Source organism: Halomonas sp. HMF6819, assembly GCF_044335525.1.
In the GTDB taxonomy this organism is placed as follows: domain Bacteria; phylum Pseudomonadota; class Gammaproteobacteria; order Pseudomonadales; family Halomonadaceae; genus Vreelandella.
In genome coordinates, this window is the sequence record NZ_JBIQVY010000006.1 from 1 (window position 1) to 115343 (window position 115343).

A 115343-nucleotide genomic window follows, 5' to 3' on the forward strand; every position below is an offset into this window, starting at 1 on the left:
GAGTAAACGTTTGTCATTCGGGGAGGATTACAATGTTAAAAAACAACTCCCACGATCGTAACAGCCTGCCATTGGCGGGTTGTTACATCGTTGAGCGCTCGCAAAACGTTGCGGCTGCCTATGCCGGGCGTTTGCTTGCCACTCTGGGCGCGACGGTTGTGATGCTGGAACCGCCGCAAGGGTCGTGCTTGCGTAATGCATCCCCTTTACTGAAGGACGGTACCAGTGCGTTATTTAGCTATCTGGCTGCCGGGAAGCACAGCAAAATTTGTGATCTACAGACGGACCAAGGCCGAGCGGTACTTGCTCACGAACTTGGTCGAGCCGATATTTTTATCGATGATACGCCTCTAAAGGCTCGTAAAGCGCTTTCCTTGGATCCTGACCATCTTCGTGATCAATATCCCGGCCTTGTACATGTCAGCGTGCTGCCATTTGGCTCTAGTGGCCCGAAGTCTGATTGGGATGGAGAAGAAGTCAACTTGATCCATGCCAGTGGTGAAGGCTTTTTATTGCCTAATGGTCGCTCCAACGAGCTTTTCCCTGAACGCCCCCCGCTGAAAATTTATGGGCATTTCTCTCAGTACCAGGGTGGCTGTGCAGCAGCGCTATCCGCGTTGGCTGCCTGGTGGGCGGCTTTGCAGGAAGGAGGGCAGTACGTCGATGTGTCGGTTCAAGACGCAATGCTCTTGTGTGGTGCTTTCGCAATGCAGCGCCTGGGCGATGGTTCATTGGAGCATCGCGCCACCCGTAGTTTTAAGTATGGTGGCGTTTTCGAAGCGCTGGATGGGTATGTTGAGCTTTTGACGCTGGAAGATAGGCAGTGGAGCGGACTGGTTCAACTAATGGGCAGCCCAGCCTGGGCCACTGATGAGGCGTTGAAAGATCCTTTGGAGCGTAGCCGGCGCGGCGATGATCTCAACGCGCATATTAGAGCCTGGATGTCTCAGCACACTGTCGACACCATCGTCGATAACGCTCAAAAGCTGGGGGTGCCCGCAGGTAAATACCGGACCCCAGCGGAGGTGGTCAACGGCGAGCATGAGTCTCTGCGTGGCCTGTTTTCAAAGAGCACCTTGCCCAATGGTCTTGAGGCCAAAGTGCTGGTGGCGCCTTACCGGTTTCAGCGTACACCTTTGACCCTTGGGCAAGTGCCTGCGCTGGCCTCTTGTGGCGAACAGGCCGCAGCGCGGGGGGAGGGAGCATGAGTCAGGATTTGAAACCTTTGAAAGGCCTGCGCATTGCCGATTTCACCATTCACGCAGCGGGTCCGTTCGCGACGCACATCCTTTCCCAGCTGGGAGCGGAATGTATCAAAATCGAGAGTAAAGCCAGACCCGACGCGTTTCGAAAGCCCCACGCCGTCTATGGGCGTATGACGGCTGCGACCTTCGATCAAGTCTCTGCCAACAAGCTGTCGGTGCGCCTCAACTTGAAAAAGCCCGAAGCGGTTGAGTTGGCTAAGCGCTTGGTGGCGGTATCTGATGTAGCAGCAGAGAGTTTTCGCCCTGGGGTAATGAAGCGTTTAGGGCTGGATTATGAGAATTTGCGAAAAGCCAAGGCCGATCTGGTGATGCTCTCGCTCTCATCCTGTGGTCAAAGCGGCCCAGACTCACATTTTGCCGGGTATGCGCCCCTGTTTGGCGCCTGGGGGGGCTTGGGCTGGATGAGTGGCTATACCGATGGACCGCCTGTTGAGATGCGTCACGTCATGGATCACTCCGCAGGTTACCACGCGGTGGTAGCGTTGATGGCGGCGCTGCATCAGCGTCGGCGAACCGGAGAGGGACAATATATCGATTTGGCTGCCAGAGACGTGGCTTCGGCCATGATAGGTGATGCACTGGTGATGGCAAGCCTCGGAGAAGATCCAGCGCGGCCAGGTAATGATGACCTGCTTATGGCACCGCATGGCGTTTACGCGACGGCGACGCCGGACCGTTGGCTCACCATTGCGGTCCGCAATGACGATGAGTGGCAGCGTTTGTTACAAGTGATGGGAAACACTGAGTTATCCAACGATCATCGTTTTAAAACTGCGGCTAGCCGTTGCCAGAATCGGGCATTACTGGATGAAAAGATGACGGACTGGTTAGGCCGGCGCGACGCGGAGGCGACAGCCCAACGACTACAGCAGGCCGGCATTTGCGCTCATTCGTCCTGGGATATGCAGCAAATTGCAGATGATTCCCATCTACGCCAACGCGGTGCGCTAATTCCCATTCATGATCCTGCCGTCGCAAAGCGGTTTGCAGTGGGGGTACCCGCACGATTTAGCAAAACCTCGGATGTGGGGATTCATCGGGGCACCCCGGCACTAGGGGAAGACGAAGACTATGTATTTGGTGAATTGTTAAAACTGACAAACGATCAGCGAAAGGATCTGGAGCAGCGCGAAGTCATTATGTAGGCGAAGGAATTCAAACCGTTCAACTGTATAAGGGGAGAGCCATGAGTAACTCTATTTTTCTAGTGCTGGATATGATGAACGATCTGGTTCATGAGGAAGGTGTGAGCAGTAAAGGGCCTTATGGCGAACAGGTGCGCTCGAGAAACATCGTTCAAAATACGCGTACAGCTATCGATAAAGCGCGGAAAGCCGGTGTACCTATTGGTTTCGTCCGAGTCGGTTTTTCGCCTGATTATCGTGAGTGCCCGCCTAACTCGCCCATATTTAGTAAGGCGCGTGACAATAATATATTCAAACTGGGTGAGTGGGGGACTCAAACGCATCCTGATCTTGGTCAGCGAGACGAAGACTTCGATATCGTAAAGCACCGGGTAAGCCCGTTTCATGCGACTACGCTTGATGCGATTCTCAGCGCCAAACACATTACTCGCATTTACTGTTCCGGTATTTCCACGAACGCGGTCGTGCAGGCGGCAGTGCGAGAAGGTCACGACAGGGATTTCGAGATGATTCTCCTTGAAGACTGCTGCTGTGGTTTGACCAGGGAAGAGCACGAGATTGCAATAAAAAGCCTTGAGCGCTTCTGTCAGATGACAACGTCTACCGATGTCGAATTCAAGTGAGGATGATATGAACCGTATAGCGCGAAGTATACTGTTCGTACCGGGTAACAGGCCCGATCGCTTTGCCAAGGCCGAGGCCAGTGGGGCACATCAGATTGCGATCGACCTCGAAGATGCCGTGTCACCGGATGAAAAGCAAAAAGCCCGAGCGGCCACAGCCGACTGGCTTGTAAGTCATCCTGCGACATGCGTTCGAATCAACGCAGCTGATACCGAGTGGTTCGAAGATGATCTGTCGATGCTTGCAGACATGCCTTCGGCCGTCGTTATGTTGCCAAAAGCGGATGCCGGCTCGATAGCGGCCGTCAATGACGTTCTCCCTCGCCACCGACTGGTTGCCTTGGTCGAAACCGTACGAGGGCTCAAGGAGTTGGAGCAGGTAGCTTCAACACCGGGCGTTTTCAGAATTGCGTTTGGCAGCGTGGACTTTGGCGCCGAAACGGGAATCGTCGACGAGGCGGATGCAATGACGTTCGTTCGAACGCAAATCGTTCTGGAAACCTGCTTTGCAGGGCTCGAACCTGCCATCGATGGTGTAAGCGTGGGGTTCGATGATGAGGTACAGATGCAGGCTGATGCCAATCGCTCGAGACAACTTGGGTTTGGTGGAAAGCTCTGTATTCATCCAAAACAGGTAGCGGCGGTTAATCGATCCTTTTCACCGACGGATTCGCAAGTGGAGTGGGCTCGTCGAGTCATCGAGGCCATGGAAGCCAGCAAGGGCGGCGCTACAACGGTTGACGGTAAAATGGTAGACAAGCCCGTTGTGTTGCAAGCCGAACGCATACTTGCTGAGCAGGCTACCCACAACACGTGAATAAAGCCTGACAACCGCTACTAAACAGGCGCTGAGGTTTATCATGGCAACATTACAAGAACATAAAACCATGACGGATCCTGTCGAGCACTACGGCTTGATAGGGGGATTGGATACGATATGCAGGTGGCTCGAAAATACCCTTATCTTCGTTGCCGGCTCCATGATCAACTGCGCCATGATCATTACATTTATAGATGTGGTGATGCGCTATGTTTTCAATTCACCGCTAAATTGGTTTTTCGATTTAATCACCATGTACCTGCTGCCGGGGTCTTATTTTCTGGCATTTTCCTACGCGTTGAGAACGGGTAATCACCTTAAGGTCGATTATTTTAAAAGCAAGTTACCGCCAAGCGTGACGCGATTTTGCCTACTTTTGTTCGGCTTCGTGGCCTTCATGATATTTAGCTATATCACTTACGCTTATTCTTTAAGAGCCTACAGTGCCTGGCATGAAAAGGAGATGGTTTATGGCGTTGTCAACTGGATAGTTTGGCCTTCCGATTTCATCATTGCTATTAGCTCGCTCGTTTTCTCGTTGAGGCTGTTGATAACCGCCGTCTTCAATTACCTGGTTAAAGGGAGCGAGTTATAATGACGATCTTTTTATCTTTTTCCCTGCTGTTTTTTCTTTTGATGGTGGGCGTTCCGGTTGCCATTAGCCTTGCGATCTCTGGTGCTTTAGGCATATTTTTGACAACCGGGCTGGATGTGTTGCTGGGAATTTTGTCGGCGTCGCCAGGCGCTGCCTTGACGACTTACGAACTGCTCACCATTCCCATGTTCATACTCATGTCAGAATTCATGGGTGTTAGCGGTATTACCGGATCGCTGTTTAGTGCCATTTCAAAATGGACGCATAAAATAAAGGGAGGAGTTGGTATTGCGGCCGTCGTTACCGGTGCCGCGTTCGGTGCGATTTCAGGTTCCAGTACGGCCGCGGCGGCCACGCTTGGAAAAATCAGCACCCCAGCAATGCAAGCCGAAGGCTACTCCCCGAAAATGGCGGGTAGCATTGCCGCTATCTCGGGCACCATTGCCATGTTGATCCCTCCCAGTGTTGCTCTCATCTTTTATGGGCTACTTAGTGGCGTCAGTATTGGCGATCTGCTCATTGCTGGCATCGTGCCCGGCATACTGGTGACATTGACCATCGCCATTACCATCAAAATTTTGATTATCAGAAACCCCGTTGCCGCTAATAGCAAAAGCTATAGCCTTCGCGAAAAGATGATAGCGTTAAAAGTAGCCACACCTTTTCTACTGTTGTTTACCATTGTGACAGGGCTTATCTATACCGGCATCGCTACACCCGTCGAGTCTTCGGCGCTGGGGGCACTGGGCGCCCTTGTGCTCGCACTGATGTCAGGCAATCTGAATGTTGAGACGTTTAAAATCGCAGTAGTCAATACGTGCTGTATTTCTGCCATGATCGGCCTCATTGTCGTATGTGCCCATATCTTTGGCTACTTTATTACCATGACCGGTATTACCAGAAGCCTGGTAAGCTACGTGGGTTTGCTGGACGTCTCGCCGTATCTCATCCTGTTCTTTTTGGTGATTCTCTATCTTGTTCTGGGGCTGTTCCTGGATTTGATTTCCATTCTGATCTTGACGATCCCGGTCGTACTTCCGGTCGTTGTTTCGCTTGGGTTCGACCCCATTTGGTTCGGTGTGATTGTCATTTTGCTGGCTGAAATAGGCATCGTAACGCCTCCAGTCGGAATGAACGTTTTCGTGGTGGCGAAAGTGGCCAATGTCCCCGTCGAGGAGCTTTTCTCAGGCGTCGTGCCCTACATCGTCATGCTGCTGGGTTTGATTGCCTTGCTGATTGCCTTTCCACAAATCGTGCTTTGGCTACCTTCGACGGCCATGCACTGATGTAGCGCACCGCCGATCGGCTTGCAGTGAGCTATGGATGTGCAAGCCGTTTTACAGGATCTTTCAATCAAAAATAGCGAGGTCGACCCAACCAAACCTGTTGTAAAAAAATACTGGGCACACTATAAATGCATCATGCATTAAAAGTGTTTCGTGTAAGGTGTGGCACTGATTCAATAAAAAAACACAACAAAACTGAAGAGCGACAAAAAGGAGTACCATCATGAATAACTATAAAAAACGTTTGCCCTTGCTGATGACCGGCATTTTCGCCTGCTGTTCAGCGTCTGCTGAGGAGGTTGAACCGGTCACGCTCAAGTTCGCCGAATGGCTTCCGACCACCTCTTTTGCCACTGAACATGGGGCCAACCCGTTCATGGAAAAAGTGGCTGAGCTCTCCAATGGTAATATCCAGTTCGATTTCTACCCCGCCGAACAGCTAGGGCGGGGCTCGGAATCGCTCACGCTGCTTCAAACCGGCGTCGCTGACATTGCCAACGTCGCACCCGCCTACATGCCGGAAAAGCTTCCCTTGTCCGGCGTGGTTGAACTTCCGGAAATCGTTAAGAATTCCTGTAGCGCAGCGGATAGCTTTTACGAGCTGGCCCAACCCGGCGGCACCATCTATGAGGCGGAGTTCAAACGACACGGTATTCGCCCGCTCTGGGTAGGCAACATGGGCCGCTACCGGATACTCACGAACAACAAAGACATCGCTTCACTCGATGATTTGAACGGTCTTCGAATCCGTACGGCCGGCGGTCCCATGACGCTTACCGCCGATGCGCTAGGGTCAAGCCCGGTTACCATGCAGGGGTCGGATGTGCTGACATCGCTTTCCCGCGGCACGCTCGACGGTGTTTATTATCCTCTTCGAGGAATACTGGACTATGGCCTCGCCCCGGCACTGGATCAATTGGTGCCGAATCTCTCGGTAGGTAGCTTTGGACTGACCTACTCCATAAGCGACCGAGTATGGGAAAGCCTGTCAGAGCAGCAGCAGGACATTCTGCTGGAGGCAGGCCGGTACGCGATGCAAACCTATTGTGATTACGTTGACAGCTCGGAGCCCGAAATCATCCAGGTGCTGGAGAACGAGTACGATATTACCCAGGCTCCCTTCTCCGATAGCGATCTGGAACAGGCACAGACTGACCTCGAAGAGGTGTATGCACGCTGGGCCGAGCCTCTGGAAGCACGGGGTCTACCCGCCCAGCAGGTTATCGAAGAAATGCAGTAAGCCACCCGTGTCGCCGGGCCCTGGCTAGAGCCCGGCAGCTGCGAAAATATACCTTGTAGATAAAAATAATAACCAGCCCAGAGGGCGAGGTACTTCTCATGAAAAAGCTATTGACCGCCATAATAGCGGGTTTCTCTGTCGCTACTTGCGCCCTGTCCGCCCAAGCGGATGAGCGCCTGCTAATCGGTACAACCTCCAGTTCTTCCAGTCATTACAGCTACTTTGTCGCGATCAACCAGATTCTCAATGAGCATCTTGAGGGCGTAAGCTCCACGATAGCTGAGACTGGTGCCACCATGGACAACCTGCGGCGTATGAGCCGTGATCAAATCGATATGGGGATCGTGACGACCAATACCGGTTATCACGCCTATCATGGTCTTGAGGAGTTTGAAGGGCGCCCCGTCGATACCCGATTACTGTGGGTATATACCGTGGCGCCTCAAAACATGGTGATGCGTCAGGACGCCGGTATCACGAGCCTCGAAGAGCTTGAAGGGGTGCGCTTCAATCCGGGCATTACCGGCTCGGGAACTGAGTCAACGACCGAAGCCGTGATGCAAACGTTGGGGATATCGCCGGACTACGTGCGCGGTTCGGGCGGCGATATTGTCGATGCCATGAAGGATAATCGCGTAGTGGGAGCGGGCAAGTCGGGGGTTGGCAATCGCCTCGATGGTTCGAGTATGGATATCGCGACCTTCACGCCAATCAACGTGCTGTCGCTCAGCGCTGAGCAGGCCGAAACGCTGCGTACCGAAATGAAAGACATCGGTATTATCGATGTTCCTGCCGGCGCTGCCGAGGGCATACCTGCCTATACCACTTGGGCCTTCGGTGTGGCCGTTCATGCCCGCCCCGATCTCGATGAGGAGCTAGTCTATCAGATCGTCAAGGCGGTAATGGAGAACCCAGAACCTCAAGCCAATGCCTTTTCTGCCATGCGTGACGCGGATATCGCTGGTATGACGCTTGATGTCGGTACCGTACCGCTACACGCCGGTGCTGCCCGTTATTTCGAGGAGCAGGGACACGAGATTCCCGCTGCTCTGCAGCCTGTCCAGTAACGGCGATCCAGAGATGCCTACTCTCATGCGCGTGGATCTGACTAAAGTGCTGGCCCTGATGCTGGGCGGACTGATTCTCTATACCTCAGCGACTGGCGCCTTTGAAAGCCTGTTTCAACGCAGTCTCTTTCTCGCGCTGGTGCTCCTGCTGGGTTTGGCCCTTTATCCGCTTGGGGCTGGCAAACACTGGCGCCCGCTCGGTCTTGCCATCGATCTGATTCTAGCGGTTGGGGTGATACTCGCCTGTGGCTACGTGGCGTTGAATCACGACCAAATACTCATTGAGTTGCCCTGGGCGTCCTTTCGCGATCTGCTGTTCACCGTGGTGCTGCTATTGGTGATCCTGGAGCTGTCGCGGCGAGCAATCGGGGTGATTTTTCCGCTACTAGTGATGGCAGGGCTGGCCTATGCCTGGCTGGGTGCCATGATTCCTGGCCCGCTCGGGCATCGCGGCTTCGATATCTACTACATTACCGAAACGATTTATCTAAGTGATCGTGGCATTTGGGGGATGCTGGTGGGCGTGGCGGCAACAACCGTTGCCGCTTTCGTGCTTTTCGGCTGCTTGCTGCTGCACACCGGCGGCGGCCAGACCTTTATGGACATGGCGCTGCGCATCAGCGGCCAATCGCCCGGCGGGGCTGCCAAGGTGGCTACCGTGGCTTCTGGGCTGTTTGGCATGGTCAGCGGTAGCGCGGTAGCCAACGTGGCCACCACCGGTAATTTCACCATTCCCATGATGAAACGGCTTAACTATCCACCGTCTTTCGCCTCTGGTGTGGAGGCGGTGGCTTCCACGGGGGGCCAAATCGCGCCGCCGATTCTCGGGGCGGCGGCCTTCATCATGGCCGAAATTATCGGTGAGAGTTATCTGCGTATCGCGTTGGCCGCGCTATTGCCGGCGATTCTTTTCTATCTGGGAGTATTTTTGACCATCCATCTGGTAGCGAAGAGTCGAAACCTGCAGGTGGTGCCCCAGGATGAATTACCCACTTGGAGCGCAGTGCTGCGGCCTGAGCGAATTATTCCGATTTTAGCGTCACTTGGCGGGCTTTTTTATGGCGTGCTGTCGGGGCGCTCGATACAGTTGGCCGCCTTTTACGGCATTCTAATGACGGTGCTAACTTTCGTACCCTTTGCGCTACAGGCAAAAATGCCGCTGCGCACCATTATCGGCAAGCTGCTTTCGGGACTGATAGATGCTGGTAAGGGGATGGTGATCATCGGCGTGCTGCTGGCGGGTGCCCAGATTCTGGTGGCGATGATCGGTATGACCGGCATTGGCGTAACGCTAGCGAGTCTTATCGTCAATGTGGGGGGGGAGTCGCTGTTTATGGTGGCCTTGATTGTCGGCGGCGTGTGCCTAATTCTGGGAATGGGTATTCCCACCACCGCGGCCTACGTGTTGGTGGCCTCGGTATTGGCGCCGGCGCTGACCACCATTGGCGTAGAGCCACTGATTGCCCATCTTTTCGTGTTCTATTTCGCCACGCTTTCGGTTATCACACCTCCCGTTTGTGTGGCGGTGTTCGTCGCGGCGGGGATCGCCAATACCAACTGGCTACCGGCCGCGGGAGAAGCGGTACGCTTGGCGGCGGCGATCTACGTGATTCCCTTTTTGCTACTGATCTATCCGGCTCTGGCGGGCTTTGGTAGTGCGCTGGATATTCTGCTGGCCGGCTCGCAAGGCGTGGTCTTCGTCGTGGCATTTGCCTCGTTGGTATCCAAGGTGGCCATTACCGGTAGCCGTCTTTTGGATACGGCCGTGCTGTTACTGGTGATTGGCCTGGCGTTGACGCCGGGCTGGTGGACCACGATGGGAGCCTTATTGGTACTGACAGGGCTTTACGTTCGTAATCGACAGAGAGCTTCAGGCAGGGCGTGTGCGTCGGCTTTGGGGAACTCCAAACCCGTAAGCGCCCCCTTGGGGAAACATGCCCGTAACGCGCCGAAATAAAAGCGTAAGCAGTATTGCCGGCATTATCTCTTCTTGAGGGCCCTTTCATATCCACAAGAGCCAAAAAGGCCTTTTTTAACGTCTTTAGCGGAGAACATCATGCATGCCATCGTTATCGAGGACGGTCAGCCTAGCTGGCAGCCAGTGCCAGAGCTTATCTCTCCAGCGGCAGGAGAGGTTGTCATCAAGGTGGCCTGGGCCGGCGTCAACCGGGCGGATTTAATGCAAAGGGCAGGGCATTACCCTCCGCCACAGGGGGCCAGTGACATCCTGGGCCTCGAAGTCAGCGGTGTGATCGTCGAAATCGGGGAAGGAGTTGAGCACCTTAATCAAGGTGACAAGGTGTGCGCGCTGTTGGAAGGCGGGGGCTACGCTGAAAAGGTCAAGGTCGATGCCCGACAAGTATTGCCGTTACCGGTTGGTTTTGATTTGCGCCAAGGGGCGGCACTGATGGAGGCCTTTGCAACTGCCTGGCTCAATGTGTTCATGCTGGGCCTTTTGAGCGAGGGAGAACGAGTGCTGATTCACGCCGGGGCCAGTGGTGTGGGGACTGCGGCTATACAGCTTTGCAGCGCTCTGCAACACCCCTGCTTTGTCACGGTTGGAAGCGATGAGAAGCTGGCCTTTTGTCGCGAGCTGGGCGCCGACGCTGGCCACAACCGCCATCAGGGAAGCTTCGTCGATGCCGTTAAGGCCTGGGGTGGTGCGGATCTGATTCTTGACCCGGTAGGGGCCGGCTATCTTCCGGACAATCAGCGAGTGCTCAACATGGACGGCCGCCTGGTACTCATTGGGTTAATGGAAGGGCGCAAGGCGGAGCTGGATATGGGGCGACTGTTGATGAAACGACAGCGGTTGATCGGCTCTACGCTGCGCTCAAAATCACCAGAGGCCAAGGGGGATATCCTGGCAGAGCTCGCCTTGCATGTTTGGCCGCGTTTGGAGAACGGAGAGATCAAGCCGTTGATCGATAGCGAGTATGCCATCACCGACGTTGAGGCGGCGCATCAGCACATGACCCAAAACGCATCGAGCGGAAAGCTGCTTCTGAAAATCGGCGCGTTATAAACAGGCTAAACAGTAACGCATAAAAAGAACTTGTTTAACATAAAATATAATGCATTATATACTATCTCTGTGTTGTTTAGCTCATGTGGAGCGTTCGGGCTTATCAGAAGCCAATAACACTTGAGACTGAAATTAAGCGGTGCCGCCAACAACAATGCTCATATGCAATGGTTGGCTCGACAGCCGGTGTGAAAGGTCAAGCCTGGCGTGGCACAACTACCGCTATTTGCCGGCTTGATCCTGGGAGAGTCAGTATGAAGATGACCAGACTGCAGGGTAGGGTTTTAGCCAGTGGGATTGAGCTCGTTTTAGGACCGGTCGCGCTGGAAGACGGCGGCGTTTTATTAGTGGAAGCTCGGGCCGGACGTCTTATTCATTTACTACCTAATGGCGAACGGCGAACCGTAGCGCAGGTGAGCGGTAGACTCACCGGAGCTGCATTGGGCCCGAACGGGTACTGTTACATCGGCAGTAGCGGTGGTGCTGATTGGCGTACCGAAAAGGGAAAAGCCGACTGCATTCATCTGGGCGCCGACCATGGCGGTGGCTGCATTCAAAAGGTCGATCTCGGTACCGGCGTCGTCGAAGCACTTTATACTCACTGCCAAGGCATTCCATTAAGTGAGCCCCGCGATATCGTCTTCGACGATCAGGACGGCTTCTGGTTTATCGATATCAAAAAGAAGCTCAACGAGCGTCATGCGTCGAGTTGTCTCTACTACGCTCATGGCGATGGAAGCTCGATTCGCCGCGTGGCAGATGATCTACACGCCACCGGTGGGCTTGGCTTGTCGCCCGATGGCCGCACCCTGTATGCCACCGAAGCGCAAACCGGTCGTCTTTGGGGCTATTCAATCGGAGCGCCCGGTGAGCTGAGCCAGAAGCGTAGGCTCTTCGCCGGTAGCGGGCAGTTAATGCACTTCCCTTCCAATAATCCACGTCATGGCTCACTGGCGGTGGAAGAAAATGGCAATGTTTGTATCGCGTCACCTGTGGAAGGTGGCATCTCCGTCTTTTCTGAGCAGGGGCGTTTACTTGAGTTTCACATGACTCCCGAGACGTGCTGTACCGACATTTGCTTTGGTGGCCCTAACTCACAGACCGCTTACATTACGCTATTCAGCGGCCGTCAAGTCCTGGCCGTTTCCTGGCCGCGGCCGGGTTTGAATCTGTATAAACACAGCGTTACTCGGCACAGCTATGAAAAACATCCTGTCCCACTGATTTCGTAACTTAATAAAAAGTCCGGTAATAACCGATATATCTGGACTTCCCAGAAAAACGGATAGAAGCAGCTTTTATAAATACAACAATTATCGATGGAGTTGGAGCATGAACCCTATAAAAAATCTATCACGCTTGGTATTGGCTGGTACCGTTGCTGTCAGCGGTATGGTGGCCGCTCAGGAGAATATCTCAGGCTATCCGGAGCGTCCGGTCACCTGGATCGTGCCGTTCGATGCAGGAGGTGGCGCAGATACGTGGACGCGCATCATCGCAAGTGAGGCCGAGAGCGTGTGGGGCGAGTCCTTTATCGTGCAAAACCAGCCAGGCCAAGGGGGAGTGAGAGGTTGGCAAAGCGTTCTCGGAGAGCCAAACGATGGATACACCATTATTCATGCCAGCCCAACGCCGATCATTACCCTTCTTTCACAAGAGAACCCCCCTATAGAACCCAGCGATATCAGGATAGTCGGCTTTCTGGGGTCTTATGAAAACGTTATCGCCTCCAAACCTGCCGATCCCTGGGCTACCTGGGATGAGCTGGTCAGCTATGCCAAGGAGAACCCTGGCCAACTGACTATCGGAGGCACCAATGCCCCATTGCTGGCCGCCGCGTTTCTTTTTGATCAGGCAGGCGTGGATGCCACCTTTATACCCTACTCGGGAAGTGGTGCTGCCACGACGGATTTCCTGGGTGGGCATATAGACCTGCTCGTCACAACAACGACAAGCGGCGTCGCTCTGTTGCCCAATGAGGCTACTTTGGTCGTCAATACCAGCGACGAGCAGCTACCGCAAAATACCGTCGATCAGATAAATGACATGGGGGCGAGCGTTCCGCCGACCGCAACGGATCTCGGCTTTGAGGGGTTTTCCTATCCTCGCTGGGTCGGCGTACAACCTCAGACGCCCGATGAGTTAATTATCGAAATCTCCCGTTTGCTTGAAGAGCTCATGTCAAACGACGTGGTGAAAGACAAAATCGCCAAAGCGGGTGAAGAGGTCAACTATATCGGTTACGAAGAAGCCCAAACTCGCTATGACCGTTTGGTTGAGGATTTAAAGACTTCCGTTCAATTATTGCAGTAGCCGCTTTGACACATGGTTGAAGGCAAAAGCCGCTTATCCGTTTTCTCTTTGTGATTATCAATAAAGAGGAAACGGACCTACCATAACAAGATGGGATAACGCTATGATAAATCGCGTTAATAAACTGGCTTGGTATCGAACGAACAAGGGCTTGGGCGTTATGCTAACGCTATGCGTATCAGCACTACTCGTCTATATGCTTCTTTCCTCGTGGGCGTTTCGATCTCAGCGAGATGGTTTTATTCTCGGATTTGTACCTTTAGCAGCAGTTAGCTTTATGCTACTTCTCTCGCTAATAATGATATTCGATCGCAGTAGGAAAAAAAGCGCGCGAGAAGATTCGGAGTCCGCGATAGTCGCCAATGGGAGAGCACTGGCGTTTGCAATGCTATTACTAGCAGTCATGGCGTTTTATTTTCTGGTCGTTATGGCGACAGGTTTTTTGTTGGCGACGCCGGTTTTTTTATTTCTAGGTGCTTTTGGATTGGGGGCACGACCCTGGGGGTTAGTGGCTTTTTTTTCGATTTTTGTTTCGTTTCTCATCTTCATTTTGCTGACATCGCTTGGCGTCTCGCTACCTGATGGGGTCTTTTTTTAAATGATCCGGGGATGGTGATTTCTTATTGAAACTCTTCAGGAGCGCTAAACAATGCAATATGCACCCTTTATTCAGGCCCTCGGGTTAGTCTTTACCTTCGAAACGATCATGTGGCTTTTTGTAGGCTCAGCGCTGGGGATTACCATGGGGGCTTTACCAGGTCTCACGGCGCCCACTGCGGTAGCGCTTGTGCTCCCCCTTACGTTTCAAATGCAGTTTGCACCGGCATTGGGTTTGCTTATTGGTCTCTACAAGGGGGCCATCTATGGGGGCTCAATTTCGGCGATCGTATTTTCCATACCCGGTACGCCTGCCTCAGCCGCCACCATCGCAGACGGCTATAAACTGACTCAAAAAGGTAAAACTCTTAAGGCTCTGTTAACCGCGCTCTACGCCTCGATCACCAGCGACCTGTTGGCGAGCTTGGCCGTGATATTGGTGGCACCTTTTATTATCATCATGGCGCTCTCTTTTGGGCCTGCGGAACGGTTTTGGCTGACGATTCTGGCGATCATGTTGATCGGTTCGCTCGCTGGAAAGCATATGGCCAAAGGGCTTTTCAGTGCCGCGCTGGGGATTTACTTGGCGACGATTGGCTCTGATCCTATAAGCGGTGCCTTTCGCAATACTTTCAATCTCACCGTGCTTCAGGACGGTATTCCACTCATTCCTCTAGTGGTCGGTTTATTTGCCATTGCGCCACTGCTCGACGATGGTATCGCGCTTTTTACTTCCAGTGAGCGAGTTCAAACATTCAGGATGAAGTTCAAGGATATGTTTTCCTTCGACTTCGGTGAGGGTCTGACTTTTCGAGAATACCTGCGCACCTGGAAGGAAGTCTCGATAGGTACCATCGTGGGTTCTATCGCGGGTATGCTGCCCGGACTAGGAGCAGCCGTTGGCGCTTTTCTTTCTTATAGCATTGCCAAGCAGGTATCCCCTAACAAGAGGATTGGAGAGGGTGCCATTGAGGGGGTAGCGGCGGCGGAGGCGGGGAATAGCGCCACCGTTGGGCCTGCGCTTCTACCACTTTTAGCCTTTGGCATTCCGGGAAGCGCAACGGTAGCCTTGATTGGTGGCGCATTAATGTTGCAAGGGCTCACGCCTTCTCCCCGCATGTTTTCGCTTCATCCGGAAGCGGTGTATGGCATCTTTATCATTTTGATCGCCACCAATGTGTGTCTTCTCATTATTGGCCGCTTTTTTACCCTGTTCTTTGCCCGGCTGGGGAAAATACCGCGGCATCTCATCATTCCCGTAATTTTCATGCTTTCCGTTATAGGAACTTATGTTGCCGAATACAACGTAACCCACGTGGGCATTATGTTGGTGATTGGCACCATGGCCTTTGGGATGAGGCTCTTCGGTATTCCCGCGTCACCTCTACTTATAACGTTCATGATCACGCCGGTCATGGAAACCAATCTCAGGCAAGCGTTGCTTATAGGGCGAGGCCAGTACGTTGCTCTTTTTAATAGTCCTCTTTCGATTGGTTTGCTCGTTTCAGTGGTGATCGTACTGATTGGGGTGCTGTGGTTAGCGAAAATGAAAGGAGAGAGAAGCGTCTAAGGCTATTTTTTTAAATCGATGCTTTATGACGTTTTTATGCCGATATCGAGCAGGCGGCTCAGTGCCATGGTGCGAGTACAATAAGGAGCTCTGGCGTCAACCTGTAATGTAGGAAAGTACCATCAGGTGCGCTTTTCTTGTTCTGATCAATCAATCGGTTCACCTTGTGAATCAAGGAGCCTGGGTGTCCATCATCGATTCGCGCACTACGTCGCTGCGCCACATCATGGCCGGAGGATTGATCCTGGTCGGGCTCCTCTTTCAATTATTACGTTTGGCTGGGGTTCCCCTGGATCTGTCTACCGTGAGCTATGCTTTTTGGTTGGCGATGGGGCTATTGTGGTGGGACCTTGGGAAGAGAAACCGCCGGCAAGCAACGGTTCTTGCGGGAGCCGGCTTCATTTTTTTAGTGTTGGCCTGGTTTCAGTACGACACCGATATCGATTGGCCCCATATACTTGATGGCAATGTCTATGTCGTCGCGATGTTGGTGGGTGTTAGCTTTATCGGCCTGATCGGCAGCCGGCAGGGGCATTCTCCTCCTTCTGGAAATGCCATAACGGGAAGATACGGAGCCGCCAGTACCTTGCTGGGGGTTCACCTGCTGGGTGCCATTCTCAACTTATCCTCGGTTTTTATAGTAGGGGATCGTTTGAGCCGCTATGGAAACCTGACGATACCCCAGCTTCTAGCGCTCAATCGCGGCCTCTCGAGCGTCGCATTATGGTCGCCTTTTTTTGCGTCCATGGGGGTCGTCGTGACCCTCGCCCCCGACATGCAGTTTCGTGTCATCTTGGCTTTTAGTCTGCCGCTAACGCTGATGGCCGGGGTCTTTACCGTCTTCGATTTATCGCATCGTTTTGGACTCGATAACGTGCCTGGTTTTTCGCTTACGCCAGGCAGCTTGCTGATGCCGATCATTATGGCGAGTTTGGTAATGCTCTTTCATTATGGCCTCACGCCGGAGCTTTCTATCGTCAGTATCATTACCTTTCTTTTGCCCGCCGTAGCGGTGACTTATAACGCCCCTCAGGGAGTGCGGTGGTTGGTACGCCGACTGCGAAACCATACGATCAAACGGCTTCCTGCCATGTGTGGCGAAATTTCGCTATTTCTTTGTGCCGGATTATTCACTCAAGGTCTTTCGGCGTTCATAAATGCTGCTACCGGTAATCAATGGACACTTTTCACCGACTTTGGACCGCCCCAGGCGGCGGTCAGCGTTCTAGCGATTGTGGCCAGCGCGGTAGTGGGATTACACCCTATTGTCGGTATTTCGGTGCTTGCCTCCATTCTTGAGCTGGAGGGGAGCCGCCAGACCCTGTTCGCCTTTGTCGCTTTATCCTCCTGGGCGATAGGCAATAGCGTGGGGCCGCTTTCGGGTATCAACCTTTCTCTGCAAGGGCGTTACGGAATGAGCGGTAGCGTCATGATGCGAAATAACTTTGGGTACGCCGGCGCAATGACCGGGGTAGTCATCGTGTTCATTTTTATAATGGATGCGGTGTTGTAGCCAGTTAGTACGGTTCAGTTTAAAAGAGGTGTTTATCATTTGAAATAATAGTGATTTTTGCTGAATTTATTCGTTATTCGACGTACATGGAGCTATCTGGCAGCACGGTAACGGCTTAAACCACTCCTGGAGTTTGAATGGAAGGAGTAACGCGATGACGGATATAAAACGCTACCAGCTACGTATTGGCGATCAGTGGTGCGACGCGGCCGACGGTAACATGCTGGCGTCGATCAACCCTGCCAATCAGCAGGTATGGGCGATGATTGCTCAGGCAGCCGCATCTGATGTAAACGCGGCTGTGACGGCTGCCCGGCATGCTTTTGAAACCGACTGGCGCTCGACGAATGGTTTAAAGCGCGCTGCACTCATGCATCAATTGGCCAATCGCTAAGCGATTTGTTTGACGAATTGATCCTCTCAATCCACTCGACTAATCGCCGCCCGATCTGGGTCTACGTACCAAACGAGCCCCAACCGCGAGTTACGCTCGAGCTCCGCGATGACCTGGGCGCCGAGCAGCAGGATAATGGCGCCGACCTCGAGGCTAAGCAGCACGATGATTAGCGCGGCGAGCGAACCGTAGATGGCGTTGACGAAAGATAGATGCGCGAAGTAGTAGACCAGCAAAAGCCGGACCCCTTCCCACAAGAGCGCGGCGACGAAGCCGCCGATGATGGCGCGTTTGAGCGCGATCTTGACCACCGGCAGTACCTTGTAGATGGCGCTGAAGAGCAGAAACACTCCAAGGAAGCTGATCAGGTTGAGCACCGGCCCGGAGAGGCCGGCCAGCGGCAGTTGCTGGGCGAATAGCGCCAGGGCCAGCGTGTTGAGCGAGCTGATGAGCGTGACGACTAACGTCAGCGCCATGAGCCCGGCGCCGAGCACCAGCATGAACGCGTAGGGTAGCAGCACCGATACCCAGAGGCGCCGCTGTGGGGTTTCCGAGGTGTGAAAGATGAGCGCTAACGCGTCTTCGAGCATGCGAAAGGCAAACGAGCTCAGAAGCAGCAGAATCGGAAAGCTCAGGATGCTGATGACATCGCGCGAATCCAGAAGCCCGCGCACCGCGTCCATCACCACCTCGGCGTGAGCCGGGGCAAGGTGGCGTGCCTGGACCGAGAGCACGTTGAGCAGGTGCTGCTCGTCCACTACGCGGGTCAGCATCACGCCCAGCAGGGCAAATAGCGGCACGATGGAAAGCAGAATGTTGTAGCCCACGCCGCCGGCCAGCAGGATGCCGCGGTTGTGCAGAAAGTGCATGAGCACCCGCCAGGCGAAGGCCGTAAGCCTTGGGAGCAAGAGCAGAACACTCTCGAGCAGTGTGCGATGTCGAGCCATAACGAGCCACGCTCCTTGTGCCCCCAACGGGAGAGAAGATGCCGATACGCCGTGCCAGTAAGCAAGAGGCGAATGCGTGCTCCCATCTTACCCGTTTGACGAGGTTGAGCGTTAAAACATTGGTGTGCAAGACGAGCGGGCGTGGCTCAAGTAAGGGGGCCGTACTGGCGGCGGTGCATCATGATCCGATCGGCGTCGTGAGAAGGAGCTGGAAACTCTCCGGCGACATGGGGCGGGCCAGGTAGAAGCCCTGGGCCTGGTCGCAGGTCAGCTCCGTCAGCCGGCCCAGCTGCTCGGCGGTTTCGATCCCTTCCGCCGTGACGGTCAAGGAGAGGGCGTGGCCCATACTGATGATGGCATCCACGATCGCCTGGCTGCTCTGCGACTGATCCAGCCCCATGATGAAGCTGCGATCGATCTTGATGCCGTCGAAGGGGTAGCGGCGCAGGTAGCTCAGCGAAGAGTAGCCGGTGCCGAAGTCGTCCATCGACAGCCGCACCCCAAGCGCCTTGAGCTCGAGCATGGTGGTCAGCGCTGACGCTGCGTCCTCGAGCATGACGTTTTCAGTGATCTCGAGCTCCAGTCGATGCGCCGCGATGCCGGTCTCCTGGAGCACGCGATCGATACGTTCGACCAGATCCGGTCGTTGAAACTCCACGGCGGAGAGGTTCACCGATACGATCAGCGCCTCGTCCCAGGTCAGGGCGTTTTGACAGGCCTCGCGCAGCACCCAGTCGCTGAGCTCGACGATGAGCCCGGTCTCTTCGGCCAAAGGAATGAAGTAGGCGGGGCTCAGCAGCTCGCGGGTCGGGTGCGCCCAGCGCACCAGCGCCTCGGCGCCCAGCACTGCTTGCGACAGGGCGTCGTAACGCGGCTGAAAAACGAGGCGAAACTCGCCCCGGCAAAGCGCTTGGCGCATGTCGATTTCCAGCTGCCGGCGTTCCATGAGGCGCTCAGTCATCGTCGGCTCAAAAAAGCAGAAGCGGTTACGGCCGCCGGCCTTGGCCTCGTAAAGCGCAATATCGGCGTAGCGTAAAAGCTCCTCGGCGCTCGAGCCATGCTCCGGGGCGGCGACAACGCCGATACTGGTGCCTATGTTGACCTCGCTGTCGCCGAGGCTAATCGATTGGTTGATCTGCTCGATCAGGCGCTGACACAGACGCTCGGCGTGCTCCTTCGTATGGCAATCGGGGGCCACGATGACGAACTCGTCGCCCCCCTGACGTGCGATGAAGTCATTTTCACGAGTGCAGCGGCGGATAGCGCGGGCTACCTCCTTGAGCACGGTATCGCCGGCAGCGTGGCCGAACGTGTCGTTGACCGGTTTGAAGCGGTCAAGGTCCAGGGCAAACAGGAACATCGGCTGAGTGGCGCTTGCACTGATGCCAGGGCAATGGTCGAGATGGTGATGCAGGTAGTGGCGGTTCGCCAGTCCGGTCAGCGCATCGTGATGGCTGATGTGCTCGATGTGGGCTCTGGCCTCGGTTTCTGAGGTGATGTCGCATACGGTACCCTGATAGCCCTGAAGGCGCTGCGCCTCGCGCACTTCACAGGCGAAGAGTTGACAGTGGCGCAGCTGGCCCCGGCTGTCGCGCATGTCACAGTCCATCGGCTTGCGTCCCGGCGTGTTGGCGTGTTTCGCCGCAAAGGCCAGTTTGGCGGGATCATGGCCGAGCAGGTCGCTCAAGGGGCGGCCAATCCAATCGCGGCACGTAAGGCCAGTGAGTTGCGCAAAGCGTTCGGAGAGATAGGTCAGCGTCTGATGGGCGTCGGTTTCCCAGATCCAGTCCGATGAGGCCTCGGAGATGTTCTTGAACCGCTGCTCGCTAATGCGCAGTTCGTGCTGCGCGCGCTCGATTTTTTCGCTCGCCTGCTGAACGCGTCGACGCAGGTGCACGATCAGTAGCGTCACCAAAACGCCCAGCAGCAGCAACATCGGCAAAAATCTAACCAGAATCGAGCGGCCCATCGCGTCGCTTTTCCATTGAAAGGTGACGCCTTCACCGATACCCCGTTGAAGCATCAGCGAGGGAGAGGGCGCCCGGGTAGTTACGCCCGGCACGGCCGTTAGATCGCGCAGGTTGAAGTCCTGCGCGATCTTCAAAAGCTCGGCCTCGGTCAATAGGTCAACGAACACCAGATAGGAGAGCTGATCGAACTGCTGGTAAGAGCTTTCCGGGCGGATGACGGCGGCGTAGGTGATGGCGGGAACGCCGTTGACTGACAAATAGGCGAAAGCAATATCATCTTCCAAAGAGGCCGCTCGAGCGCGTTCAAGAAGCGTCGGTAGGTCGCCCGCGATCCAGTCGCGGGCGGCGATATCGCTTTGCTCGCTGCCGACAACGGCGTAGCGCGTCGCGCCCTTCGGGCTCAGAATGAAGACGCCTTCCAGCCCGTAAGTCTCAAAAAGTGACGGGCCGATGTTGTCGCGATCGAAGGTCCAATCCGTATCGACGGTGCCTCGCGTATGGCGATAGGCGTCGAGCCAGAACGCGTAGTCTGCCAAGGCCGTTCCAGTTTTATCCTCGCGGCTCTCGAGCGCTCTTGCCGCATAGGCTTCGCTTTGGCGCACCTGATGGGCATCCAGGGAGAGTGCCAAATAAACAATCGTGGCGCCCGCCACCAAAAATAGCGCACAGATGACACCGATGAACGCCCGCGAGGCGTCCCGAGTGGTGACGGCGTAGTGCTCGCCATCCTTAAAAGGTGTCGATGCGGTTTTGGACATTAAGCGCTCGGTAAGCTGAAAGAAAAACGAAACATGCCTGTCTTTCTAAATCGACCTGAGACCGGTGATCTTTAATCGTGATGGGGCATCAGAGCCCCGGGTTTTGGCGTACGGGGAATGACAAAGGCGGTGTCGTACTATGTGAACGAAATATGAACGTCCGCATCACGCTCGAGTAAGGTAGCGCGGCGTAGAGTGATCACCACTGGATGAGGTAGCCCTGCATCACAAGGCATCTTGTACAGCGGAGCATTATTTCATTGAAAAGGACGATCACCATGAAAAAGACATCAATCGCCGTCGCTATTACCGCCGCCGCCACGCTGGGTCTTGGACAAATGGCCATGGCCGACCAGGACGACTACCAGGAAGCGCTCGACCAGGCCGCGTTCGCCGACATGATCGAACAAGCCGCCAACGCCGGTGTCGCCTCATTCCGTGAGCTACAGATCGACGATGAGCGCGGTACGATGGAGTTTGAAGTCGAAGGCTGGGATGCCGACGGCCAAGCGTATGAATTGACGCTCAACGGCGAAAACGGCGAGGTCATTCACGAAATGACCAGCGATACACAGGTCGCGCCTTGGGGGCTGGACGCGCAGCAGCTCAACAGCCTGCTCGATCGCGCAAGCCAGGACGGTTTTGATCGTTTCGAAGATATCGACCTGGACGAAGACGGCTCGGTCGAAGTCAGCGGCTTCGACGGCGACCAGCGCGAAATGGAGCGCAGCTACGGTCTTGACGAGTTCAACGGCGGCCAGTAAACGCCGAACGTAAACAATAGCGCTGCTTTACGATAGCGCTTTCACCGCCCCGTCGGCTCGATGCCGACGGGGCGGTGGCGTTTCAAGGCGGTGCGTTCAAGCGTCGAGCGGGACGAGGCGTACTTCGCGAATATCGACGTTTTCCCATACCCGGCCCAACGTGTAGGGATCCTGGTCGATCCACTCGTTAAGCGCCGAGCGGCTCTCGAAAGCGACGTGTATCGTAGAGCCGATCATTTGCCCTTCATCATCCAGAATCGCACCGCCGCTTAAAAAGCATCCTTGTGCGATCAGTTTTTTCACCCCTGCTAAATGCGCCTCACGATTCGCCATTCGGCGTGAAAGGGCGTCTTCATCGGTAAAGTCGTAGGCCGTGATGACATACTGCATGACGCTTTTCCTCGTTGGATGACTCGTTTGAGCGGGTTGCCATGATAAACAAGGTAGCCGCTTGCCGGAAAAGATCGCGCCATGCCGAGAAGTCGGCATGGCGCGATCGCGTGGGCGCAACGCCCGTTTACCTTACCCGGGTGCCTAGAACTCGGTGCGCAGCGTCAGCGTCGCGCTTCTGGGGCTTCCGTAGATGGCGCCGGCGTAGAAGCCGTAACGCTCGTAGTAGTGCTTGTCGAAGAGGTTGTCGACGTTGAACGTCACGTTGGTGGCATCGCTGATATCGTAGCGCGCCATGGCGTTGAAGGTGGCGTAACCGTGCCAGTTGGCGGGCGTGGAGCCGGTGCTGACGCCGTCGGTCGGCTGGCCGGCCGGGCCGGAAATGGCGCTGATGTTGCTTTGGGCGTACATGCCGCCGCCGAAGGTCCAGCGGTTGAGAAGGCCAGTCGGCGCGTAGGTGGTGGAGAGCTTGAACAGGTGCTTGGGGTCGCTGCGCCCGTCGGAGTCGATGCGGCGAAAGTGCAGGTAGGTGTAGCCGCCGTAGACGTTCCAATTCGGGGTGATGGCGCCGGCGATTTCGAGATCCACGCCGTCGGTTTCGTTGCCGGTGCCCGCGCGGTAGGCCTGGTTGCCGTCCGGTGTTAGGTTGGCGCCGTCGAGCACCGCGCTGTTCTCCTGGCGGGTGCGAAAGTAGGCCGCCGAGGCGTTGAGCCGGCCGCCGAACCACTCGCCCTTCACGCCCGCTTCATAGCTGTCGCCTTCGATCGGCTCGACCGTGTCGCCGCTCACGGTCTGACGGGTCTGCGGGGTGAAAATGTTGGTGTAGCTGGCGTAAAGCGAGTGGTGGTCGTCGACATCGAACACGACGCCCGCGTAGGGCGTGAACACGCCGGTTTCGCGCTGGCTGCTGGTGTCGCCGGAGGTCGTTTCGTTTTCGGTCTTGTAGTAACTGGTGCGCCCGCCTAGGATCAGCGAGAGCGGCTCGGCGAGGCTCAGGCGCGTAGCGGCGTAGAGCCCGCGAAGCTCAGTGTCGGTCGTGCTGACACGGCCGGTGCGGGCGCCGTCTAGGGCAATGTCCGCATCGACGCCGTTTCGCCAGTCGGTGATCGGCAGGCCGTTGGTGGCGCGGTACATGCAGCCTTCGGAAAACGCGGACTGAGTGGCGCTCGACATCGTGCAGTTCTGTTCAAAGCTTCTCGAGCGCGTGTGGCTCTCGCTGTAGCCGATCGCCAGGTCGTGGCGGCGCCCGGCCAGCTCATAAGCGCCGTCGAGCTCTATCTGAGCGGAGCGCTGGCGCGTTTCGTTGTCGCTTCGCAGGCCGTTGAGCACGGCGCCGCCGCCATCCTCTTCCCAGTAGCCGATATAGGTGCCGCGCGGCCCGCGGTTCACCTTGGCCAGCCCCAGGTTGTTGAAGGCGTCGGTATTGCTCTGGGCGGCCTGGATTTCCAGCGTCCAGTCGTCGTTGAAGCGGTGGGTCAGCGAGGCGAACACGGTATCGGTTTCGCGCTCGGCAAAGCTCCACTCCGGGGTCAGGTTGGTGCTACGTGGAAGCTCGGCCGTTCGGCCGCTGGCGAACCAGATCGGCACGTTGGCGCCCCAGCCGGCGCCGAAGGTCTTGTCGTACTCGTACTGATAGCCCACGCCCAGCGTGGTCGACTCGGTTACGTCGGCCTCGAAGCTCGCCAGCGCCCCGCGCGCGCGGTAGGACTCGTTGTCACGAAAGGCGTCGCCTTCGCCTTGGGTGACCACGAAGCGCGAACGCACGCTGCCGTCTTCGGTCAGCGGCAGGTTGAGATCGGCACTGCCACGAAGGTTGTCCCAGCGCCCGTAGGAGGCGTAGGCGCTGCCGCCGAACTCGCGCCCCGGGCGTTTACGAATCAAATCGACCGTGGCCGAGGGGTCGCCGGTACCACCAAGCAGGCCGTTGGCACCGCGCACGATGTCCAAACGCTCGTAAAGGTCCAGATTGAGGGCGCTGCCCGCGCCGCTAAAGCCGGTATCGCCGGGGAACTGCAGGCCGTCGACCTTCCAGTTGCTGATGTCGTAGCCCCGCGCTCGGTAGGAGGCGCGCCCGCCCACTTCGGTTTTGTTCAGCGCGATGCCCGGCGTCAGCTCCAGCGCGTCTTCAAGCGTCACCGCTTGGCGGTCGTCGAGCTGCTGCCGGGTAACACTGGTGACCGACTGCGGCGTCTCGCGCGGCGAAAGGTCCAGACCGGTCGAGCTCGACGTGTCCTCCACGGTGTAGCTTCTCGCCGGGTCGCCCTGGTAGGTGCCTTCGACCTGAATGGTGTCCATCTCGATGGTTTGACGAGCATGGGCGGTGTCAAAAGGCGTTTGGGCCAGAACGCTACCGCTTACAAAAGCGCAGCTCCAGGCCATGCCCACGGCGAGCGCAAGCGGCGTTTTGGACCATTCAGCGGCGCCTTTGAACGCCTGAGGAGCACGTTGCATTATGATATCCCTTGAAAATAATAATGATTAGTATTTACCGAAGTGAGCGCCGCAATTATATTGGCTCAATTGAATGAGCAAGTATTGATATACGGGGCGTATGTAATGAATTGTTGGGTAAAAGCGCTGCCGGGCAAGGCCGATGACGGCGAGCACAAAGAGGATAGGGCCGGTAAAGGCCGGCAAAAGGAGAGCGAGCTCGTACTGGTGGTCGACAATGATGCCGAACAGGCCGAACGAGTCTGTGCCTATTTGAGCGGGAGAGGGTATCGCACTTGCCGCGCCGCTAACGCAGCGCAAATGTGGGCCCAGCTTGATGAAGAGGTCGACCTGGTGGTGCTGGAGCACTTACTGCCCGGCGAGGATGGGCTGAGCCTGTGCCGCGCGCTGCGCGAAAAAAACCGCCTGCCGGTGATCATGGTCGGCGCGCACGATTCCGCCTCCGAGCGCATCATTGGCCTCGAGATCGGTGCGGACGATTATCTCTGCAAGCCTTTCGACCTGCGCGAGCTGTTAGCGCGGATCCGCGCCGTTCGCCGCCGCGTCGCGCTGAGCGAGCCACCCACGTCGAAAAGCGAGCGCCACTTCGCTGGCTGGCGCCTCGATTTGCGCCTGCGCCGGCTCTACTCGCCCAAGGGCGGCGCGATCGATCTGACCCGCTCGGACTTCAGGGTCCTGGAGGCGCTGAGCGAAACCCCTAATCGAATCGTCAGCCGCGACGAGCTGAGCCGCCGCGCACTCGGCCGCGATTATCAAGTGAACGATCGCTCGGTGGATGTCTGTATCAGCCGGCTGCGCCACTACCTGGAAGACAACGCCCGCCGCCCCCGCCTGATCCGCACGATGCGCAACGAAGGTTACGTGTTGGAGTGGGCAATGGCGTAGTGCCTACTCTGGCGCCGAGCGGTATGGTGAGAAGTCGATGTCGTAGCGTGCAGCGATATCGCTCACGCTGCCGGGTTCGCAGCTGTGATGAGAAAAGTAGCCCAGCTCGGTCACCATGACGCGATCTATATCAGGACTGAATAGGTAGGATGACTGGCTGCGATAGTTGCCCAGCTCGAACTTGCTTAGGTAGAGGTGCTCGTTGACCCTTTGAAGGACCTCCTGTGTCTCACGCCGCGTACCCTCTTGAGTGTCGGTATCGGTCCAAAAATAGGTCACGGTTTTGTCGGCCAGGTCGAAAAACAGGAAGTATTCAGGCCCCGCGTCGTCGATCTTGTCATAGGTTCGCACATCAACGTTGTCGCCCTGTTCATCCATACTAATCGAGTTGTTTCCAAAGCAGGCAAGCTGGTCGGTGGTTTGGCCCAGTGCCGGCAAGCTGAAAAGTGTCAGTAGCAGGGCGGCGGTCTTGCGCATGAGGGTATCTTCCTTAAACGATATTCCGGCCTGACGATAAACGCCGACCATCGATTGAAAACTGCTTGCAAGAAGCAACGATTCATCGATTGTCCATTTCTTGCAGGTCCTTTCAAGCGCCACTCATGACCATGTTCGACGAGCGCGCCTTCTACCGGCTGGACGTCAGCCATCGTGGCGGAAACCGCGCGGCAAAAGGGTCTCGTTCTCTCCGCTCAACAGTGGGCGGCCTCGATGAAGGATTACTCGCGCTTTAATATTAAGTTAAGGTAGGCCTTTCAAGGCGCACGGGGGAGTAAAACCTGCTCCATTTTTATCAATGCCTTACGTTGGTAGGCAGAATGAAGCACTTCGGTTTTTTCCCGGATGATAGCCGACTCATTTAAACTCGCCAGTTCGTTTTTAAGGCCCCCGCCGTTATGTACACACCCAGCCTGCTCTCGTTAGATGAATTCCCGGTGGGATGCCTGGTGACGGATGCGCGGCGCCGAGTGCTCTACAGCAATCAGTACATGATGGAGCAGTACGGCCACTCGCCCGCGGCGCTGGCGGGGAGTGATCTGTTCGATCTTTTCAGCAGGGCGTCGCAGATTCTTTGCGAGTCGTTTCTCGTGCCGGCGCTTGCCCGAGACGGGCAGTGCGAAGAGATTCGCTTGACGATGAGGACACCCACCGGCCATAGCCTCCCGGTGATGGTCAGCGCGGTGCACGATGAGGCCTGTCAGCGCTGCTTCTGGAGCATCCTCAGCGCCCACCGCTCCGAGCATCTCTTTCAAAAACTCAAGCAGACCCAGCAACTGCTGGAGCAGAAGGTCACGCTGCTGCGTTCGCTTTCGCACACCGACCCGCTGACGGGGCTGCCCAACCGGGTCGCCTTGAGCAAGCATCTGGATCGAAAGATCGACCGCGCCCGGCCAGGGAGCGAGGGCTTCGCGCTGGCCTTCATTGACCTGGACGGTTTCAAGGAGATCAACGACCGCTACGGCCACGAAACCGGCGACAAGGCGCTTGCACAGATCGCCATGCGCTTGGCCGACACGCTGCGCAAGCACGATCTGGTAGCGCGATTCGGCGGCGACGAATTCGTCGTGGTGCTCGATGGCCGCTTTTCCCGGGTGCTGGACGAGCCGATTTGGAATCGGCTGACTCAACGGCTGACAGCGCCACTGGCGATCGATGGCGTGTCGCTGAGCCTCTCGGCCAGTATCGGTATCACGTTTTACCCGCAGTCCAGCACGCTGGAACCCGACCAGCTGATTCGCCAGGCAGACCAGGCTATGTATCAGGCCAAGCTTGCGGGCAAGAACCAGGTTTGCCTTTTCGACAGCGACGATGAGGTCGTTCAGAAAGAGCGCCATGCCGCGCTTTTAAGCCTCGATGAGGCGCTGGCCGGCGAACAGTTCCGGCTTTTCTATCAGCCCAAGGTCAACATGCGCACGGGGGAGGTGCTGGGCGCCGAGGCGCTGATCCGCTGGCTGCATCCCGAGCAGGGCCTGCTGGGCCCGCAGGCGTTTTTACCGGTGCTCTCGAACACGCCAAGCGGTATCCGTCTTGGGCGCTGGGTGATCATGACGGCGCTGCTGCAAATGCAGACATGGCGCGAACAGGGCCTGAACCTGAGCGTCAGTATCAATATCGATGGCTACCATCTACAGCATCCGCAGTTTTTGCAGGAGCTGGGCATGATGCTGGCGGACGTGCCCGAGGTAGCGAAAGCAAATATCGAACTGGAGGTGCTGGAGACCAGCGCGATTCAGGACGTCGCTCAGGCGGCGCTGGCGATCAACGCCTGCCGGGCTTTAGGGCTCAAGGTTTCGCTGGACGATTTCGGCACCGGCTACTCCTCCTTGAGCCAGCTGCGCGACTTACCCGTGGATACGCTCAAGATTGATCGCAGCTTCGTGCAGAACATGCTCACTCGCCCCGGCGATCTGGCGATCCTCAAGGGCGTGATCGGCTTTGCCAGCGCTTTCGAGTGCGGCGTGATCGCCGAAGGGGTGGAAACGCTGCAGCACAGTCAAAAGCTGGTGGCGCTGGGCTGCGAAGCGGGCCAGGGCTACTATATTGCCCGCCCCATGCCCGCCGACGAGTTTCCCGGCTGGGTCGAACGTTGGACACAGCGTGAGTTTTATCAAAAGTACGGCACACAAGAGCACGGCATTCAAGAGCACGGCACTTAAGAACACAGAGGAGTCATTGGGTTTGCTGAACAAAACATCCATCACGGCGCGCAATAACGTGACCGTGACAGGAGACGGGGCAAAAACGCTCGTGCTGGCCCACGGGTTCGGCTGCGATCAGCGGGTGTGGCAGTACGTCGTACCCGCGCTGTCAAAGCGCTATACGCTGGTGCTGTTCGACTACGTCGGCTCTGGGCGCTCGCAGCTGTCGGCGTTCAATCAAGCGCGCTACGCTAGCCTGGAAGGCTACGCCCAGGACGTTGTGGAGATCTGCGAAGCGCTCGATTTAAACGACGTTCACTTCGTCGGCCACTCCGTTAGCGCCACGGTCGGGCAACTGGCGGCGCTCGAGATTCCCGAACGTATTGCCAGCCAAGTCATGATCTGCCCCTCGCCCTGCTTTTTAAACGTGGGGCCAGAGTATCAAGGCGGCTTCGAGCGCGCCGACCTCGAAGAGCTGATCGATCTGATGGAGCGCAACTACATCGGCTGGGCCCACTATCTGGCGCCGCTGGTAATGGGGACGGAAAACTCCGATCAGCTGATCGGCGAGCTCTCGGAAAGCTTCTGCTCCACCGACCCGATCGTGGCCAGGGTATTTGCCAAGGCGACCTTCTTCGCCGACTACCGGGCGCTGCTTCCCCGCGTGACGCATCCGGCTTTGCTGCTGCAAAGCCAGGTCGACTCGCTGGCCAACCCGGCGGTGGGGCGCTACATGCATGCGCGCATGCCGCAGAGCACGCTCCAGGAACTGCCGTGTGTCGGGCACTGCATCCACATGACCCACCCGGACATCGTCATTCGTGAAATCGATGCTTGGCTTGGTCAGGTTAGCTGAGCAGTAGCTCGCCCTCGATGGGCACGAACTCGCTCGCCGCGCGCATCAGCGAGGCGGCGGTGAGCGCGGCGACGCCGTACACTTCGACGCGCTTGCCGTGCACCCGGCGGATCTTCTCGGCCAGCAGGTCGAAGTCGCCATCGCCGGACACCAGCACGATCACATCGGCCCGCTCGGCGTATTCAATGGCGTCGAGCGTAATACCCACGTCCCAGTCGCCCTTGGCGGAGCCATCGGCGCGCTGAATGAAAGGCTTGAGCTTCACCTCGAAACCGATATGGCGCAGCGCGTTCTGAAACCCGCGCTGCTTCGAATCCCCCTTGTCGGTGGCGTAGCAAAAAGCCGCGACGACCTCGCGATTGGCGCCCGCCCGCCGGTAGAAAGCGCCGTAGTCGAAGTGCTTACCGAAGGCGTCGCGCACAGTGTAGTAAACGTTCTGGGTATCCACGAAAAGGGCGACGCGGGTCATGAAAGGCTCGTTTGAAAGAGGGAGAAGGTCCAGGCAAGCGAGACGGGCCGCTTGCCTTTTCATTATAGCGGCTAGCACCATCCATCGAGAAACCGGCCGCGTGGGCGCCTTCAGCAGCGCCGGTTGAAAGCGATGAGCGGCGTGTCGCCTTCAGGGTCGTCCACCAGCCGCGCCTCGACGCCGAACAGCGCGCGCAGAAGCGCGGGCGTCAGCACCTCGAGCGGCGAACCAAGCGCTACTACGCGACCTTCCAAAAGCGCCAGTACCCGGTCGCAGCGCAGCGCGTGGGAAAGATCGTGCAGCGCGACCACGGCGGTGATCGGAAGCGTCTTGATCAGCGCGACAATGGCGAGCTGGTGGTGGATATCGAGATGATTGGTGGGTTCGTCGAGCAGCATCAGCTGCGGCTGTTGCGCGTGGGCGCGGGCGATGTGCACGCGCTGGCGCTCGCCGCCGGAAAGCGAGGCCCAGGGCCGGTCGGCAAGCGCGGCCATCTCCACCGCCTCGAGCGCCCGGTCGACGGCGGCGGTGTCCTCGGCGCGCCAGTTGCCCAGCCGCCCAAGCCAGGGCGTGCGGCCAAGCTCCACCGCGTCGCGGGCGGTGAGCCGCTCGTCGGTTTCCGCCTGCTGCGCCACCAGCGCCATGCGTCGGGCGATCTGGCGCCGGCTCAGGCGCGAAAGCGGCGCATTCTCGAAGCGCACCTCGCCAAGGCCTGGCGGCAAGAGTCCGGCCAGCAGGCGCAAAAGCGTCGATTTGCCCGCGCCGTTGGGGCCGATCACGCCCAGGGTTTCGCCGGCAAAGACGTCGAGATCGACACCGTCGACGAGCGTTCGCCCCGACGCCGAAAAGCTCACGCCTAGAGCGCTCAGTAGCGGCAGCGGCGGTGTCGCTTTATTCATCGCCGCCCCCGCACCATCAGGTAGGCAAACGCCGGCGCGCCGACCAGCGCGGTGATCACGCCGATGGGCAGCACCTGACCGGGAATCACCACCCGGGACACCACGTCGCACAGCACCATGAACACCGCCCCGCACAAGGCGGTCGCCGGCACCAGCCGTCGGTGGCGCACGCCGACCAGAAGCCGGCAGGCGTGGGGCACCACCAGCCCGACGAAGCCAATCGCGCCGGTGATCGACACCATCACCGCCGTCGCCAGCGCCGCGGTGCCGATCAAAAGCCCTTTTGTTGCCCGAAGATTCACACCCAGCGAGGCTGCGCTTTCCGCGCCGAAGGCGAAGGCATCCAGCGAGCGCACCTGTGAAAGCGCCACCGCCAGGCTCGCCCCGGCCACCGGCATGGCAAGCCAGGCGTCCGGCCAGCGCACCGCGGAAAGATTGCCCAGCAGCCAGAACATGATGCCCCGGGCCTGCTCGGCGTTGGCGGAGTGGGCGATGATGAAGGCAGTCAGCGCGTTAAAGAGCTGCGCCCCGGCGATACCGGCGAGAATCAAAATGCCCGCACCGCGCACGCCCTGGCCGCCGCCGGCCAGGTGCGCCAGCAGCGCCACGAAGCTAAAAGCGGCCAGAGCGCCGGCGAAGGCGCCCATGGACATCGAGATCATTCCCGCCCCGAGACCCGCCACGGTCACCGTGACCGCCCCGGTCGAGGCGCCCGCCGAGATGCCCAGCAGGTAGGGGTCGGCCAGCGAATTACGCAGCAGCGCCTGCAGGATCACCCCGGACACTGCCAGCCCCGCGCCGCAGCACGCCGCCACGACGGCGCGCGCCAGGCGGTAGTGCCACACGATCGCCTCGTCCAGCGTTGAAAGCGGGTGGTCGATCACACCAAGCTTGCTCGCCAGCACCTCCAGCACGGTGGCAAGCGGGATGCGCGTCTCGCCGACCGAGGCGCCGATCAACAGCGCCGCGATCAAACATAGCGGCATCAGCCAGACCCATCGCGCGGAGCCGGCGCCCAAATGTGTCGCCCTCATCAGGGCGACAGATCCATTTCGGCCAGCGCCTCGACCAGCGTCTCGAGGGCGTAGATGCTGCGAATCGACGGATCCATGGCGTGGGCGTCGATCTCGACCAGCCGGTCCTGCTCGACGGCTTCGAGCAGTTGGGTGACCGGGTCGTTTTGCAAGAATTCGCGCTTTACGGCGATGTCGTCGGCGGGAAACCGGCGCCGGTCCATGCGCGCGGCGGCGATGAAGGTCGGCTCGGCGCGGGCGATGCTCTCCCAGCCGACCGTCGGCCACTCCTCCTCGGCGCTCACCACGTTGTCGATGCCAAGGGTGCTCATCATCCAGTCCGGCACGCTGTTGACGCCGGCGACGTAGGGGTCGATCCCCAAATCCGCGGAGGAGTACCAGAACACGCCGCGAAGCTCATTGGGTAAATCGAGCGCTTGCGCGGCGTCGATCGCGGCGGTTTCGCGGGCCTGAAGGTCGCTCACGGCTTCTTCACCTCGCTCGGCGATGTCGAAGATCTCGGCCAGCGTTTCGATGCTTTGGTACACCAGCGCCGGGTCGAACAGGCTGTCGCGCGCGCCATCCATGCTTTGACGGTTGTCCTTGCCTACGCACTCGGTGGGCAGCGTCCAGAGCGCAACGTCGGCGTCGTCGAACATCTCCGGAGTGCCCACAACGCCGGCGGGGCCGACCATCCACTCATAGGCGGAGATCACCAAATCCGGCTCTTTCGCCAGCACGCTTTCGAAGCTCGGCGCGTTATCGGAGAGCCGCTCGACGTCGGCATTCGCTTCGGCAAACGCGTCGAGCACCGGATTGACCCAGAGCGAGGTGCCCGCCACGTGGTCTTCAAGGCCCAGCAAATAGAGCAATTCCGTCGGTGCCTGGCCGATGGTGACCACGCGCGACGGCGCCTTTTCCAGAGTGATTTCGTGGCCGCAGCTTTCGAGCGTGAGCGGGTAGTCGGTGGCGGCCAGGGCGTGGGCGCACGCGCCCAGAGAGACGCACAGCCCTGCCAAGGCCAGCGCCGGGGATCGGTTCAGCATCATGTACACTCCCGTGCATGATCGGCGCGCAAGGCGCGGCCTGATGGTGAGGATGCGTCGGCAGGTCTCCTGACTCACGGGTCAACGCTAGCTCGCCTTCCCGGACGCATGTCCAGTGGCACGTGTGAGCATCGCTCGCCGCCTACAGTTGCGGGGGCAGTTCCGGTTCGCGCGAAGCACTTCGGATTCCCTATCAAGTTCCGTTAAGGAACACCGACGCCGGCCATTCTAGAGAGCGCTGCAAAGGAGGGCAATCACGGCCCGCGCCGCGCTGGCGCTCGTCCGGCGCCTTGCCTACGCTGATAGCGACACCAGGGAGCGATCCATGACGTATGATGTGAACAAAAGCGAAATCCACGACATCAAGCGCTCGCGCTGGGCGGCGGTGCTGGTAGGCATCGGCGCGATGGCCGCGCTCGATGAAATCGTCTTTCACCAGCTGCTGCAGTGGCACCATTTTTTCGATTTCTCCACGCCTGCTTTCGGCATTCTTTCCGATGGCCTGCTGCACGCCTTCGAGTTGTTGGCGGTGGTGGTGGGCGTGTTTCTGCTGCTGGATCTTTCACAGCGAGGGCGCTTGAGTATCGCCTGGGTGAAGGCGGGTTTCTTTCTGGGGATGGGCGGCTTTCAACTTTTTGATGGGCTCATCAACCACAAGATTCTGCGTCTGCACCAGATTCGCTACGGGGTGGACCCGCTGATGTACGACTTGGTCTGGAATGCCTTCGCGATCGGGTTTCTACTGATCGGAGCCTGGTGCTGGCGCCGCGCCCGCGCGTTGCCCGCGCGCTAAATGCACGCCGGCCACCCTTCGCCGCTCGACTGGCTGCCGTTTTTACTGGTCGTGCTCGTCACCTGCCAGTACCTGATGGCGGCCTGGCTCCAGCGCCTTGAAGGGCACTGGAGCCTCTGGCGCTGCGGCTTTTTCGTACTGGGCAGTACGCTTTTAGCCATCGCGTTCTGGCCTTCGTTGATGCGCTGGGCGCACGCCGATCTGGTGGGCCACATGACGCTGCACCTGTTGATCGGTATGTTCGCCCCGCTTGCCTGGGTGCTGGCCGCCCCAGTAACGCTGCTGCTAAAAACGCTGCCCCAGGCCGGCGGCAAGTGGATGGTGGCGCTGCTGCATAGCCGCTTCATCCGCTTTCTCGCTCATCCGGTCACCGCCCTTTTGCTCAATGTCGGCGGCATGTACGTGCTCTATCTGACGCCGCTCTACGCCGCCTCACTGCAAAACTCCGCGCTTCACTACCTGATTCATCTGCACTTTCTGCTGGCGGGGTATCTCTTCTGCTGGGCGATCCTCGCCGAGCCCGACGCCTCGCCGCACCGGCTTGGCGTGCGCGTTCGTCTGGGCGTGCTGTTCGCCGCGATCGCCACCCATAGCCTGCTGGGCAAGCTGATGTACGGGTGGGGCTTTCCCCGCAACACCGGCCACACCCTTGAGCACGTTCAGGCCGCCGCCCAGTGGATGTACTACGGCGGCGACCTGGCCGAGGTGCTGCTGGCGGTGGTGCTGATGACGTGTTGGTTGAGGCGACCGGTGGGACGGCGCGAGGCCCTGTTGGGCTCGCATCCGCAGACCGGTTAGGCGATAGACGCTTGGGCCCTGCCCAGTGCCGCGCGACCCTTTTCCAGATACCCTCGCATCTCTTCCTCAGGCACCATCGAGCCGCCGGTGGCCCAGACCAGGTGGGTAGCCTTGGCGAGATGGCCGGCAAGGCCAAGGGTTTCGAGCGTGGCGCGGTCGGCGCGGGCCAAGTGGGCAAAGCCGGGCAAGCCCGCAACGGCGGAGGGCTCGAGGCCCAGCTTTTCGCTTTGCTTGACCAGCGCGACCAGCGCATGGAGTTCGTCGTCGCTCACGGTATAGAGCGCGTCGAGCAGCGGCTCCATGAGCGTGCCGACAAAAGCGGAGGGGCGGCCGACGGCCAGGCCGTCGGCGCAGGTCTGATTGCTCAGGCCGATATCCTGAACGCTAATGGCGTTGTGCAGGTTCGTGGCCATGCCGAGCAGCATGCAGGGTGACGAGGTAGGCTCGGCGAACACGCAGTGTACGGCGTCGCCGAAAACGTGCTTCAGGCCGAAGGCGACCCCGCCAGGGCCTCCGCCCACCCCACAAGGCAGGTAGACGATCAGCGGATGGTCATCATCGATGCGAACGCGCTGCTCTTCGAGCTGGCGCTGCAGGCGCCGGGCGGCGACGGCGTAGCCCAGAAATAGCGCCGTCGAGTCCTCGTCGTCGACGAAGTGGCAGCGGGGCGTGGCCAGCGCTTCCTCGCGCCCCTGGGCTACGGCGACGCTGTAATCGGACGGGTGCTCGACCACCTGAACGCCTTTTTCGCGCAGCAGTGTCTTTTTCCAGGGGCGGGCATCGGCGGACATGTGCACCGTCACCTGGAAGCCAAGCTGGGCGCTCAGGATGCCGATGCTCAGCCCCAGGTTGCCGGTCGAGCCCACCACGATCGAGTGGTGCGCGAACAGTGTTTTGAACGCCGCCGTAGCGAAGCAGGCGTAGTCGTCTTCCCTGGTGACAAGGTCGTGCTCCAGGGCCAGAGTTTCGGCGTAGAGCAGCACCTCGTGAAAGCCGCCACGGGCCTTGATCGATCCGGAGATCGGCAGGTGGCTATCGTACTTGAGCCACAGGCTTGCCGGGGCGGACACCCGCCAGCGCTCGGCGGCGGCGAAGGCGAGCGAGTCGGCGCGTTGGAGCGGCGATTCGATGATGCCCGCCTGAGGCGCGGTCTCGGGGAACGCCTCGACGAAATAGGAGGCGAAGCGCGAAAGGCGCGCCTCGGCCTCGTCGATATCGGTTGAGTCGAGTGACAGCGAGTCGCGCACGGTGGCGAAGGCTACGCGCTTGGGGTTGACCCAAAAGGTCTCTTCGCGACGGGCAAGCGCCCCCAGAAACGGGTCGGTGCCGTCGCGGGCGAGGGTTTGCCAGTCATCGAACGTGCGGTGAGCCATACATTTACCTCTTGAATGAACAGCGAAAAAGGCGTCAAACGGGGCCAGGCTCTGTCTGAAAAGTGTCTGCGCTCGACAATACGGCGTTAAAAATTGGCTCAGAATGCTCATTTACTTAACGTAAACTCCGCTTCTTCGCCAATTTTTGCCTTGTCTTGCCTTCGCTCGACGACTTTTCAGACAGACCCTAGAAGCCCATAAAGCCCTCGGCTTCCCTAAGCGGGGCCGCATCACGCAGATAGGAGAGGTCGACTCGGGGGCGGGCCAGGGCGTCGTCATCGGCAAACAGCGTCTCGAGCTCGCGGGCGAAGGCCAGGGTCTCTAGGTCGCTGCCGCGCCGGCCAATGATCTGTAGGCCGAAGGGCAGCCCGTTTTCGTCGCGCCCGGTCGGCAGCGTCACCGACGGGTGGCCGGCGAGTGTGGAGGCGTAGGCCATCGAGAGCCAGTGGTAGTAGCTTTGCGTCGGCTCGCCGTCGATCTCGGCGGGGTAGAGCTCGTGCCAGTCCCGCGGGCTGATGGTGGTGGTCGGCGCCAGCACGAAGTCGTGGTGCTCGAAAAACGTTTGCCAGTGGCGGTAAAGGGTCTGCTGCTGGGTCAGCGCGCGCACCACGTCCAGCGCCGAGTAGCTTTCGCCTTCACGGACGTTATCGCGCACGTTAGGGCCGACCTGGTCCGGGTACTGCTGCAAGAGCTCCCGGTGCATGCCGGAAAAACAGAGCGCGCGAATCACCGCGAAGGTGTCGTCGACGTGCGGGCATTCGGGGTGGGTGTCGTCAAGCCGACCGAAAACGTGGCCGAAGCGGGCGAGCTTGTCGCTGAAGCTTCGACGCACGAGCTTTTCGGTCATGGCGAAGCCGAAATCCTCGGTAAAGGCGACGCGCTGGCTGCAAAGATCCACTCGGGGAAGCTGGCGAAACGCCGATGGTGCGTGAACCGGCTGATTCTCGACGACCGGCGTCCAGGGATCGCGGCGGTCTGGGCGGATCATCGTCGAGAGCATCAGCGCGGCGTCATCCACGGTGCGCGCCATGGGGCCGTTCATCGACATCGGAAGCCAAGCTTGGGCGCGGTTGCCCGGCACCAGCCCGGGCGTAGGGCGAAAGCCCACTACGCCGCAAAACGCCGCCGGGTTGCGCAGGCTGCCGCCGGTGTCGGAGCCGGTGGCCAGCGGTGCCATGCCGCAGGCCAGGGCCACGGCGGAGCCGCCGGAGGAGCCCGCGGCGGAGCGGGTCACATCGAACGGATTGGCGGTGACGCCGTAAACGGCGTTGCGGGTGTTGCCGCCGGCGCTCCACTCGGGGTTGTTGGTCTTGCCGACCATCAACGCGCCGGCCTCGCGCAGCTGCGCCACCATCGGGTCGTCGCCTTGGGCGACGTTGTCGGCGTAGATCTGGCTGCCGAAGGTGGTCGGAAGTCCGGTTACATCGACCATGTCCTTCACGCACAACGGCAGGCCATGCAGCGGACCGAGCCGCTCGCCCTGGTCGATGGCGCGCTGAGCGTTCTTCGCGCCTTCGCGCCAGGCATCGACATCCTGGGCCACCAGCGCGTTGACGGCGGGGTTGATTGCCTCGATACGGGTCAGGCAGCTTTCGGTCAGCTCCACGGCGGAGAGCTTTTTGGTACTCATCAAACGGCGCGCCTCGACGGCGCTCAGATCACAGGCATTCATCAACATCGCTTCCTTTTAGCAAAAAAATCGGCCGGACGGTCCGCGTCAGGCGACGGGGGCAAAGGCGGTGAAATCCCAGCTCCGCCCGGGCGCGACCTCGATCAACTGGCGGGTGTAGTCGGCACTCGGGTTGCCAAGCACCTGCTGCGCCGGGCCGTATTCGACCACCTGGCCACGCTGCATCACCAGCACGTCGTCACAAATTTGCGCGGCGACGCGCAGGTCGTGGGTGATGAACAGCACCGCCACGCCCAAGCGCTGTTGAATATCGTCCAAAAGCGCCAGTACCTGGGCCTGCACCGACACGTCCAGCGCCGACACCGCCTCGTCCGCCACGATGACGTCGGGCTCCATGGCCAGCGCCCGGGCGATGGCGATCCGCTGGCGCTGGCCGCCGGAAAACTGGTGCGGGTAGCGCTCGATGGCATCCGCGGGAAGGCTGACCAGCTCCAGAAGCTCGCGGGCGCGCTCCAGCGCTTGTTTGTAAGGCTTGCCGTAGTTGGTCGGGCCTTCGGTCAGGCTCTGGCCGATCGTCAGGCGCGGGTTCAGCGAGCGGTAGGGGTCCTGGAATACCATCTGGATGCGCCCGCGGTGCGGCTTGAGGCTGCGCGGGCGCAAGGAGGCGATGTCCTGGCCGTCCACGCGTACGGTTCCGCCGGTCGGCGTGAGCAGGCGCATCACGCAGCGCGCCAGCGTCGACTTGCCCGAGCCTGATTCACCCACGATGCCTAGGGTGCGTCCGGCTTGGAGTTCGAAACTGACGTTGTTGACCGCGTGGGTGGCTGCGCGCCGCGGTTTCAAAAAGCCCAATAGACCGCGTTTGGGCGCAAACGCCTTGTGCAGCTCGGTAACGCCGAGCACGCGGCGCTCGCTTTTGTAAGGACGGGCGGGGCGCGGCGTCAGGCTCGGCACTGCTTCGAGCAGGCGCCGGGTGTAGGCCTCCTTCGGAGTAGCGAGGATCTGGCGCACCGGGCCCTGCTCGACGATGTCGCCGGTTTTCATTACGCAGACGCGGTCGGCGATATCCACCACCACGCCCATGTCGTGGGTGATGAATAGCACTGCGGTGCCGTGGCGCTGCTGCAGTTCGCGAATGAGCTTGAGGATCTGGTGCTGGGTGGTGACGTCCAGCGCCGTGGTCGGCTCGTCGGCGATGAGCAGGCGCGGCTTCAACAACAGCGCCATGGCGATCATGATGCGCTGACGCTGTCCGCCGGAGAGCTGGTGAGGGAAGCTGTGATAAACGCGCTCGATATCCGGCAGGTGGACCTGGGCCAGCGCGTCCAGCACTTGGGCAAAGCGCTCGGCCTTCGGTAGCGAGGTGTGGCAGGCCAGCACCTCGTCGAGCTGCTTGCCCACACTCAGCACCGGGTTGAGCGCGGTCATCGGCTCCTGAAAGATCATCGCCATGCGGCTGCCGCGAAGCTGACTCAGCCGCTTGGGCGTGGCCGCCAGCAGCGACTCGCCGTCGAGGATGATATCGCCGCCGGTGGCCTTCAGGCTGCGCTTGGGCAAAAGGCCCATGGCGGTGAGCGACGACACCGATTTGCCGGAGCCAGACTCGCCCACCAGGCAAAGCGTTTCGCCGGCGTGGATGTCGAAGGAGACGCCCTTGAGAATGCGCTTGGGCGTGGCATCGGTGGTGTCGACCGTAAGCCCATCGACACGCAGCACGGGGGAGTGTGTGCTCATCTCAGCTCTCCTTGCGTTTCATGGTGGGATCCAGCGAGTCGCGCGCCGCGTCGCCCAGCAGGTTGATCGACAGAATGCACAGCGACAGCAGAAAGCCCGCCCAGAAGATCAGCGATGGCTTGAGCTGAAAATAGATGCGCCCGTCGGACATGATGTTGCCCCAGGTGGGAATTTCCGAGCCGAGCCCCACACCCAGAAACGACAGCGTCGCCTCGGTCAAAATCGCCGCCGCACAGACGTAGGTGCACTGAACGATCAAGGGGGCGAAGGTGTTGGGCATCAGGTGGCGCCACAGAATAGTGCGGGTGGGCGTGCCCATCAGCACGGCGGCTTCAACGAAGGCTTCTTCCCGGGTGGCGAGCACCTGGGAGCGCACCAGGCGCACGATCTGAGGGATTTCCGGCACGGTGATCGCGATCATCAGCATCCCCAGGTTTGCCGAGGTGAGCGAGACGATGGCGATCGCCGCGAGGATGCCGGGAATCGCCATGAGCCCGTCCATGAAGCGCATCAACACCGCGTCGATGGCGCGAAAGTAGCCGGCGATCAAGCCAAGCGGCAGCCCGATCAAAAGCGTCAGAAACGCGACGCCCACGCCGACGGTGAGCGAGACCCGCGCCCCGTAAACCACACGGGAAAACAGGTCGCGGCCAAAGGCGTCGGTGCCGAGCCAGTGGCTGGCGCTGGAGCCCTGCAGGCGATCCGCCGGCGAAAGCGCGGTGGGGTCGAACGGCGCGATCAGCGGGGCGAACAGCGCCATCAGCGTAATCACGACCAGAAGGGTGGCGGCAATCCACGTGGTGGTCCGGGGGCGCAGGTGCAACACTCGGGAGGTCATGCCGTGCAGTGATGGACGCATGCCAAACCTCCGGGGATAGGTGTTTGTGGTCATCAGTAGCGGATCCTCGGGTCGGTCACGGCGTAGGAGAGATCGATCAACAGATTGATCAGCACGTAAAGCCCGGCGGTGAGCAGGATGATGGCTTGAATGACGGGGTAGTCCCGCGCCAGCACGGCATCGATGATCAAGCGCCCGAGCCCGGGAATATTGAACACGCTTTCGGTGACCACTACGCCGGAAACCATCAGCGCGAAGCCGGTGCCGATAACGGTCAGAATCGGCACCCCGGCGTTTCTCAGCGCGTGGCGAAACAGCACCAGCCGCTCACCCAGACCCTTGGCGCGGGCGGTGCGAATATAGTCCTCCTTGAGCACTTCGAGCATGCTGGCGCGCGTCATGCGCGCGATCAGCGCGATATACACCGACGACAGCGTCAGCGCCGGCAGCACCAGCCGGCTGGCGAACTCGCCGAATCCATGTTCGAGGCTGCGATAGCCCTGCACCGGCAGCCACCCCAGGTTAATGGCGAAAATCTGAATGACGATGTAGCCGATAACGAACACCGGCACCGAGAAGCCGACCACTGACACCGACATCACCAGATTGTCGATCCAGCTGCCCTGGCGCCAGGCGGCGATGACCCCCAGTGGCACCGAGATCAGTACGGTGAAGACGATCGCCGCCACCGCCAAGCTGATGGTCGGGGCCAGGCGCTGGGTGATCATCGAAAGCACCGAGGTCTGCGAGATCAGCGAGGTGCCGAAATCGCCGTGCAGCATGTTGCCCAGCCAGATGAAAAACTGGGTATGGATCGGCTGGTCGAGCCCGAGCGCGGCGCGAATGCTCTCTACCTGGGCGGGGCTTGCCATGTCGCCGGCGATGATCACCGCCGGGTCGCCAGGTGCCAGGCGCAACAGAAGAAAGACGCTAAGCGCGACGACCAGCATTACGGGAATGGCCGCCAGCAGTCGGCGAATGAAGTAACTAAGCATGGGGAATTCCTCGAACGTGGGCAGGCAGACCCCCCCGCCTGCAGGCGGGGGCGGCAGATCATTCGGCCTTGTGCATACCCCAGAACACCGGGATGGGGCCGGCGACGACATCGCTGAGCTCGTCGCGCCAAGAGATCACGTTCTGGAATTGGCCCAGCGGCACGAAAGTGGCCTGCTCCATCGCGCGGCGCTGTACCTCTTCTGCCAGCGCCTGGCGCTGCGCCTCGTCGGTGGCCAGCGCGAACTCATCGCGCAGTTGTTCCATTTCCGGGTCGGTGGGCCAGCCGAACCAGCTGCTCTCTTCGCCGGTACTGATCAGCAGCGGGTTGATGGTAGGCGACCAGATGCTGTCCACACCAAAGTTGGTGAAGATCATGTCCCAGCCGCCGTCGCTCGAGGCGTCGCGACTGGCGCGCTGGCTAACCAAGGTCTGCCAGTCCATCTGGCGAAGCTCGACGTTGAAGCCGGCGTTGCGAAGCGCTTGGGCCACGACCACCGGCTGCGGCGTCAGAGTCGCCACGTCAGACGGCTGGAGCAGCACGATGGGGGTATCGTCATAGCCCGCCTCTTCGAGTAGCGCGCGGGCCTGGTCGAGATCGCCGCCATTTTTGAGCGACTCGCCCCCGGCCTCAGAAGAGAGCGCCGTGTCGCAGCCAAAGACCGAGGCGCAGGTCTCGTAAAAGCGCGGGTCGCCGACCAGTGCGGCCATGACGTCGTCCTGGCCGATGGCCAGAAGCGCGGCGCGGCGGATGCGTTCGTCATCGAAGGGAGGGTGTAGGAAGTTCATGCGCGCAAGGGTGAGCATGCCCAGCGGGTCGAGCACCTCGGCGGTGATCTCGGGGTTGCTCTCCAAAAGCGGCAGCAGATCAAACGGCGTGCGCTCGATGTAGTCGATATCGCCGCTGTTGATCGCGTTGACCATGGTCTGCACGTCCGGCATGTGGATCCACTCCACCCGGTCGACGAACACTTCCTTGCTGCCCGCGGTGCCGGAAGGCGCCTCGTCGCGCGGCACGTACTCGTCGAAGCGTTCGTATACCGCCTTGACGCCGGGCTGGAAGGCATCGCTCACGAAGCGAAACGGCCCGGAGCCGATCTGGTTGGGCAGCGGCTGGCCCGGCTCGATCGAAGCGACCGCCTCGGGCATCATGAACGCTGCTACCGCCGAGGGCTTGGCCAAAAGGCCGATCACGTCGCCAAGCTCGGTAGCGAGTGTGAGCTCGAAGCGGTCGTCGTCCAGCGCCGTTAGACTTTCCAGGTGATCGAAAATCAGCGCGCCGCCCGGATCGAAGCTGCCCCAGCGCTCGAGCGAGGCGATGCAGTCCGCCGCGGTGACGGGGCTGCCGTCGTGCCAGGTAAGCCCCTCGCGCAGGGTGAAGGTGTAGGTGAGGCCGTCATCGGAGACCTCCCAATCCGCCATCTGCGGCTGTGGCTCGAGATCCGCGTTCAGCCCTACCAGGGTGTCGTAGATCATGTAGCCGTGGTTACGGGCAATGGTCGCGCTGCTCGATACCGGGTCCAGCGCTCTAAGCGCCGAGTGCATGACGGCGCTTATGGTCGCCTCGGCACTCGCCTGGGCGGTAAAGGATAGGGCGCTGGCCATGCCAAGCGCGGTTAGCAGCGTCTTTTTCGGGAAACGGTTCGATAGCATCGTATTCATCGCACTCTCCATTGATATTATTAGCGGCTGGCGATCACCACGTGAATGGTCGGCAAACCGGCGCTTGTTATTGGTGTGCGCCTCGTCGATTTGCTTCTGACTCGATACTAGCGCTGGCAAAAGTCATCACGTTAACGGTATTTTTCGAAAGCGGTATTGCCTTTACGGCAATACCCACGCCACCTTCAAAGCGAGAACTTCGATGAACGAACGGCTTTTGATCGACCCCGCGCTGCGCTATTTTCTGGAAATCGTTCGCCACGGGTCGATCAACAAGGCGTCTCAGGCGCTGCACGTTGCGCCCTCGGCGGTCAGTCGCCAGATTGCGCGTCTCGAGTCGGAGCTTGAAAGCCAGCTCTTCGAGCGCCACCCCTCCGGTATGCGCCTGAGCCCCTCCGGTGAGCTTTTGGCCGCTCACGCGCGCAAGGCGCGTTTGGACGCCGCCCGGGTGATCGAGGAGATCACCGGGCTCGAGGGCATTCAGCGAGGTACGGTACGCATCGCCAGCATCGAGGGGCTGGCGAGCTATCTTCTGCCTCACGTGATCAGCCTCTATCGCGAAAAACACCACGGTATTCATTTCGACGTCACGGTGACGTCCTCGACGGACGTGATTCAGCGGGTGTGCGAGGGGCTTGTCGATATCGGACTGACGATCTCGCCGTCGCCGGAGAAGAATATCAAGGTGGAAAAGCGCGTCATGGCGCCTATTCACGCGGTCATGCACCGCGCGCATCCGCTCGCCGGCAAAAAGCAGGTGTCGCTTGCGCAGCTGGGTAGTTTCGATCTGGCGCTTCCCACCGAGAACACCACCATCCGCCAGCTCTTCAACGTTAGCTGCAGCCGCCAGGGGCTCTTGATCGAGCCGGTGATGACCAGCAACTTCGTCACCACGCTCGTGCACTTCGCGATGTGTCAGGGCGGTATCACGCTGATCGGCGACGTCTCGATTCGCCATTTAGGCGAGTCGGCGGAGCTGGTGTCGCTGCCGATTCGCGATCGGGAAATGAGCGGGCGTACCCTCGAGGTACAAACGCTTGCCGGGCGCGTGCTGCCCAAGGGCGTGGCGGACTTTCTGGGGGATCTGTGCCAGGCGCTGGAAACGCAAACGCCGTAACGCGAGGCGTCACGGCGTCGTTATCCAGCGCGTTTGTCAGGCGTGGGTTTTGCTCGCCGCCAGCACGTACAAAAACTCGAGCCCCAACGTGGCGGCGGCGAGCGAGGTGATGTCGCCGTGATCATAAGCTGGGTTCACCTCCACTACGTCCATGCCGATAAGCTCCATGCCGACCAAGCCGCGGATTACCTTTAGCATCAAATCGGTGGTCATGCCGCCGCACACCGGGGTGCCGGTACCCGGGGCAAACGCCGGGTCGAGGCCGTCGATGTCCAAGCTTACGTAGGCGGGATGATGGCCGACGCGGGCGCGGATCTTCTCGAGCACGGCTTTCGGGCCGTGGTCGTTGACCCAGTCGGCGTCGAGCACCTCGAAAGGGTGGTTGTCACGCTCATAGCTGGTCCGAATGCCGATCTGCAGCGAGTGCTCTGGCACCACCAGCCCCTCCTTGAGCGCGTGGTGGAAGATGGTGCCGTGATCAAAGCGCGTGCCCTGCTCGTAGGTGTCGGTGTGGGCGTCAAAATGAATCAGCGCCAGCGGCCCGTGCTCGCGGGCATGCGCCCGCAGAAGCGGCAGGCTGATGTAGTGATCGCCGCCGAGCGTCAGCATCTTTTTGCCGGCGGCGAGCCAGCGCCCGGCGTGGCTCTCCAGGTTGTCCACCAGGCTTTCCGGCTCGCCGTAGGCGTAATCCAGGTTGCCCGCATCGCACACCTTCAGGCGCTCTTCCAAGGCGAAGTTCCAGGGCCAGCGCTTGCCTTCCCAGATTAGATTCGCCGTGGCCTGTCGAATGGCGTTGGGGCCCATGCGCGTGCCCGCCCGGCCAGAGCAGGCCAGATCAAAGGGGACGCCGCTGACGACCACCTCGGCATCGCTCGCTTTTGGGTCGAGCGCGCGAGGCACGTTCATGAAGCTTGTAATCACATCACCAAAGAGGCTCGGCATAATAGAGGATGCATGAGCGTTGTGTGCGGTCACCGGCGAGCGTCTCCTGAGGAGGAAGGAAAGTCGCGACGATAAAGAATATAGGGCAATGAATGAAATGAATGTTTAGAATCAAGTCATTCATTTCATGGATGATGCTGCGCCATGGCCCTGCCTCGAACCTTCGATCTCAACCTGCTCCGGGTATTCGTCACGTTAATGCAGGAGCGCCACGTGACCCGGGCGGCGCTGAAACTGCACCTTTCCCAACCCGCAATTAGCCACGCGCTCCGGCGCCTGCGTGAAGGCCTGGGGGACCCGCTTTTCGTGCGCACCGAGCAAGGCATGCAGCCCACGCCGCGGGCCGAGTCGCTTTTGCCCACCGTTATCCAAGCGCTGGCCCTGCTTGAGGAGGGCCTTGCCCCACCCGCGGCATTCGCCCCGGCGACCAGCGCGCGCCACTTTACCCTGGCCACCACGGACTACTTCGAGGAGGTGCTGTACCCGCCCTTTTTGAGCCGGCTGCTTGGGCAGGCGCCGGGGCTGAGCTTCTCGATCGAGCTGATCACGCCCAACGCGCTTGACGAGGACCTGAAAAGTCGCCAGATCGACATGGTGGTCGGGCTCGATAGCCGCGTCGAGCTGCCTACCGGGGTGGTGAGTACGCCGTGGCTCGACGAGGAGTGGGTGTGTTTGGCTGCGATAGACAATACTCGGGTGGGGGCATCGCTCACGCTTAATGATTTTGCCGCGCTGGCCCACGTCGAACTCGCCGACATCAGCGGGCTGGGGCCAGGCCCCATCGACGGCTGCCTGCGTGCGCACGGCGTGAGCCGGCGGGTGATTTCGCGCAACCTCAACTATATCGCCGCGGCCAGGGTCGTGGCGCTCACCGGGGCGATCATGACACTACCCCGGCGTATGGCCGAGCGCTTCATCGCGCTACTGCCGGTGCGCCTGGTCGAGGCGCCGCCGGAACTCGGCGCGCTGACGCTCACGCTGATCCAGCACGAGCTCTACGCGCGCGAGCCCGCCACGGCCTGGCTGTTCGACGAGCTTTACGCCCTCGCCGCCCGTCAAACGGCCTCCGGCTGGCCTGATTCTTGCCCGTAACGCTCAAGGCCAGGGTATCGAACCCGGTGACATGGCGCTGGCAGAGTATGGCTATACGCTTTGATCGGCGGATGCGGTAGGCTCGAAGAAACGCGTTGTGTATACGAGCATCGTAACGTCGTGTCACAACGCAATTTCATTTTGATCAGGAGGCGGTATGCCGCTGGATATTGTCGTTATTGGTGCAGGCATGGGCGGGTTGAGCGCGGCGCTGGCATTCAAGCGCCAGGGCCACCGCGTGCGGGTCTTCGAGCGCGTCGAACAGATGCGCCCGGTAGGGGCCGCGATTTCGCTGTGGCCCAACGGTGTCAAAGTGATGCATCGACTGGGGCTGGGCAGCGCCATCGAGCACATTAGCGGGGAGATGACCCGCATGCGCTACCTGAGCCACGAAGGCCACCTTTTAAGCGACTTCTCGCTCACTCCGCTTTATGAAGCGGTCGATCAGCGCGCCTGCCCGATTTCCCGCGCCGCGCTTCAAAAGACGCTGTTCGATGCGGTGGGCGCCGAGCATATTCAGCTCGGGCGTCACTGTGTGGATTACGAAAGCGATGATGACGGCGTGACGGCAGTGATGGAGGATGGCGAGCGTGTCAGCGCTGATCTGCTGGTAGTGGCCGACGGTACCCACTCAAGGCTTCGCGATAAAATCGTTGGGCAGCGGGTGGCGCGCCAGTACGTGGGCTATGTGAACTGGAACGTGCGCGTGGCAGCCACCGAGACGCTGGCGCCGCTCGAAAGCTGGGATCAGTACGTGGGCGAGGGCAAGCGAGTGTCGCTCATGCCGATGGGGACCGGCGGCAATGACCAAGGGCAGCAGGAATTTTACTGCTTTTTCGACGTGCCGATGGCGGCGGGCTCGCAAAGTGACCCGAGCCGCTATCGCGACGAGCTCAAGGCGCATTTCAAGGGCTGGAGCCCGGCGGTACAGGCGCTGATCGAGCAGTTCGACCCGGCGCGCATGGCGCGGGTCGAAATCCACGATATCGAGCCTCTCGAGCGGCTGACCGATAAGCGGGTGGCGCTGATGGGCGACGCGGCCCACGGCATGGCGCCGGATCTGGGCCAGGGCGGCTGTCAGGCGATGGAGGATGCCTGGGTGCTGATGGAGGTCGTCAGCGCCGCGCTTGACGAAGAGCACGACACCGCGGCGGCGCTTGTAAAAGCGCTCGAGCGCTACGATGAGGCGCGCGTCGAGCGGGTCGGGGAGATCGTTGCGCGCGCGCGCAAGCGGGCGGCGATGATTCACGGCGACAACCCCGCCGAGACGCAAGCCTGGTACGAGGAGCTTGGCCGCGAAGACGGCCACGGCGTGCTCGAAGGGATTCGCAAAACGGTGGCGGGCGGCCCACTTCCGTGACCGCCCGCCGAGCCTGCACCATGAGCGCGCGTGAGGCGCTTACCTAAAACGCGCTTACATGACGAACTGGACGACGATATAGCCCACCGACAAGAGCGTCAGCGTGGCAATCGCCAGCCAGCTCCAGGCGTTGATCAGTTTGGAGGGGCGAAGTGATACCGGCACGGTGGCGCCGTTGGCGGTGAAGTGGTTGAGCGCGGCGAGAATCGGGCTCAACAAAAACGCCACCACCATCACGAAGTCCATGAACAGGCGAAAGTTGCCCATCAGCGTATAGAGAATCACCGCCGCGAACAGCGAAAGCCCGATCAGCGAGATCAGAAACGCCGGGCTGCCCTCGATCGTGCGCGACTCTTCCGTCGCACCCGCTGGGCGGGTGAAGGTGTACCAGGAGGCGCTGATCATGCGCGGAAAGCCATCGAGGACGGTCAACAGCGTGGTCAACATGACGGTGAAGGCGGAAATGCCCACGACCACGCCGCTCCACTCGCCAAGCGTCGAGGTATAAAGGCTGATTACCTGGCTGGCAAAGCCGACCGCGCCGTTGGCGGGGCTCACGCCTTGGCTGTGCATGACGCCGGCGCCCATGATTACAAAGCACGCCGCCAAAACGCCGGCGCCGATGTAGCCGATATTGAAGTCGATCTTCTCGGCGGCGGTGTCGCTACGTTTGCCTTGTGCTTTATTGCGCGCCTCGGACCAGAGCGAGTTCATGACCGCCAGCGTAATGTCCGAGGGCATCAGGCCCAACACCGCGACCAGGGTGACGAAGGTCGCCACACTCAGAAGCGGTGACGCCGCGGTTGCCGGATAGAAGCTCCAGTCCACCAGGGGCAGGGCGACGATCGCGGCCAGCACTGTCGTCACGCTCAAAATCACCACGAATACCTTGTTGACCCAGTCCAGCAAGCGGTAGCCGCCGGCGTAGGTGAGGACGCCGCACAGCGCAATCAAAATCACCGCGACTGAAGGCGGCGTGAGCGTCAGCGGCACGATGCTGCCGGCTAGCCCCGCCGTGGTGATCGCAATGGCGGCGATGATGATCGCGGTGACCGGAATTTGCACCAGCGCAAACAGCCCCACGACTGAGCGGCCAAAGGTCTGACGATACCCCTCGACCAACGACTTGCCGGTTACGCTGACGTAAAAGGGGCCGAAGAAAAACGATGGATACTTCAACAGCACCGCGAGCAGAATAAACCCCAAAAGCCCTACGCCGTATTCGGCGCCAGCGCGAGTGGACTGCACCACGTGGGAGGTGCCGATGGCCGCGCCTGCGAACAAAAAGCCCGGGCCGAGGGCGGCCAGATACTTTTTGGCGTGAGACGGTCGATGCGTGGCGTCACCGTTGAGGGACGCGGAGTCTTGAGAGGGCATTGGGGAAGTTCCTTATGAGCCGGATAACCAGCCAGGCGGTATGATTGTTGTGGCCTTCGCTGTGCGTGGCGCTATGGTAGCCTGGCTTGCCTGCGCTTTCATGCCGCATTTGACCATGGTTGTAGATCTGTTAAACATGAAGTGCGTACGCTCACTTCCTCCTTTCACCCTCATCCATAGGCTGGCCCATGCTCATCGCACTCGTTTACGGTTTGATCTTCGTCGGCGTCACCGCTACGCTCTATCAGCTTTACGCGGTGAACTACGCCATCAATTTCGACAACGCGCAAAAGCTCTCGTCGAACAATCGCGCAAAGCTCGCGCGGCTGAACGCGGCAGCAGGGCAAGGCGTGCGGGGAGACGATGCGCACGCGGAAACCTTCGATCACGCCGTCGAGGCAACCCTGGGCGAGCACTTCGATAAAACGCTGGCGCGTGAGGCGATCGAAAGCGACGATGAGAACGCTGCGCGCGCGCTACTACGCCGCCACAATGATCTGCACTTTGACACCCGCATAAGCGCCCGCGTAGGGCCGCTGGGCCGCGTTCATCTGCCCCGGCGCGACTGGCGGGCGCTGTTCATTACGCTGGTGATCATCAATAGCCTGATCGCGCAGTTTTTGGGCGGCATGAGCATCTATACGCTGCTCTACCCGGTGCAAACGCCGGCACTCTCCTGGTTCAACGAGCCGGCCATCCTGATGGGGCTGATCTTTTTGCTACTGCCGGTGAATCATCTGCTCGGCCAGCTGGATTTCTACCTGAACGATCTTTACCGGATCGGGCGGCTCGCGCGGGAAAAGAGGGCGGCGACGCGCTACGCCTGACGCGCTTTCAACAGGACAGGCCGGGCAGCTAAGATAGCAGGCTCATTAAATAGACGAAGATCCTGTTCATGAGTTCAAAACGTTACCCCGAACAGCGCCTGCTGGCTGCTCGCAAGCTGCACCCGAAGTTCACGCCCGTGGTCTTCGCCTTTTACATGTCCTCGATCATGGCGTTTTTGATGACGATCGTGATCACCGGCGTCAACGGCGGCTTGGAAGGCGCGTTCATGGGCCGCGTTTGGCAAGCCTACCAGGTCGCGATGCCGGTGGCCTTCGTGTGCATTTTGCTCGTGCGCCCAATGGTTGCGCGGCTGGTGCAGTGGAGCGTGCGTTCTCACAATGGTTAGAAAAGGCCTCTCGCCTCAAGTTCTTCACCGCTTACCTGGCGCCAAGAGCGACGTCCTAACTGCACGTCATTGAGCTCAACGGTGATCAAGCCGCTGCCATCGCCGACGGCATCCGGGTTGCCGGTAAACAGCGTTTCGAGCCCCGTGACCGGGTTCTTGATGCCTGTCAATCGTTCGCCGCTGCCCAGCTGTAAGCCAACGATCGCATCGCCGTTGATTCGGGCGTCGGTATCGATTCGCCCGTCTCTGTTTAAGTCGAAAATGGTTCCGCCACCGCTGCCGCCGGTATCCGCCAAAAGTGATAGAAAGTAGCCCTCGCGCCGTCCGACGCAGGGGTTCGACGTGTCCGGCCGCATGGTCGAAAAGCGCACACGCCGGGGCAGGCCGCTCGAAAACGCCGGTGACGCGACCACTCGCTCGCCTGCGGGTAGCGCCATCTGCCAGCCTTGTTGGTCGGTCCGCGCCAGGTTGGTCACAGCACGCGAGTTGAAGCCGCTCTGTTGGGCGCTACCGCTGATCCGCTGTGTCAAGAGCTGGTCCGCTGCGGCCGGTACCTCGCGACCCACCTGGTCGCGTATCCCGATCAACTTCTGCACGCTTTGATCGTTGGCATCCTGGGGTCTGAAATAGCTGCCGGTACCGAAGATCACCATTAGGCGGTTGTTGGCGCTCCCGCTTAAGGTCACCGCCGGGGCCGATGTGATCGGCTGAGAACGCGCGCCAGCGTAAAGTTTGTTGATGCGATCGTTCTGGGTAAGAGGAAAGCGCCACATGTTGCCGTTCAAATCCCCGGCGTAGGCAAAGCGCGCGCCGCCGTCAAAGGTGGGCCACGCCGTTACGGTAGGCGTGGCGAGCCCGTTGGGGATCTCTTGACTGCCTTCGCCGGTATCGAGACGCGCCACGAGCTGGCCCGTTTGCAAATCGACTACGTAGAGCGCGGCCTTGTAGCTTGCGCTGTTGTAACCGTTACCGAAAATAGCTACCCAGCGACCGTCAACGAGCTGCGTAATCGTTGGCTCACTGACACCGCTGCCAAGCTCTGGGCGGCGAAACTCCCACAGCACGCTTTGCGCCGTCATGTTGCTCGGGCTGCTGACATCGAGGGCAAACACCGTGCGCCCGCCGGCACCCATGGTGCCGACCACGATGGCGCGCTTATTGCCATTGCTCAGCGTGATTTCGCGGGCGGCCGGCGTGCCGTCCATGAAGTAACGGTGGCTATAGCCGGTGTGGGTCAGCTCACGAAGCGGCGGCGAGGTGCCTTGGGTGAGCTCGGAGGGCAAATAGGCGAACAGCTCTCGGCCAGTATTGGCGTGAAAACCGTGAAGCATGCCGTCGTTGGCGGCGACCAGAAGAAGCGGCGGGCGCGAGTCGCTTCCCGGCAGCACCACAGGGCTTGCGTTAATGATATCGCCCAGAAGCGACTGGCGCACCCGCAGCCCGGTTTGGTTCGACCCCTGTAACCAGTTGATCTCGGCCTGGGTGAAGCCGCTGGTAGAGGTGCCAAGCAGGGCACCGGTCTTGTGTAGCTGACCCAAGGGCTGATACGACGTCAGCAAGCGACGGTGACCAATTTGGCGGGCCAGTTCGGCCTCCGCGTTCCAGCTTTGGGTACGCAGGCCGCTATCGTCCACAGTGGAGGCGATCAGCCGGCCCGACCAATCACCGCTTCGAAAGCCTGCGCTATAAAGCAAGTTGTTGCTCTGGAGATCGAAAGTGTCGCTACTCACCGCCGAAGAGGTGCTCGACTGAGACGAGGTAATAATGCGACCCAGCACTTGGCGCATGACCTGGTTGAGTGAGGCCTCGTCGTTGGCAAAATAGGCGCGCTCGGTGCCACCAGCGCGAGCCAGATCTCCCAACGGGTCGGCAGGCACGCCGGGCAGGTTGCTGATGTCCGGTGGCAGGTTGAAGCCAACGACGTAAGTTTTGACCGGATTGGGCAGGGCGCTGGCGGTATCGCTATAAAGCCGCCGAATGGCGTTTTGGGCCTCCTCCAGCGCTTGGCTTACGTTGTTACCCAGCGATCGACCGCTTCGATCTACCGAGGGCAAACCGTCGGTAAGCCAAATATTGGCGTTAACCAAGCACTGTTTAGCGTCGATATTATCCATGTTGGGAATTCTGATGCCCGTCTGGCGCCCTTGAGCAGATCCGAAAGACGTGCCGGTGCTGGTGTTGTTCAGAAAATAGTCTCTCACCGTGTACATGGTACCTTCGATGGGGGTTAAGCCCGTCGCCAGTAGCGGCCATGTGGGATCGGTCATCGGATTACCGCTACCGCTCCACTCGTGGCGCTGAGGCTGGAGTTTGGTGAGAATTCGATTCCAGTGGGTATCATTGATCGAGCCGTCCGCGTTTAGTCCACCGATAGGCACGTGCAAATAGCCGAGCCCCGGCGAAGACGTTGTGCGCCATTCCCATTGGTTCAGCGCAATGGAAGCAGTGTTCGCGCCCCAGTTCGGTATTCCCCGTTGGCGAAGGCTGTCTACCAGAGGCAGCGTATAGTTGGGATAAATGCGCGATCGATATGCGATGCCATCCCCGGCGGAGGGATACGAGTAGACACTGGTGAATAAGCTGCCGTAACGCTCTGCAAGGTGATCGCCCACGCCGGGCTGAGAAACTCTACGCCAGTACTCGGTGACGTCTCTGGTGGGAAGCCCGGTCGAGAAACTCTCTTCAAACATATAGCCTGGGGTTCCAACATTAAAGAAGGCGTAAATATTCAAACCAGGCAGGCGAGTACGGAACCTCTTGGTTGGTGCATCCCAGGAACCATCGAAATCAGGATCGTACCAGGCTGGCGCATCGTTGGTGGAATAACGAGCGTCCAGCGCACGCTCGGTTAGCCGCCAGACGACGGTACGATCGTTGAAGGCGCCATCGCGAGTTTGGGAGGCAGGATTTTGCTGATAGGCCATCAGTCCCAGGTTGATATCTCCCCGATAGCGCTCAACCAGATCGCGCCCAACGCGTTTCATGATACTGGATTTGCTGATCGGCGAGCGTGCGCCTGCCGGACAGCTCGTAGCGTTGAACGTATTGGGTTGGCATGCGGCTAACGTTTCTCGGTCGCCCACGCTCGTACCGATCGCTACGCGGCCATCCAGACCCTCCTGGCCACTTTCGGAGTTGTCCAAAATCAATAAAACGTTGGGAGCGACTTGGCTGACCGCGTTGAGCGGGGCATTAGCGATCCCGGTCTTGTCAACTGCCGGAATGTAGTTCTCGTCCACGCTGCCTTCGCCACCGCTGACCGGTCTATCGGACGCCGAGATGGGCTGCGACTCGGAAGAAGCATGGGCGGCTTCGTTCAGCGTTGGTACGATAGGAAGGCTCACTCCCAGCGCGAGCAAGAGCTTACAGAACAGCCGTGTGCCGCTGTTGTTGGACATGATGTATTTACTCCACACGGACATAATCGGCTTCGAGAAAGACGTTGGTATCGCTTGAGCGTCCAACCCCAAACCCCTGGGCTTCGATACGGTAAAGTACCTCGAGTTTTTCTACTCCCTGGCTGGTGACGCGCGAGCCGATGACTTGACCATTTTGCTGGGGCATCCGATACGTTGGCGCATTGGATGAGCCAAGGCTGTTTGTCGAGTAGCGCATCCATTCACTGCTGGGTTTGCCTCCCTCGCTTAGTATGCGCTCGGCCTCTTGCAGCGCCGTTTCGGCCGCTTGAAGCGCGACGCTATAATCCTGCTGATTGGCCGCCATGCGCCCCTGAACCAAAGAGCCCTGCATCGATGAGAGGCTCACCAACGTGACGATGGCCAGAAAAATCAGGCACAGCACCAGCGCTAGCCCGCGCTGGCCGGCCGGGTATGCGCATTCGCGTTTCACAGCCGATTCCTCAGATCGATGGTGGTGGTGAATACCTGATAAAGGTGTCCATCGTTGGCTTCGAAAGGATCGAAACGAAAGTTGCCAGTCGCAATGCGTGTTGGCTCCTGACGCAGACCGGCGCGCTCGCTTTGCACGATCAGGCTGATACGCACGGCGAGAACCTCTGGCCACTGATCGACGCTTAGCCCCTCGACCGGCAGGTACGTATCGCCTACCAAAAAACGCGCGCGAAGCGCGACCACGTTACTTGCGAGCACTTCACTGCGTGGCGTAGCTGTGCTGGTATCCAAACGCATTAGCGAGGGTATGTTGGCGTTGGTCGGATCACTGCCCAGATAGTAAATGCCGCTATCCAGCGCGGTCAGCGTGACGGCCTGGTCTTGGCTATAGTTCAAGGGGGCGGCCTGAGGGCTACCAGTGGGCCAGCCGGACGTGATTTTTTTCAACTGGCCAGGCAGGCCCGCCGCGTTTAAGAAGAGCTCGCATTTTTGTGCGCTTTGTAGCAGCAGTAGGCGTGAACTGGTGGGGTAGGCAACGTCCGACGGTGGCGAGGTTTGAAACTCGAACTGCGGACCCGATACCGTCGCAATACGGCCTTTAATCGGCATGCCCGCCGCGCGAAAAGAGAAGCTTTGCGAGCCGGGTAGCGGCTGCTGGAGCGCGTTAGAGGCGGCCAGATTTTGAAACGAAGCAAAGCCCTGCAGCGCCGGGGCGGGAGTGGGGCTTGCAGTATTTGCTTGGCTTCGAACGCTGATAGTGACTTGGCCTGCCGCGCATCCACCCTTGAAATCCGCTTGGCGCAGCTCGCGTGATATCGTCTCCAGCGCGAAACGCCCGGTGTCCTGCATGTTGGCAAGCGCGGTGGTGATGCGGTAACTCTGCTGAGAGGCGACGAAAAGCTGGGTTGCGCCGAGAACCACCAGCACGCCGATCACCATCGCCACCATGAGTTCGATTAGTGTAAACCCCGTTTGCCGGCCCACGTCACGTTCGCTGAAACGTCGTTCCAGTATGAAAAGTGCAGGAAGGCTCATGTCAAAGCTCCGAGACCAGTGAAATCGTGCGGTTTCGGTTGGCGGAAGTGGGGTCTTCGAACTCGACGATCACTTCGATGCGAGGCAGGGCGACGTTGATGCGCCCGCGACCGTCAGGCAGCACATCCGCTAGATCATGTGTCCATTCCTGCTTGTCGTTGGCCGCCAGAGTGCCTCCACCGCTCGTTTGGTTAGTACCCAGTCGATACTCATTGGCCTGCGCCTTGTTGGCGCGAATGCGATCCATCATGTCCTGAGCCATATTGGTGGCTTGAGTCTCCAGATAGGCGCTTCTCTGCTGTGAGAGCGCTTGGGTCTGCAGCGCGACCACGCCGAGTAATCCGATCGACATGATGAGCATGGCGACGAGTGACTCCAAAAGCGAAAGACCTTGCTGTGTCGATCTCATACGGCCTCGGCATTGCCTCAAGGGGATGGGCAGACCTCAGGCGCATCCTGCACGCGAGAAAGCCCGCTGGGTTCCAGTCGAATACAGCGGGCCTGACCGCTGACTTGAAACGAAATATGTCGGATTTCGGGTCGGTCAGCCCGCAAGCGTCCAAGGCTCGTAAAGCGCAGCGACCCCGTTACGCCGCTTACCTCTAGTCCGTTGATCGACTGTGGCCAACGGCGCAGCGCTTGGCCGCTCGCCGTGACTTGCCACCCGGCTGACCACCCGCCCGACAGCGGGTCGAGCGTCACGCTGGTATTTTGCCGAACCGCTTCGCTTCTGGCGTAGTTAAGCGCGGTCTTGAACTCGTTGGTGGCACTCACGACACGATTGACCTCGACCATTCGCATGAAGTTGGGAAACCCCACGCCCGCAATCAAGGCGATAAGAGCGATGGCCACCAATAGCTCCAAAAGCGTAAATCCATTCATCCAGCGGTATCGTCTTGGGGCCACGTTGAGCTCTTTAGGGGTCTCAGGCGGCACCTGAAGCTCCATTCGTTATTGTGAGTCACTGCCATGTTTTGGAATTAAAAGACAGTGGATTGAATGATATTAAAGTACCAAATTGGCTGGAAGGATAGCGTTTAAATACCCGGTTTAAACAGGCGTAATTAAGCGCATACCCAGCGGTAGGCGGCATGGGCGTCGTTTACAGGCGAGCGAGGCGCTAAACTACGGGCCAATCGCCAAAGCGATGACGAGTAAACAAATTCAACAACAAGGGGTGACACATGGCGCGGGATAAATGGATGGGGGCGGTTGGGGTGGTAGTGGTTCTTTGCTACCTGGTGCCTTATACCCTGCTTTCGAACGTGGTGGCCTGGTACGGCAGCTTTCTTTTTTGGAGCGGGGCCGGGGTCGTCGTGATTGCGCTGAACATTTTTATGACCCGGCCGTTCAAGGAGCACGATCGTGACTGAATCGATGATCTGGATGGCCATTGCCATTTATCTTTCGGTATCGGTGATGATTGCTTTTCTCTCCCGCCAAAAAGGCGTAGAGAGCATGTCGGGCTTCTTTTTGGGCAACCGGCAGATGAACGGTTTCGTCTCGGCGCTGAGCTACAGCGCGACGACCTATAGCGCCTTCATGATGGTGGGCCTTGCCGGGCTGACCTACGCCGGCGGCGTGGGCGCGCTCGGTTTCGAGATCATCTACTTCGCCGGAGTGTCGCTGGTGGCGATTTTCGGGCCGCGTTTCTGGGCGGTGGGCCGCGCGTTCGGCTTCGTCACGCCCAGCGAAATGCTCGGTTTTCGCTATCACAGCAAGGCCGTGGCGCTGTCGATGTCGATTGCCAGCTGTATCTTTTTGATTCCCTACTGCGCGGTGCAGCTCGCAGGGGTGGGGTACCTGCTGGAGGGCATGACCAACGGGGCGATCGGTTTTACCTCCGGGGTGCTGCTGGCCACCGCGATCGCAATTCTGTTCGCGTACGTGGCGGGTATTCGCTCGGTGATGTGGACCGATTCGCTGCAGGCGCTGGTGATGATCGTTGCCTCGACGCTTGTCGCGCTGCTGGTCATTCAGGCGCTGGGCGGTTTTGGCGAGCTGTTCGATACCCTTGCCCGCGAGCACCCTGACGCCTTGACCGTCCCCGGTTCCGGGCTTTTTAGCCTGACGACCTTTTTAGGGCTGAGTATCCCGTGGTTTTTCTTTAGCCTTTCCAACCCTCAGGTGAGCCAGCGGCTGTTCATGCCGGCGTCGCTTTCGGCCATGCGCCAGATGCTGATCGGCTTCATGGTGTTTGGCTTCGTTTATACCCTGGTCTCCATTCTGTGGGGCTTTTCCGCGCTGACGGCCTTTCCGGGGCTCGAGCGTGCCGATCTCGCCACCCCCACGCTGTTGGGCTCCGACTTCATTCCGCCGCTGCTGGGCGTGATCGTCATGGTCGGTATTCTGGCCGCCGCGGTCTCTACCATCGACTCCATCATGCTGACACTGGCCTCGATGCTCTCGCGCGATGTGTATGCGCACGTGAAAAGCGATGTAAGCGAAAAGCGCCAGCTGCTGGTCGGTAAGTTCGTCGTGCCAGTGATCGCGCTGTTGGCGCTGGGGTTTGCCGAGCTTCAGCTCGATTTGATAGCGGTGCTCTCCGTGGCCGCCTCGTCAGGGCTGGTGGCCGTTGTGCCGGCGATCGTTGGCGCCTTTTTCTGGCAGCGCGGCACGGCGTTCGGTGCGCTTTTGAGCATTCTGGGCACCAGCGCGTTCGTGCTCACGATGTACGCGACCGGCAACGCGCTTTGGGGGCTGCCGGCGGGTATCTGGGGAATCGCTGTCGCAACGCTGCTGTTCATCGGCGGGAGCCTTTTGACCACGCCCCACGCGCCTTCCCGGGTGGCGTTTTTAGACGCGGTGAACGACGTACTGGCCAAAAGACGCTAACCCGCAGTCCTTATACTTTGCGAGAAGCGCCTAAGGAGCGGGTAATAGGGTTATGGGTGATAGGGTTGTAGGGGATAGGTCGATGGGTGACAGGGCAACGATAAAGCGTATTAGCCGAAATGCGAATAGTGATGAACGTAATATTACTACATAGTGGGTGGTTTTGAGATTACCGGTGCCTGGGTAGGTAACACTTGCTGGACAACAAGAGGCGGCCCTGTACCGGGCCGCGTTTCGATGCCGGGCGAGTAAGCGCGGCGGAGCTTTCTCATTCAGGGGAGACGACGAGTGAAAATAGGCGCACTAAAAGAGAGCAGCCGGGGCGAGGCGCGGGTCGCGCTCACCCCGGAGAGCGCGGGGCAGATTCAAAAGCTGGGCCATGAGTGCCTGATCGAGACCGGCGCCGGGGTGGCCGCAGGCTTCGACGATCAGGCTTACCGCGATGCCGGCGTGACGGTGGTCGACACCGACCAGGCGATTTTCGAGGCCGCCGAGGTCGTGATCAAGGTGCGCGAACCTAATGATGAGGAGGCTGAGCGCCTGCGCGAGGGCCAGACCCTGATCGCGTTCTTCTGGCCGGCCCAGAACGAGGCGATGCTCGAGAAGTGCCGCGCCAAGGGCGCGACGGTCATCGCCATGGACATGGTGCCGCGGATCTCGCGGGCGCAGAAGATGGACGCGCTCTCTTCCATGGCCAACATCGCCGGCTACCGCGCGGTGATCGAGGCGGGCAACAACTTCGGGCGCTTTTTCACCGGGCAAGTGACCGCTGCTGGCAAGGTGCCACCGGCCAAGGTGCTGGTGATCGGCGCAGGCGTTGCCGGGCTTGCCGCCATCGGCACTGCGACCAGTCTCGGTGCAGTGGTGCGCGCCTTTGACGTACGCCCGGAAGTCTCCGAGCAGATCGAGTCGATGGGCGCGGAGTTTCTGTTTCTCGATTTCGACAACGCCCAGGACGGTTCGGAAAGCGGCGGCTATGCGGCGCCCTCGAGCCCCGAGTTTCGCGAGAAGCAGCTCGAGTGCTTCCGCGAGCAGGCAGCCGATGTCGATATCGTCATCACCACCGCGCTGATCCCCGGCAGGCCCGCGCCAAAGCTCTGGCTCGAGGACATGGTCGCGGCCATGAAGCCGGGCTCCGTGGTCATCGATCTCGCCGCCGAGAAGGGCGGCAACTGCGATCTGACGAAGCCCGATGAGCGGGTGGTTAGCGACAATGGCGTGATCGTGGTCGGCTACACCGATTTCCCCTCGCGCATGGCGACGCAGTCATCGCTTTTGTACGCCACCAACATTCGCCACATGCTGACCGACCTCACGCCCGAAAAAGATGGCGTGATCGATCACAACATGGACGATGACGTCATTCGCGGGGCCACGGTCACGCACCAGAATGACATCACCTTCCCGCCGCCGCCGCCGAAGGTAAAAGCGATCGGCGCGTCCAAACCCAAGCCGAAGGAGAAAGAGCCCACCGCCGAGGAGAAGAAGGCCGCCGAACACGCCGCCTTCAAATCCCAGACCAAACGCCAGGTGGGACTTCTGGCCGTGGGCGGAGCGCTGATGCTGCTGCTCGGCCAGGTGGCGCCAGCGTCGTTCATGCAGCACTTCATCGTCTTCGTGCTGGCGTGTTTCATCGGCTTCCAGGTGATCTGGAAGGTGAGCCACTCGCTGCACACGCCCTTGATGGCGGTGACCAACGCGATTTCCGGCATCATCATTTTGGGGGCGGTACTGCAGATCGGCTCGGGCAGCGCGATCGTAACGCTCATGGCGGCGATTTCAGTGCTGATCGCGACCATCAATATCGTGGGGGGCTTTCTGGTGACACGCCGGATGCTCGCCATGTTCCAGAAATCCTGAGCGGCGGAGAAACGGTATGCTGAGTCAAGGGTTCGTATCCGCCGCGGCGATCGCGGCGAGTGTGTTGTTCATTCTCTCGCTGGGCGGGTTGAGTAATCAGGAAAAGGCCAAGCGCGCCGTCTGGTACGGCATCGTCGGCATGGCGGTGGCGGTGCTGTTCACCGCCTTCGGCCCCGGGATCGGCGGCTATGGCTGGCTGATCCCGATGATCGCGATCGGGGCGGCGATCGGCGCCTACTTGGCGCGCAAGGTCGAGATGACCGAGATGCCCCAGCTGGTGGCGGCGCTGCACAGCTTCGTGGGTTTGGCGGCGGTGTTCGTTGCCTGGAGCGCGGACCTCGAGCGTCGCCGGGTGCTGGCCGCTCGCGCCGCCGACGGCGTGATGCAGGAGTTTTCGGCGTTTGCCGCGCTGGTCGCCACCAAGGCGCCGGACGAGCTGGCGTTTTTGCAGGTCGAGGTGGTGCTGGGCATCTTCATCGGCGCGGTGACTTTTACCGGCTCCGTGATTGCCTTCGGCAAGCTGGCCGGCAAGGTCGACGGCAAGCCGCGCCAGCTGCCCGGCGGGCATCTGCTCAACGCCGGTGCGGCGGTGCTCTCGCTGCTGCTGGCCATCCTGTATCTCAACGGTGCCGGCTTCTGGACGCTGCTGGTTTTGGCGGGACTGGCGTTCTTCATTGGCTACCACCTGATCATGGGCATCGGCGGCGCCGACATGCCGGTAGTGGTGTCGATGCTCAACAGCTACTCCGGCTGGGCGGCGGCGGCCATCGGCTTTACGCTCTCCAACGACCTGCTGATCGTGACCGGCGCGCTTGTCGGCTCGTCCGGGGCGATTCTCTCCTACATCATGTGCAAGGCGATGAACCGCAACTTCGTCAACGTCATTCTCGGCGGCTTTGGTGGAAGCACCGGACCGGCGGCGGAGATCGAAGGCGAGCAGGTGGCGATCGACGCAGGCGGCGTGGCGAGCGCGCTCAACGATGCCGAGAGCGTCATCATTGTGCCGGGCTATGGCATGGCGGTGGCCCAGGCCCAGAGCGCGGTGAGCGATCTGGTGCGCAAGCTGCGCGCGGCAGGAAAGGACGTGCGTTTCGCCATCCACCCGGTGGCGGGCCGACTCCCGGGGCACATGAACGTGCTGTTGGCCGAAGCCAAGGTGCCCTACGACATCGTGCTGGAAATGGACGAGATCAACGACGATTTCGCCTCCACCGACGTGGTGATCGTCATCGGCTCCAACGACATCGTCAACCCGGCGGCGCAGGAAGACCCGAACAGCCCGATCGCCGGCATGCCGGTATTGAAGGTCTGGGAAGCCAAGCAGGTGTTCATCTCCAAGCGCGGCCAGGGCACCGGCTACTCCGGCATCGAAAACCCGCTGTTCTACAAGGAGAACAGCCGCATGTTCTACGGCGATGCGCGGGAAAGCCTGAATACGCTGCTGCCGCTGGTGGACTGAGTTTACCGGGCCGTTGCGAAAAACCCGCGATGAACTCGCGGGTTTTTTTATGGGCCGTTGTTAATGGCCAGCCCTTTGAGGGCAAAACGGTAAATCGGTCCGAGGCGTTAGAACTCTTCCCACTCCGCTACTTCCGGCTGTGGTTTGCGCGGCGCGGCGGGCTTGGCCGGCGAGGGCAGCGCGGAGGTGGCCTGAGCCGCAGAAGGCCTTGCTGGAGCGCGCCCGGTGGAGGAGAGCGCAGAGGCGAACGAGGGAGACTCGTTGCCCAGCACGAACTCGCTCATCAATCGGTCCAGACGCTCGGCGTTTTCGCGCATCTGCGCGGCGAGCGAGGCGTTCTGGCTGACCATGCTGGCGTTTTGCTGTGTCATGGTATCCATCTCCGCCACCGCGGTGTTGACCTGATCGATCCCCGAGGTTTGCTCTCGGGCGCCTGCGGCGATCTCGCCCATCACGTCCGTGACCTGGGTAATGCTCTTGTGAATATCGTCCATCTGCTGGGCGACCGCGTCGACGATCTGGTTGCCTTCCCTGGTGTGGTTCACGGAGACGTCGATCAGCGCGCGGATATCCTGTGCAGCAGTGGCGGAGCGGCTGGCCAGGGTGCGCACTTCGTTGGCGACCACCGCGAAACCGCGGCCCTGTTCGCCGGCGCGGGCCGCTTCAACCGAGGCGTTGAGCGCCAGGATGTTGGTCTGAAAGGCGATCGAGTCGATCAGGCCGATGATGTCGCTGATCTTGTGCGAGGATTCGTTGATCGCCTTCATTTTGGTCTGCATCTGACGCATCGACTCGTTGCCGCGCTGCGAGGCGCCAGCGGCTTCGAACGCGAGGCCATTGGCCTGCTCAGAGGCCTGGGAGGTGTGCGCGACCGTCGAGTGAATCTCCTCCATCGACGCCGAGGTTTCCTGCAAATTGGCGGCCGCTTGCTCGGTGCGCGAAGAGAGTTCTCGCGTGCCGTCGGCGATATCGCCGGCGCCGATCAACACCGTTTGGGCGTTGTGGCGCACCTCCTGAAGGGTGCCTTGCATGCGCTCGACGAAAGCATTGAAGCCTTTGGCCAGATCGCCTACCTCGTCCTGAGTCTTGATCTCTAGCCGACGCGTCAGGTCCCCTTTGCCTTGGGCGATATCCGCCATGGCGCTGGCGGTGTGCTTGATCGGGGCCAGCGCGCGGCGCGCTGTCAGGGCCACCACGATCAACAAGAGCCCGAACAGCACGACACCCACGCCAAACAGTGAAAAGAGAAGTTTGTTGGTCACCGAGGTAAACACGCTCATGGGGATGGTGGTGCCCACTACCCAGGACGTGCCCTCGACCGGGTTCCACATCAGCGTCTTGTGCTCGCCGCTTGGCATGATGATGTCGCCCTTGCCGGGGGTGCCGTAGAACATCTGCGTGCTCAGCGTGCTCAATCCTTCGTAGCCGTGAGTCTGGTCGCCCTCGGTATAGTTGAGCGCGAAGCGGTACGACGCTTCAGGGTGAGCGATGACGCGGCCCTGGCTGTCGATCATCCAGCCGTAGCTGCCTTCACCCACGTTGATGGCCGATGTAATACTGGATAGCGACTCAAGTGACAGCGCCAGACCCAAAAGTCCTGTCCGATTGCCTTGTGCATCGAAGATCGTTTCGACCATCAGCGCGGCAGGCTCGTTGGTCGCTTTGGAAATAAAGGGATCCAATAGCAAGCGATCTGCACTGCCCTCCACGACAAGGCTTTGAAAGTAAGGCCGCTCGGCGATATTCAGCGGCATGCCCTCTTGGTTGATCGTATTGCCGGCGGTATCGGAGATAAACAGCGATTCGATCGTACCATCGGACGAATGGCGCTTGGCGAGCCATTCCACATAGCTCTCCAGCGGCGCGCCTTGAGCAAGACGTTCGTCCTGAGCCAGTACGCCTAGCCACTTTTGATAGCCATCGATCCAGCGGCCAATCTCATCGGCACGCGCACCCACTTGGCGGGCGGCGGTGTTGTTGATCAGCGAGGGAATCGCCTGGTTGAGCTGTAGATTGACCACTACGCCCAGCACTAGCGCCACAGCCAGCAAGGGTAGCGCGACCGCAAAAAGCAGCTTTTGCGTTAACGAAAGACGAGCAAACTTACTCATTGATAGCCCCATTAGAAGAAGAGTCGGGCGCCGCCGAGCCGGCCAGCGCAACCGAAAAGACGAACGTTATTCGTTTTTTTCACTTCTTGATAACGGCGTACCGGGCTAAATCTTGAGTAAAAATGTCGACATTTTTTGATTTAATCTGCCAAATAAATTTATTTTTAGAAATTGTTAATACTTTCTTTCGATACAAGTAATGACGCCGTGTAGCCTACCGCGCCCGCTCCAGGCTCTGCACCGTCAGATCCAGTGCCTTGTACATGTCGAGTCGGGCCGACAAGCCAATATCCGGATGCGTCAGGTTGTTGGCGCGCTCCGAAGGCAGGATCGGTGCCGTGAGGTCATCCGCGTCGGTGGGTTCGAAATCGAACTCCTCGCCGATCGGCAGAGCGCTTCGGCGCAAAAGGATGCGCAGCTGCGCCGGCGTCAGGGTCGGGTCGATCGACATCATGGCCGCCAGCAATCCCGTCACCAGCGGCGTGGAGTAGGAGGTGCCGCAGTGCGGCTCACCCTGCTCGCCCTCGCGGGCCGTGGAGGCGCGCACGCAGGCGGCGGCGGTGATATCCACGCGCATGTCGATGTTCGAGGCGTCGCGCTTGATCGCGTAGCGGGCGTCCTCGACGGCGACCTCTTCGCCGCTTCGCTCGTGGCCGCCGACCACGAACAGCTGATCGGTGACGAAGGAGGAGGGCAGGCGGTAGTCGTCGCGCCCCGAAAACGACGAGGCGTTGCCCGCCGAGTTCACCACCACCACGTCCGGGTGCTCGCGGCGTAGCCACAAAAAGAACTCCTCGAGCAGCTCCTCGTAGCCATCCATGGCGATACCGGAGCGCACCAGCGAGTCGACCTCGTCGCCGTTGATATCGACGGTGCCTACGCGGTGGATGCCCCAGCTCCAGTTGAGGATGCGGGCGCCGTCTTCCACCAGGTTGACCGAAGCGGCCACGTTGGCGGTGATGCCGGCATCCGAGCCGCGATCGACGATGACGTCGAAGCCGGGGCCGACGCTATCGAGCCCGCGCAGAAAGCCGCTGTTGCCGCCTTCGTTCCAGGCGGCCGCCAGAATGCCCGCCACAGTGGTGCCGTGGCCGTCGGGTTCGGCGGCGTCGGTGGCGTAAACGCAGGTGCGCGTCGCGTTTTGGCGGCAGTCGCCCAGGTAGTCGGCGAAGTCGGGGGTGTCGAAATCAACGTTGCGCTCGATGACGCCGATACGCACGGGGTGAGTCTCGACATCGTCGTGATCCGGGTTCAGACGCCGCTGATAAAAGTTCACCGCGTCCAGAAAACGGTTCGCCGCCCACTGCTGGTCGTGAGCCTCGGGTGGGGCGCTGGCGTCCTGCTCGATATTTCCTTCAGTACTTCTTTCAGCACTTTCTTCAGTACCTTCTTCGATACTTTCTTCAGCATTCGATTCCTCCACCACCACGGCATCCACGCTGAGCTCGCTGCCGAGCCTAAGCACCAGCGCGTCGCGGGCGTCCAGGTCCTCGGCGGGTAGGCGCAGCTGGTAGGTGTTGAGCGGCGGGATCTGGCCGACGACCTCGGCGTCGTACTTCTCGGCCAGCCGCTGCGCCTCTTCCAGGCCGTCGTACTCCTCTTCGATGATCAGGCTGATCAGATCGACGTAGCTGGTGACGCCGTCCATGTTCTCGGCGACTTCGTCGTCGGTGGCGGCGATCACGTGGCTGCCTTGCAGGCTCAGCCAGACCGGGTTGCTTTGACGCTGGTGCTGTTCGAGCCACAGCGGGGCGCTTTGTGCATTACCATCCAGCGTGATGCGAAGCGCCTGATCCTCGCGCTCAATGCGCTCCGGCGCCAGCGGCGTACCGTCGAACGAGACCTGGAGCGGCGCACGCTCGAGACCGGCGACACTGACGCAGAACGTTCGGGTCGCTTGGTTGAACAGGTCTCCGCAGCGCTGGAGATGTTCGATACGCAGCGGCGCTTGGGCGTTGGCGAGAGAAGAAGCGAGTGCCAAGGCGGTGGCCAGCGGCAGGGCAAGAGAGTTGACGGCCATGTCAAGGCTTCCTGTGTGTCCATGAAAGCGCTCGAGCATAACTGCGCTGATTTAACCGAACATGAATGCGCTGCCGGGCTGGTCGTGGCTTAAGCCCAGACGCCCAGCTGGCGGCGATGGGTCATCTGCGCCTGTGTCGCGCTGATGGGCTGCAGGCGGACCTGGGCACCGGGTAAGCATTGAGCGAGCCGCGCGCAGGCGCTGGGGGTGAGCGCGCCGATGCGCGGGTACCCACCAATAGTCTGGCGGTCGTTCATCAGCACGATGGGCTGACCGTCCGGTGGAATCTGCACGCCCCCCAGCGGAATGCCCTCCGAAACGATGCCCGAAAGCGCGCTGTCAAGCGGCGAGCCGGTCAGGCGAATACCCATGCGATCGGCGCGCTGGTCCACCGTCCAGGTTTGGTTGAATGCCTGATAGAGGCTGCGCCCGGCGAACTGCGCTGCTTGGGAGCCCAGTACGATCGGCAGCGCGCACACCGGTCGGGGGAGTGGCAGTTGAACACCGCGTGGCAGGAAACGCGGCGCGAGTTCGCTGCCCTGCCAGACAAGGCGGTCGCCGGCTTGCAATGGACGGCCATCATCGTGCAGCCCGCCTATCTGCTCGCGTGCCGTACAGGCACGGCTGCCCAGTACCTCGGGCGCGATCAGCCCGCCCGGAAACGCCAGGTATGTTCGAAGCCCGTCCTTGGGCTGGCGAAAGCTCAGGCGCTGGCCGGGGGCCAGGGTGAACGTGCCCCGTGCGGTAAGCGGCTTGTCGTCGAGACGCGCCTCCAGATCGGCGCCGACCAGGGCGAGTGTGACCTCGACCTCGGCTTCGAGCGTCAGGTTGCCGCCCATGACGATTTCCAGTGCAGCGTTTTCCGGCGAATTGCCCAGCAGCCAGTTGGCCCAGCGGCAGGAGATCCAATCGGCGGCACCGCCTTGAGTCACGCCCAGATGGCTGACGCCAAAACGCCCCGCATCCTGGATCAAGGCGAGCGGACCAGCCTGCTTAACGAATAGTCCCGGGGTCATGCGCGTTCCTCCAGCGGGGTGGTATCGCCGCCGTCGGCTTCGAAATCGGCTTTCGAGATTGCCCTGAATCGCACCTTGTCGCCGGGGCGCAGCAGCGGTTCGCCTTGGCGGGCGTATTCGAAAAGCGGCACCGCAGTGCGGCCTAGAATATTCCAGCCACCGGGTGAGAGCAGTGGATAGATCGCGGTCTGACGATCAGCGATACCAACGCTACCCGCTGCGACTCGCTTTCTGGGGGTGGCGAGCCGTGGCGTGGCGAGTGCCTCTTCCACCAGTCCCATGAAACCGTAGCCTGGTGCGAAGCCCAACGCGAACACGCAATAGTCATGCTCACAGTGGCGTCGTATCAACGCCTCCACGCTCATTCCGGCGCTGCCCGCCACTCGTTGAAGCTCCGGGCCCACACTCTCGTCGTACCATACCGGAATCGAATGCAAACGGCCGTACTCTGTATCCGCTGGGGTCAGGTGATTGAGGGCGTGGCGAATTTTGCTGGATGCTTCGCAGAACGAAAGTCGCGTGCAGTCGTACTGCAGCAGCAGTGTCGTGTAGGAGGGCGTCAGATCGATCAAGTTGCCCTCGAAGGCCTGACGCAGCTCACGCTCCGCCGCGATGATCCAAGCCATGTTGTCCTCGTTGATGGTGTCGAACAGGCGCACCGTTATCGCGTCCATGGCCGCGGTTTCAAGGCGCACTCTCACGCTGACTCCAACGCGTTGAAGGCCTCGCGAATGGCCCGCACCGCGGCCACGGATTCCGGGTTGTCGCCGTGTACGCAAAGCGTGTCGCTTGCAAGCGTCAACGGCGTGCCGTCGCGGGCGATCAGCGGCTCGTTCTTGGCCAGCGCCACGGCTTGGGCCACGATGGTCTTTCGGTCATGGTGCACCGCTCCTGCCAGCTGGCGCGATACCAGGTGCCCGTTGGCCTCGTAGGCGCGGTCGGCGAAGGTCTCGAACCAGAGTATGACGCCCACCTCGTCGGCCAGCGCCCGCTGGCTCTCGGTGTCGGCGGTTGACATCACCATGAGAGGGAGCGTGGCGTCGAAGGCGCGCACGGCTCGCAGCGCGCCTTCGAGCAGCGTCGAATCAGCGGCCATGTCGTTATACAGGGCGCCATGTGGCTTGATGTAGGCAAGCTCGGCGCCTTCGGCTCGGCAAATACCGGAAAGCGCGCCTGTTTGATAGAGAATCATGTCCTCTACCTCGGCGGCGGAGCAGGCCATGGAGCGCCGCCCAAACCCCATCAGATCTGGATAGCCCGGGTGGGCGCCGATGCGTACGCCGTGCTCGGCGGCCAGCGCAACGGTGCGACGCATCACGTGAGGATCTGAGGCGTGATAGCCACAGGCGATGTTGGCGCAGTCAACGAACGGCATCACCTCGGCGTCCAGCCCCAAGTGCCAGTTGCCGAAGCTTTCGCCCATATCGCAATTGAGTTGAGGGAGTATTGTGTTCATTGTTGACTCTCCTGTTGGCATCGATCAGCGCGGCGTGGCGGGAAGTGTCAGCGACTGATAGCTCTGGTAGGCACTCATGACGGTTTCGTACTGCACCTGATGGGCCATCGTGAAATCCTGGCCGTAGATCGTCTCGTCCGGATACTCGGTAATCAACTGAAGCGGCGTGAGCTGAGTATCGTCGCAGGTCAGCAGGTAAGGTATATCGTGGCGCACGGCGAATGCCAAGCGCCCGGCGTGAGCTTCAAACGCCGTGATCTGGCCGCGGTTGTAGTCGACCAGCCCCGGTACCGTCGACAAATGCGCCGTGACTGCCTCGAGCAGCGCTTCGGCCTGCGCTTGCCAAGGTCCGTGGTAACGAATGACGAGAAAGAACCCCTTGGGAATCGACCAGAGCTCGAAGTTGCGCGGCACGTAGCCGGTCAACGGGCGGGTCCACTCGTGGGCCGGATAGCCGTGCAGATTTATATGTAGCTGCGCACCGCTTACTAAGCGAGCGCGTTCACGAATGGCCAGCTCGAACTCGCCGCCTGCAGGTTGAGCTTGCAGATCACTGCCGAAGGCCGTGTAGCGAGCGGCGTGATGCATGTGGGTCGGTTGCTCGGCGACCAGACGCTGCTGCAGGCGATAGCCGTCCGGGTTCTCCAGCGGTGAAAGCACGAAATGGGCCGCGGGTGTCAGGGCAAGATCGCGCCCCGCGCGCAGCGCCGCCACGATGCCCGAGGGCTCGTTGGCGTGCTGGGCGGCGCTGATCATTACTGGTCGATCATCGCCCTGGCGATAGCGCGCTCGCAGAGTACGTCCGCTGCGGCTTTTTGCGTGAATCAGCGTGCCCTCGATGCTTTCCAGCTGGGTCTGGATCCGGGCCACACTCAGCGGATGTTCGACGCGATCGAGAGGCGTTGCGGAATCATCCGTCGAGGCCTCGTCGGTCGAGAGTGCGCGTAGCGTGATCGACAGCGCCGGCGACGCGCCGGGGCGGGTCTTGATCTCCGGCACGATTTGGCCTGGCTGGATCGAGCGATCTCCCAGCGGCAGGCCGGCAAGGCGCTGGTAGACCTCCAGCAGCGAGAAATAGAGCTCCTCGTGAAGCGCTTCAGCCAGGCTTATATGCTCTAGCCCGAAGGGCAGTGGTATATCCTGGCATGGCAGGGTGACGCTGATGTTCAGCTCGTCGAAAAACGGCTGTTCGGCAGGCCACTCGGCTTGGGTGACGGCGTTCATGGCCGCCTCGAAGAGACGAACGTAATCGCATGTGAAAGAGGCGCTTTCGTGCTTGCCATCACTCCCTTGCCAGTCGATCCAGGCGCAAGGCGAGAGCAGCCAAGCTTGCACGTGATCCTGATGGTAGCGATTGGGCGCCGCGACCTGCACCGTCTTCCGGATGCCATCCTCGTCGGTCAGCTCGAGTTCATAGTAATAGAGCGCGGTGTGCGACGGGACGTCGATGGCTTCCCAACTCAGCTCGACCTTCTCGCCGAGCAGCCCTGCAAGCGGATAGGCTTCGAGAAGAAACCGCTTGGGCGTTTCTGTTGGCGCTGGATAGCGAACGTGCAGTGCGCGCAGTCCATGGGTGTCGAGCTCTTCGATCGCGTAATGTACTAGGGGTTTATAGGCGCTGTGAAAGCGCGCGTCGATTCCATGGGTGGCCAAGGCCTGTTCAGCGCGCCGGCGAGCGGTTGGATCATCGAAAACCCAAGCGTTGAGCGTATCTCCGGGGGCGAGCGTATCCTGGTAGTGCGCGACGAGCGCATCGACGCTACGCTCAAAGGTAGTTTCCAGCAGTGTGATCATCGTGAGGTCCGTCCTGTGGGGTCCAGGGTGTCGCGTAGCCAGTCACCCAGCAGGTTGAGGCCCAGCACGGTGAGCAGGATTGCCACGCCTGGGAAGACGCTGACCCACCAGGCGGTCTGTAGATAGGTGCGACCCTCGGCGAGCATGCCGCCCCAGCTCGGGATGACTGGATCGACCCCCAGGCCCAGAAAGGTCAGGCTGCTTTCCAGCAGAATGTTGTTGGCCACGTTTAACGTCATCAGCACGATGACCGGGCCCAGCAAGTTGGGCAGCAGGTGTTGAAACAGGATGCGCCAGTCCCGCACGCCGATCGCTTGGGCCGAAAGGATGAACTCCCGATCCTTGAGCGAAAGCACCGATCCACGCACCAAGCGCGCGTACTGTACCCACTGTGAGATGATCAACAAAATGATCATGTTGGTCAGCCCCCCGCCGATCACCGCGATGAAGGTGATTGCCAGCAGGATGAAGGGCAGGGCGAGCTGCACATCGGCAAAGCGCATCACCACCATGTCGATGATACCGCCGTAGTAGCCGGACAAAAGGCCCATGACGATGCCCAGCGCCACCGCGCCGAGGGCCGAATAGAACCCTACCTTGAGCGATATTTCGCCGCCAATGATCACTCGCGCCAGCACGTCGCGCCCTAGCGGGTCAGTGCCCAGCGGAAAGCTACCGTCCGTTAGCGGCGCAGTGAGACGCATGGCGAGGTTGACGCCACCGCCCCCATCGGGGAATAGAAAGCCCGACAGCAGCACTGCGAGGCCGATACTGCCCACAAGCACGGCGCCCAGGATGAACTCAAGGCTCTTAAAACGTTGCAGATTCGAAAACCTAAATGAACGTGAATTCGACGACATGGGGGCCCCTAGCTCTTGCGCACGCGGGGATCAACGAAGCCGTAGGCGACGTCGACCAGCAGATTGATGGAGATGATCAGCAGCGACAGCACCGTGATCACGCCCTGCAGCACCGGATAATCGCGCGCCGCCACCGCATCGAAGGCCAGCGTGCCGAGCCCGGGCCAGTTGAACACGCGCTCGACCACTACGATGCCGCCCAAAAGCCCGCCGAACTGCAGGCCGAAGTAAGTGATCAGCGGAATTGAGCAGTTGCGCAGCGCGTGCTTGTAAAGCACCACCGAATTGGAAAGCCCCTTGGCGCGCGCTACCATGATGTACTGCGAGCGCAGCGTGTCCAGCATAGTGGTGCGCACTAAGCGCACGTTGGTCGCGGTGAGGATGATACCCATCGTCGCGGCGGGCATGATGAAACTCTGCCAGCCTTCCATGCCGCTGGGGGGGAGCAGGTTGAAAGTGATGGATAAAAGCAGCACCAGCATGATGGCCAGCCAGAAATTGGGAAAGGAGAGGCCGACCAGCGAAACGATGCGTATCACCTGGTCGGGCCATCGTCCACGGGAGACCGCCGCCGTTACGCCTAGCGGAATCGACAAAGCGATGGAGACGAACAGCGAGGCGAATGCCAGTGACAAGGTCGCTGGCAGCGCTCGTCCGATCAACTCGCCGACCGGTGTGCCGCCCATGAAGCTGCGGCCGAGATCGCCGGTGCAAAGCCCTTTTAAGAATTCCAGATATTGCACCAGAAACGGTTGGTCGAGACCGAGTGCCTCGCGAATGCGCGCCAGATCGGCTTCAGTAATACTGCCCGCGCCCTGAGCCAGCATAACGGCGGGATCACCGGTCAGCCGAATCGCGAACGACACGATCAGTGTCACTGCTACGAGCACGAACAGTGCTTGCAGCAGACGATAGAAAAGAAACTTGGCCACGTGGCCTCCCCTCGAAAAACAGGCGGCCGCCGCCTTGAAAGAGGCGGCGGTTTAGGCTTACTCGGTAACGTCGACGTCAGTGAGGCGAATCCGGCTATCCGGCGCTGGTTCGAAGTTCTCGACCCGGCTACTAACACCGTACAGCGCGTTCAGGCTGTAAAGCGGCATTTCCAGAGCCCGCTCCTTGGTATAGCGAGCAACGGACTGCAGTAGAGTTTCGCGTTCTCCACGGTCGGTGATACTGCGCTGGCTCTCGAGCATCTCGTCCAGCGTGGTATCGCTGTCGTAGGGGTTCCAGCGCTCATCCGTGTGATACATCAGGTAGGCGGTGTTGTCGAAATCGAAGGTCCAGCCGCCCCATTTTTGCTGAAACATAGCGCCGGTACGCCCGGCGGGAATGATGTCGTTGAGCAGCACATTGGTTTCGTAGGGCTGGATAGAAGCATTGAGACCCACGCCCTGCAGGTAGGCTGCGACGACCTGGGCCACTTCGGCGAAAGTAGCGTCATTACCGCGGATATCGATTTGAAGCGAGGTGCCGGGCTCGACTCCCGCCTCGGCGAGCAATTCCTGGGCACGCTGAGGGTCGAAGGGATAGGGCTCGAGCTCGGGATCGAACCCGAAGGACTGTTCGCCCTGGAAGCTTGCGATCACGTTGCCTTCACCCGCCAGAATCGAGTCTACGATCGCCTGACGGTCGACCGCCATGATGATTGCCTGGCGAACCCGCTCATCGGCGGTGATACCCGACTGAGTATTGAAGCGCAGCGCTTCTACGGTGGGAGAGGCGACGCTAACGACCTCGGTATCAGGATGATTGTTGATCGAATCGATCATGCCGATGGGAATGGTCGGCGGCAGTACGATGTCTACCCGGCCGGATTGCAGCTCGGCCACCGCGGTGGATGGCTCTGAGATAAAACGGTAGGTGACGCTGTCGAGTTTCGGAGCCCCACTCCAGTGATCGGCGAAGGCTTCAAGCTTTACATCAGAGCGCGGTGTGTACTCGACCACCTGAAACGGCCCGGTACCTACCGGATGCGTATTGAAGTAGTCATCGCCGTGCTCTTCAATGTAGCCAGGCGGTACGATCATGGCACCATAACCAGCCAGCTTGGTCAGCAGTACCGGGTCCGGCTGATTGAGAAAGAAGTCGACGGTATAGTCGTCGATGACATCGACACGGGAAATTGATGTGTAGTTGGAGCGCTGAGGCCCGCGAGCGCCCTCTTCACCGAGTAGACGATCAAAGGTGAACTTAACGGCCTCGGCGTTAAAAGGCTCGCCGTTATGAAAGACGACGCCTTCTCGCAGTGTGAAGCGGATACGATTGCCGTCGTCCAGCTCTTCCCAATTAGTGGCAAGCCCCGGCACCAGCTCAAGATCCGGACCGCGATAGGTTAGTCCATCGAAAATGTTGGTGGCCACCGATGCCCAATTGACGAGGAACGTGTCGATCGGGTCCCAACTGCCGGGATCCTGAGGGGAAGCAATGGTCAACGAGCCTGCATGGCTACTGGACGCGGCGGCCATGGCCGCGGCAAGGGTGCAGGCTTTAAACAGCGTTGTCTTTTTCATTGATCGTTTTCTCTGCGGTTGTTTTTGAGGTATAGAACGAAGCACTACAAACGCGACGAGGTGCTGCCGCGGGAGACGAAATGGCCAGCAGCTATCTCGTCGAGAGGATGAACGGTGGGTTCGTCGCCCACCCGACGAATCGGGCTTGGAATATCGCCGTCCATCAGTAGGTGCTCGCGACGATGATGTGGGTCGGCCACCGGCACCGCCGACAAGAGCTTGCGGGTATAGTCGTGCTGAGGTGCGTCGAAAACCCGCTGTCGAGATCCCATTTCGACGATCTGCCCCAAGTGCAGCACGGCCACGCGGTGGCTGATCTTTTCTACCACGGCCATATCATGGCTGATGAACAGATACGCGAGACCCTCTTCGCGCTGTAACTGCATCATCAGGTGGATGATCTGCGCCTGAATGGAAACATCCAGCGCTGACAGCGCTTCATCGGCAACGATCAGCTTAGGCTTGGAGGCCAAGGCGCGGGCGATACAGATGCGCTGACGCTGCCCGCCGGAAAACTCGTGAGGGTAGCGTTTTGCGTGTTCTGGTGTGAGGCCCACGCGCTCAAGAAGCTCGCTGACCCGGTTCTTGATGCGCTGGCCATCACCCATCAGGCGGTGGGTATGGATAGGCTCGGCGATCGAGAAACCTACCGTTTTGCGCGGATCGAGCGAGGCGAAGGGGTCCTGGAAGATGTACTGTACTTGCTGACGCAGTTTCATCTTTTCTGCGCGGGACATCCGCGCCACGGGCTGGCCGCTGAAAACGATATCGCCGCTAGTGCTCTCCTGCAGTTGCTGGATGGTGCGCCCGATAGTGGATTTGCCGGAACCCGACTCGCCCACCAGCGCCAACGTCTCGCCGGGGTAGATATCGAAACTGACATTCTCGACGGCGTGTACGCGGTGGCTCACCCCACCGAAAAAGCCTTTATGGATGTCGAAACGCGTGACGAGATTGCGCACGCTGACCACCGGAGTGTCCTGTAAGCGTACGGTGTTCTGCAGCGTAGACTCGCCCTCACTGAAGACTTTATCGCCATCGAAGATCACCAAGGGTTCGGCCCGGGGGAGAGCCTCCCCTTGCATGCTACCCAATGTCGGTACCGCTGCCAGCAACGCTTGGGTGTAGGGCTTTTGTGGCGTCGCGAAAAGCGTGGTGACATCCGCTTCCTCGACTTTTTCGCCATTGCGCATCACCACCACGTGATCGGCTACCTCCGCCACTACGCCCATATCGTGGGTGATGAAGATCACCGCCATGCCAAGCTCTTTTTGCAGATCCTTGATGATGGCGAGAATCTGCGCCTGGATAGTAACGTCGAGCGCCGTGGTGGGCTCGTCGGCTACTAGTACCTTGGGCTTGCAGGCCAGCGCCATGGCGATCATCACACGCTGCCGCATTCCACCGGAAAGCTGGTGGGGATAGCGTTTCAAGAGCGACTCGGCATCGGCCAGGCGCACTAGACGCAGCAAGCGCAGCGCCTCTTCACGAGCCGTGACGCGAGTGTAGTCGCCGTGGAGTAGAAGCACTTCAGTGATCTGGTCGCCCACTGTATAGACCGGGTTGAGCGAGGTCATCGGCTCCTGGAAGATCATCGAGATCTCCTTGCCACGCAGCTTGCGCATTTCCTTGTCGGATAATGTGGTCAGATCCAGCGCCGTGTTGTCGCTTGTGCTGCGAAACAGAATGTGGCCTTGGGTAATATCGGCGTTGAGGTAGTGAACTAGCCCCATTATGGCCAACGATGTCATCGACTTACCTGATCCTGACTCGCCAACGATCGCGAGAGTCTTGCCAGCGTAAAGATCGAACGAGAGATCCTTGACGACACGATTGGGCCCGAACGCGATATCGAGCGATTGAACGGAGAGCAGAGGTGTTGATGACACGTAGTTACCTGTACTTTTTATATAATTTATCTAGAAATTATCTGCATGGTGTTTGAGTGTCAATCGGGTATTGCGTATTAAAGTTCTATGAATGCCTCCATTTGCAAGACGGACAGTGTTTGCCAAACCTCGCTCAAAAGGCTGATCATGGCATTTCTCGACTTTTTTGACCGACTCAATAAACTTCTAAAAATCAATCATGAAGAGCATGCCAATGAGTAATGAAAGCCCGCCTTCGCCCGCCAGGCGAGGACCTATCGTGTCGTCAGAGCACCTGTCCCATAGCGCGCAGGAGTTGTCCGAGTTCGAGTTCGGACTGATCATTTCGAGTAATGCTTTCAATCGCTGGATGGTGCGCTGCATGACTGCAACGGGTTACCCAGAGCTTGGGTCGCTGGATGTATTGGTGTTGCACAGTGTCAATCATCGGGCGCGCGCTAAACGCCAAGGCGATATCTGCTTGGTACTGAACGTCGAGGACACCCATACGGTGACCTATGCGCTGCGTAAACTGGTGAAACTCGAATTGGTCGTAGGTGAAAAGCAGGGCAAGGAGACGCTTTTCCGCGCAACCGAGCAGGGTCGCAAAGCGTGCAAACGTTACGCTGAAATCCGCGAAGCGTGTCTGATTGAGTCACTGGATTCCATGGGGATCGAGCGCAGCGAAATCAGTCGATTGGCTGGCATCTTACGAGCGATGTCCGGCCTTTATGATCAGGCGGCGCGCTCGGCAGCGTCGCTCTAATGTCATACGTGACAAGTCATTTGAGGTTTTTTCAGGATATGTTTTACGTAGGCTGTAGCTAATAGCAATCTTGAAACCCCTAAGCGGCGCGGCAAATACCGGCCAGCGGCCCAGTCGGATAGATCATTATGTCCTCGACTTCGCCGGCAGAGCAGGCCATGGACGCCGCCCGAATCTCATTAGATCCGTATATCGCCGATAGGCAGCGATTCGCACGCCGTACTGGGCGTCCAGCCCCAGGCGCCAGTTGCCGAAGCTTTCGCCCATGTCGCAGTTGAGCAGGGGAAGGGCCATGGTGTCTCCTGTCACGGTGTTGAAGGCAGTGAATGCTGTTTTTGACGTCTTTCCAATATAGGGGAGAGGCTTTTTTGATTGCCAGCCATTTTTCTGCGGATGCTATCGTACTGAAACGCTGGGCAATGCTGGCCGGCGGTGCGAAGCGTTGAAATAACGCACGATATTAGCGCCTACACTGAGACACCCGGGCTGCCCGTTTGAGCCTTGATGCCCGCCGACATGGGATCTAAGAGGGTTTTGACGATGGTTTTCAAGCCCGTTGGCGCGTCTTTTGGCGTGATGCAAGCGAGCCGTTTAATGGCTGCGCTACTTGGCCTTGAAGTTGCATCGACATCGCATTCACATTCATATTCGAGTGTGTGCTTTAAAAACAACGACCCGACAGGGAACAAGAGGAACTATCCATGCGTATTTGTGCCACCCAATCGCTGCTGCTGATATCTGCTTGCGCTTTCGCCTCGAGCGTACAGGCCGCGCAGTGGACCATGGCGACGCCTTACGGCGATGCCAGCTTTCACACCCAAAACACCAAGCAGTTCGCCGAGGACGTCGCCGAGGCGACGGATGGCGAGCTGACCATCACCGTTCACAGCGGTGGCTCGCTGGTGGCGCATGGCGAAATCAAGCCGTCGGTGCGTCGCGGCACCATCGATGCCGGCGAAGTTTTCCTGTCGGTGCTCTCCAACGATGATCCGATTTTTGAAGTGGATACGCTGCCCGGTGTGGCTGGAAGCTACGACGAGGCCTTTGCGCTTTGGCAGGCGACCAAGCCAATGATCACCGAGCTCTTTGCCGAGGAAGGCCTGATTCCGCTCTACGCGGTGGCTTGGCCCGCCCAAGGGATTTACACCAGCGAGCCGTTGACCGACCCGGCGCAGTTCGAAGGGCTGCGTGTACGCGCCCCGAACATCAATACCCAACGCTTTGTCAGCAACCTGGGCGGCAGCCCCACCGAGACCGAGGAGTCGGACATTCCCACCGCCTTCAGCACCGGCCGGGTGGATGCGATGATCACCTCGAGTTCGACGGGCAACGCCATGACGGCCTGGGACTACGTCTCGGATTACACCGACGCCAACCTGTGGCTGCCGAAAAACATCGTGTTCATCAGTCAGCGAAGCTTCGACCGCCTGGACGAAGAGACTCAAAGCGCACTAATGGACGCGGCAGTCCGGGCTGAGGAGCGCGGCTGGGAAGCGAGCCGTGAAGATAACCAAATGAGCCTCGAGGCACTTGAGGAGAACGGTATCGCGGTTTCCCAGCCCAACGAAGAGGTCTCGGCAGCGTTACAGCGCGCCGGCGACACGCTGTTCGAGGACTGGCGCTCACGGGCGGATGACGAGGCCGAGCAGGCGCTGAGCGACTACCGTGAACAGGTCGGCCAATAACAGGGCGGTCGATAATAAACCGGTCGAGAATAAGCCCGCTGAAACTCAACTGATCGCCAAGTCGACGAGCCAGGCATGAGCTTTACGCCAGTGCCTGGCATCGGCGTTTTTACGAGGCCCTGTCATGGTGTTCAAACTCGATAAGCTCTACCGGCTCGGCGCTTGGGGCGCGGCGGCGTGCATGATCGCGATCTGTACGCTGGTAACGCTTCAGGTGCTGTTTCGCTTGCTGGATGCGCTGCTGATACTGGTCGGGCAGAACCGGCTCGGCATCAGTATCACCGGCGTTTCCGAAATGGCGGCGTATCTGCTGGTAGGCGCCACGTTTTTAGGGCTGGCCTACACCTTTACCCACCACGCACACATTCGCGTGACGCTTGTGATTGCCCGGCTGCCTGCGCGGCTTCGCGTGTGGTTTGAGGTGTTTGGGCTGCTCGTCGCGCTGATCATAAGCGTGATGCTTTGTTATGGGCTTTCGAGCCTTGCCCGCGAAAGCCTTGAGTATAACGACGTATCCTCGGGTTTTTTATCGCTGCCGCTGTGGATACCCCAAAGCGTGCTGATTCTGGGCGTAGCGCTTCTTTGCTTGGCGCTCATGGAGGCGCTGCTCATGGCCGTGCGCATCGGCGTGCGTGACCCGGCAAGCTTTCGCGAGGCGACGGCCACTGACGACAGCGAGATGCACTGATCATGGCTCACTATGTTTCACGACCCCACAAGTTTTCACGACCCCACAAGGCTGATTCAAGGCGACGAGCGCGCATGATCGAGAACGACACAGAAAGGGAGACGCGCTCGTGCTACTACTCAGCCTGATAACGCTGGTCACGCTCTTTGCGCTGCTGGGAAGCGGCGTCTGGGTTGCCTTCGCGCTCATGGGAACGGCCTGGATTGCGCTTGCGTTTTTCAGCCCGTTTGATCCCAACCCGATACTGGCTTCGGATTTCTGGGGCGCCAGCTACGGCTGGGATTTGACTGCGCTTCCGATGTTCATCTGGATGGGCGAGATCCTCTTTCGCTCCGGGCTTGCCGACAACATGTTTCGCGGCCTCTCGCCCTGGCTGAATCGGCTGCCCGGGCGCCTTTTGCATACCAACATCATCGGTAGCGGTCTGTTTGCCGCGGTCTGCGGCTCCTCGGCGGCCACCTGCGCCACCGTCGGTAAAATGACGCTGCCGGAGCTCGAGCGGCGCGGCTACGACAGCAATATGGCGATCGGCACGCTCGCCAGCGCCTCGACGCTGGGGCTATTGATTCCGCCTTCCATCGTGCTGATCGTTTACGGGGTAGTGACGGAGCAGTCCATTTCGCGGCTGTTCATGGCGGGCATCGGGCCGGGGCTGATGATTCTGGCGCTGTTCATGAGCTATCTGGTGCTCTGGGCGTTGATCAAGGGGCGCAAGGCGGGGCTGACCGGCGCCGACGAAGCCGATATGCCGCTTGCCCAAAAGCTACGCAAGACCCTGGCGCTGATGCCGATTCTACTGCTGATTGGCGGTATCATCGTCTCGATTTACGCGGGTCTCGCTTCACCCACGGAGGCGGCGGCGGTGGGGGTGACGCTTTCGATCGTCATTGCGTGTATCAACGGCCATTTTAATCGCCGGATCTTTGCTGATTCGCTGTTTGCCGCCGTGCGCACGGCGTGCATGATCGCCTTCATCATCGCCGGCGCCTCGTTTTTGACCTCGGCGATGGGGTTTACTCAGGTCCCCATGCGCCTGGCGCAAGCCATCGGCGATATGGGGCTCTCGCCGACGCAGCTACTAATCGCGCTGACGCTACTGCTGCTGGTGATGGGGTGCTTTCTGGACGGGATCTCGCTGATCCTGCTCGTGACCTCGATCATCATGCCTGTCATCAGCGCGGCCGGGTTCGATTTGATCTGGTTTGGTATCTATCTGGTGATCGTGGTGGAAATGTCCCAGATCACCCCGCCGGTAGGCTTCAATCTATTCGTGATCCAGAGCCTGACGGGCAAGGATATTCTGACGATTACACGCGCGACGCTGCCGTTTTTCCTGATGATGCTGCTGGCCATCGCGCTGATGCATCTCTTTCCCACGATCGCGCTCTATTTGCCTCGTGTGATGACAGGGTAGCCAGCGGCACGCCTTGATCACTGGCCGTAGATCGACACGCCGCTGCGCCCTGAGCGTTTAATGTTGTACATGCTTTGGTCGGCAGCGGCGATCAGTTCGTGTTCGCTTTCGAAGACGCCGTCTGCCATACAGGCGATGCCGATAGACACCGTGACATAAAGTGGCTTGATGTTGTCAAAAGCCATTGGCTCCTTTTCCAGTAACTGCATGATGCGCCGGGCAAGGCGCAGCGCTTTTTGCGCCGTTTCGTCGGGTAAGATGATCAAAAACTCTTCCCCACCGTAGCGTCCAGCTACATCGGAGGCGTCAACCAGCGACAAAAGCGCTTTGCCAAAGCACTGCAGTACCTCATCGCCGATGCGATGGCCGTAGCGGTCGTTGAGCGTCTTAAAGTGGTCAAGATCGATGAACACGACCGACATGATGCGCTGTTTCTGCCGGCATATCTCAAAGCGCTCCTTGAGCTGCTCTTCGAGCCAGGCACGGTTGGCCAACTGGGTTAGGGGATCGAGGCGGCTATGCTCGAGCAGGGCGTCGTGCTGCTTCTCGAGCTTATGAAAACGCTCCTGCTGCGCTTCAAGCCGAGCGCTGATCGACAGCGCGTGCTGAAAAAGTAGCTGCTTTGCCTCGCTCAATACGGACTGGCTCTCAATCGGGAGGGGGACCGCTAGTTTGAGAAGGTCGCTCAAAAGTTGAATTTGCTGATGCATACGATGAAAAAGCGATTCAAGCAGTGCGACGTGCTCCGACTGCGCCGAGGAGAGCTCGAACAGCAGGGTGGAGAAGGATTGAGGCGCATTGGGCGAAAGCCAGGCATCCGCTAGCGGCCCGGAAAAGCGTACACACAGCGCCACAGGATCTTCGGTGAAAACACTGTCGTGGCTTTCGTCGATAATATGTACCAGGCTTTCTGGAAGCCCCCACTTGGCCGCAAGCCAGGCACCGATGAGCGTGTGATCACAGCCAAATCGCTGGCGCTCCTCCTTGGCTAACTCCATATGTGACAAGTCACGCTGGGCGTAAAGCGCTTGAGCCTCTTCAGGATAGGCCATTTGAAGTGCCAGTATGCCGATATCCTGCAAAAGCGCTACGGTGAACACCTGGCCCAGACGCTCAGGGCAGCACTTTTGCGCCAACTGGCTGGCGATCGCCGCCGAGGCGATAGCACGCTGCCACGTTGGCAGGGCAATGTCGCTGGTCTGCTCATCCTTGAACAGCGCAAAGCTCAAAACGGTGGCAAGCGTAGCGTCGGTTCCCAGCCGCTGCGTCGCCTCGAAACTTGTGATGGCAGGGTTGGGCGAGCGTACGTGATGTGCTGTGTTCGCTACGGCAATCAGGCGCGCCGTCAAGGCCGGGTCGTGTTCGATCACACCGGCATACTCCTTGAGCGAGGCGCTGGGCATGCGCGCAACTTCCAATACCTGCATCACCACGGCCGGGAGCGACGGGAGCGAAGCGGTCTGTCGTAGCGATCTACTTAGAAAACTGGGCAGCTTATCGGTCAAGGATTGATAAAGCGACTGACCCACCGCCGGGTGGCTCTTCATTTTTTCTCCATACGTACTGCCTTAGCGCAATAAGCGGTTATTATGAGTACTCGGCCAAAGGATATACTTTTAGGCGCGTCTCGTCGCCTTATATGCCTTGTCAAAAGGCATGAAATACCTCTTTATACAGTGGAAAAGTGCTAGAGCTAAGCGGTAAAAACGTTGTTTTGACTGCGCTAATTCCAAGGGCGGATTTGCTGATGCAAAAAAAGGATGAGACGGCAGAAACCTTTCGTCAATTGGCCAGAGGATTCGGGCGCGAAGACGCCACGCGGTTTTACCTTTTAATGGCGGAAAAGCTGGCGCAGCTTCTACAAATGGACCATGTATTGATTGCCGTTTATTCGGGAGACCGCAGCGCTCAGGCCCTTGCTTTCTGGTCCCAAGGGCAAACCAGCAGTCACTTCACCTACTCGCTCGAGGGCACGCCCTGCGAGACCATTACCGAACACGCTCCCTGCCACTATTTTGAGAAGGTGCAGGCGCTTTTTCCTCAGGATGATCTGTTAAAGTCGCTCAACGCGCAAAGCTATGTAGGTTTTCCCGTTTTCGGCTCAAACAACGCACTGCTTGGGTTTATTGCGGTATTGGCTAACCGCGCCCTCATTTGGGGCAAGCTTGAAAACGATATACTCATGATCGCCGCCGCCCAACTGGGTACGGAGCTTGAACGCCGCGAAACCGAGCGCGCATTGAAAAAAAGCGAGCGGCTTGCTCGGGAAAGCGAGCGACGTTTGAATACGTTGCTTAACCATCTACCGGGTATGGCTTACCGCTGCCTCGATAATCGTCGCCGTGATCTAAAGCTCGTAAGCCTGGGCGCTCGGGCATTGACCGGCTATTCGGTCAGAGCGCTAAAAGCGGGGCAGGCCGTCACGTTGGGCAACCTGATTCACGATGAGGATCGCGAGCGGGTATTCGCTGAGTTAAATAACGCGCTCAAGGCGCAAAGCCCCTACCGGCTCGTTTACCGGCTTCGCCATCGTGACGGCTGCTACCGCTGGGTATGGGAGCAAGGTCAGGGCGTATTCGACTCCCGAGGCGCGACCGTTTGCCTGGAGGGATTCATTTGCGATATCACCGAGCAGCACGAATCCGTGCGTGTAAAAAACGCGGTTGTTCAAGTCGCCTCGTCGGTGACTTCACGGGCGAACGGGCACTATTTTAAGCAGCTGATCGCGACGCTTATTGCGCTGCTGGAGGCGGATGGCGGCTTTATTGCGCTGCTCGACCAGCCGCTGAGCCTTAAAACGCTTGAGTCACAGGCACTCGACGAGCACGTTGGTCGGGCGAGAGTCACCACGGAAAGTTTGGTCGTACGAGGTATATCGCTACCGGCGCACACCTTTGACCTTTTCGGCTCCCCCTGCGAGCGTGTCGTTCTTGAGCAGGAGGCGGTCGTTCAAGACAGCGGTGCCATGGCACTGCCAGCGGTCGAACTCTGTGCCAAGGCTTGGATCGGGCGGCGGCTCGATAACGCCGCGGGCGAGGCGATCGGCGTCATGATGGTGTTTTACCAGACGCCGCTCAGCGCCAACGCTTTCGCCACCTCGGTGCTGCGAATTCTCTCTAACGGCGCCGCCGCGGAGCTTGAGCGTCAGCGCGATCATCGCCGCATCGAGTATCTGGCCTATATCGATACCACCACGGGCCTGCCCAACCGAGCCAGGTTCATGGAGCGTTTGACCGCCTTTACCGTACGCGTTCATGCCCTGTCGCTTGTGCTGCTGGATATCAAGGATTTCCGTGAGATCAATGATCTTCACGGCCACGCGGTGGGCGATGAGCTGTTGATCGCCGTCGCAGGACGGCTTCAAGCAGGCGCGCCAACTGGAGCGTTCATCGCGCGTCTATCGAGCAATGAGTTTGCGGTGCTCTTTGACAAGGCGGAGGGCAAGGCGCTCGACACAACAGCCCTACAGTTAGAAAACGCGGTGTGTCAGCCCGTATGCCTCAATCACCTGACGCTGTTGATCGGGATCAATATCGGTCTGGCGCATTACCCCGACACTGTCGAAGCGCCTGACGATCTTTTCAATGCCGCCACCCTGGCGCTGCATCACGCCAAGCGCACAGCCCAGACTCGCTGTCGCTATCAGCCGGCGCTGCGTGTTGATATCCAGCGCCGCCAGGAGCTCACCGAGCGGCTACAGTTGGCCATCAGCGAGCAAACCCTGGAGCTTTACTTTCAGCCGCAGCTGGATCTTGTCAGCGGCGAGCTGGCCGGGGCAGAAGCGCTGTGCCGCTGGTACGATGCTCAGTGGGGCTGGATCAATCCTTGCGAGTTCATCGTGCTGGCCGAAGAGCGCGGGCTGATCAACCCGCTGGGCGAGTGGGTGCTTGGCCAGGCCGCTGCCCAGCTCAAGGCCTGGGCGGGTGCGGGCACACCGCTGACGGGGCGCCTGTCGGTCAACGTTTCTGCTCAGCAGTTCGCCAACCCGCAGCTGTTGGAGAAGGTGATGCGATTGACCCAAGGCGTTGCGCCGCAAGCGCTCGGTCTGGAGCTAACGGAAAGTGCCGCCATGCGCAGCCCGGATCAGGCCGTACTGACGACGCAAGCGCTGCGCGAGGCGGGTTATACCATTGCCATCGACGATTTCGGCACCGGCTACTCCTCGCTCTCCTACTTGCGCCGCTTTGCCGCGGACGTACTAAAGATCGACATCTCGTTCGTGCGCCATATCGTCGATAATCCGCAAGACCAGGCCATCACTCAAACCATCATCGATATCGCCAAAACCCTGGGGATCAAGCCGCTGGCCGAAGGCATCGAAAGTGAGGCCCAAGCGCGGTTGCTCACCGAGATGGGTTGTCGTCAAGGGCAGGGAGACTGGCTGGGCGAGCCGCTTGATCGCGAGGCGTTTGCAAGGCGGTGGCTGGGTGCCTGAGCCAAGCGGCGAATAAGCTTATTTAGAAAGCCCCGAGCGCCTGACCGATCAGGTTGGCGCCCACCAGCAGCATGGCGACGATGACCAATCGGTAGAACAGCACGTCGTTGACCCGGCTTTGCAACCAGAGCCCGCTACGCACGCCAATCCACGCCACGGGCACCAGCAAGAGCGACGCCCATGCGCTGGTCAGATTGACTTCACCGAGCCATACGTAAGGCCCTAGTTTGATGGCGTTGACGATGGCAAAGGCCACCGCGCAAGTGGCGATAAAGGTCTCTTTCTCAAGTTTGCGCGGCAGTAAATACACGTTGAGCGGCGGCGCGCCGGCGTGAGCGATGAAGCTTGTGAAGCCGCAAACGCTGGCCGCCGGTAGCGCCCAGCGTGTCGAGATGGGCTTGCTGGCCACGGGTTTGAATAACATGTATATCGCGAACACCAGCGATAATCCCCCCAGTACCAGCCGCACACCCTGATCGCTCAGATTTCCGAACAACAGCGTTCCCACTGCCACGCCAATGAAAAGCCCCGGCAGAAAGCGCCACACTTCCGCCATGTCGTGCTTGCCCCACCACGCCTTTACTGCGAACACGTCCATCACCAGCAGCAGAGGCAGCAAGAGCCCCGCCGCTTGGGTCGGGCTGATTACAAGCGCCATCAGCGGTACCGAAAGCGTCCCGAAACCACCGGCAAACCCACCCTTGGAGACGCCGGTCAAATAGACCGAAAAGATGATGAGCAGCCAAGCAAGAGGCGAAAAATCGGGGAGCATGGAAGCCTTGGCGGTTGAGCACGACTTATGAGATCGCGAGTTCATCGAGAAACGATAAAAAAGGCTAGAGCAGTGGTGATCATATATCAAGTGCCGCACTTTTTTAAAGAAGTTGATTTTTTCCGTTTTAACGTTTTCTCATAGTTTTTAACAAACATTGGAATAGTGTCATTTTATTAAAGTTACTGGTTTTAGGTGATTGGGTGGATGTTCTCCCAACAAGGTGTGAACAATTGTGAATACACCTCGTTGATGCGTCTTAAGTCGTTGTGTATTGGTTTTTTTGGTCCTATCGTTCAAGTGCGGTGAATGGCACGCTCTCGCCATTCATCGATATATGACGTCAATTGAAGAGCGTCATGGTGCCAGCCTTAACGAAAGTAAATAACGATGAAGATGATGGTCGAGTTGAAAGTTACCCGACTTTTAACGCCTGCTTGTCATGGCTATCTATCAATCGTTTGCCTTCCCTGAACTTGTTAAATGGAATAACCCAATGAACTTCAGAAATCTGTCTATCAGTAAACAGATTGGCCTTGGATTCTTGATTTCGATCCTGTTTCTCGTGCTGACCGGCGTGTTGAATTCGCTCAGCCTGAGTAGCGCCAATACCACCATGAACTCTCTTTACAATGATCGTATCGTGCCCTTGCAGGGGCTCAAGCATATTTCCGATGCCTATGCGGTCGATGTAATCGATAGCGTCAACAAGGCCAACTCCGGATTGATCAGCGCCGAGCAGGCGCGCGAAACGGTTCGGAACGCGCGTGAGGAGATCGACGAGCAGTGGCAGGCCTACCGGGCAACGGCATTGACCGCCGACGAAGCGGCCATTGCCAGCCGGGTCGAAACACTCTTCGCTCCTGCCAATCGCGCACTCGACGCGCTCGAGCAAACGTTGGCACCGCTGTCCGGTCAGATCGAAGGACGCCTCGATGCGCATGACGGCATGCTTTATGCCTTTATTGATCCGGTCAGCGGCGCGGTCAATGAGCTGATCGAAGAGCAGTTAGTGGCTGCGCAGCGCGGCATGGAGCAAGGTGAGGCCCAGTATCACCAGGCGATGCTTTCCACCCTGGTGCTAGGCGTGCTGGCGGTATTGGTCTCGATCATTGCGGCGGTGGTCATCACCCGGGGTATCACCCGGCCGCTTGGCCAGGCCGTCGAGCAGTCGAAGGCCGTCGCAGCGGGAGATCTATCCGCCAGCGTTGAGCCGCGCTCGACCAATGAAATCGGTCAGCTGCTGCTGGCTCAGAAGGCCATGGTTGAGAGTCTCGCCCAGGTGGTATCCGATGTGCGTCGCAACGCAGAAAGTGTCGCGACCGCGAGCGCGCAGATCGCCCAGGGCAACGTCGATCTGAGTCAGCGTACCGAAGTACAATCCTCGGCGCTCGAGCAGACCTCCGCCTCGATCGAGGAGATGGGCTCCAGCGCGACGCAGAATGCCGACAATGCCATGAATGCCAACCAGCTTGCCTCGGGTGCCAGCGCGGTCGCTCGTCAGGGCGGCGAGGTCGTAGGGCAGGTCGTTCAGACCATGCGCGACATCAACGAAAGCAGCAGCCAGATCAACGATATCGTCGGGGTGATCGACAGCATCGCCTTCCAGACCAATATTTTGGCACTAAACGCCTCGGTCGAGGCGGCGCGCGCCGGCGAGCAAGGACGTGGCTTCGCCGTAGTGGCCAGCGAGGTGCGTAACCTGGCCCAGCGCAGCGCCGAGGCGGCCAAGGAGATCAAGTCCTTGATTGGCGTCAGCGTCACGCGAGTCGAGAAAGGCACTCACCTCGTGGATCAGGCGGGCGCGACCATGCAGGAGATCGTTACCTCCATCCAGCACGTGAGCGATATCGTAGGAGAGATCAGCAGTGCGAGCAGCGAACAGAGTTCGGCGGTCAGCCAGGTGAGCCAGGCCATCAGTCAGCTCGACCACACCACTCAGCAGAATGCGGCTCTCGTACAGGAATCCGCCACGGCCGCAGCCAGCCTCAGAGACCAGGCCCATGAGCTGGTGGTGGCCGTGGAGAAATTCACGCTGTCGAATGAGGCCCCGGGTAAACACGAAGGCCCACTGATTGCGCAGCGCGGTGCGACCAATGTTTTACCTGCCCCGGCGTTCTAAGGCACCTGCATAGGGGCTCAGGCTCGGGCCCCGCGCGTGGCAGGGCCTGAGCGCCGTGTGGATGGCGATAGCTTGGCAATAGCTTAAAGAATGATCACCGTCGCCAGTCCTAGAAACGAGAGAAAGCCCACCACGTCGGTCACGGTGGTCAGGATGACGGCACCCGAAAGCGCCGGGTCGATGCTCAGGCGCTTGAGAATGAGCGGGATCAGCACGCCCGAGAGATTCGCCAGGCTCATATTAATGAAAATCGCCAGCGTGATGACCAGCGTGATCAGCATCTCGCCAAACCAGAGATACGAGATCGCGCCGACCACCAGCGCCCAGACCAGGCCGTTGCTCATGCCGACCCAAAGCTCCTTGTTGTAGAGCCAGCGCTTGTTGTTGCCGGCCAGTTGACCAAGCGCCAGGCCGCGAATCACCACCGTCAACGTCTGGCTACCGGCGATACCGCCCATGCTGGCGACGACCGGCATCAAAATCGCCAGCGCCACGATCTGATCCAGCACTGCCTCGAACTGGCCGATGACGAAGGCGGCTAAAAAGGCGGTCATCAGATTGATGCCGAGCCAAATGCCGCGGCTTTTGGCACTGCGCACGATCGGGGTGAATACCTCCTCCTCATCGCTGACCCCGGACATGTGTTTCAGCGTCATGTCCGCGTCGTCCTGGGTGATTTCCAGTACGTCGGCGGTGTTGAGCTGGCCTACCAGCAGGCCGTCGCTATCGCACACCGGCGCGAAAGGAAGCTCCTTGGAACGTAGTAGGGTCGCGGCATCGCTGATTTTCATCTGATCGTTCAGGGTGAAGAAATCGTCCATGAACTCATCGACGATCGCCTCCTGGGGCTGTTTGATCAGATCGATCAGCGTGACCGTACCCAGCAGGCGCTTGTCCTTATCGGTTACCATGATCTGCTGCGACTCCTCGTCGAGCAGGTGATGAATACGGATATAGCGCTGCACTGCCTCCAGCGACACCCCTTGCTTCACGTTCACCGTTTCCGGATCCATGTAGCGGCCCACAACGTCCTCTTCGTAGGCGTGCAGGTTCTCTACCTGGGCGCGAATATTGTCATCCAGACTGGCATAAACGGTCGTCTTGACGTCTTCGTCGGCGACCTCGAGCACTTCGGCCACGTCCTGGGCATCCAGCCCCCGGACGAGATTTTCGATATCGCTGACCGACAGATCTTCTACGTAGTCGGCGCGAATGTCTTCATCGACACTCGCCAGCACCTCACCGAGCAGCGTCTCGGGAATATACGCCCATAGCAGATTGCGGGTTTTGGCTGGAAAGGACTCGAGCAGCCGCGCAATGTCCCATGCGTCGAGCTCGTTAAACAGCGCGCTTAGCGCCTCGGTGTCGTCATCGTCGAGGCGCTGCTGAAGGTAGAGCAGCTGCTCCTCGGCGTTGGTGTATTTTTCTTCCTCGTCCATAGGGTCCCTCCCTGGGCACTGGCGGGTGGAAGCCGATCACGTCGTTGGCGGATGGCTTTCATGTCAGTTTATGGCTCGAACGGCTTGAAAGCCATACGGTTCGGGCGATGGGGTGCTAAGAATAACGAGGGTGCGCAGAGAGGAAGTACCCGAAAATAAAAAAAGCGAAGTGGGCGGCTTCGCTTTTTAAAGAGGGCTTGTGATTAAGGCGTTTGAGCGATGAGTTTTTTAGTCGCGCGGATAGCGTGCTTCGAGTTCAGCGACCTGCTCCGGCGTCAGGATGCGCGGGTTTTCACCACGTAGCAGCAAAAACAGCTTCGCGGTTTCCTCTAGCTCCTCGGTGGCGTAGACCGCCGCTTCCAGATTCTTCCCCGCTACGACCGGGCCGTGATTGGCCAGCAGCACGGCGCTATGCTGTCCCGCCAGCCCGCGCACTGCATCGCCAAGTTTTTCGTCCCCCGGGACGTGGTAGGGCACAAGCGGCAGTTTGCCTACGCGCATGGCGTAGTAGGCGGTGATGGGAGGAATGCAGTCGCAAGGGTCGATACCGGGTAGGCAGGACACCGCGACCGAATGCGTCGAATGCAGGTGGACGATCGCACCGGACTGCGGGCGCTCGTCGTACATGGCGGTGTGTAAGAAGTGCTCCTTGGTCGGCTTGTCACCGCTCAATAGCTGCCCGTTTGAATCCAGGTGTGATATGCGCGCGGGGTCCAACCGGCCAAGGCAGGCGTTGGTCGGCGTCATGAGCCAGCCGCCGCTTTCCAGCCGCACGCTGATATTGCCGCTCGAGCCCATGGTCAGGCCGCGGTCGAACAGCGATTTTCCCAGCGTACTGATCTGCTCGCGCAGTTGATTGTGCTTGTGAATACTCATGGCAACACCTCGAAGGCCCGGGTGAAAAAGTCGACGCCGCCGAAGTTACCCGATTTCAGCGCCAGCGAAAGCGGCGCCGAGTGGGGTTTGAGCTGTGCCTGCGTCCATGGAATGCCTGGGTCGATCTGCTCGCCGATGCGAAGCGCGGTAATGTCGAGAGCGGACACCACGGCGCCAGAGGTTTCGCCGCCGGCGACCAGTAGTCGCCCCACGCCCTTGGCGACCAGCGCGACCGCCAGCTTACCAAGCGCCTCTTCGACCAGATGACCGGCCTTGTCCACACCCAAGCGTGCCTGGGCAGCCTTCACTCTTTCCGGATCGGCGGAGGCGTAAATCAGCACCGGCGCGTTTTGCTCGATACGCGAAAGCGCGAAGGCGTAAGCCTCGCTCCAGTGCCCTTCGCCTTCCGCCAGTGCCAGCGGGTCGATGGCGAAGCCGCCGCCCGGATTGCGCGTCAAAAAGTCGTCGACCTGGGCGAGGGTGGCGCGCGAGCAGCTTCCCGAGAGCACCAGAGCGCGTCCGGATGCGGGCTCGAGCCGGCCAGGCTCTGAAATCTCTGCAAGCCAGCCCTTCTGGCGATACTGTGCGGGCAGAGCCTGACCCAGGCCGGAGCCGCCGGTGACCAGCGAAAGCTCGACGGTGGCGCTGGCCAGTGTTTCGAGGTCGCTGTCATCCACGCTATCGCAGATCACGTGGCGCACGTCGTTAGCGCTCAGGTCGGCCAAACGCTGACGCGTGGCTTCACTTCCCTGGGCCAAAACCGCGCGGCTGATCAACCCCACGGTATGCGGCGTCTGGCGCGAAAGCACGCGTACCAGGTCCGCATCGGTCATGGGGGTGAGAGGATGATGCTGCATGCCGCTGTCGTTTAAAAGCCGGTCGCCGACGAACAGGTGGCCCTGATAAACCGTGCGGCCGTTGATCGGAAAGGCCGGCACCATGACGGTTTGGGCGGCGCCCAGGCGCTCAAGTAGCGCGTCGGCAACCGGGCCGATATTGCCCTGGTCGGTTGAGTCGAACGTCGAGCAGTACTTGAAGAAAAGCTGGCGAGCGCCAAGCTCATTCAGCCATTCCAGTGCCGCCAGCGAATCGGCCACGGCCTCGTCGACGGCGCAGGAGCGCGACTTCAGCGCCACGATGACGGCGTCGACGTCGTTCAAATCAGGCAGGGTCTCCGGCACGCCGATCACCTGTACGCAGCGCATGCCGCCGCGTACCAGGTTATTGGCCAAATCGGTGGCGCCGGTGAAATCGTCGGCGATGGCGCCCAGTACGATGGTCATAGCATTCTCCAGAATCCGGGCTTAAGAAGCCGTTTGGCGACGGGCACGCTTGATGAGCGGCATGACGAGCGTGGCCGTCAACAAGACAAGCGCTACGGCAAGAAGCGTGGCGCTGATCGGACGATCCAGGAAGATATCGAAGCTTCCCTGAGACATCGACAGTGAACGGCGCAGCTCGCTTTCTGCGATGGGGCCGAGCACGAGTCCCAAAATGATCGATACCATGGGAAAGTTGATTTTTTCCAGCAGATAACCCATGACCCCGAAACCCAGCATCAGCCAGACATCAAACATGGAGTTACGCACTGAATAGGTGCCCACGATGCAACACATGATGATAATCGGGCCGAGCGCCGAGTAGGGTACGTTCAGAAGCTTTGTGAACAGCACGATGAACGGCTTGGAAAAAAGCAGGATCATGAAGTTGACGATGAAAAGCCCAGCGAATACTGCATAGATCAGATCGCTGCTGGTGAGCATAAACATCGGCCCTGGCTGCAGGCCGTGCATGATAAAAGCGCCCAGAATGACCGCGGTGGTACCGCTACCAGGAATACCGAGTGCGAAAAGAGGCACCAGCGCCCCCATAGCGGCGGCATTATTGGCAGATTCCGGCGCCGCGATGCCTTCCGGGGCACCCTTGCCGAATTTCTCGGGATGTTTGGACCAGCGCACCGTTTCGCTATAGCTGACCATGGCGGCGGTGCTCGCGCCGATACCCGGCAGAATGCCGATGATCACTCCGATGATCGAGGAGCGCGACAGGGTGGTACCGATCTGGCGCAACACCGGTAGATCGAAAATCTTGACCTTTACTTTCGTGAGCGGCTGATGGCTTTCGTGGTCCAGCGTGCGCTTCATGACCTCAGAAACGGCAAACAGCCCCACGATAACCGGAATCAAGCCGACCCCTTCCGCGAGGTTGAGGTTGCCGAAGGTGTAGCGGCTGGTGCCCGTCAGGGGGTCGATACCGATGGTCGCAATGAAAAGCCCCAGCGCGGCGCCGATCAGACCAAAAATGAGGCGCCCGCCCAGCGAGGCCACCACGGTCAGCCCGAGCACGGCCAGTGCAAAGTACTCCGGCGACGAAAACTTGAGCGCCATGTTGGCCAAAATCGGGGTGAAAATGATCAGCGCGATGGTGCCAACGATACCGCCGATAGCCGAGCTCAAAACGCCGATTCCCAGCGCCTTGCCCGCCTCGCCGCGCTGCGTCATGGGGTAGCCATCGAAAGCGGTCATGACGGCTTCCGGAGTGCCCGGCGCGCGATAGAGAATGGCGGTGATCAGCCCCGAAAACACCGTGGCACCATAGATCGCGGTAAGCACCATGAACGCGGTGGTCGGCTCCATGCCGTAGGTAACCGGCAGCAAAATAACGACCAGAATCACGCCGCTGATACCGGGAAGCGCGCCGCCGATAAAGCCGATAAAGACGGCAGAGGTTAAAAGCAGCAGGTTCAGTGGCTGCATCACCACGGCTAACCCGCCCAAGAAATGTTCAAACATGATCGACTTCCTGAATTGAGGGTGTAGTGAGTCAGCCTTATGGCATGGGAATGCCGAGCAGAGAGACGAAAACGCCCTGCATCAGCACGGCGGCGACGACCAGCGTGATGGCAATGGCCATCCACGAGCGGGCCCCGAGTAGCACCGTACCGGCTAGCGTGAATACCAGACTCGCCAAGAGAAAGCCGACGGCTTGCATCAACAGTGTGTAACCGATGGCGGCGGCGATGAACCACCAGTGACGCGTACGTCCTATCGAAAAAGCCCCTTTAGCACTGGGCGCTTTCTCTTCGGTATTCTCGTCGCCGTGGCGACGGTCACGCCAGGTCAGCGCTAGTAGCACGATACCCAGCACGAACAGTATGGCGAGCAGCGTCAAGGGCCAGACCCGGGGACCGATGAAGGTAGAGACCTGGGCAGAGCCTGGGAACTGCAGCGTGGGATACAGCCCCGCGATTGCGAGTAACACGATCCCCAGTGCGAAAAGAGTGATCCTGGCGTGCATGACAAATCCTGAGGGGATATGGGAAGACCGGCCCAGGGTGGGGCCGGTCTTTAGGACGATTAAAGAGCGAAGTGTGACGCGTAACCGCGTCGCCTCATTCGTTTTCCAACAGGCGCGAGTAAAGCGTGAAGTTGTTTTCCAGGCGCTGACGATAGTCGTCACCGTTCATCCAGCCCTCACGGTAATCAAGATTGACGCGCTCGGCGTACGACTGGTACTCCTCGGAGTCGTAGACTTCCTTGAAGGCCTCTTCCAGGCGCTGAACGATCGGCGCGGGAGTGTCGGCATTGACGAACACGGCACGGTCGTTGCCATCGGTCAAATCCCACTCATATTCCACCGTGGTGGGGGTATCCGGATAATCCTCCAGGCGCTCATCACTAAAAATCAAAATCGGTGCCATCTGACCGGCGTCGATATAGCTCAGAAGCGGACTTAGCGAAGTGGTCGTCGCGTCGATATTACCGCCGAGTACGTTCGCCGTGGCGTTACCCGTGCTGTCGTAGGGAATGAAGTTCATATCCAGACCCGAGGCATCCACCAGCGATAAAAACGCCATGTGATCCGGGCTTGCCGTATGTGTGCCGCCGATCGTCACTTCGCCCGGGTTCTCTTCGGCGTACTGCTTGAACGCCTCGAAGTCCTCAAAACGTTCCGGGTTAACGAATAGCGCCATGACGTCAGACTGCATGCGGGCCACGGGCGTCAGCTGATCCAGCCCGACCGGATTTTGCCCGGCGGCAAGCGAGGTGATCAGCGTCGTCGAGGCGAAGTCCAGCGTATGGCCATCGGCCTCACCGTTTGCCGTGCGCTGGTGGGCCAGCGCCCCTGATGCTGCGGGCAGATTGATCACCGTGATACGCGCACCGCCGACTGCCTCCTCGAACATCGGGCGAACGACGCGGGCGAAGTTATCGGTGCCGCCGCCGGCACCGGCGGCTACCAGAAACTGGATCGGCTTACTGGGATAAGCGTCTGCGTCTTCGCTGGCCTGAGCGGTGGTAGCACCACCCAGCAGCGCAAGTCCGAGAGCGGCGTACTTGATAGGGAAGTGAGTTGGCATCGTATTCTCCAAAGCGGTTGTTATTGCTTTTAGCGGCTATGCACGTGAAAAAAGGGCAACGATAGACGTCGCCCAAGCGGAAATCAGGACGCTTGTCCGGCAAAAAGCTCGTCTTGCTTGAGGCGAAGCTCTTTCAATTTGCTCTCCGGCAGCTCGACATCGGCAAGCGTGATCGGCTGACCGGCCTCGATATCACGGATGACTTTTGCACCGGGAAGCAGATAAAACGGTACGTTGGCACTACCGGCCAGCGCGTTTGCGGGATGAATCTCCGGGCGCAGACCTTCGATGTGGCGGTGATGACCCTTCATTTCGAGCAGCTGACCGGCGGCAATGGCCTGAGTGGCACGCGCCGTTAGGTCGAACCTGGGCGTCGTGGCTTGGCCACCGCCGGACGTAAGGCCGTTTAGCACGACATCGAGAAGCGAGATGGGCGCTTCAAGCCCCAGCAGGTGGCGCGGCAGGTACACCATGGCGCTGTCGCCGCTCTGGCTTAAAACGTGACCCTTATCGCGGAGCAGCTGCCAGACATGCGGGTCTTCACAGCGCACCACCACGAAAACGCCGCCGGCGAAGCTCAGCTCATCCGGGCGCCGCAGGCAGTTAAAGACCTCCAGACGCCGGTTGCCCTGAAGCATGCCGCCGTGGGCTTGGGTATCGAGCAGCGTCGGTACTTCGATGGTTCTCAGCACCATCGCATGAAATTCGGGCAAATCGGGCTGAAGGCCGGTGGCGTTAGCCACGTTGACCATTTCACACAAGTCAGGCACCGAGATTTGCGGGATGGCAGAAAGCGCGTCGCGCCGGCTCTCGATCGTGGAGCGAGCATCCGTGTTGTCTAGTGTCCAAAGCGCCGCCATATCCGCCGCGTCGTACTCAGTTCCGTTACAGGTGACTATGTTCTTTGACTCGTCCCAGATAAAGTCGTATTCACTGCTCTTGCCTGCCGAGATGATCTCGAACCCGAGGGTTTCGGCCCATGTCAGTAGCCCGATCAAAAGGCTGGGCTGGTCACCGTCGAGTGGCGTGAAAAGTACGCCATGCTGTTGAGCCAAGCGCGTAAGATACGGGCCAACGACTGACTCGGTCTCCTTGGTAGCGATACCGACATGCTTACCCGCTAGTATCGCGCTTTCAGCATACCGAGCACCGATGTCCGGAATACCAGTCGATTCGACGAGAATATCGAAGGGGAGCGTTTGCACGGTATCGAACGCTGCGGTGGCAATGAAAAAGCCCTGCGACCATGCGTTTTCCGCTTCGTCACGAGAATGGCATACCATTATGTCGCTGTCGTCGACGCCCGCATGCTTGAAGGCTTGCGCCGCGCGTTCGGGGTTGATATCGATCGCGATACGAGCGGATAGTCTCTTCATTTGACGTGCCTGGCGAAGGACGCCACGGCCAAAGTCACCTGCCCCGGCAATACAGGCTTCTACTGTTTTATCGCTTTCAAAATGGTTCAAATAGTTCATGGCTTAAGATTGTTTCCTGGCAGGGCAGTGAAGAGTTCTTATGCGGTCGAATGCGAATCGATTGTTCGACAACAAAGCAGGCGATGATTGGTTGAAGGGAATGTTGTGGTATACCATTTGAGAGGTCAACGAAGCGGGGCTACTACTTTAGTATCGATTGGTTTTTTTTGGCTATAAGCTCATGAATAAGAAGATAATTAAATGCTCTCTGATCACCGGTTAAATTTGAAAGGTATTTTTTGGTATGCCAATCTTGCTCATCCCTAATAAAAGTGAATAACGTCATGGAAGAGACCGCTCAAACCACTAATGCCGGGCTGGTAGAAAAGGTGGCTCACTACCTGCGAGAGCATATCGTGATGGACCATTTTCAGCCGGGCCAGCGTCTGCCTGAGCGCACGCTTGCCGTCGAGCTTAATGTCTCGCGTACGCCCTTGCGTGAAGCGCTGAAGATCCTGGCTGCCGAAGGCCTTGTGGTGATTTCGCCCAACCGCGGTGCCGTAGTGGCCGATGTCAGCGCGGCGGATATGAAAGAGAAGGCGTACGTTTTGAGCGTGCTTGAGCAGGCGGCGGCGGAACTCACCTGTGCGGTAGCCTCCGATGACGATATTGCCGAATTTCAAGCGCTGCATTACGAGATGAAAGCAGCCTTTTTAAGGCGAGACCGGCAAAACTATTTCCGCTTGAACCAGGATATCCACAATCGGATCGTGTCGCTTTCAGGTAACTCGACGCTGATCGATATGCACGCGAATTTGAGCCGACAGCTTTATCGTGTTCGCTATCTGTCGAATCAAAGAAACGAAAAGTGGGCAACGGCCATGGAGGAGCACGAAGCGATTTTGGCAGCGCTGGAGGCGCGCGACGGCAAGCGAGTAGGTTACGAGCTGCGTAATCACTTGGGTAAAACCTGGATCAAATACGCCAATGGTGAGGCAGTCAGCCCTATCGGTAAGTAACATCTGCGCGTTCCCCGAAGGAAAATTTACAGCTACTTTTTGTTCTTTCTCATAAATGGCCGCAGCTTCGCCATCATATCCGTCATGACCTGGTCCAGCGGCTTGTGATGCTGGTTCACCGCTGCGTGCAGCACAGTTTAAGTGCCTAAACTCGCGCGCTCTTCATTGCCTATGCTTTCGGGTAGCTACTCTTTTTGACGTATCGCATTGATGACGTGTTGGTTCATGGGGGTGGGGCTTCGAGCGGATTTCCTTGCGGGGGGAGCAATAGATGGGTGCCCGGAGCGGCAGCATGTTTCTCGGACATAAAAAAAGCACCCGAAGGTGCTTTTTTTATGGGGTGTCTGGTGGAGGCGGCGGGAATTGAACCCGCGTCCGCCAGCACTCGCCCATTGGCTCTACATGCTTAGATTTCGTCTTTTGCTTTAGCGCGACTGGCTCCGACGATCAGGATCCAGCTACGCGAGCCTTCTAAAGTTTAACGGTTGACGAGAAGACACCGCCAACCGCGGTCCTATCAGCTTTAGCTCATATCCCCTTGGCGATGAATAGGCACATCACCGCAGGGCCAGACAAGAAGCTAGCAGGGTTTAAGCTGCCAGCGCGCCTTGAGCGTAGTTTTCGTCGTTTGCGACTATTTTTCGTGATGTGGTATTTACGAGATACATCACGCTCTCGGCATGCACCGCAGGGTTTGTCACCGGCGTCGAAACCATGTCGCCCCCAGAACTGAACATTCTAACGTGCTCAACAGGAATTGACCAGCTACGCGCGGTTATGTTCCCGCATGATTCGTCCTTTTTGACGACTCCAGTCGCGATCCTTCTCGGTGGCACGCTTGTCGTGCAGCTGTTTACCGGTCACCAATGCCAGCTCGCACTTGACCATGTTGCGCTTCCAGTAGAGCTTTAGCGGCACGCAGGTGTGGCCCTTATCCTGAGTGACCGAGAAGATTTTGGCGATCTCCTTGCGGTGAAGCAGCAGTTTGCGCGTGCGGGTCGGGTCGGCGATCTCGTGGGTGCTGGCGGTGTTGAGCGGCATGATGTGACTACCGAGCAGGAACGCCTCGCCGTTACGCACCAGAATGTAGGTGTCGGTGAGCTGCGCCTTGCCCGCGCGCAGGCTTTTGACTTCCCAGCCGGCCAGCGACAGACCCGCTTCGAAGGTTTCGTCGATATGGTATTCGAACCGCGCCTTCTTGTTTTGAGCGATCACGCTGCTGCTGGGGCCCTTGGTCTTGCCTTTCTTAGTGGCCATGAAACCTCATCGTTAATCTGTCGGTAGCCCCCCTTCGTTATGGGGGGAGGCGTGATACCATTCAAGGTCTGAAATAATGTTTCCCATGATACGCTGTGGGCACTGTGAAGTCAGCGGAGAGGTCAATGCCAACCGTTAATCGTTCCGCCTTGGTGCGGCACACCCCCCAACAGATGTTCGATCTGGTCAACGACTTCGAACACTACCCGGACTTTTTGCCCGGGTGTCGCCGTGCCCGGCTGCTCGAGCGCGACGAATCGCACCTGATTGGCGAAATGACGCTGGGTCGTGCCGGCGTCGAGCAAACCATCACTACGCGTAACGACCTTTACGCACCGGAGCGTATCGAGCTTTCGCTCGTCGACGGACCGTTCAAGCGCCTGAAAGGGCGGTGGCTGTTCACTCCCATGGGCGAGGACACCTGCAAGGTTAGCCTGGAAATGGAGTTCGAGTTCGCCAATCGGCTGCTGAGCATGGCCTTTGGCAAGCTGTTTCAGCAAATTGCCGGGCAGCTGGTCGATGCGTTTACCAAACGAGCGGACGAGCTCTATGGCCGCTGAGCCGCTGTTTGCCGTCGAGGTAGCGTTTGCCACCCCCGCCAAACAGCATCTGGTCGTGGTCGAGGTCGCCCCCCAAACCACCGCCCGCGAAGCCGTCATTCAAGCCAACCTCCCGGCGCTGTTTCCTGAACAGCCAGACGAGATGTTTGCCCACGCCCCTTTGGGTATCTTCGGTAAGGCGCTACGCGAGCCGCAGCGCCACACGCTGAATCCGGGCGATCGCATAGAGGTGTACCGCCCGCTCGAAATCGACCCAAAGGCCGCCCGCCTGGCGCGTGCCGAGCGCCAAGCGAAGCGTTAGCCTCTTTTAGTCCGTCACGATGACCGGGGTTGGTTCCGGCGTGGCGGCAGGGGTGGCCGCCGGCGCGTTTTCCGGGGTTGGCGTCGGCGTTTGCTGATTCGGCGTTAAGAGCGGCATCAGCGGGTTTTCGGCCTCAGGCGCCGGGCCGGCACCGCGGTTGGCGCTGACCGACGGTGAGCGGGAAAGATCGCCCTGCTGCTCGATGTTCACGAGCCGACCTGAGTCATCGAAGGTCAGCGTGACGCGACGCTGTTCGACCCCGGCGTACGCCTTATCCAACCGGTAGACGTAGTCCCACTCGCGGGAGTCAAAGGGCGCCTCCAGAAGCGGGCGTCCCATGACGTAGGTGACCTGTTCCTGGGTCATACCCGGCTGTAGCTGGCTGACCATTTCCTGGGTCACCAGATTGCCCTGGGGGATGTCGCGCTTGTAAACGCCGACGTAGCTGCAGCCGCTGACGACGGTCAGGGCAACGGAAAGCGTGATGATACGAGTCAATTTTTGCATTTGGGCCTGTTCTTCACTATCGTGGTTTCGGTCGATGATACCCGACCTAACCTGTTACTGCGAAGAGCAACCATGGCCGATCAGAACCATGAACTACGCAAAGCCGGGCTAAAAGTGACCCTGCCGCGTGTCAAGATCCTGCAGATTCTCGAAAATGCTTCGGGCCAACACCACCTTAGCGCAGAAGAAGTGTATAAAACACTGATCGATGCGGGCGAGGATGTGGGGCTTGCGACCGTCTACCGTGTACTGACTCAGTTCGAGTCGGCCGGCCTTGTGATTCGTCACAATTTCGACGGTGGCCATGCGGTGTTCGAGATGACCCAGGAAGACCACCACGACCACATGGTGTGCCTGGAAAGCGGTGAGATCATCGAGTTCGTCGATGAGGTCATCGAGCGCCGTCAGCAGGAGATCGCCGAAGAGCACGGCTTCGAGCTGATCGACCACGCGCTAGTGCTCTACGTGCGTCCCAAGTCCTGATACGCACAGCGCTACCGGCACCGGCTATACAATAAAAACGGTGCACGCCAAAAAAACGCCCCAGCCGCGATCGCGGCTGGGGCGTTTTGGTTTTTATCGAACGCCGCTGTCAGTGCGGCGGGCGCTGGCTTGCATTGAGCATTTCGCGGGCGTGGGCCAGCGTCTGCTCCGAGAGTTTGACTCCGCCCAGCATGCGCGCCAGCTCGCTCACCCGGCCTTTTTCGTCGAGCAGCGCCATATGCGTCAGGGTGCTGTCGCGCTTGGCCTGCTTTTCGATATGCAGATGCTGGTGGGCCTGGGCAGCCACCTGGGGCAGGTGGGTGACGGTCATCACCTGGCCCTTTTCACCCAGCCGGCGCAAAAGCTGGCCGACGATCTCCGCTGTGGCGCCGGAGATGCCCACGTCCACTTCGTCGAACACCAGGCTCGGAATGGTGGAGTGGCTGGCCGCGGCCACCTGGATCGCCAGGCTGATGCGCGAAAGCTCACCGCCGGAGGCGACTTTCGTCAGCGGGCGGGCCGGCTGCCCCGGGTTGGCGCTGATCAAAAACTGTACCTGGTCCAGCCCGTCCTGAGTGGGCGTCTCGCGGCTCGAGACGGCCACTTCGAAGCGCGCCTTGCCCATGGCCAGAAACGCGAGCTGCTGCTGCACTTCCTTGCCCAGCTTGCCGGCGGCTTTTTGGCGCGCCTCGGAAAGCCCCCGGGCGTTTTGACGGTAGCGCTCGCGGTACTCGGCGACCTGGCTGCTCAGCGCCTCGATATCTTCATCGCTCGCCTCCAGCTGGGCCACTTCACGGGCCAACGACTGGTGCAGTGCGAAAAGTTCTTCCGGGGCGACGTGATGCTTGCGCGCGATGCGGTGGACATCCGCCAGGCGCTCGTCGACCCACGTCAGGCGCTCCGGGTCGAGCTCCGTGGCGCTGGCGAAGCGGGCGAGCTCGCCAGTGGCCTCTTCGACCTGAATACGCGCATCCGAGAGCATGGCCAGCGTGTTGGCCAGCACGCCCTTGTCGCTACCGGGCAGAGCGCTGAGCCGGGCGTGCGCCTGGTTGAGGAGTGAAAGCGCGCCGGCGTCGTCGCTTTCGCAGCACTCCACGGCGAACTGGGTTTCGCGTAGGGTTTCCTCGGCGTGGGCAAGCGTGGACTGCTCCTCTTCGAGCACCTCGAGCTCGCCTTCGCCAAGCGCCAGTTGGTCGAGCTCCTCGACCTGATAGCGCAAGAGCTGGCGCCGTGCCTCGACTTCGCTACCTGCTTCGCTGCGCTTTTTAAGTCGTGCGCGGGCAGCGCGCCACTCCTTGAAGGTTTCGGCCAGCGCCTGGCGCTTGCCCTTGAGCCCGGCGTAGTCGTCCAGAAGCGCCAGGTGGGTCTCTTCGCGCATCAGCGCTTGGTGAGCATGCTGGCCGTGAACCTGAATCAGAAGCTCACCGAGTGCCTTGAGATCGGCGATGGTCGCCGGCTGGCCGTTGATCCACGCCTTCGAGCGGCCGCTGGCGGTCACCACGCGGCGAAGCAGGCACTCCTGAGAGGAGAGCTCACGCGCCTCGAGCCACTCGGCTGCGGCGGGCAGGCGGGCGATATCGAAGCTGGCCGAGAGGTCGGTGCGTTCACGGCCGTGGCGCACGCTTCCCGCCTCAGCGCGCTCGCCCAGGCAAAGCCCCAGGGCGCCGAGCAGGATGGATTTACCCGCCCCGGTCTCCCCGGTGATGGCGGTCATGCCGTCGGTCAAATCGAGTTCCAGACGGTCAACGATGGCGTAATCCTGAATGACGAGCTGCGTCAGCATAGGGCCTCCCAGGCAGGGCTCTATAGAAACTGGATGCTTATACAATTATTGATGTTTTATACAGTAGTCGATAACTCACTTCAATGCCCCTTGAGATGCCAAACAAGGCCCCCATATAGCGTGCATACGCATTAATAAACCCGTTTATCTCAAACCGTTCATCTCAACCAGCGGGCGCTCAAGCGCCGCGACCGCATTCAGGAGTACGGCATGGCGAAAGAACCGCAAACCCCGATCGATGACGAGCTGGCCCGCCAGGAGCAGGAAGCCGAGGTAACCGAGCAGGCGGACGAAGAGCGCCTGGTCGAGGGTGATCTCGAAGGCGTGCTGGACGACGAGTCGCCGCTAGGTACCGAGGCGTTCGATGAAGGCGTGAGCAACCCGGAAGCCGAAGTGCTGGCGGCCCGCGTCGAGGAGCTCGAACAGAGTCTTTCCGAGGCGAAGGATCAGTCGCTCAGAGCGTCTGCCGAGGCCCAGAACGTGCGCCGCCGCGCCGAAGCGGAAGCGGAAAAAGCGCGCAAGTTCGCCCTCGAAAAGTTCGTCAAGGAGCTGCTGCCGGTGGTGGATAGCCTGGAAAAAGCGCTCGAAAGCATGCAAGAGGATGCCTCTGATGCGCACCGTGAAGGCGTATCCATGACCCTCAAGATGCAGCTCGACGTGCTCAACAAGTTCGGCGTCGAGAGCGTCGAGCCCAACGGCGAGCCCTTCGACCCGCAGGTTCATGAAGCCCTGACCATGGTGCCCAACCCGGAACTCGAGCCCAACACGGTAATGGAAGTCGTGCAGAAGGGGTATCTGCTCAACGGCCGCTTGGTGCGCCCGGCGATGGTCGTGGTCAGCCAGAAAGCGGGCTAGTCGAGTTGGGGGATAATGCAAATTCCCCCCTTGAAAAGTTCATGGCGGCCCCCAGATAAAGGCCAACCCGCGGTAATCACCGCAGACCGATTGCAACAGTTTTTGTCACCACCGAATTCGAGGTTTTTGCTATGGGACGTATTATTGGTATTGACCTGGGCACCACCAACTCTTGCGTGGCGGTTCTCGACGGCGACAGCGCCAAGGTCATCGAAAACGCCGAGGGTGGCCGCACAACGCCCTCCATTATCGCCTACACCGATGATGGTGAAACGCTGGTCGGCCAGTCCGCCAAGCGTCAGGCGGTCACCAACCCGGAAAACACCCTGTACGCCATCAAGCGTCTGATCGGCCGTCGTTTCAAGGACGACGTCGTTCAAAAAGACATCAAGATGGTGCCGTACAAGATCGCCGAAGCCGATAACGGCGACGCGTGGGTCGAAGTCAAAGGCAAGAAAATGGCACCGCCGCAGGTCAGCGCGGAAGTGCTCAAGAAGATGAAGAAGACCGCCGAAGACTACCTCGGCGAAACGGTTACTGAAGCGGTTATTACCGTACCGGCTTACTTCAACGACAGCCAGCGCCAGGCAACCAAGGACGCCGGCCGCATCGCCGGTCTCGACGTCAAGCGCATCATCAACGAGCCGACCGCTGCCGCACTCGCCTACGGCATGGACAAGTCGCGCGGCGACAAGACCATCGCTGTGTATGACCTGGGTGGCGGTACCTTCGATATCTCTATCATCGAAGTGGCCGACGTCGACGGCGAAACCCAGTTCGAAGTACTCGCCACTAACGGCGATACCTTCCTGGGCGGCGAAGATTTCGATCTGTCGCTGATCAACTATCTGGTCTCGCAGTTCAAGTCTGACAGCGGCATCGACCTCTCCGGCGACAACCTGGCCATGCAGCGTCTGAAAGAAGCCGCCGAGAAGGCCAAGATCGAGCTCTCAAGCGCCCAGCAAACCGATGTGAATCTGCCCTACATCACCGCAGACAACACCGGTCCGAAGCACTTGAACGTGAAAGTGACGCGCGCCAAGCTCGAGTCGCTGGTCGAAGAGCTGGTTCAGCGCTCGCTCGAGCCGTGCAAGATGGCGCTGAAAGACGCCGGTCTTTCCGCATCTGAAATCGACGACGTCATCCTCGTCGGCGGTCAGACCCGTATGCCGCTGGTTCAGCAGAAAGCCGCTGACTTCTTCGGCAAGGAAGCGCGCAAGGACGTCAACCCCGACGAAGCCGTGGCCGTAGGTGCTGCGATTCAGGGCGGCGTACTGGGTGGCGACGTGAAAGACGTGCTGCTGCTCGACGTAACGCCGCTGACGCTGGGTATCGAAACCCTCGGTGGCGTCATGACCCCGCTGATCGAGAAAAACACCACCATCCCGACGAAGAAGACTCAGACCTTCTCCACCGCGGATGACAATCAGACGGCCGTGACCATCCACGCCGTGCAGGGTGAGCGTAAGCAGGTCTCGCAGAACAAGTCGCTCGGTCGTTTCGATCTTGCCGACATTCCGCCGGCACCGCGCGGTGTACCGCAGATCGAAGTTGCCTTTGATCTGGACGCCAACGGTATCCTGAACGTTTCTGCGAAAGACAAGGCGACGGGTAAAGAGCAGTCCATCGTCATCAAGGCCTCCAGCGGCCTGTCGGACGAAGAAGTTGAGCAAATGGTGCGCGACGCCGAGGCTCACGCCGACGAAGACAAGAAGTTCGAAGCACTCGTGCAGCTGCGTAATCAGGCCGACGGCATGATTCACGCCACGCGCAAGACGCTGGAAGAAGCCGGTGACAAGGCGACCGATGAAGAGAAGCAAAACATCGAAACCGCCATCAGCGACCTGGAAGTGGCGGTCAAGACCGATGACCAGGACGACATTCAGAAGAAACTGGATGCGCTGACCGAAGCCTCTGGCCAGCTCGCCCAGAAGATGTATGCCGAGCAGGCGGATGCGTCTCAGGCAGCGGAAGGTCAGGAAGGCGAACAGGCCCAATCCAAGCCGGAAGACGACGTCGTCGACGCTGAGTACGAAGAAGTCAACGACGAGCAGAAGAAGCAGTAAACGCTCTTTCTGTAAGGATCGCAGCAACGCGGGAGCCAGCTCCCGCGTTGCTGTTTCCAGGACCAAAACGATGATCACGGTTCGTACCGTCAAGAGCATACCCTAACCAGGAGGCGTAGGACCCATGTCCAAGCGCGATTACTACGAAGTCCTGGGTGTCGAAAAAGGGGCCGATCAGAAAGAGATCAAAAAGGCCTACCGCCGCCTGGCGCAAAAATTCCACCCTGACCGTAACCCGGATGACGAAACCGCCGCGGAGAAATTCCGCGACGTATCCGATGCCTACGAAGTACTCAGCGACGAGCAGAAGCGCGCCGCTTATGACCAGTTCGGCCATGCCGGTGTCGACGGTCAGGGCGGAGGCGGCTTTGGCGGCGGCGGTGCCGGCGCGGGGGATTTCAGCGATATCTTCGGCGACGTGTTTGGCGACATCTTCGGCGGTGGCGGCGGGCGTCGTCGCGGGCCCAATGCGCCAGCGCGCGGCTCGGATCTGCGCTACAACCTGGAGCTCGATCTGGAAAACGCGGTCGCCGGCACCACCGTCGACATTCGCGTGCCGCGTCATGTCACCTGTGATCGCTGCGACGGTGACGGCGCCGAGCCCGGCACCAGCAAGGACACCTGCCCGACCTGTCAGGGCATGGGCCAGGTACGCATGCAGCAGGGCTTTTTCGCCGTGCAGCAGACCTGCCCGACCTGTCACGGTACCGGCATGCAGATCAAGGTGCCGTGCCACAAGTGCAACGCGGAAGGCCGCGTGCGCGAAACCCGCACGCTCTCGGTCAAGATTCCGCCCGGCGTGGACACCGGCGACCGCATTCGCCTGAACGGTGAAGGCGAGTCTGGTGTGAACGGCGGCCCGGCCGGCGATCTTTACGTGCAGGTGGCGATCAAGTCGCACCCGATCTTCCAGCGCGACGGCAAGCACCTGCAGTGCGACGTGCCGATCAACTTCGTCGACGCCTCGCTCGGCGGCGAGCTGGAAGTACCGACGCTCGACGGCCGCGTGAAGCTCAAGATTCCGCCGGAAACCCAAACCGGCCGGCTGTTCCGCCTGCGCGGCAAGGGCGTGAAGCCGGTTCGCGGCGGCGCCCCGGGCGATCTGCTTTGCAAGGTGGTGATCGAGACCCCGGTGAACCTAAACGAAGAGCAAAAGGACCTGCTGCGCCAGCTCCAAAAGAGCTTCGACGACAGCAACAGTCACAGCCACTCGCCGAAGAAAACCGGTTTCTTCGACAGCGTGAAGAAGTTCTTTGAAGAGATGAAGCCTTAGGGGTTCAGCCAGGCCCTTTGCGATGGCGCAACGGTTCCGGTAGCGTCGCGAGGCGTTCACCGTTAGCGTACGAAGTCCCCGGTGCCCACCGGGGACTTTTTTTGTTTTCGAGGAAGTCGGTCATGACTGGATTACAGGATCGCCCGGGGCTGGGCATTTTCTTACGCGTGCTTTCGGGTGTGATGTTCACCGGCATGTTCGTGTGTATCAAGGCGGTGAGCGATACGGTGCCGGTGGGCCAGTCCATCTTCTTTCGCTCGCTGTTCGCGCTGATTCCGATCGTGATCTTTTTGGCGATTCGCCGGGAGTTTCCTCAGGGGCTTGCGACTCGGAGGCCGCTTGGGCATCTGCTGCGTTCGGGGCTCGGGGCGGCGGCGATGTTCTTTTCGTTCTCGGCGGTGGCGTTTTTGCCGGTGGCGGAGGCCACGCTGTTGGTTCAGCTATCGCCGATTTTCATGGCGGTGGGGGGTGTGCTGCTGCTGGGCGAGAAGTTTTCGCTCTACCGCATGGGGGCGATCGCGCTGGCGCTGGCGGGAATGGCGGTGCTGGTCGTGCCTCAGTTGGGCGCGGGTAGCGGCGACGGGCGGCTTTTGGGCTACGCACTCGGCACCGCCGGGGCGCTTTTGACGGCCGGCGCCTTGCTCACCATTCGCCATATATCGCGCACCGAAACCGCCGGCGCCATCGCGTTTTACTTCATCGTGGTGTCGTCGCTTGCTGGGCTTGCCACGTGGCCGTTGGGGTGGGCCGAGCTGACCGATACCGAATTCGCTCTGCTGGTGCTCTCGGGGCTATTCGGCGGGGCGGGGCATATCGCCATGACGCTGGCGTTTCGCTATGCCGAGGTGTCGAAGCTCGCCCCCTTCGAGTACGTGGCGCTGGTCTGGCCGATCGCCGCGGACTGGGTGCTGTTCGGCATTCCCATCTCCGGCGGCTTCCTCCTGGCGCTGCCGCTGATGCTGGCCGGCGTAGCGCTGGCCTCGCTCGAAGGCCGGCGCTTCAAACGGCCTCTTCGACGATGAGCTGGGGGCGGCCCTTCGAGCAGGGCTCGATGCGCGCCGCCACCCGGTAGACCTGGCGCAGAAGCGCGGGGGTAATCACTTCCTCGGTGGGGCCGCAGGCGATCAGACGGCCATAGTCCAGCACCATGGCGGCGTCGGTGAAGCGCAGCGCGTGGCCCAGGTCGTGAAGCGCGACCAGAATCAGCATACCGCGCTCGTCGGCCAGCCGTCGCAGCACGGTGAGCAGGTTGATCTGGCGGTTCAAGTCCAGCGCAGAGGTGGGCTCGTCGAGCATCAGAATTTCCGGCTCCTGCACCAGTGCTTGGGCGGCACTCACCAGCTGGCGCTGGCCGCCGCTCAAATCCCCGATATCGCGCCCGCCGAGCGAGGCGATGCCAAGCTCCGCAAGCGCCCGGTCCACCTGCTCGAGATCTTCTAGCTGTACCTTCAGGCTTCGCCCCTGCATGCGCGCCAGCAACACCGATTCATACACGCTCAGAACTGCCTTCGCGCCGGTGTCCTGGGGCATGTAGGCTACCGGGCGCTCGGCGGTCGTCTCGTCGATACTGACCGTGCCGTTGCCGTCCACCAGCCCCAGAATGCGGCGAAAAAGCGTCGATTTGCCCGCCGCGTTGGGGCCCAGCAGCGCGACGACCTGGCCGCCCTGAAAGCGGGGCGTGGTGATGTCTTCGACGATGGTGCGCCGCCCGTAGCGAGCAGATATGCCGTCAAGCTTGAGAGTTACCATGAGCGAATCACCATGACGCCTTCTTGTGATTGAGCACCAGAAACAGGAAAAACGGGATGCCGACCAGGGATGTAATGATGCCGATCGGTATGATCGTGCCGGGAATCACCAGTTTTGAGATTACCGAGCCCACCGAGAGGATCAGCGCGCCGCACAGCGCCGAGCCCGGCAGGAAAAAGCGCTGATCCTCGCCCACCAACATGCGCGCGATGTGAGGCCCGACCAGCCCGATAAAGCCGATGGTGCCGACGAACGCCACCGCCACCGCAGAAAGCAGTGACACCAGCACCAGCACTTCCAAACGCAGCGAGCGCGGCTTGACGCCCATGCTTTCGGCCTTGGCGTCGCCCAGGCGCATGGCGGTCAGCGCCCAGCCGTGGCGCGCCAGAAGCGGCAGGATGGCGGCCAGTATCCCAAGCGCAATCCAGAACTTGGGCCAGGTCGCCTTGGTCAGGCTGCCCATGGTCCAGAACACCACCGCGGCCACGGCTTCCTGGCTTGCAAAGAACTGAATCAGCGCCATGAGTGAGTTGAAGATGAATACCATGGCGATGCCCAGCAGCACGATAGTTTCCACGGTGACGCCGCGCTTGAGGCTCAGCGCGTGGATCAAAAACGCCGTGAACATCGCCATGACGAAGGCATTGATCGGCACCACGAACTCGATGGCGGCGGGCACGATGGCCACGCCAAAGGCCAGGCCTAGTGCGGCGCCGAAGCTCGCGCCGGCGGAAATGCCCAGGGTAAAGGGGCTTGCCAGCGGGTTGCTCAGAATGGTCTGCATCTGCGCACCGGCCACTGACAGGCTCGCGCCGACCACCAGCGCCATAAGCGCTACCGGCATGCGAATCTCCCAGAGAATCACCCGCGCCTGATCGCTGACGTTTGATGGTGTCAGCAGCGCGGCGATGACCTCCGTGAGACTATAGCGCGCCGGCCCGAGCGCCAGATCGACGCACAGGCTGAAAAACAGCGCGACCACCAGCGCTGCAAGAATCAGCTGGCGGCGCACGACCTGGCTTTTGTAGTGGCTGCGCCCTTGAGTCGTCGGCGAGGCCACGGCGCTGTCACTCATCATTCAGGGAAATCCAGTAGCCGGGTTCATAGTCGATCGGTAGAAAGCGCTCGTGGAGCTCTTCCATGGTTGCTTCCGGGTCAAGATCCTCGAACAGCGCCGGATGCAGCCACTTGGCCAGCTGTTGGATCGCGACGAAGTAGTAGGGGCTGTTGTAGAACTGGTGCCAGATGGCGTGCACGTTGCCATCGGCCACTGCCTGCACGCCGGTCATCGCGGTGCGCTCGGTCAGCGCTTCAAGCTTGTCGCGCGCCGCGTCCATGTCAGCACCAGGGCCCATACCGACCCAGGCGCCGCCGGGCACGTAGGCGTCCCAGTTGCCGCCGGTCACCACGACGTGTTCCGGGCTTGCGGCGATGATCTGCTCCGGGTTGAGCGTGCCGAAGCTGCCAGGGATGATGCCGTCGGCGATGTTGCTGCCGCCGGCGAGTTCGACGTACTCGCCGAAGTTACCGGGCCCAAAACTCATGCAGCACTCGTCGGAGTAACCGCCGGCGCGGTCGATGAACACGCTCGGCCGCGCCGGGTCGGCCTCATCGATGACGTCCGTTACTCGGGCGAGCTGCTCCTCGGCGAAGTCGATGAACGCTTCGGCGGCGTCGTCGTCGCCCATGATCTGACCGATCAGGCGCATCGAGGGGATGGTGTGGGCCACCGGATCTTCGCGAAAGTCGACGTAGACGATTGGGATGTCGAGCTCGGCGAGCTTGTCGTCGTAGCCGGCGTCTTCGGTGGCGGCCTTCGCCTCGAGATTCATGAAGATCACGTCCGGCGAGAGTGAGGCGGCCTGCTCGACGTCAAAGGTGCCGTCCTTGAAGCCGCCGAAGGTGGGGATGTCGGCCATCTCGGGAAAGCGCTCGGCGTAGCGGGCGTAGTTGTCCGGATCCGCTTGGGAGAAGTCCTCTCGCCAGCCCACTACGTGGGTGAACGGCGCCTCGGGCTCGAGCAGGCCAAGGAGGTAGATTTGACGCCCTTCGCCCAGAATGACGCGCTCGGCGGGGCCATCCAGGGTCACGTTGCGCCCGGCGATGTCCACGACGTCGATGGGGTCGGCCAGCGCCGGCATTGCCCCAAGCGCTGTGGCTAGCGTCAGCGACGTTAATAGGCCGGGCTTTAAAACCGTGGGCTTTGAAAAAGTGACGTTCATGGACGGTTTCCGCAGACAGAGTAAGGATGAAAGAGTGACCCAAACAGTCGTTCGACGTTCCGAATGACCCGGTAAACTGGGTATGATTCGCATTTACATGACGGCATTATCGAGAAATCCGCCGAGGCTGTACAGAGTCTGGCGCTAAACTGTTCTAAATGGCGCAACGATTCGTTGCACGGCCGTCGGCCGGCCCCGCGTGTATCGACGGCGGTGAAAGTAAGATAATGTGAATGTTTCTTGTTCAAGGAGAGCTACATGCCGATTTCCCGCGCCGAAATTGCCACCGAGTCCGGTGGACGCCTGATCAACCGCCTCTGCAAACACTGGTCGCACAAGCTCGAGGTCGAATACACCGAAAGCGATGCCAAAATCGTTTTTCCGGAGAAGGGCACCTGCCTGATGCACGCCGACGCCGACAAGCTCTCGGTGTCCATCGAGACCCTCGACGAGGTCTCGCTCGACCAGCTCGAAGGTGTAGTCGAGAACCACCTCGTGCGTATGGCGAAAGACGAGACGCTGGAAGTCGTCTGGGAGAACTGAGCCCGGCGTCGGGCGTTTTTGCTATACTCGCGCCATTTCACTCAACCCCGGGCCGCACGCGCGCCCTCAAGGAGATCACATGACGCGAGTCGCCATCGTAGGCGTGGCCGGGCGCATGGGCCGCACGCTGGTCAACGCCGTAAATGAAGATGCGGGCGCAACGCTTGCCGGCGGTATCCTCGAGCCGGGAAGCTCGCTGGTCGGCGCCGATATCGGCGAGCTGGCCGGTACCGGCAAGTGCGGCGTGGCCGCCGTCGACTCACTCGATGCGATCAAGGACGATTTCGACGTGCTGATCGACTTCACCGCCCCTCAAGTGACGCTTTCGAATCTTGCGTTCTGCGCCGAGCACGGCAAGGCGATCGTGATCGGCACCACCGGCATGAACGATGACGAGCTCAACGCGCTCGATGGCTATCGCGACCGCGTGGCGATGGTCTTCGCTCCCAACATGAGCGTGGGCGTGAACCTGACGCTGAAGCTTTTGGAAACCGCCGCCCGGGCGCTGGGTGACGAGGGCTACGACATCGAGGTGATCGAGGCGCACCACCGCCACAAGGTCGATGCGCCTTCCGGCACTGCCATCAGGATGGGCGAGGTAATCGCGAAAAGCCTCGACCGCACGCTCAAGGAACACGGCGTGTTCGAGCGCGTCGGCCAGTGCGGGCCGCGCACCGACACCGAGATCGGCTTTGCCACCGTGCGCGCCGGCGACATCGTTGGCGAGCACACGGTGATGTTCGCCACCGAAGGCGAGCGCATCGAGATCACCCACAAGGCCTCGAGCCGCATGACCTTCGCCAAGGGCGCGGTGCGCGCCGCGCGCTGGGTGGCGGGCCAACATGCCGGGCGCTTCGATATGCAGGACGTGCTGGGGCTGGCGGACGTTTGAGCCAACGCGGCGGCCAAAGGGGCTAGCCCGAGCGGCGAAAATGCTGTAACATTCCAAAAATTTTGGCCGGGCGATAGACATGTGAGTAGGAACTAAACGGCGAAGCGCTGCGCTTGTTGCACTGGCCTCACTCGAAAGCCGTTCGTATCACATGGCCCTGCCACGCAAGAACAACAAGCGGGATGAAACCGATTTTTAATTTATCGGCTTCGTCCCGCTTTTTTACGACCCGACGTTTGCCCGCAAACGCCGACACCGGATCGCCGAGCCTGCGCCCACAGGCTCCCACCAGCATGGGAGAACGAGCCTTGAATAACCCCGCATTGAGCAAACCCGCGATATTGGCCCTGGAAGATGGCAGCGTGTTCCACGGCATTGCCATCGGCGCTGACGGCGTCACGAGCGGGGAGGTGGTGTTCAATACGGCCATGACCGGCTACCAGGAAATTCTTACCGACCCCTCCTACACCCGCCAGATCGTCACGCTCACCTACCCGCATATCGGCAACACCGGTATCAACGCGGAAGACGTGGAGTCCGCCTCCATCGCCGCGGCGGGGCTGGTAATTCGCGATTTGCCCCTGATGGCAAGCAGCTTTCGCAGCCAGCAGAGCCTGTCCGAGTATCTTGAAAGCCAGAACGTGCTGGGAATCGCCGATATCGACACCCGCCGTCTGACGCGCATTCTGCGCGACAAGGGCGCGCAGAACGGTGCGATTCTGGCAGGGGTTGATGCCGAAGGCGACGACGCCGTCGAGCGAGCGCTGGCGGCCGCGAAGGCGTTTCCGGGGCTCAAGGGCATGGACCTGGCAAAGGAAGTCTCCTGCAAGGAGGCCTATGAGTGGAGCGAAGGCGAGTGGACCCTGGGCGCGGGCTACGCCGATACCACGACCGGTGAGCGCCCCTATCACGTGGTGGCGTTTGATTACGGAGTGAAGTTCAACATCCTGCGCATGCTGGCCGCCCGCGGCTGCCGCCTGACGGTGGTGCCGGCGCAGACGCCGGCCAGCGAGGTGCTGGCGATGAACCCGGACGGCGTGTTCCTGGCCAACGGCCCCGGCGACCCGGAGCCCTGCGACTACGCCATCAAGGCGATTCAGGACGTGCTCGAGACTGACACCCCGGTGTTCGGCATCTGCCTGGGCCACCAGCTGCTGGCGCTGGCAAGCGGTGCAAAAACGGTGAAGATGAGCCACGGCCACCACGGCGCCAACCACCCGGTACAGGATCTGGACACCGGCACGGTCATGATTACCAGCCAAAACCACGGCTTCGCCGCGGACGAAGCGACGCTGCCGGCGAACCTGCGCGCCACGCACCGCTCGCTGTTTGACGGCACGCTGCAGGGCATCGAGCGCACCGACCGCCCAGCGTTCAGCTTCCAGGGTCACCCGGAAGCGAGCCCCGGCCCGAAGGACGTCTCGCCGCTGTTCGATCGCTTCATCGACCTGATGCAGGCGCGCCGCTGATCCGTCCGGCGCTTTAACCGTTTATTTCGCTGCTCATCGCCACTTTTTTGCGGGAACCGTTATGCCCAAGCGTACCGATATCAACACCATTCTCATCATTGGCGCCGGCCCGATCGTCATCGGCCAGGCCTGCGAATTCGACTACTCCGGCGCCCAGGCGTGCAAGGCGCTGCGCGAGGAAGGCTTCCGGGTCGTGTTGGTGAACTCCAACCCGGCCACCATCATGACCGACCCGGCCATGGCGGACGCTACCTACATCGAGCCGATCACCTGGCAGGCGGTGGAGAAGATCATCGAGGCGGAGAAGCCCGACGCCATCCTGCCCACCATGGGCGGCCAGACCGCGCTCAACTGCGCTTTGGATCTTGAGAAGCACGGCGTGCTCGAAAAGCACGGTGTCGAGATGATCGGCGCCAACGCCGACGCCATCAATATGGCCGAAGACCGCGACCTGTTCGACCAGGCGATGAAGCGCATCGGCCTCGAGTGTCCGAAGGCAAAAGTCGCCCACACCATGGATGAAGCCTGGGAGATTCAGGCGGAGCTCGGCTTTCCGACCATCATTCGCCCCTCCTACACCATGGGCGGCTCCGGCGGCGGCGTGGCCTACAACAAGGAAGAGTTCGAGGAGATCTGTACCCGCGGCTTCGAGCTCTCCAACAACCACGAGCTTCTGATCGACGAGTCGCTTTTGGGTTGGAAGGAGTACGAGATGGAGGTCGTTCGGGACAAGAACGACAACTGCATCATCGTCTGCGCGATCGAAAACTTCGACCCCATGGGCGTGCACACCGGCGACTCGATCACCGTGGCCCCGGCCCAGACGCTGACGGATAAAGAGTACCAGATCATGCGCGACGCGAGCCTCGCGGTACTGCGCGAGATCGGCGTCGAAACCGGCGGCTCCAACGTCCAGTTCGGCATGGACCCACAAACCGGGCGCCTGGTGGTCATCGAGATGAATCCTCGGGTGTCGCGCTCCTCTGCGCTGGCCTCCAAGGCCACGGGCTTCCCGATCGCCAAGATTGCTGCCAAGCTTGCCGTCGGCTATACCCTGGACGAGCTGCAAAACGATATCACCGGCGGTGCGACCCCGGCTTCCTTCGAGCCGTCCATCGACTACGTCGTCACCAAGATTCCGCGCTTCACCTTCGAGAAATTCCCCCAGGCCAACGATCGCCTGACCACCCAGATGAAGTCGGTGGGCGAGGTGATGGCAATCGGCCGCACCTTCCAGGAGTCGCTGCAGAAGGCGCTGCGCGGCATGGAGACCGGTAACGACGGTCTCGACCCGATTTTCGAGCAGTTTTCCGATGAGGCGATGGCGCAGATCAAGGGCGAGCTGCAGGCCGCCGGCGCCGAGCGCATCTTCTTCGTGGCGGATGCCATGCGCGCCGGCATGAGCGTGGAAGAGGTCTTCGCGCTAACCAATATCGACCGCTGGTTCCTCGTCCAGCTCGAGGACCTGATCCTGACCGAGCAGGCGGTCGCCAAGCGCACCCTGACTGATTTCACCGCTCAGGAGCTCTACCGCCTCAAGCGCAAGGGCTTCGGCGATGCGCGGCTGGCCAAACTGCTCGGCGTTAGCGAGAAAGCGTTCCGCCAGACCCGCCAGAGCGCCGGCATTCGCCCGGTCTACAAGCGGGTCGACACCTGCGCCGCCGAATTTGCCTCCAGCACCGCCTACATGTACTCCACCTACGAAGAGGAGTGCGAAGCGGACGTTTCTGATCGCCAGAAAATCATGGTGCTCGGTGGCGGGCCGAACCGTATCGGCCAGGGCATCGAGTTCGACTACTGCTGCGTCCATGCCGCCTTTGCCATGCGCGATGATGGCTATGAGACCATCATGGTCAACTGCAACCCGGAAACCGTCTCTACCGACTATGACACCTCGGATCGCCTCTATTTCGAGCCGGTGACCCTCGAGGACGTGCTCGAGATCGCGGACAAGGAGAAGCCGGTCGGCGTGATCGTCCAGTTCGGCGGCCAGACCCCGCTGAAGCTCGCCCGCGAGCTCGAAGCCGCCGGCGTGCCGATCATCGGCACCACGCCGGACGCCATCGACCGCGCCGAGGACCGCGAGCGCTTCCAGCAGATGATCGACAAGCTGGGCCTGAAGCAGCCGCCCAACGCTACCGCGCGCAGCTTCGACGACGCCTTCGCAAAGGCCGAGACCATCGGCTACCCGCTGGTCGTGCGCCCAAGCTACGTGCTGGGTGGGCGCGCCATGGAGATCGTCTACGACGCCTCCGAGCTCGAAAACTACATGACCAACGCGGTGAAGGTCTCCAACGACTCGCCGGTGCTGCTGGATCACTTCTTGAGCGCGGCGGTCGAGGTCGATATCGACGCAGTCTCTGACGGCGATGTCGTGGTGATCGGCGGCATCATGCAGCACGTCGAGCAGGCCGGCGTTCACTCCGGCGACTCCGCCTGCGCGCTGCCGCCGTACTCGCTGCCGGCGGATGTGCAGGACGAGATGCGCGACCAGGTCAAGCGTATGGCGGTCGAGCTCGGCGTGAAGGGGCTGATGAACGTACAGCTCGCTTGGCAGGACGGCGAGATCTATGTCATCGAGGTCAACCCGCGCGCCTCGCGCACCGTGCCGTTCGTCTCCAAGTGCATCGGCACCTCGCTCGCCCAGGTGGCGGCGCGCTGCATGGCGGGCACCACGCTTGCCGAGCAGAGCTTCGAGCGCGAAATAGTGCCGCATTTTTATAGCGTGAAAGAGGCGGTGTTCCCGTTCAACAAGTTCCAGGGGGTCGATCCGATCCTCTCGCCGGAGATGAAGTCCACCGGCGAGGTGATGGGCTCCGGTGACACCTTCGCCGAGGCGTTCTTTAAGGCGCAGCTCGGCGCCGGCGAGGCCATTCCAGCGCTCGACGGTCCGCGCAAGGCGTTTTTGTCGGTGCGCGAGCCGGACAAGGCGGGGATTATCGAAGTCGGTCGTTCTCTGCTAACATTGGGCTTCACGCTATGTGCCACCCGCGGTACGGCAGCGGCTTTGGAAGCCGCCGGCCTCGAGGTGGAGCACGTCAACAAGGTATATGAAGGCCGCCCCCATATCGTCGATTCGCTCAAGAACGACGAGATCGCCTATATCGTGAATACCACCGAAGGTCGTCAAGCGATTAACGACTCTTCGATCATTCGCCGTACTGCTCTCGCGCGCAAGGTGCCCTATGCGACCACTTTGGCGGGCGCCAATGCCGTTTGCATGGCGCTGGAGTATGGCCGGGAGATTACGGTGCGGCGCCTTCAGGATCTGCATGCAGGAGCAAGTCAATGAACAAGGTCCCGATGACCGTCGCGGGCGAAAAAAGCCTTCGCGAAGAGCTCAATCATCTGAAGGGCGAGGCGCGCCCCACGGTGATTGCGGCCATCGCCGAGGCGCGTGAGCACGGCGATCTCAAGGAGAACGCCGAGTATCATGCCGCCCGCGAGCAGCAGGGCTTCATCGAAGGGCGCATTCAGGAGATCGAAAGCAAGCTCTCCGGCGCCCAAGTGATCGACGTGACCAAACTGCCCAAAACCGGCAAGGTGATCTTCGGGGTGACCGTGTCGCTTTTGAATCTCGATAGCGACGCCGAGGTAACCTACCGGATCGTCGGCGAGGACGAAGCCGACATTAAATCCGGACGCATCTCGGTCACCTCACCGATCGCCCGTGCGCTGATCGGCAAGGAAGAGGGCGACGTGGTGGTGGTGAAAACGCCAGGCGGCGACGTCGAGTATGAAATCGAAAGCGTCGAGCACATTTAGCTCGCCTTTGGGCCGGCGCCCGCGGCGCCGGCCCACGAAAAAGCCCGAAGAGCGTGACTCTTCGGGCTTTTTTGATGCCGCCCGGTTTGTCGGGGCGCCGCTTTACGGCGCGGCGCCAGACAGACGCTAGTGGCGGCCGTGGTGGTTTTCGAAGCGGCTTACGTTGGAGAGCTTCGGGTTGGCCTTCGGGTTGCGGCGATAAAAAAGCGCCATTTTACCGATGGTTTGAATGAGTTCGGCGCCGCCTTCGTTGGCGAGCTCCTGTATCATCGCGGCGCGGTCGTCCCGCTCGGGCAGGGCCAGCTTGACCTTGATCAGCTCGTGGTCTCTGAGCGCGCGGTCGAATTCGGCGAGCAGCGTCTCGGAGATGCCGTTTTCAGAGACCGTCACGACAGGGTTCAGGTGATGGCCAATGCTGCGAAATGCTTTCTTTTGTGCCTGTGACAAGCTCATGGTATCTTGCGGTATCCCGGTTTGCGCTTAACGCTCCATCTTACGGTGAAACGCCGTCGAGTGAAAGCGCCCCACC

100 protein-coding genes, 1 other RNA gene and 1 riboswitch are annotated in these 115343 nt (G+C 60.0%); of the genes, 51 read left to right on the top strand and 50 right to left on the bottom strand.

Going from position 1 to position 115343, the window contains the following annotated elements; translation table 11 throughout:
* From ACGLWX_RS15450 to ACGLWX_RS15525, 16 genes are all read left to right on the top strand, one after another.
* The coding region (locus ACGLWX_RS15450; RefSeq protein WP_396241052.1) for a CoA transferase at window positions 1-1208 on the top strand (1208 nt) is incomplete at its 5' end.
* Complete coding sequence (locus ACGLWX_RS15455) at window positions 1205-2410, top strand: CaiB/BaiF CoA transferase family protein (RefSeq protein WP_396241054.1); 1206 nt, start codon at window positions 1205-1207, stop codon at window positions 2408-2410. The genes ACGLWX_RS15450 and ACGLWX_RS15455, both read left to right, overlap by 4 nt.
* Before the next feature lie 41 nt (window positions 2411-2451).
* On the top strand, window positions 2452-3033 hold the full coding sequence (locus ACGLWX_RS15460) for a cysteine hydrolase family protein (RefSeq protein ID WP_396241056.1): 582 nt from the start codon (window positions 2452-2454) through the stop codon (window positions 3031-3033).
* Between the two features lie 7 nt (window positions 3034-3040).
* Window positions 3041-3850 carry an HpcH/HpaI aldolase/citrate lyase family protein gene (locus tag ACGLWX_RS15465; protein ID WP_396241058.1) on the top strand — a complete coding sequence of 270 codons (810 nt, stop codon included), beginning with the start codon at window positions 3041-3043 and terminating at the stop codon, window positions 3848-3850.
* 43 nt (window positions 3851-3893) lie between these two features.
* Window positions 3894-4448: a TRAP transporter small permease gene (locus ACGLWX_RS15470; protein ID WP_396241060.1), complete on the top strand. Its 555-nt coding sequence runs from the start codon at window positions 3894-3896 to the stop codon at window positions 4446-4448.
* Window positions 4448-5734: a TRAP transporter large permease gene (locus tag ACGLWX_RS15475; protein WP_396241062.1), complete on the top strand. Its 1287-nt coding sequence runs from the start codon at window positions 4448-4450 to the stop codon at window positions 5732-5734. The genes ACGLWX_RS15470 and ACGLWX_RS15475 overlap by 1 nt, the downstream gene beginning before the upstream one ends.
* Window positions 5735-5957: 223 nt before the next feature.
* Entirely contained in the window at window positions 5958-6974 is a 1017-nt protein-coding gene (gene dctP, locus ACGLWX_RS15480) for a TRAP transporter substrate-binding protein DctP (RefSeq protein WP_396241064.1), read from the top strand.
* Between the two features lie 98 nt (window positions 6975-7072).
* On the top strand, window positions 7073-8041 hold the full coding sequence (locus tag ACGLWX_RS15485) for a TAXI family TRAP transporter solute-binding subunit (RefSeq protein ID WP_396241066.1): 969 nt from the start codon (window positions 7073-7075) through the stop codon (window positions 8039-8041).
* A gap of 13 nt (window positions 8042-8054) precedes the next feature.
* On the top strand, window positions 8055-9998 hold the full coding sequence (locus ACGLWX_RS15490; RefSeq protein ID WP_396241068.1) for a TRAP transporter permease: 1944 nt from the start codon (window positions 8055-8057) through the stop codon (window positions 9996-9998).
* A 99-nt stretch (window positions 9999-10097) separates the two neighbouring features.
* On the top strand, window positions 10098-11066 hold the full coding sequence (locus ACGLWX_RS15495; RefSeq protein ID WP_396241070.1) for an NAD(P)H-quinone oxidoreductase: 969 nt from the start codon (window positions 10098-10100) through the stop codon (window positions 11064-11066).
* A 254-nt stretch (window positions 11067-11320) separates the two neighbouring features.
* Window positions 11321-12298 (top strand): SMP-30/gluconolactonase/LRE family protein, encoded by a 978-nt coding sequence (locus ACGLWX_RS15500; protein WP_396241072.1) that lies wholly within the window; start codon window positions 11321-11323, stop codon window positions 12296-12298.
* A gap of 100 nt (window positions 12299-12398) precedes the next feature.
* Complete coding sequence (locus ACGLWX_RS15505) at window positions 12399-13379, top strand: Bug family tripartite tricarboxylate transporter substrate binding protein (protein WP_396241074.1); 981 nt, start codon at window positions 12399-12401, stop codon at window positions 13377-13379.
* Between the two features lie 103 nt (window positions 13380-13482).
* Window positions 13483-13977 (top strand): tripartite tricarboxylate transporter TctB family protein, encoded by a 495-nt coding sequence (locus tag ACGLWX_RS15510; protein WP_396241076.1) that lies wholly within the window; start codon window positions 13483-13485, stop codon window positions 13975-13977.
* A gap of 51 nt (window positions 13978-14028) precedes the next feature.
* Complete coding sequence (locus ACGLWX_RS15515; protein ID WP_396241078.1) at window positions 14029-15546, top strand: tripartite tricarboxylate transporter permease; 1518 nt, start codon at window positions 14029-14031, stop codon at window positions 15544-15546.
* A gap of 184 nt (window positions 15547-15730) precedes the next feature.
* Window positions 15731-17059, top strand: a complete 1329-nt coding sequence (locus tag ACGLWX_RS15520; protein WP_396241080.1) for a hypothetical protein — start codon at window positions 15731-15733, stop codon at window positions 17057-17059.
* A gap of 154 nt (window positions 17060-17213) precedes the next feature.
* Window positions 17214-17453 (top strand): aldehyde dehydrogenase family protein, encoded by a 240-nt coding sequence (locus tag ACGLWX_RS15525; RefSeq protein WP_396241082.1) that lies wholly within the window; start codon window positions 17214-17216, stop codon window positions 17451-17453.
* Window positions 17454-17479: 26 nt separating this feature from the next.
* Here ACGLWX_RS15525 and ACGLWX_RS15530 read toward each other — a convergent pair whose 3' ends face one another.
* Window positions 17480-18400: a YihY/virulence factor BrkB family protein gene (locus ACGLWX_RS15530; RefSeq protein WP_396241084.1), complete on the bottom strand. Its 921-nt coding sequence runs from the start codon at window positions 18398-18400 to the stop codon at window positions 17480-17482.
* Between the two features lie 178 nt (window positions 18401-18578).
* Window positions 18579-21128 carry an EAL domain-containing protein gene (locus tag ACGLWX_RS15535; protein WP_396241086.1) on the bottom strand — a complete coding sequence of 850 codons (2550 nt, stop codon included), beginning with the start codon at window positions 21126-21128 and terminating at the stop codon, window positions 18579-18581.
* A gap of 278 nt (window positions 21129-21406) precedes the next feature.
* Here ACGLWX_RS15535 and ACGLWX_RS15540 point away from each other — a divergent pair, with 278 nt between their 5' ends.
* Window positions 21407-21892: a PepSY domain-containing protein gene (locus ACGLWX_RS15540; protein WP_396241088.1), complete on the top strand. Its 486-nt coding sequence runs from the start codon at window positions 21407-21409 to the stop codon at window positions 21890-21892.
* Between the two features lie 96 nt (window positions 21893-21988).
* Here the strand turns inward: ACGLWX_RS15540 and ACGLWX_RS15545 are convergent, their stop codons facing one another.
* On the bottom strand, window positions 21989-22282 hold the full coding sequence (locus ACGLWX_RS15545) for a YciI family protein (RefSeq protein ID WP_396241090.1): 294 nt from the start codon (window positions 22280-22282) through the stop codon (window positions 21989-21991).
* A gap of 144 nt (window positions 22283-22426) precedes the next feature.
* Window positions 22427-24733 carry a TonB-dependent siderophore receptor gene (locus ACGLWX_RS15550; protein ID WP_396241092.1) on the bottom strand — a complete coding sequence of 769 codons (2307 nt, stop codon included), beginning with the start codon at window positions 24731-24733 and terminating at the stop codon, window positions 22427-22429.
* A 105-nt stretch (window positions 24734-24838) separates the two neighbouring features.
* On the opposite strand from ACGLWX_RS15550, the gene ACGLWX_RS15555 reads away from it, so the two are divergent.
* Window positions 24839-25618: a response regulator gene (locus tag ACGLWX_RS15555; protein ID WP_396241094.1), complete on the top strand. Its 780-nt coding sequence runs from the start codon at window positions 24839-24841 to the stop codon at window positions 25616-25618.
* Window positions 25619-25621: 3 nt separating this feature from the next.
* On the opposite strand, the gene ACGLWX_RS15560 is transcribed toward ACGLWX_RS15555, so the two are convergent.
* Window positions 25622-26095: a hypothetical protein gene (locus ACGLWX_RS15560; RefSeq protein WP_396241096.1), complete on the bottom strand. Its 474-nt coding sequence runs from the start codon at window positions 26093-26095 to the stop codon at window positions 25622-25624.
* Window positions 26096-26220: 125 nt separating this feature from the next.
* Here ACGLWX_RS15560 and ACGLWX_RS15565 point away from each other — a divergent pair, with 125 nt between their 5' ends.
* The 3 genes from ACGLWX_RS15565 to ACGLWX_RS15575 all read left to right on the top strand — a co-directional run bounded on the left by ACGLWX_RS15565 (window position 26221) and on the right by ACGLWX_RS15575 (window position 29113).
* Window positions 26221-26352, top strand: a complete 132-nt coding sequence (locus ACGLWX_RS15565) for a hypothetical protein (RefSeq protein ID WP_264297482.1) — start codon at window positions 26221-26223, stop codon at window positions 26350-26352.
* A gap of 162 nt (window positions 26353-26514) precedes the next feature.
* Window positions 26515-28275: an EAL domain-containing protein gene (locus ACGLWX_RS15570; RefSeq protein ID WP_396241098.1), complete on the top strand. Its 1761-nt coding sequence runs from the start codon at window positions 26515-26517 to the stop codon at window positions 28273-28275.
* 22 nt (window positions 28276-28297) lie between these two features.
* Window positions 28298-29113 carry an alpha/beta fold hydrolase gene (locus ACGLWX_RS15575; protein WP_396241100.1) on the top strand — a complete coding sequence of 272 codons (816 nt, stop codon included), beginning with the start codon at window positions 28298-28300 and terminating at the stop codon, window positions 29111-29113.
* Here ACGLWX_RS15575 and ACGLWX_RS15580 read toward each other — a convergent pair.
* The 4 genes from ACGLWX_RS15580 to ACGLWX_RS15595 form a co-directional block, all read right to left on the bottom strand.
* Entirely contained in the window at window positions 29106-29582 is a 477-nt protein-coding gene (locus tag ACGLWX_RS15580) for an NYN domain-containing protein (protein WP_396241102.1), read from the bottom strand. The two genes, ACGLWX_RS15575 and ACGLWX_RS15580, sit on opposite strands and share 8 nt — an antisense overlap.
* A 110-nt stretch (window positions 29583-29692) precedes the next feature.
* Window positions 29693-30481 carry an ABC transporter ATP-binding protein gene (locus ACGLWX_RS15585; protein ID WP_396241104.1) on the bottom strand — a complete coding sequence of 263 codons (789 nt, stop codon included), beginning with the start codon at window positions 30479-30481 and terminating at the stop codon, window positions 29693-29695.
* Window positions 30478-31515, bottom strand: a complete 1038-nt coding sequence (locus ACGLWX_RS15590) for a FecCD family ABC transporter permease (RefSeq protein ID WP_396241106.1) — start codon at window positions 31513-31515, stop codon at window positions 30478-30480. The genes ACGLWX_RS15585 and ACGLWX_RS15590 overlap by 4 nt, the downstream gene beginning before the upstream one ends.
* The gene (locus tag ACGLWX_RS15595) at window positions 31515-32543 is read right to left on the bottom strand and encodes an ABC transporter substrate-binding protein (protein ID WP_396241108.1); all 1029 of its coding nucleotides are present in this window, start codon (window positions 32541-32543) and stop codon (window positions 31515-31517) included. Before ACGLWX_RS15595 ends, ACGLWX_RS15590 begins: the two co-directional genes overlap by 1 nt.
* A gap of 38 nt (window positions 32544-32581) precedes the next feature.
* A riboswitch (cobalamin riboswitch) is annotated at window positions 32582-32773 on the bottom strand.
* A 92-nt stretch (window positions 32774-32865) separates the two neighbouring features.
* Between ACGLWX_RS15595 and ACGLWX_RS15600 the strand changes: the two genes are divergently transcribed.
* Both ACGLWX_RS15600 and ACGLWX_RS15605 read left to right on the top strand, forming a co-directional pair.
* On the top strand, window positions 32866-33333 hold the full coding sequence (locus ACGLWX_RS15600) for a DUF2243 domain-containing protein (protein ID WP_396241110.1): 468 nt from the start codon (window positions 32866-32868) through the stop codon (window positions 33331-33333).
* A complete protein-coding gene (locus tag ACGLWX_RS15605) occupies window positions 33334-34131 on the top strand; it encodes a cytochrome c oxidase assembly protein (protein ID WP_396241112.1) in 798 nt (265 codons plus the stop codon).
* On the opposite strand, the gene ACGLWX_RS15610 is transcribed toward ACGLWX_RS15605, so the two are convergent.
* From ACGLWX_RS15610 to ACGLWX_RS15635, 6 genes are all read right to left on the bottom strand, one after another.
* Window positions 34128-35504 carry a D-serine ammonia-lyase gene (locus ACGLWX_RS15610; protein WP_396241114.1) on the bottom strand — a complete coding sequence of 459 codons (1377 nt, stop codon included), beginning with the start codon at window positions 35502-35504 and terminating at the stop codon, window positions 34128-34130. The genes ACGLWX_RS15605 and ACGLWX_RS15610 overlap by 4 nt on opposite strands.
* A 187-nt stretch (window positions 35505-35691) precedes the next feature.
* Window positions 35692-37176: an amidase gene (locus ACGLWX_RS15615; RefSeq protein ID WP_396241116.1), complete on the bottom strand. Its 1485-nt coding sequence runs from the start codon at window positions 37174-37176 to the stop codon at window positions 35692-35694.
* Window positions 37177-37221: 45 nt separating this feature from the next.
* On the bottom strand, window positions 37222-38868 hold the full coding sequence (locus ACGLWX_RS15620; RefSeq protein ID WP_396241118.1) for an ABC transporter ATP-binding protein: 1647 nt from the start codon (window positions 38866-38868) through the stop codon (window positions 37222-37224).
* Between the two features lies 1 nt (window position 38869).
* Entirely contained in the window at window positions 38870-39727 is an 858-nt protein-coding gene (locus ACGLWX_RS15625) for an ABC transporter permease (RefSeq protein ID WP_396241120.1), read from the bottom strand.
* A 32-nt stretch (window positions 39728-39759) separates the two neighbouring features.
* Complete coding sequence (locus ACGLWX_RS15630; protein ID WP_396241122.1) at window positions 39760-40701, bottom strand: ABC transporter permease; 942 nt, start codon at window positions 40699-40701, stop codon at window positions 39760-39762.
* 58 nt (window positions 40702-40759) lie between these two features.
* Window positions 40760-42361 (bottom strand): ABC transporter substrate-binding protein, encoded by a 1602-nt coding sequence (locus tag ACGLWX_RS15635; protein WP_396241124.1) that lies wholly within the window; start codon window positions 42359-42361, stop codon window positions 40760-40762.
* A gap of 202 nt (window positions 42362-42563) precedes the next feature.
* Here ACGLWX_RS15635 and ACGLWX_RS15640 point away from each other — a divergent pair, with 202 nt between their 5' ends.
* Window positions 42564-43478 carry a LysR substrate-binding domain-containing protein gene (locus ACGLWX_RS15640; RefSeq protein WP_396241126.1) on the top strand — a complete coding sequence of 305 codons (915 nt, stop codon included), beginning with the start codon at window positions 42564-42566 and terminating at the stop codon, window positions 43476-43478.
* Between the two features lie 36 nt (window positions 43479-43514).
* Here the strand turns inward: ACGLWX_RS15640 and speB are convergent, their stop codons facing one another.
* Window positions 43515-44420: an agmatinase gene (speB, locus tag ACGLWX_RS15645; protein WP_396241271.1), complete on the bottom strand. Its 906-nt coding sequence runs from the start codon at window positions 44418-44420 to the stop codon at window positions 43515-43517.
* Between the two features lie 144 nt (window positions 44421-44564).
* Here speB and ACGLWX_RS15650 point away from each other — a divergent pair, with 144 nt between their 5' ends.
* Both ACGLWX_RS15650 and hpxO read left to right on the top strand, forming a co-directional pair.
* Complete coding sequence (locus tag ACGLWX_RS15650; RefSeq protein ID WP_396241128.1) at window positions 44565-45512, top strand: LysR family transcriptional regulator; 948 nt, start codon at window positions 44565-44567, stop codon at window positions 45510-45512.
* 157 nt (window positions 45513-45669) lie between these two features.
* Window positions 45670-46872 carry an FAD-dependent urate hydroxylase HpxO gene (hpxO, locus tag ACGLWX_RS15655; RefSeq protein ID WP_396241130.1) on the top strand — a complete coding sequence of 401 codons (1203 nt, stop codon included), beginning with the start codon at window positions 45670-45672 and terminating at the stop codon, window positions 46870-46872.
* Between the two features lie 54 nt (window positions 46873-46926).
* Here hpxO and ACGLWX_RS15660 read toward each other — a convergent pair whose 3' ends face one another.
* A complete protein-coding gene (locus ACGLWX_RS15660) occupies window positions 46927-48249 on the bottom strand; it encodes an NRAMP family divalent metal transporter (protein ID WP_396241132.1) in 1323 nt (440 codons plus the stop codon).
* A gap of 188 nt (window positions 48250-48437) precedes the next feature.
* Here ACGLWX_RS15660 and ACGLWX_RS15665 point away from each other — a divergent pair, with 188 nt between their 5' ends.
* Together ACGLWX_RS15665 and ACGLWX_RS15670 are read left to right on the top strand one after the other, a co-directional pair.
* Window positions 48438-49076 (top strand): hypothetical protein, encoded by a 639-nt coding sequence (locus ACGLWX_RS15665; RefSeq protein WP_396241134.1) that lies wholly within the window; start codon window positions 48438-48440, stop codon window positions 49074-49076.
* Window positions 49077-49144: 68 nt separating this feature from the next.
* A complete protein-coding gene (locus tag ACGLWX_RS15670) occupies window positions 49145-49423 on the top strand; it encodes a DUF2798 domain-containing protein (RefSeq protein ID WP_396241136.1) in 279 nt (92 codons plus the stop codon).
* Here the strand turns inward: ACGLWX_RS15670 and ACGLWX_RS15675 are convergent.
* The 5 genes from ACGLWX_RS15675 to ACGLWX_RS15695 are packed head-to-tail and all read right to left on the bottom strand — an operon-like array spanning window position 49420 to window position 55215.
* Complete coding sequence (locus ACGLWX_RS15675) at window positions 49420-52821, bottom strand: pilus assembly protein (RefSeq protein WP_252108315.1); 3402 nt, start codon at window positions 52819-52821, stop codon at window positions 49420-49422. The genes ACGLWX_RS15670 and ACGLWX_RS15675 overlap by 4 nt on opposite strands.
* 7 nt (window positions 52822-52828) lie before the next feature.
* A complete protein-coding gene (locus ACGLWX_RS15680; protein WP_252108316.1) occupies window positions 52829-53272 on the bottom strand; it encodes a PilX N-terminal domain-containing pilus assembly protein in 444 nt (147 codons plus the stop codon).
* Complete coding sequence (locus ACGLWX_RS15685) at window positions 53269-54309, bottom strand: PilW family protein (RefSeq protein ID WP_252108317.1); 1041 nt, start codon at window positions 54307-54309, stop codon at window positions 53269-53271. The genes ACGLWX_RS15680 and ACGLWX_RS15685 overlap by 4 nt, the downstream gene beginning before the upstream one ends.
* Window position 54310: 1 nt before the next feature.
* Window positions 54311-54718 carry a type IV pilus modification protein PilV gene (pilV, locus tag ACGLWX_RS15690; protein WP_252108318.1) on the bottom strand — a complete coding sequence of 136 codons (408 nt, stop codon included), beginning with the start codon at window positions 54716-54718 and terminating at the stop codon, window positions 54311-54313.
* A 17-nt stretch (window positions 54719-54735) separates the two neighbouring features.
* Window positions 54736-55215 carry a GspH/FimT family pseudopilin gene (locus ACGLWX_RS15695; protein ID WP_252108319.1) on the bottom strand — a complete coding sequence of 160 codons (480 nt, stop codon included), beginning with the start codon at window positions 55213-55215 and terminating at the stop codon, window positions 54736-54738.
* Window positions 55216-55493: 278 nt separating this feature from the next.
* Here ACGLWX_RS15695 and ACGLWX_RS15700 point away from each other — a divergent pair, with 278 nt between their 5' ends.
* The 4 genes from ACGLWX_RS15700 (at window position 55494) to ACGLWX_RS15715 (ending at window position 60463) form a co-directional block, all read left to right on the top strand.
* On the top strand, window positions 55494-55682 hold the full coding sequence (locus ACGLWX_RS15700; protein WP_252108320.1) for a hypothetical protein: 189 nt from the start codon (window positions 55494-55496) through the stop codon (window positions 55680-55682).
* A complete protein-coding gene (locus tag ACGLWX_RS15705; RefSeq protein WP_396241138.1) occupies window positions 55675-57144 on the top strand; it encodes a sodium:solute symporter family protein in 1470 nt (489 codons plus the stop codon). Before ACGLWX_RS15700 ends, ACGLWX_RS15705 begins: the two co-directional genes overlap by 8 nt.
* A 288-nt stretch (window positions 57145-57432) precedes the next feature.
* On the top strand, window positions 57433-59004 hold the full coding sequence (locus ACGLWX_RS15710) for a Re/Si-specific NAD(P)(+) transhydrogenase subunit alpha (protein WP_396241140.1): 1572 nt from the start codon (window positions 57433-57435) through the stop codon (window positions 59002-59004).
* Between the two features lie 16 nt (window positions 59005-59020).
* Window positions 59021-60463: an NAD(P)(+) transhydrogenase (Re/Si-specific) subunit beta gene (locus tag ACGLWX_RS15715; protein ID WP_396241142.1), complete on the top strand. Its 1443-nt coding sequence runs from the start codon at window positions 59021-59023 to the stop codon at window positions 60461-60463.
* Window positions 60464-60570: 107 nt separating this feature from the next.
* On the opposite strand, the gene ACGLWX_RS15720 is transcribed toward ACGLWX_RS15715, so the two are convergent.
* The 10 genes from ACGLWX_RS15720 to ACGLWX_RS15765 all read right to left on the bottom strand — a co-directional run bounded on the left by ACGLWX_RS15720 (window position 60571) and on the right by ACGLWX_RS15765 (window position 74119).
* Window positions 60571-62574: a methyl-accepting chemotaxis protein gene (locus tag ACGLWX_RS15720; protein WP_396241144.1), complete on the bottom strand. Its 2004-nt coding sequence runs from the start codon at window positions 62572-62574 to the stop codon at window positions 60571-60573.
* A gap of 214 nt (window positions 62575-62788) precedes the next feature.
* Window positions 62789-64594: a S8/S53 family peptidase gene (locus ACGLWX_RS15725; RefSeq protein WP_396241146.1), complete on the bottom strand. Its 1806-nt coding sequence runs from the start codon at window positions 64592-64594 to the stop codon at window positions 62789-62791.
* Window positions 64595-64683: 89 nt separating this feature from the next.
* On the bottom strand, window positions 64684-65610 hold the full coding sequence (locus ACGLWX_RS15730; protein ID WP_252108326.1) for a biotin-dependent carboxyltransferase family protein: 927 nt from the start codon (window positions 65608-65610) through the stop codon (window positions 64684-64686).
* Window positions 65607-66311: a 5-oxoprolinase subunit PxpB gene (pxpB, locus tag ACGLWX_RS15735; RefSeq protein ID WP_252108327.1), complete on the bottom strand. Its 705-nt coding sequence runs from the start codon at window positions 66309-66311 to the stop codon at window positions 65607-65609. Before pxpB ends, ACGLWX_RS15730 begins: the two co-directional genes overlap by 4 nt.
* Window positions 66308-67066 (bottom strand): 5-oxoprolinase subunit PxpA, encoded by a 759-nt coding sequence (locus ACGLWX_RS15740; protein ID WP_396241148.1) that lies wholly within the window; start codon window positions 67064-67066, stop codon window positions 66308-66310. Before ACGLWX_RS15740 ends, pxpB begins: the two co-directional genes overlap by 4 nt.
* A gap of 24 nt (window positions 67067-67090) precedes the next feature.
* Entirely contained in the window at window positions 67091-68860 is a 1770-nt protein-coding gene (locus tag ACGLWX_RS15745; protein WP_396241150.1) for a peptidase M14, read from the bottom strand.
* Window positions 68857-69720 (bottom strand): ABC transporter permease, encoded by an 864-nt coding sequence (locus ACGLWX_RS15750; RefSeq protein WP_252108330.1) that lies wholly within the window; start codon window positions 69718-69720, stop codon window positions 68857-68859. The genes ACGLWX_RS15745 and ACGLWX_RS15750 overlap by 4 nt, the downstream gene beginning before the upstream one ends.
* 8 nt (window positions 69721-69728) lie before the next feature.
* Window positions 69729-70652: an ABC transporter permease gene (locus ACGLWX_RS15755; RefSeq protein WP_252108331.1), complete on the bottom strand. Its 924-nt coding sequence runs from the start codon at window positions 70650-70652 to the stop codon at window positions 69729-69731.
* A gap of 57 nt (window positions 70653-70709) precedes the next feature.
* Complete coding sequence (locus ACGLWX_RS15760; RefSeq protein WP_396241152.1) at window positions 70710-72230, bottom strand: ABC transporter substrate-binding protein; 1521 nt, start codon at window positions 72228-72230, stop codon at window positions 70710-70712.
* A gap of 44 nt (window positions 72231-72274) precedes the next feature.
* Window positions 72275-74119 carry a dipeptide ABC transporter ATP-binding protein gene (locus ACGLWX_RS15765; protein ID WP_396241154.1) on the bottom strand — a complete coding sequence of 615 codons (1845 nt, stop codon included), beginning with the start codon at window positions 74117-74119 and terminating at the stop codon, window positions 72275-72277.
* Between the two features lie 214 nt (window positions 74120-74333).
* Here ACGLWX_RS15765 and ACGLWX_RS15770 point away from each other — a divergent pair, with 214 nt between their 5' ends.
* The 4 genes from ACGLWX_RS15770 (at window position 74334) to ACGLWX_RS15785 (ending at window position 78651) form a co-directional block, all read left to right on the top strand.
* Window positions 74334-74864 carry a winged helix DNA-binding protein gene (locus ACGLWX_RS15770; protein ID WP_396241156.1) on the top strand — a complete coding sequence of 177 codons (531 nt, stop codon included), beginning with the start codon at window positions 74334-74336 and terminating at the stop codon, window positions 74862-74864.
* A gap of 701 nt (window positions 74865-75565) precedes the next feature.
* Window positions 75566-76549 carry a TRAP transporter substrate-binding protein gene (locus ACGLWX_RS15775; protein ID WP_396241158.1) on the top strand — a complete coding sequence of 328 codons (984 nt, stop codon included), beginning with the start codon at window positions 75566-75568 and terminating at the stop codon, window positions 76547-76549.
* Between the two features lie 124 nt (window positions 76550-76673).
* The gene (locus ACGLWX_RS15780) at window positions 76674-77237 is read left to right on the top strand and encodes a TRAP transporter small permease (RefSeq protein WP_252108337.1); all 564 of its coding nucleotides are present in this window, start codon (window positions 76674-76676) and stop codon (window positions 77235-77237) included.
* Between the two features lie 109 nt (window positions 77238-77346).
* A complete protein-coding gene (locus ACGLWX_RS15785; RefSeq protein WP_396241160.1) occupies window positions 77347-78651 on the top strand; it encodes a TRAP transporter large permease in 1305 nt (434 codons plus the stop codon).
* A gap of 17 nt (window positions 78652-78668) precedes the next feature.
* Here ACGLWX_RS15785 and ACGLWX_RS15790 read toward each other — a convergent pair whose 3' ends face one another.
* Window positions 78669-80198 (bottom strand): GGDEF domain-containing protein, encoded by a 1530-nt coding sequence (locus tag ACGLWX_RS15790; RefSeq protein WP_252108339.1) that lies wholly within the window; start codon window positions 80196-80198, stop codon window positions 78669-78671.
* Between the two features lie 200 nt (window positions 80199-80398).
* Here ACGLWX_RS15790 and ACGLWX_RS15795 point away from each other — a divergent pair, with 200 nt between their 5' ends.
* Window positions 80399-83086, top strand: a complete 2688-nt coding sequence (locus tag ACGLWX_RS15795; RefSeq protein ID WP_396241162.1) for an EAL domain-containing protein — start codon at window positions 80399-80401, stop codon at window positions 83084-83086.
* 22 nt (window positions 83087-83108) lie between these two features.
* Here the strand turns inward: ACGLWX_RS15795 and ACGLWX_RS15800 are convergent, their stop codons facing one another.
* Window positions 83109-83858, bottom strand: a complete 750-nt coding sequence (locus ACGLWX_RS15800; protein WP_396241164.1) for a sulfite exporter TauE/SafE family protein — start codon at window positions 83856-83858, stop codon at window positions 83109-83111.
* Between the two features lie 496 nt (window positions 83859-84354).
* Here ACGLWX_RS15800 and ACGLWX_RS15805 point away from each other — a divergent pair, with 496 nt between their 5' ends.
* On the top strand, window positions 84355-85980 hold the full coding sequence (locus ACGLWX_RS15805; protein WP_252108342.1) for a methyl-accepting chemotaxis protein: 1626 nt from the start codon (window positions 84355-84357) through the stop codon (window positions 85978-85980).
* Between the two features lie 83 nt (window positions 85981-86063).
* On the opposite strand, the gene mgtE is transcribed toward ACGLWX_RS15805, so the two are convergent.
* The 7 genes from mgtE to ACGLWX_RS15840 form a co-directional block, all read right to left on the bottom strand.
* Window positions 86064-87419, bottom strand: a complete 1356-nt coding sequence (mgtE, locus tag ACGLWX_RS15810; protein ID WP_396241166.1) for a magnesium transporter — start codon at window positions 87417-87419, stop codon at window positions 86064-86066.
* A 228-nt stretch (window positions 87420-87647) separates the two neighbouring features.
* Entirely contained in the window at window positions 87648-88295 is a 648-nt protein-coding gene (gene otnC / locus ACGLWX_RS15815) for a 3-oxo-tetronate 4-phosphate decarboxylase (RefSeq protein WP_396241168.1), read from the bottom strand.
* Entirely contained in the window at window positions 88292-89578 is a 1287-nt protein-coding gene (gene otnK / locus ACGLWX_RS15820; protein ID WP_396241170.1) for a 3-oxo-tetronate kinase, read from the bottom strand. The genes otnC and otnK overlap by 4 nt, the downstream gene beginning before the upstream one ends.
* Before the next feature lie 21 nt (window positions 89579-89599).
* On the bottom strand, window positions 89600-91087 hold the full coding sequence (locus tag ACGLWX_RS15825; protein WP_252108346.1) for a tripartite tricarboxylate transporter permease: 1488 nt from the start codon (window positions 91085-91087) through the stop codon (window positions 89600-89602).
* A gap of 37 nt (window positions 91088-91124) precedes the next feature.
* A complete protein-coding gene (locus ACGLWX_RS15830) occupies window positions 91125-91592 on the bottom strand; it encodes a tripartite tricarboxylate transporter TctB family protein (RefSeq protein WP_396241172.1) in 468 nt (155 codons plus the stop codon).
* Window positions 91593-91686: 94 nt separating this feature from the next.
* Window positions 91687-92655, bottom strand: a complete 969-nt coding sequence (locus ACGLWX_RS15835) for a tripartite tricarboxylate transporter substrate binding protein (RefSeq protein WP_396241174.1) — start codon at window positions 92653-92655, stop codon at window positions 91687-91689.
* An 83-nt stretch (window positions 92656-92738) separates the two neighbouring features.
* Entirely contained in the window at window positions 92739-94031 is a 1293-nt protein-coding gene (locus ACGLWX_RS15840) for a flagellar biosynthesis protein FlgA (protein ID WP_396241176.1), read from the bottom strand.
* 383 nt (window positions 94032-94414) lie between these two features.
* Between ACGLWX_RS15840 and ACGLWX_RS15845 the strand changes: the two genes are divergently transcribed.
* Window positions 94415-95089: a GntR family transcriptional regulator gene (locus ACGLWX_RS15845; RefSeq protein ID WP_396241178.1), complete on the top strand. Its 675-nt coding sequence runs from the start codon at window positions 94415-94417 to the stop codon at window positions 95087-95089.
* Window positions 95090-95434: 345 nt separating this feature from the next.
* Here the strand turns inward: ACGLWX_RS15845 and ssrA are convergent.
* Window positions 95435-95814: a transfer-messenger RNA gene (gene ssrA, locus ACGLWX_RS15850) on the bottom strand.
* Window positions 95815-95854: 40 nt separating this feature from the next.
* The gene (gene smpB, locus ACGLWX_RS15855; RefSeq protein WP_252108352.1) at window positions 95855-96346 is read right to left on the bottom strand and encodes an SsrA-binding protein SmpB; all 492 of its coding nucleotides are present in this window, start codon (window positions 96344-96346) and stop codon (window positions 95855-95857) included.
* 125 nt (window positions 96347-96471) lie between these two features.
* On the opposite strand from smpB, the gene ACGLWX_RS15860 reads away from it, so the two are divergent.
* Window positions 96472-96906 (top strand): type II toxin-antitoxin system RatA family toxin, encoded by a 435-nt coding sequence (locus tag ACGLWX_RS15860; protein ID WP_396241180.1) that lies wholly within the window; start codon window positions 96472-96474, stop codon window positions 96904-96906.
* On the top strand, window positions 96896-97207 hold the full coding sequence (locus tag ACGLWX_RS15865; protein ID WP_396241182.1) for an RnfH family protein: 312 nt from the start codon (window positions 96896-96898) through the stop codon (window positions 97205-97207). The genes ACGLWX_RS15860 and ACGLWX_RS15865 overlap by 11 nt, the downstream gene beginning before the upstream one ends.
* A gap of 6 nt (window positions 97208-97213) precedes the next feature.
* On the opposite strand, the gene bamE is transcribed toward ACGLWX_RS15865, so the two are convergent.
* Window positions 97214-97714: an outer membrane protein assembly factor BamE gene (gene bamE, locus ACGLWX_RS15870; RefSeq protein ID WP_396241184.1), complete on the bottom strand. Its 501-nt coding sequence runs from the start codon at window positions 97712-97714 to the stop codon at window positions 97214-97216.
* Window positions 97715-97786: 72 nt separating this feature from the next.
* Here bamE and fur point away from each other — a divergent pair, with 72 nt between their 5' ends.
* Entirely contained in the window at window positions 97787-98197 is a 411-nt protein-coding gene (gene fur, locus ACGLWX_RS15875; RefSeq protein WP_252108357.1) for a ferric iron uptake transcriptional regulator, read from the top strand.
* A gap of 109 nt (window positions 98198-98306) precedes the next feature.
* Here fur and recN read toward each other — a convergent pair whose 3' ends face one another.
* Window positions 98307-99980, bottom strand: coding sequence for a DNA repair protein RecN (gene recN, locus ACGLWX_RS15880; RefSeq protein ID WP_396241186.1), 1674 nt, complete (start codon window positions 99978-99980; stop codon window positions 98307-98309).
* Window positions 99981-100190: 210 nt separating this feature from the next.
* On the opposite strand from recN, the gene grpE reads away from it, so the two are divergent.
* From grpE to ACGLWX_RS15900, 4 genes are all read left to right on the top strand, one after another.
* Window positions 100191-100835, top strand: coding sequence for a nucleotide exchange factor GrpE (grpE, locus tag ACGLWX_RS15885; RefSeq protein ID WP_252108361.1), 645 nt, complete (start codon window positions 100191-100193; stop codon window positions 100833-100835).
* A gap of 131 nt (window positions 100836-100966) precedes the next feature.
* The gene (gene dnaK / locus ACGLWX_RS15890) at window positions 100967-102901 is read left to right on the top strand and encodes a molecular chaperone DnaK (protein ID WP_396241188.1); all 1935 of its coding nucleotides are present in this window, start codon (window positions 100967-100969) and stop codon (window positions 102899-102901) included.
* A 124-nt stretch (window positions 102902-103025) separates the two neighbouring features.
* Window positions 103026-104174 (top strand): molecular chaperone DnaJ, encoded by a 1149-nt coding sequence (gene dnaJ / locus ACGLWX_RS15895; RefSeq protein WP_252108365.1) that lies wholly within the window; start codon window positions 103026-103028, stop codon window positions 104172-104174.
* A 122-nt stretch (window positions 104175-104296) separates the two neighbouring features.
* Window positions 104297-105196 (top strand): DMT family transporter, encoded by a 900-nt coding sequence (locus tag ACGLWX_RS15900; protein WP_396241190.1) that lies wholly within the window; start codon window positions 104297-104299, stop codon window positions 105194-105196.
* Here ACGLWX_RS15900 and ACGLWX_RS15905 read toward each other — a convergent pair.
* The 3 genes from ACGLWX_RS15905 to ACGLWX_RS15915 are packed head-to-tail and all read right to left on the bottom strand — an operon-like array spanning window position 105174 to window position 108064.
* Entirely contained in the window at window positions 105174-105923 is a 750-nt protein-coding gene (locus ACGLWX_RS15905; RefSeq protein WP_396241192.1) for an ABC transporter ATP-binding protein, read from the bottom strand. The two genes, ACGLWX_RS15900 and ACGLWX_RS15905, sit on opposite strands and share 23 nt — an antisense overlap.
* A gap of 7 nt (window positions 105924-105930) precedes the next feature.
* Window positions 105931-107001: a FecCD family ABC transporter permease gene (locus ACGLWX_RS15910; protein ID WP_396241194.1), complete on the bottom strand. Its 1071-nt coding sequence runs from the start codon at window positions 106999-107001 to the stop codon at window positions 105931-105933.
* Window positions 106991-108064, bottom strand: a complete 1074-nt coding sequence (locus ACGLWX_RS15915; protein ID WP_396241273.1) for an ABC transporter substrate-binding protein — start codon at window positions 108062-108064, stop codon at window positions 106991-106993. Before ACGLWX_RS15915 ends, ACGLWX_RS15910 begins: the two co-directional genes overlap by 11 nt.
* A 339-nt stretch (window positions 108065-108403) precedes the next feature.
* On the opposite strand from ACGLWX_RS15915, the gene ACGLWX_RS15920 reads away from it, so the two are divergent.
* Both ACGLWX_RS15920 and dapB read left to right on the top strand, forming a co-directional pair.
* Window positions 108404-108688 (top strand): DUF2218 domain-containing protein, encoded by a 285-nt coding sequence (locus ACGLWX_RS15920; RefSeq protein WP_396241196.1) that lies wholly within the window; start codon window positions 108404-108406, stop codon window positions 108686-108688.
* A gap of 79 nt (window positions 108689-108767) precedes the next feature.
* Complete coding sequence (gene dapB / locus ACGLWX_RS15925) at window positions 108768-109580, top strand: 4-hydroxy-tetrahydrodipicolinate reductase (RefSeq protein ID WP_396241198.1); 813 nt, start codon at window positions 108768-108770, stop codon at window positions 109578-109580.
* Between the two features lie 127 nt (window positions 109581-109707).
* Here the strand turns inward: dapB and ACGLWX_RS15930 are convergent, their stop codons facing one another.
* The gene (locus ACGLWX_RS15930; RefSeq protein WP_252108375.1) at window positions 109708-109875 is read right to left on the bottom strand and encodes a hypothetical protein; all 168 of its coding nucleotides are present in this window, start codon (window positions 109873-109875) and stop codon (window positions 109708-109710) included.
* Between the two features lie 28 nt (window positions 109876-109903).
* Between ACGLWX_RS15930 and carA the strand changes: the two genes are divergently transcribed.
* The 3 genes from carA to greA all read left to right on the top strand — a co-directional run bounded on the left by carA (window position 109904) and on the right by greA (window position 114814).
* Entirely contained in the window at window positions 109904-111049 is a 1146-nt protein-coding gene (gene carA / locus ACGLWX_RS15935; RefSeq protein ID WP_396241275.1) for a glutamine-hydrolyzing carbamoyl-phosphate synthase small subunit, read from the top strand.
* A gap of 61 nt (window positions 111050-111110) precedes the next feature.
* On the top strand, window positions 111111-114341 hold the full coding sequence (carB, locus tag ACGLWX_RS15940) for a carbamoyl-phosphate synthase large subunit (RefSeq protein WP_396241201.1): 3231 nt from the start codon (window positions 111111-111113) through the stop codon (window positions 114339-114341).
* Window positions 114338-114814, top strand: a complete 477-nt coding sequence (greA, locus tag ACGLWX_RS15945) for a transcription elongation factor GreA (protein ID WP_252108378.1) — start codon at window positions 114338-114340, stop codon at window positions 114812-114814. Before carB ends, greA begins: the two co-directional genes overlap by 4 nt.
* Window positions 114815-114940: 126 nt before the next feature.
* Here the strand turns inward: greA and ACGLWX_RS15950 are convergent, their stop codons facing one another.
* Window positions 114941-115267, bottom strand: a complete 327-nt coding sequence (locus tag ACGLWX_RS15950) for a YhbY family RNA-binding protein (RefSeq protein WP_252108380.1) — start codon at window positions 115265-115267, stop codon at window positions 114941-114943.
* Window positions 115268-115343: the final 76 nt, after the last annotated feature.

Bases quoted from the DNA above. Each gene is read 5' to 3' on its own strand.
- ACGLWX_RS15455 (WP_396241054.1), top strand. From the start codon at position 1,205: ATGAGTCAGGATTTGAAACCTTTGAAAGGCCTGCGCATTGCCGATTTC.
- ACGLWX_RS15460 (WP_396241056.1), top strand. From the start codon at position 2,452: ATGAGTAACTCTATTTTTCTAGTGCTGGATATGATGAACGATCTGGTT.
- ACGLWX_RS15465 (WP_396241058.1), top strand. From the start codon at position 3,041: ATGAACCGTATAGCGCGAAGTATACTGTTCGTACCGGGTAACAGGCCC.
- ACGLWX_RS15470 (WP_396241060.1), top strand. From the start codon at position 3,894: ATGGCAACATTACAAGAACATAAAACCATGACGGATCCTGTCGAGCAC.
- ACGLWX_RS15475 (WP_396241062.1), top strand. From the start codon at position 4,448: ATGACGATCTTTTTATCTTTTTCCCTGCTGTTTTTTCTTTTGATGGTG.
- dctP (WP_396241064.1), top strand. From the start codon at position 5,958: ATGAATAACTATAAAAAACGTTTGCCCTTGCTGATGACCGGCATTTTC.
- ACGLWX_RS15485 (WP_396241066.1), top strand. From the start codon at position 7,073: ATGAAAAAGCTATTGACCGCCATAATAGCGGGTTTCTCTGTCGCTACT.
- ACGLWX_RS15490 (WP_396241068.1), top strand. From the start codon at position 8,055: ATGCCTACTCTCATGCGCGTGGATCTGACTAAAGTGCTGGCCCTGATG.
- ACGLWX_RS15495 (WP_396241070.1), top strand. From the start codon at position 10,098: ATGCATGCCATCGTTATCGAGGACGGTCAGCCTAGCTGGCAGCCAGTG.
- ACGLWX_RS15500 (WP_396241072.1), top strand. From the start codon at position 11,321: ATGAAGATGACCAGACTGCAGGGTAGGGTTTTAGCCAGTGGGATTGAG.
- ACGLWX_RS15505 (WP_396241074.1), top strand. From the start codon at position 12,399: ATGAACCCTATAAAAAATCTATCACGCTTGGTATTGGCTGGTACCGTT.
- ACGLWX_RS15510 (WP_396241076.1), top strand. From the start codon at position 13,483: ATGATAAATCGCGTTAATAAACTGGCTTGGTATCGAACGAACAAGGGC.
- ACGLWX_RS15515 (WP_396241078.1), top strand. From the start codon at position 14,029: ATGCAATATGCACCCTTTATTCAGGCCCTCGGGTTAGTCTTTACCTTC.
- ACGLWX_RS15525 (WP_396241082.1), top strand. From the start codon at position 17,214: ATGACGGATATAAAACGCTACCAGCTACGTATTGGCGATCAGTGGTGC.
- ACGLWX_RS15530 (WP_396241084.1), bottom strand. From the start codon at position 18,400: ATGGCTCGACATCGCACACTGCTCGAGAGTGTTCTGCTCTTGCTCCCA.
- ACGLWX_RS15535 (WP_396241086.1), bottom strand. From the start codon at position 21,128: ATGTCCAAAACCGCATCGACACCTTTTAAGGATGGCGAGCACTACGCC.
- ACGLWX_RS15540 (WP_396241088.1), top strand. From the start codon at position 21,407: ATGAAAAAGACATCAATCGCCGTCGCTATTACCGCCGCCGCCACGCTG.
- ACGLWX_RS15545 (WP_396241090.1), bottom strand. From the start codon at position 22,282: ATGCAGTATGTCATCACGGCCTACGACTTTACCGATGAAGACGCCCTT.
- ACGLWX_RS15550 (WP_396241092.1), bottom strand. From the start codon at position 24,733: ATGCAACGTGCTCCTCAGGCGTTCAAAGGCGCCGCTGAATGGTCCAAA.
- ACGLWX_RS15555 (WP_396241094.1), top strand. From the start codon at position 24,839: ATGAATTGTTGGGTAAAAGCGCTGCCGGGCAAGGCCGATGACGGCGAG.
- ACGLWX_RS15560 (WP_396241096.1), bottom strand. From the start codon at position 26,095: ATGCGCAAGACCGCCGCCCTGCTACTGACACTTTTCAGCTTGCCGGCA.
- ACGLWX_RS15565 (WP_264297482.1), top strand. From the start codon at position 26,221: ATGACCATGTTCGACGAGCGCGCCTTCTACCGGCTGGACGTCAGCCAT.
- ACGLWX_RS15570 (WP_396241098.1), top strand. From the start codon at position 26,515: ATGTACACACCCAGCCTGCTCTCGTTAGATGAATTCCCGGTGGGATGC.
- ACGLWX_RS15580 (WP_396241102.1), bottom strand. From the start codon at position 29,582: ATGACCCGCGTCGCCCTTTTCGTGGATACCCAGAACGTTTACTACACT.
- ACGLWX_RS15585 (WP_396241104.1), bottom strand. From the start codon at position 30,481: ATGAATAAAGCGACACCGCCGCTGCCGCTACTGAGCGCTCTAGGCGTG.
- ACGLWX_RS15590 (WP_396241106.1), bottom strand. From the start codon at position 31,515: ATGAGGGCGACACATTTGGGCGCCGGCTCCGCGCGATGGGTCTGGCTG.
- ACGLWX_RS15595 (WP_396241108.1), bottom strand. From the start codon at position 32,543: ATGATGCTGAACCGATCCCCGGCGCTGGCCTTGGCAGGGCTGTGCGTC.
- ACGLWX_RS15600 (WP_396241110.1), top strand. From the start codon at position 32,866: ATGACGTATGATGTGAACAAAAGCGAAATCCACGACATCAAGCGCTCG.
- ACGLWX_RS15605 (WP_396241112.1), top strand. From the start codon at position 33,334: ATGCACGCCGGCCACCCTTCGCCGCTCGACTGGCTGCCGTTTTTACTG.
- ACGLWX_RS15610 (WP_396241114.1), bottom strand. From the start codon at position 35,504: ATGGCTCACCGCACGTTCGATGACTGGCAAACCCTCGCCCGCGACGGC.
- ACGLWX_RS15615 (WP_396241116.1), bottom strand. From the start codon at position 37,176: ATGAATGCCTGTGATCTGAGCGCCGTCGAGGCGCGCCGTTTGATGAGT.
- ACGLWX_RS15620 (WP_396241118.1), bottom strand. From the start codon at position 38,868: ATGAGCACACACTCCCCCGTGCTGCGTGTCGATGGGCTTACGGTCGAC.
- ACGLWX_RS15625 (WP_396241120.1), bottom strand. From the start codon at position 39,727: ATGCGTCCATCACTGCACGGCATGACCTCCCGAGTGTTGCACCTGCGC.
- ACGLWX_RS15630 (WP_396241122.1), bottom strand. From the start codon at position 40,701: ATGCTTAGTTACTTCATTCGCCGACTGCTGGCGGCCATTCCCGTAATG.
- ACGLWX_RS15635 (WP_396241124.1), bottom strand. From the start codon at position 42,361: ATGAATACGATGCTATCGAACCGTTTCCCGAAAAAGACGCTGCTAACC.
- ACGLWX_RS15640 (WP_396241126.1), top strand. From the start codon at position 42,564: ATGAACGAACGGCTTTTGATCGACCCCGCGCTGCGCTATTTTCTGGAA.
- speB (WP_396241271.1), bottom strand. From the start codon at position 44,420: ATGCCGAGCCTCTTTGGTGATGTGATTACAAGCTTCATGAACGTGCCT.
- ACGLWX_RS15650 (WP_396241128.1), top strand. From the start codon at position 44,565: ATGGCCCTGCCTCGAACCTTCGATCTCAACCTGCTCCGGGTATTCGTC.
- hpxO (WP_396241130.1), top strand. From the start codon at position 45,670: ATGCCGCTGGATATTGTCGTTATTGGTGCAGGCATGGGCGGGTTGAGC.
- ACGLWX_RS15660 (WP_396241132.1), bottom strand. From the start codon at position 48,249: ATGCCCTCTCAAGACTCCGCGTCCCTCAACGGTGACGCCACGCATCGA.
- ACGLWX_RS15665 (WP_396241134.1), top strand. From the start codon at position 48,438: ATGCTCATCGCACTCGTTTACGGTTTGATCTTCGTCGGCGTCACCGCT.
- ACGLWX_RS15670 (WP_396241136.1), top strand. From the start codon at position 49,145: ATGAGTTCAAAACGTTACCCCGAACAGCGCCTGCTGGCTGCTCGCAAG.
- ACGLWX_RS15675 (WP_252108315.1), bottom strand. From the start codon at position 52,821: ATGTCCAACAACAGCGGCACACGGCTGTTCTGTAAGCTCTTGCTCGCG.
- ACGLWX_RS15685 (WP_252108317.1), bottom strand. From the start codon at position 54,309: ATGAGCCTTCCTGCACTTTTCATACTGGAACGACGTTTCAGCGAACGT.
- pilV (WP_252108318.1), bottom strand. From the start codon at position 54,718: ATGAGATCGACACAGCAAGGTCTTTCGCTTTTGGAGTCACTCGTCGCC.
- ACGLWX_RS15700 (WP_252108320.1), top strand. From the start codon at position 55,494: ATGGCGCGGGATAAATGGATGGGGGCGGTTGGGGTGGTAGTGGTTCTT.
- ACGLWX_RS15715 (WP_396241142.1), top strand. From the start codon at position 59,021: ATGCTGAGTCAAGGGTTCGTATCCGCCGCGGCGATCGCGGCGAGTGTG.
- ACGLWX_RS15720 (WP_396241144.1), bottom strand. From the start codon at position 62,574: ATGAGTAAGTTTGCTCGTCTTTCGTTAACGCAAAAGCTGCTTTTTGCG.
- ACGLWX_RS15725 (WP_396241146.1), bottom strand. From the start codon at position 64,594: ATGGCCGTCAACTCTCTTGCCCTGCCGCTGGCCACCGCCTTGGCACTC.
- ACGLWX_RS15730 (WP_252108326.1), bottom strand. From the start codon at position 65,610: ATGACCCCGGGACTATTCGTTAAGCAGGCTGGTCCGCTCGCCTTGATC.
- ACGLWX_RS15740 (WP_396241148.1), bottom strand. From the start codon at position 67,066: ATGAACACAATACTCCCTCAACTCAATTGCGATATGGGCGAAAGCTTC.
- ACGLWX_RS15745 (WP_396241150.1), bottom strand. From the start codon at position 68,860: ATGATCACACTGCTGGAAACTACCTTTGAGCGTAGCGTCGATGCGCTC.
- ACGLWX_RS15750 (WP_252108330.1), bottom strand. From the start codon at position 69,720: ATGTCGTCGAATTCACGTTCATTTAGGTTTTCGAATCTGCAACGTTTT.
- ACGLWX_RS15760 (WP_396241152.1), bottom strand. From the start codon at position 72,230: ATGAAAAAGACAACGCTGTTTAAAGCCTGCACCCTTGCCGCGGCCATG.
- ACGLWX_RS15770 (WP_396241156.1), top strand. From the start codon at position 74,334: ATGAGTAATGAAAGCCCGCCTTCGCCCGCCAGGCGAGGACCTATCGTG.
- ACGLWX_RS15775 (WP_396241158.1), top strand. From the start codon at position 75,566: ATGCGTATTTGTGCCACCCAATCGCTGCTGCTGATATCTGCTTGCGCT.
- ACGLWX_RS15780 (WP_252108337.1), top strand. From the start codon at position 76,674: ATGGTGTTCAAACTCGATAAGCTCTACCGGCTCGGCGCTTGGGGCGCG.
- ACGLWX_RS15790 (WP_252108339.1), bottom strand. From the start codon at position 80,198: ATGAAGAGCCACCCGGCGGTGGGTCAGTCGCTTTATCAATCCTTGACC.
- ACGLWX_RS15795 (WP_396241162.1), top strand. From the start codon at position 80,399: ATGCAAAAAAAGGATGAGACGGCAGAAACCTTTCGTCAATTGGCCAGA.
- ACGLWX_RS15800 (WP_396241164.1), bottom strand. From the start codon at position 83,858: ATGCTCCCCGATTTTTCGCCTCTTGCTTGGCTGCTCATCATCTTTTCG.
- ACGLWX_RS15805 (WP_252108342.1), top strand. From the start codon at position 84,355: ATGAACTTCAGAAATCTGTCTATCAGTAAACAGATTGGCCTTGGATTC.
- mgtE (WP_396241166.1), bottom strand. From the start codon at position 87,419: ATGGACGAGGAAGAAAAATACACCAACGCCGAGGAGCAGCTGCTCTAC.
- otnC (WP_396241168.1), bottom strand. From the start codon at position 88,295: ATGAGTATTCACAAGCACAATCAACTGCGCGAGCAGATCAGTACGCTG.
- otnK (WP_396241170.1), bottom strand. From the start codon at position 89,578: ATGACCATCGTACTGGGCGCCATCGCCGACGATTTCACCGGCGCCACC.
- ACGLWX_RS15825 (WP_252108346.1), bottom strand. From the start codon at position 91,087: ATGTTTGAACATTTCTTGGGCGGGTTAGCCGTGGTGATGCAGCCACTG.
- ACGLWX_RS15830 (WP_396241172.1), bottom strand. From the start codon at position 91,592: ATGCACGCCAGGATCACTCTTTTCGCACTGGGGATCGTGTTACTCGCA.
- ACGLWX_RS15835 (WP_396241174.1), bottom strand. From the start codon at position 92,655: ATGCCAACTCACTTCCCTATCAAGTACGCCGCTCTCGGACTTGCGCTG.
- ACGLWX_RS15840 (WP_396241176.1), bottom strand. From the start codon at position 94,031: ATGAAGAGACTATCCGCTCGTATCGCGATCGATATCAACCCCGAACGC.
- ACGLWX_RS15845 (WP_396241178.1), top strand. From the start codon at position 94,415: ATGGAAGAGACCGCTCAAACCACTAATGCCGGGCTGGTAGAAAAGGTG.
- smpB (WP_252108352.1), bottom strand. From the start codon at position 96,346: ATGGCCACTAAGAAAGGCAAGACCAAGGGCCCCAGCAGCAGCGTGATC.
- ACGLWX_RS15860 (WP_396241180.1), top strand. From the start codon at position 96,472: ATGCCAACCGTTAATCGTTCCGCCTTGGTGCGGCACACCCCCCAACAG.
- ACGLWX_RS15865 (WP_396241182.1), top strand. From the start codon at position 96,896: ATGGCCGCTGAGCCGCTGTTTGCCGTCGAGGTAGCGTTTGCCACCCCC.
- bamE (WP_396241184.1), bottom strand. From the start codon at position 97,714: ATGCAAAAATTGACTCGTATCATCACGCTTTCCGTTGCCCTGACCGTC.
- fur (WP_252108357.1), top strand. From the start codon at position 97,787: ATGGCCGATCAGAACCATGAACTACGCAAAGCCGGGCTAAAAGTGACC.
- recN (WP_396241186.1), bottom strand. From the start codon at position 99,980: ATGCTGACGCAGCTCGTCATTCAGGATTACGCCATCGTTGACCGTCTG.
- grpE (WP_252108361.1), top strand. From the start codon at position 100,191: ATGGCGAAAGAACCGCAAACCCCGATCGATGACGAGCTGGCCCGCCAG.
- dnaK (WP_396241188.1), top strand. From the start codon at position 100,967: ATGGGACGTATTATTGGTATTGACCTGGGCACCACCAACTCTTGCGTG.
- dnaJ (WP_252108365.1), top strand. From the start codon at position 103,026: ATGTCCAAGCGCGATTACTACGAAGTCCTGGGTGTCGAAAAAGGGGCC.
- ACGLWX_RS15900 (WP_396241190.1), top strand. From the start codon at position 104,297: ATGACTGGATTACAGGATCGCCCGGGGCTGGGCATTTTCTTACGCGTG.
- ACGLWX_RS15905 (WP_396241192.1), bottom strand. From the start codon at position 105,923: ATGGTAACTCTCAAGCTTGACGGCATATCTGCTCGCTACGGGCGGCGC.
- ACGLWX_RS15910 (WP_396241194.1), bottom strand. From the start codon at position 107,001: ATGATGAGTGACAGCGCCGTGGCCTCGCCGACGACTCAAGGGCGCAGC.
- ACGLWX_RS15915 (WP_396241273.1), bottom strand. From the start codon at position 108,064: ATGCCGGCGCTGGCCGACCCCATCGACGTCGTGGACATCGCCGGGCGC.
- ACGLWX_RS15920 (WP_396241196.1), top strand. From the start codon at position 108,404: ATGCCGATTTCCCGCGCCGAAATTGCCACCGAGTCCGGTGGACGCCTG.
- dapB (WP_396241198.1), top strand. From the start codon at position 108,768: ATGACGCGAGTCGCCATCGTAGGCGTGGCCGGGCGCATGGGCCGCACG.
- ACGLWX_RS15930 (WP_252108375.1), bottom strand. From the start codon at position 109,875: ATGCTGGTGGGAGCCTGTGGGCGCAGGCTCGGCGATCCGGTGTCGGCG.
- carB (WP_396241201.1), top strand. From the start codon at position 111,111: ATGCCCAAGCGTACCGATATCAACACCATTCTCATCATTGGCGCCGGC.
- greA (WP_252108378.1), top strand. From the start codon at position 114,338: ATGAACAAGGTCCCGATGACCGTCGCGGGCGAAAAAAGCCTTCGCGAA.
- ACGLWX_RS15950 (WP_252108380.1), bottom strand. From the start codon at position 115,267: ATGAGCTTGTCACAGGCACAAAAGAAAGCATTTCGCAGCATTGGCCAT.